94 protein-coding genes and 8 pseudogenes (2 of these 102 cut by a window edge) are annotated in these 115,343 nt (G+C 70.8%); 58 read left to right on the forward strand and 44 right to left on the reverse strand.

The features are described 5' to 3' along the window. Window positions 1-1,273: the 3' portion of a GH1 family beta-glucosidase gene (locus tag ACWD26_RS01660; RefSeq protein ID WP_451265055.1), read on the forward strand. 161 nt of this gene lie to the left of the window's left edge; only the last 1,273 of its 1,434 coding nucleotides appear in the window; the start codon falls outside the window, past its left edge; it ends in the stop codon at window positions 1,271-1,273. A gap of 206 nt (window positions 1,274-1,479) precedes the next feature. Continuing rightward, a complete protein-coding gene (locus ACWD26_RS01665; RefSeq protein ID WP_451265057.1) occupies window positions 1,480-3,036 on the forward strand; it encodes an endo-1,4-beta-xylanase in 1,557 nt (518 codons plus the stop codon). A gap of 456 nt (window positions 3,037-3,492) precedes the next feature. Here the strand turns inward: ACWD26_RS01665 and ACWD26_RS01670 are convergent, their stop codons facing one another. Both ACWD26_RS01670 and ACWD26_RS01675 read right to left on the reverse strand, forming a co-directional pair. Beyond that, on the reverse strand, window positions 3,493-3,762 hold the full coding sequence (locus ACWD26_RS01670; RefSeq protein WP_451265059.1) for a hypothetical protein: 270 nt from the start codon (window positions 3,760-3,762) through the stop codon (window positions 3,493-3,495). 487 nt (window positions 3,763-4,249) lie between these two features. Continuing rightward, complete coding sequence (locus ACWD26_RS01675; RefSeq protein ID WP_451265061.1) at window positions 4,250-4,513, reverse strand: hypothetical protein; 264 nt, start codon at window positions 4,511-4,513, stop codon at window positions 4,250-4,252. A 144-nt stretch (window positions 4,514-4,657) separates the two neighbouring features. Between ACWD26_RS01675 and ACWD26_RS01680 the strand changes: the two genes are divergently transcribed. Beyond that, entirely contained in the window at window positions 4,658-4,915 is a 258-nt protein-coding gene (locus tag ACWD26_RS01680) for a hypothetical protein (protein ID WP_451265063.1), read from the forward strand. 276 nt (window positions 4,916-5,191) lie between these two features. Here ACWD26_RS01680 and ACWD26_RS01685 read toward each other — a convergent pair whose 3' ends face one another. Together ACWD26_RS01685 and ACWD26_RS01690 are read right to left on the reverse strand one after the other, a co-directional pair. Then, window positions 5,192-5,713, reverse strand: a complete 522-nt coding sequence (locus ACWD26_RS01685; RefSeq protein WP_451265065.1) for a helix-turn-helix domain-containing protein — start codon at window positions 5,711-5,713, stop codon at window positions 5,192-5,194. Window positions 5,714-5,785: 72 nt separating this feature from the next. Further along, on the reverse strand, window positions 5,786-6,781 hold the full coding sequence (locus tag ACWD26_RS01690; RefSeq protein ID WP_451265067.1) for a VOC family protein: 996 nt from the start codon (window positions 6,779-6,781) through the stop codon (window positions 5,786-5,788). A 67-nt stretch (window positions 6,782-6,848) separates the two neighbouring features. On the opposite strand from ACWD26_RS01690, the gene ACWD26_RS01695 reads away from it, so the two are divergent. Then, a complete protein-coding gene (locus ACWD26_RS01695; protein WP_451265069.1) occupies window positions 6,849-7,460 on the forward strand; it encodes a TetR/AcrR family transcriptional regulator in 612 nt (203 codons plus the stop codon). 174 nt (window positions 7,461-7,634) lie between these two features. Here ACWD26_RS01695 and ACWD26_RS01700 read toward each other — a convergent pair. Together ACWD26_RS01700 and ACWD26_RS01705 are read right to left on the reverse strand one after the other, a co-directional pair. Continuing rightward, window positions 7,635-7,742: pseudogene (locus tag ACWD26_RS01700) on the reverse strand (IS5/IS1182 family transposase); the annotation flags it as partial. Window positions 7,743-8,116: 374 nt separating this feature from the next. Continuing rightward, a complete protein-coding gene (locus ACWD26_RS01705) occupies window positions 8,117-10,267 on the reverse strand; it encodes an ATP-binding protein (RefSeq protein WP_451265071.1) in 2,151 nt (716 codons plus the stop codon). Window positions 10,268-10,514: 247 nt separating this feature from the next. Between ACWD26_RS01705 and ACWD26_RS01710 the strand changes: the two genes are divergently transcribed. Together ACWD26_RS01710 and ACWD26_RS01715 are read left to right on the forward strand one after the other, a co-directional pair. Further along, complete coding sequence (locus ACWD26_RS01710) at window positions 10,515-11,567, forward strand: radical SAM protein (RefSeq protein WP_451265271.1); 1,053 nt, start codon at window positions 10,515-10,517, stop codon at window positions 11,565-11,567. After that, window positions 11,555-11,743 (forward strand): hypothetical protein, encoded by a 189-nt coding sequence (locus ACWD26_RS01715; protein ID WP_451265073.1) that lies wholly within the window; start codon window positions 11,555-11,557, stop codon window positions 11,741-11,743. Before ACWD26_RS01710 ends, ACWD26_RS01715 begins: the two co-directional genes overlap by 13 nt. On the opposite strand, the gene ACWD26_RS01720 is transcribed toward ACWD26_RS01715, so the two are convergent. Next, window positions 11,744-12,640, reverse strand: a complete 897-nt coding sequence (locus ACWD26_RS01720) for a hypothetical protein (protein ID WP_451265075.1) — start codon at window positions 12,638-12,640, stop codon at window positions 11,744-11,746. It abuts the gene before it with no gap. A 177-nt stretch (window positions 12,641-12,817) separates the two neighbouring features. Between ACWD26_RS01720 and ACWD26_RS01725 the strand changes: the two genes are divergently transcribed. Beyond that, complete coding sequence (locus ACWD26_RS01725) at window positions 12,818-13,243, forward strand: hypothetical protein (protein ID WP_451265077.1); 426 nt, start codon at window positions 12,818-12,820, stop codon at window positions 13,241-13,243. Window positions 13,244-13,441: 198 nt separating this feature from the next. On the opposite strand, the pseudogene ACWD26_RS01730 reads toward ACWD26_RS01725, so the two are convergent. The 3 pseudogenes from ACWD26_RS01730 to ACWD26_RS01740 form a co-directional block, all read right to left on the reverse strand. After that, a pseudogene (locus ACWD26_RS01730) lies at window positions 13,442-13,773 on the reverse strand (CoA transferase subunit A); the annotation flags it as partial. 105 nt (window positions 13,774-13,878) lie between these two features. Next, window positions 13,879-14,088 (reverse strand): annotated as a pseudogene (locus ACWD26_RS01735) (fumarylacetoacetate hydrolase family protein); the annotation flags it as partial. A gap of 39 nt (window positions 14,089-14,127) precedes the next feature. Next, a pseudogene (locus ACWD26_RS01740) lies at window positions 14,128-14,337 on the reverse strand (fumarylacetoacetate hydrolase family protein); the annotation flags it as partial. A 303-nt stretch (window positions 14,338-14,640) separates the two neighbouring features. Here ACWD26_RS01740 and ACWD26_RS01745 point away from each other — a divergent pair. Further along, window positions 14,641-15,068 (forward strand): annotated as a pseudogene (locus ACWD26_RS01745) (ATP-binding protein); the annotation flags it as partial. A 271-nt stretch (window positions 15,069-15,339) separates the two neighbouring features. Here ACWD26_RS01745 and ACWD26_RS01750 read toward each other — a convergent pair. Continuing rightward, a complete protein-coding gene (locus ACWD26_RS01750; RefSeq protein WP_451265079.1) occupies window positions 15,340-15,564 on the reverse strand; it encodes a hypothetical protein in 225 nt (74 codons plus the stop codon). Between the two features lie 366 nt (window positions 15,565-15,930). Next, complete coding sequence (locus ACWD26_RS01755; protein ID WP_451265081.1) at window positions 15,931-17,718, reverse strand: ABC transporter ATP-binding protein; 1,788 nt, start codon at window positions 17,716-17,718, stop codon at window positions 15,931-15,933. Window positions 17,719-18,035: 317 nt separating this feature from the next. Between ACWD26_RS01755 and ACWD26_RS01760 the strand changes: the two genes are divergently transcribed. The 3 genes from ACWD26_RS01760 (at window position 18,036) to ACWD26_RS01770 (ending at window position 22,317) form a co-directional block, all read left to right on the forward strand. Further along, window positions 18,036-19,298, forward strand: coding sequence for a DUF418 domain-containing protein (locus tag ACWD26_RS01760; RefSeq protein ID WP_451265083.1), 1,263 nt, complete (start codon window positions 18,036-18,038; stop codon window positions 19,296-19,298). A 463-nt stretch (window positions 19,299-19,761) separates the two neighbouring features. Beyond that, window positions 19,762-21,435 carry an SWIM zinc finger family protein gene (locus tag ACWD26_RS01765; protein ID WP_451265273.1) on the forward strand — a complete coding sequence of 558 codons (1,674 nt, stop codon included), beginning with the start codon at window positions 19,762-19,764 and terminating at the stop codon, window positions 21,433-21,435. Between the two features lie 372 nt (window positions 21,436-21,807). After that, window positions 21,808-22,317, forward strand: a complete 510-nt coding sequence (locus tag ACWD26_RS01770; protein ID WP_451265084.1) for a GNAT family N-acetyltransferase — start codon at window positions 21,808-21,810, stop codon at window positions 22,315-22,317. On the opposite strand, the gene ACWD26_RS01775 is transcribed toward ACWD26_RS01770, so the two are convergent. After that, a complete protein-coding gene (locus ACWD26_RS01775) occupies window positions 22,301-23,695 on the reverse strand; it encodes an AbfB domain-containing protein (protein WP_451265086.1) in 1,395 nt (464 codons plus the stop codon). The genes ACWD26_RS01770 and ACWD26_RS01775 overlap by 17 nt on opposite strands. A 1,499-nt stretch (window positions 23,696-25,194) precedes the next feature. On the opposite strand from ACWD26_RS01775, the gene ACWD26_RS01780 reads away from it, so the two are divergent. Then, window positions 25,195-26,739, forward strand: coding sequence for a family 43 glycosylhydrolase (locus ACWD26_RS01780; RefSeq protein ID WP_451265088.1), 1,545 nt, complete (start codon window positions 25,195-25,197; stop codon window positions 26,737-26,739). A gap of 231 nt (window positions 26,740-26,970) precedes the next feature. Here ACWD26_RS01780 and ACWD26_RS01785 read toward each other — a convergent pair whose 3' ends face one another. The 7 genes from ACWD26_RS01785 to ACWD26_RS01815 form a co-directional block, all read right to left on the reverse strand. Continuing rightward, the gene (locus ACWD26_RS01785; RefSeq protein ID WP_451265090.1) at window positions 26,971-27,168 is read right to left on the reverse strand and encodes a transposase; all 198 of its coding nucleotides are present in this window, start codon (window positions 27,166-27,168) and stop codon (window positions 26,971-26,973) included. Between the two features lie 122 nt (window positions 27,169-27,290). Further along, entirely contained in the window at window positions 27,291-28,643 is a 1,353-nt protein-coding gene (locus ACWD26_RS01790) for a glycoside hydrolase family 43 protein (protein ID WP_451265092.1), read from the reverse strand. Window positions 28,644-29,088: 445 nt separating this feature from the next. Continuing rightward, window positions 29,089-30,513: a family 43 glycosylhydrolase gene (locus tag ACWD26_RS01795; RefSeq protein ID WP_451265275.1), complete on the reverse strand. Its 1,425-nt coding sequence runs from the start codon at window positions 30,511-30,513 to the stop codon at window positions 29,089-29,091. Window positions 30,514-30,637: 124 nt separating this feature from the next. Continuing rightward, window positions 30,638-32,083 (reverse strand): family 43 glycosylhydrolase, encoded by a 1,446-nt coding sequence (locus ACWD26_RS01800; protein WP_451265277.1) that lies wholly within the window; start codon window positions 32,081-32,083, stop codon window positions 30,638-30,640. 209 nt (window positions 32,084-32,292) lie between these two features. Beyond that, the gene (locus ACWD26_RS01805; RefSeq protein ID WP_451265094.1) at window positions 32,293-33,717 is read right to left on the reverse strand and encodes a glycoside hydrolase family 43 protein; all 1,425 of its coding nucleotides are present in this window, start codon (window positions 33,715-33,717) and stop codon (window positions 32,293-32,295) included. Window positions 33,718-33,922: 205 nt separating this feature from the next. Beyond that, entirely contained in the window at window positions 33,923-35,353 is a 1,431-nt protein-coding gene (locus tag ACWD26_RS01810) for a glycoside hydrolase family 43 protein (protein WP_451265096.1), read from the reverse strand. A gap of 18 nt (window positions 35,354-35,371) precedes the next feature. Further along, on the reverse strand, window positions 35,372-35,779 hold the full coding sequence (locus ACWD26_RS01815) for a hypothetical protein (protein WP_451265098.1): 408 nt from the start codon (window positions 35,777-35,779) through the stop codon (window positions 35,372-35,374). Between the two features lie 353 nt (window positions 35,780-36,132). On the opposite strand from ACWD26_RS01815, the gene ACWD26_RS01820 reads away from it, so the two are divergent. From ACWD26_RS01820 to ACWD26_RS01890, 15 genes are all read left to right on the forward strand, one after another. Further along, a complete protein-coding gene (locus ACWD26_RS01820) occupies window positions 36,133-37,728 on the forward strand; it encodes a sigma-70 family RNA polymerase sigma factor (protein ID WP_451265100.1) in 1,596 nt (531 codons plus the stop codon). Window positions 37,729-37,924: 196 nt separating this feature from the next. Next, window positions 37,925-40,240, forward strand: a complete 2,316-nt coding sequence (locus ACWD26_RS01825; RefSeq protein ID WP_451265279.1) for a family 43 glycosylhydrolase — start codon at window positions 37,925-37,927, stop codon at window positions 40,238-40,240. Between the two features lie 364 nt (window positions 40,241-40,604). After that, complete coding sequence (locus ACWD26_RS01830) at window positions 40,605-41,288, forward strand: TetR/AcrR family transcriptional regulator (protein WP_451265102.1); 684 nt, start codon at window positions 40,605-40,607, stop codon at window positions 41,286-41,288. 262 nt (window positions 41,289-41,550) lie between these two features. Beyond that, window positions 41,551-43,131, forward strand: a complete 1,581-nt coding sequence (locus ACWD26_RS01835) for an ABC transporter substrate-binding protein (protein ID WP_451265104.1) — start codon at window positions 41,551-41,553, stop codon at window positions 43,129-43,131. A gap of 121 nt (window positions 43,132-43,252) precedes the next feature. Further along, entirely contained in the window at window positions 43,253-44,680 is a 1,428-nt protein-coding gene (locus ACWD26_RS01840) for an amidase (RefSeq protein WP_451265106.1), read from the forward strand. Next, window positions 44,677-45,708: an ABC transporter permease gene (locus ACWD26_RS01845; RefSeq protein ID WP_451265107.1), complete on the forward strand. Its 1,032-nt coding sequence runs from the start codon at window positions 44,677-44,679 to the stop codon at window positions 45,706-45,708. The genes ACWD26_RS01840 and ACWD26_RS01845 overlap by 4 nt, the downstream gene beginning before the upstream one ends. After that, window positions 45,698-47,545 carry a dipeptide/oligopeptide/nickel ABC transporter permease/ATP-binding protein gene (locus ACWD26_RS01850; protein WP_451265109.1) on the forward strand — a complete coding sequence of 616 codons (1,848 nt, stop codon included), beginning with the start codon at window positions 45,698-45,700 and terminating at the stop codon, window positions 47,543-47,545. The genes ACWD26_RS01845 and ACWD26_RS01850 overlap by 11 nt, the downstream gene beginning before the upstream one ends. Next, window positions 47,545-48,375, forward strand: coding sequence for an ATP-binding cassette domain-containing protein (locus ACWD26_RS01855; RefSeq protein ID WP_451265111.1), 831 nt, complete (start codon window positions 47,545-47,547; stop codon window positions 48,373-48,375). The genes ACWD26_RS01850 and ACWD26_RS01855 overlap by 1 nt, the downstream gene beginning before the upstream one ends. 158 nt (window positions 48,376-48,533) lie before the next feature. Continuing rightward, on the forward strand, window positions 48,534-49,238 hold the full coding sequence (gene ureA / locus ACWD26_RS01860; RefSeq protein ID WP_451265113.1) for an urease subunit gamma: 705 nt from the start codon (window positions 48,534-48,536) through the stop codon (window positions 49,236-49,238). Then, window positions 49,235-50,944, forward strand: a complete 1,710-nt coding sequence (locus tag ACWD26_RS01865; protein ID WP_451265115.1) for an urease subunit alpha — start codon at window positions 49,235-49,237, stop codon at window positions 50,942-50,944. The genes ureA and ACWD26_RS01865 overlap by 4 nt, the downstream gene beginning before the upstream one ends. 25 nt (window positions 50,945-50,969) lie before the next feature. Beyond that, on the forward strand, window positions 50,970-52,019 hold the full coding sequence (locus ACWD26_RS01870; RefSeq protein ID WP_451265117.1) for an agmatine deiminase family protein: 1,050 nt from the start codon (window positions 50,970-50,972) through the stop codon (window positions 52,017-52,019). Window positions 52,020-52,028: 9 nt separating this feature from the next. Then, window positions 52,029-52,520, forward strand: a complete 492-nt coding sequence (locus ACWD26_RS01875) for a hypothetical protein (RefSeq protein ID WP_451265119.1) — start codon at window positions 52,029-52,031, stop codon at window positions 52,518-52,520. Between the two features lie 53 nt (window positions 52,521-52,573). Next, window positions 52,574-53,119, forward strand: a complete 546-nt coding sequence (locus tag ACWD26_RS01880) for a TetR/AcrR family transcriptional regulator (protein ID WP_451265281.1) — start codon at window positions 52,574-52,576, stop codon at window positions 53,117-53,119. A 158-nt stretch (window positions 53,120-53,277) separates the two neighbouring features. Then, window positions 53,278-53,718, forward strand: a complete 441-nt coding sequence (locus tag ACWD26_RS01885; protein ID WP_451265121.1) for an Lrp/AsnC family transcriptional regulator — start codon at window positions 53,278-53,280, stop codon at window positions 53,716-53,718. A gap of 62 nt (window positions 53,719-53,780) precedes the next feature. Continuing rightward, window positions 53,781-56,759 (forward strand): aminotransferase, encoded by a 2,979-nt coding sequence (locus ACWD26_RS01890; protein WP_451265123.1) that lies wholly within the window; start codon window positions 53,781-53,783, stop codon window positions 56,757-56,759. Window positions 56,760-56,850: 91 nt separating this feature from the next. On the opposite strand, the gene ACWD26_RS01895 is transcribed toward ACWD26_RS01890, so the two are convergent. Further along, window positions 56,851-58,218, reverse strand: a complete 1,368-nt coding sequence (locus ACWD26_RS01895) for a pyridoxal phosphate-dependent decarboxylase family protein (protein ID WP_451265125.1) — start codon at window positions 58,216-58,218, stop codon at window positions 56,851-56,853. A gap of 74 nt (window positions 58,219-58,292) precedes the next feature. Here ACWD26_RS01895 and ACWD26_RS01900 point away from each other — a divergent pair, with 74 nt between their 5' ends. Then, the gene (locus tag ACWD26_RS01900) at window positions 58,293-58,814 is read left to right on the forward strand and encodes an Lrp/AsnC family transcriptional regulator (RefSeq protein ID WP_451265283.1); all 522 of its coding nucleotides are present in this window, start codon (window positions 58,293-58,295) and stop codon (window positions 58,812-58,814) included. Between the two features lie 377 nt (window positions 58,815-59,191). Here ACWD26_RS01900 and ACWD26_RS01905 read toward each other — a convergent pair whose 3' ends face one another. Continuing rightward, window positions 59,192-59,896 carry a hypothetical protein gene (locus ACWD26_RS01905; RefSeq protein WP_451265127.1) on the reverse strand — a complete coding sequence of 235 codons (705 nt, stop codon included), beginning with the start codon at window positions 59,894-59,896 and terminating at the stop codon, window positions 59,192-59,194. 326 nt (window positions 59,897-60,222) lie between these two features. On the opposite strand from ACWD26_RS01905, the gene ACWD26_RS01910 reads away from it, so the two are divergent. The 8 genes from ACWD26_RS01910 to ACWD26_RS01945 all read left to right on the forward strand — a co-directional run bounded on the left by ACWD26_RS01910 (window position 60,223) and on the right by ACWD26_RS01945 (window position 69,986). Next, window positions 60,223-61,536, forward strand: a complete 1,314-nt coding sequence (locus ACWD26_RS01910) for an ABC transporter substrate-binding protein (protein ID WP_451265129.1) — start codon at window positions 60,223-60,225, stop codon at window positions 61,534-61,536. Window positions 61,537-61,656: 120 nt separating this feature from the next. Next, window positions 61,657-63,672 (forward strand): branched-chain amino acid ABC transporter permease, encoded by a 2,016-nt coding sequence (locus tag ACWD26_RS01915; protein ID WP_451265131.1) that lies wholly within the window; start codon window positions 61,657-61,659, stop codon window positions 63,670-63,672. Further along, window positions 63,669-64,505 carry an ABC transporter ATP-binding protein gene (locus ACWD26_RS01920; protein ID WP_451265133.1) on the forward strand — a complete coding sequence of 279 codons (837 nt, stop codon included), beginning with the start codon at window positions 63,669-63,671 and terminating at the stop codon, window positions 64,503-64,505. The genes ACWD26_RS01915 and ACWD26_RS01920 overlap by 4 nt, the downstream gene beginning before the upstream one ends. Then, a complete protein-coding gene (locus tag ACWD26_RS01925) occupies window positions 64,502-65,212 on the forward strand; it encodes an ABC transporter ATP-binding protein (protein WP_451265135.1) in 711 nt (236 codons plus the stop codon). Before ACWD26_RS01920 ends, ACWD26_RS01925 begins: the two co-directional genes overlap by 4 nt. Window positions 65,213-65,265: 53 nt before the next feature. After that, on the forward strand, window positions 65,266-66,138 hold the full coding sequence (locus ACWD26_RS01930) for an alpha/beta hydrolase (protein WP_451265137.1): 873 nt from the start codon (window positions 65,266-65,268) through the stop codon (window positions 66,136-66,138). Between the two features lie 865 nt (window positions 66,139-67,003). After that, on the forward strand, window positions 67,004-67,426 hold the full coding sequence (locus ACWD26_RS01935) for a hypothetical protein (protein WP_451265139.1): 423 nt from the start codon (window positions 67,004-67,006) through the stop codon (window positions 67,424-67,426). 137 nt (window positions 67,427-67,563) lie between these two features. Next, entirely contained in the window at window positions 67,564-68,688 is a 1,125-nt protein-coding gene (locus tag ACWD26_RS01940) for a PLP-dependent cysteine synthase family protein (protein ID WP_451265141.1), read from the forward strand. Continuing rightward, the gene (locus tag ACWD26_RS01945) at window positions 68,688-69,986 is read left to right on the forward strand and encodes an MFS transporter (RefSeq protein ID WP_451265143.1); all 1,299 of its coding nucleotides are present in this window, start codon (window positions 68,688-68,690) and stop codon (window positions 69,984-69,986) included. The genes ACWD26_RS01940 and ACWD26_RS01945 overlap by 1 nt, the downstream gene beginning before the upstream one ends. Window positions 69,987-70,303: 317 nt before the next feature. On the opposite strand, the gene ACWD26_RS01950 is transcribed toward ACWD26_RS01945, so the two are convergent. The 3 genes from ACWD26_RS01950 to ACWD26_RS01960 all read right to left on the reverse strand — a co-directional run bounded on the left by ACWD26_RS01950 (window position 70,304) and on the right by ACWD26_RS01960 (window position 73,122). Continuing rightward, window positions 70,304-70,786: a hypothetical protein gene (locus ACWD26_RS01950; RefSeq protein ID WP_451265145.1), complete on the reverse strand. Its 483-nt coding sequence runs from the start codon at window positions 70,784-70,786 to the stop codon at window positions 70,304-70,306. Further along, a complete protein-coding gene (locus tag ACWD26_RS01955; RefSeq protein ID WP_451265147.1) occupies window positions 70,783-72,555 on the reverse strand; it encodes a glycoside hydrolase family 15 protein in 1,773 nt (590 codons plus the stop codon). The genes ACWD26_RS01950 and ACWD26_RS01955 overlap by 4 nt, the downstream gene beginning before the upstream one ends. A gap of 126 nt (window positions 72,556-72,681) precedes the next feature. Beyond that, window positions 72,682-73,122: a hypothetical protein gene (locus tag ACWD26_RS01960; protein WP_451265149.1), complete on the reverse strand. Its 441-nt coding sequence runs from the start codon at window positions 73,120-73,122 to the stop codon at window positions 72,682-72,684. A gap of 63 nt (window positions 73,123-73,185) precedes the next feature. Here ACWD26_RS01960 and ACWD26_RS01965 point away from each other — a divergent pair, with 63 nt between their 5' ends. Together ACWD26_RS01965 and ACWD26_RS01970 are read left to right on the forward strand one after the other, a co-directional pair. Continuing rightward, window positions 73,186-73,917 (forward strand): helix-turn-helix transcriptional regulator, encoded by a 732-nt coding sequence (locus tag ACWD26_RS01965; protein WP_451265151.1) that lies wholly within the window; start codon window positions 73,186-73,188, stop codon window positions 73,915-73,917. 449 nt (window positions 73,918-74,366) lie between these two features. Continuing rightward, complete coding sequence (locus tag ACWD26_RS01970) at window positions 74,367-74,567, forward strand: hypothetical protein (protein ID WP_451265285.1); 201 nt, start codon at window positions 74,367-74,369, stop codon at window positions 74,565-74,567. A gap of 25 nt (window positions 74,568-74,592) precedes the next feature. On the opposite strand, the gene ACWD26_RS01975 is transcribed toward ACWD26_RS01970, so the two are convergent. The 3 genes from ACWD26_RS01975 to ACWD26_RS01985 are packed head-to-tail and all read right to left on the reverse strand — an operon-like array spanning window position 74,593 to window position 78,328. Next, complete coding sequence (locus ACWD26_RS01975) at window positions 74,593-75,675, reverse strand: ABC transporter ATP-binding protein (RefSeq protein ID WP_451265153.1); 1,083 nt, start codon at window positions 75,673-75,675, stop codon at window positions 74,593-74,595. After that, window positions 75,672-77,273 (reverse strand): ABC transporter permease, encoded by a 1,602-nt coding sequence (locus ACWD26_RS01980; RefSeq protein ID WP_451265154.1) that lies wholly within the window; start codon window positions 77,271-77,273, stop codon window positions 75,672-75,674. The genes ACWD26_RS01975 and ACWD26_RS01980 overlap by 4 nt, the downstream gene beginning before the upstream one ends. A gap of 5 nt (window positions 77,274-77,278) precedes the next feature. Beyond that, window positions 77,279-78,328 (reverse strand): iron ABC transporter substrate-binding protein, encoded by a 1,050-nt coding sequence (locus ACWD26_RS01985; protein ID WP_451265156.1) that lies wholly within the window; start codon window positions 78,326-78,328, stop codon window positions 77,279-77,281. Window positions 78,329-78,729: 401 nt separating this feature from the next. Here ACWD26_RS01985 and ACWD26_RS01990 point away from each other — a divergent pair, with 401 nt between their 5' ends. From ACWD26_RS01990 to ACWD26_RS02005, 4 genes and pseudogenes are all read left to right on the forward strand, one after another. Beyond that, window positions 78,730-81,420, forward strand: a complete 2,691-nt coding sequence (locus tag ACWD26_RS01990) for an AMP-binding protein (protein WP_451265158.1) — start codon at window positions 78,730-78,732, stop codon at window positions 81,418-81,420. Window positions 81,421-81,650: 230 nt separating this feature from the next. Next, window positions 81,651-81,857: pseudogene (locus ACWD26_RS01995) on the forward strand (helix-turn-helix domain-containing protein); the annotation flags it as partial. 98 nt (window positions 81,858-81,955) lie between these two features. Beyond that, window positions 81,956-82,429 carry a helix-turn-helix domain-containing protein gene (locus ACWD26_RS02000; RefSeq protein WP_451265160.1) on the forward strand — a complete coding sequence of 158 codons (474 nt, stop codon included), beginning with the start codon at window positions 81,956-81,958 and terminating at the stop codon, window positions 82,427-82,429. Window positions 82,430-82,517: 88 nt separating this feature from the next. Continuing rightward, complete coding sequence (locus ACWD26_RS02005) at window positions 82,518-82,790, forward strand: hypothetical protein (protein ID WP_451265162.1); 273 nt, start codon at window positions 82,518-82,520, stop codon at window positions 82,788-82,790. A 164-nt stretch (window positions 82,791-82,954) separates the two neighbouring features. Here ACWD26_RS02005 and ACWD26_RS02010 read toward each other — a convergent pair whose 3' ends face one another. Then, the gene (locus ACWD26_RS02010; protein ID WP_451265164.1) at window positions 82,955-83,428 is read right to left on the reverse strand and encodes an SRPBCC family protein; all 474 of its coding nucleotides are present in this window, start codon (window positions 83,426-83,428) and stop codon (window positions 82,955-82,957) included. Between the two features lie 123 nt (window positions 83,429-83,551). On the opposite strand from ACWD26_RS02010, the pseudogene ACWD26_RS02015 reads away from it, so the two are divergent. Then, window positions 83,552-83,746, forward strand: a pseudogene (locus ACWD26_RS02015) (iron chelate uptake ABC transporter family permease subunit); the annotation flags it as partial. 109 nt (window positions 83,747-83,855) lie between these two features. After that, complete coding sequence (locus ACWD26_RS02020) at window positions 83,856-87,254, forward strand: hypothetical protein (protein ID WP_451265166.1); 3,399 nt, start codon at window positions 83,856-83,858, stop codon at window positions 87,252-87,254. Window positions 87,255-87,366: 112 nt separating this feature from the next. On the opposite strand, the gene ACWD26_RS02025 is transcribed toward ACWD26_RS02020, so the two are convergent. The 3 genes from ACWD26_RS02025 to ACWD26_RS02035 all read right to left on the reverse strand — a co-directional run bounded on the left by ACWD26_RS02025 (window position 87,367) and on the right by ACWD26_RS02035 (window position 90,360). Next, window positions 87,367-88,545 carry a PP2C family protein-serine/threonine phosphatase gene (locus tag ACWD26_RS02025; protein ID WP_451265168.1) on the reverse strand — a complete coding sequence of 393 codons (1,179 nt, stop codon included), beginning with the start codon at window positions 88,543-88,545 and terminating at the stop codon, window positions 87,367-87,369. Window positions 88,546-88,647: 102 nt separating this feature from the next. Then, entirely contained in the window at window positions 88,648-89,412 is a 765-nt protein-coding gene (locus tag ACWD26_RS02030; protein WP_451265170.1) for an IclR family transcriptional regulator, read from the reverse strand. 93 nt (window positions 89,413-89,505) lie between these two features. Continuing rightward, window positions 89,506-90,360, reverse strand: coding sequence for a glycoside hydrolase family 16 protein (locus ACWD26_RS02035; RefSeq protein ID WP_451265172.1), 855 nt, complete (start codon window positions 90,358-90,360; stop codon window positions 89,506-89,508). A gap of 288 nt (window positions 90,361-90,648) precedes the next feature. Between ACWD26_RS02035 and ACWD26_RS02040 the strand changes: the two genes are divergently transcribed. The 4 genes from ACWD26_RS02040 (at window position 90,649) to ACWD26_RS02055 (ending at window position 93,668) form a co-directional block, all read left to right on the forward strand. Further along, window positions 90,649-91,638, forward strand: a complete 990-nt coding sequence (locus ACWD26_RS02040; RefSeq protein ID WP_451265174.1) for an SDR family oxidoreductase — start codon at window positions 90,649-90,651, stop codon at window positions 91,636-91,638. A 29-nt stretch (window positions 91,639-91,667) separates the two neighbouring features. Continuing rightward, complete coding sequence (locus ACWD26_RS02045; protein ID WP_451265176.1) at window positions 91,668-92,441, forward strand: cytochrome c oxidase assembly protein; 774 nt, start codon at window positions 91,668-91,670, stop codon at window positions 92,439-92,441. 69 nt (window positions 92,442-92,510) lie between these two features. Then, entirely contained in the window at window positions 92,511-92,999 is a 489-nt protein-coding gene (locus ACWD26_RS02050) for a DUF5709 domain-containing protein (RefSeq protein ID WP_451265178.1), read from the forward strand. A 93-nt stretch (window positions 93,000-93,092) separates the two neighbouring features. Next, window positions 93,093-93,668: a phosphatase PAP2 family protein gene (locus ACWD26_RS02055; RefSeq protein WP_451265180.1), complete on the forward strand. Its 576-nt coding sequence runs from the start codon at window positions 93,093-93,095 to the stop codon at window positions 93,666-93,668. A 166-nt stretch (window positions 93,669-93,834) separates the two neighbouring features. Here ACWD26_RS02055 and ACWD26_RS02060 read toward each other — a convergent pair whose 3' ends face one another. The 3 genes and pseudogenes from ACWD26_RS02060 to ACWD26_RS02070 all read right to left on the reverse strand — a co-directional run bounded on the left by ACWD26_RS02060 (window position 93,835) and on the right by ACWD26_RS02070 (window position 95,902). Beyond that, window positions 93,835-94,086 carry a hypothetical protein gene (locus ACWD26_RS02060; RefSeq protein ID WP_451265182.1) on the reverse strand — a complete coding sequence of 84 codons (252 nt, stop codon included), beginning with the start codon at window positions 94,084-94,086 and terminating at the stop codon, window positions 93,835-93,837. A 14-nt stretch (window positions 94,087-94,100) separates the two neighbouring features. Continuing rightward, complete coding sequence (locus tag ACWD26_RS02065; protein ID WP_451265184.1) at window positions 94,101-94,694, reverse strand: hemerythrin domain-containing protein; 594 nt, start codon at window positions 94,692-94,694, stop codon at window positions 94,101-94,103. A gap of 10 nt (window positions 94,695-94,704) precedes the next feature. Further along, window positions 94,705-95,902 (reverse strand): annotated as a pseudogene (locus tag ACWD26_RS02070) (hypothetical protein). A gap of 345 nt (window positions 95,903-96,247) precedes the next feature. Here ACWD26_RS02070 and ACWD26_RS02075 point away from each other — a divergent pair. The 3 genes from ACWD26_RS02075 to ACWD26_RS02085 all read left to right on the forward strand — a co-directional run bounded on the left by ACWD26_RS02075 (window position 96,248) and on the right by ACWD26_RS02085 (window position 98,141). Continuing rightward, window positions 96,248-96,718 carry an SPW repeat protein gene (locus tag ACWD26_RS02075; RefSeq protein WP_451265186.1) on the forward strand — a complete coding sequence of 157 codons (471 nt, stop codon included), beginning with the start codon at window positions 96,248-96,250 and terminating at the stop codon, window positions 96,716-96,718. A gap of 320 nt (window positions 96,719-97,038) precedes the next feature. Next, window positions 97,039-97,584 carry a DUF1360 domain-containing protein gene (locus tag ACWD26_RS02080; RefSeq protein WP_451265188.1) on the forward strand — a complete coding sequence of 182 codons (546 nt, stop codon included), beginning with the start codon at window positions 97,039-97,041 and terminating at the stop codon, window positions 97,582-97,584. Window positions 97,585-97,625: 41 nt separating this feature from the next. Continuing rightward, entirely contained in the window at window positions 97,626-98,141 is a 516-nt protein-coding gene (locus tag ACWD26_RS02085) for a hypothetical protein (protein ID WP_451265190.1), read from the forward strand. A 54-nt stretch (window positions 98,142-98,195) separates the two neighbouring features. On the opposite strand, the gene ctaC is transcribed toward ACWD26_RS02085, so the two are convergent. The 4 genes from ctaC to ACWD26_RS02105 form a co-directional block, all read right to left on the reverse strand. Beyond that, window positions 98,196-99,188 (reverse strand): aa3-type cytochrome oxidase subunit II, encoded by a 993-nt coding sequence (gene ctaC, locus ACWD26_RS02090; protein ID WP_451265192.1) that lies wholly within the window; start codon window positions 99,186-99,188, stop codon window positions 98,196-98,198. Window positions 99,189-99,286: 98 nt separating this feature from the next. Continuing rightward, window positions 99,287-101,635 carry a S9 family peptidase gene (locus ACWD26_RS02095; RefSeq protein ID WP_451265194.1) on the reverse strand — a complete coding sequence of 783 codons (2,349 nt, stop codon included), beginning with the start codon at window positions 101,633-101,635 and terminating at the stop codon, window positions 99,287-99,289. Beyond that, window positions 101,608-103,392, reverse strand: coding sequence for an N-acetylglutaminylglutamine amidotransferase (locus tag ACWD26_RS02100; RefSeq protein WP_451265196.1), 1,785 nt, complete (start codon window positions 103,390-103,392; stop codon window positions 101,608-101,610). Before ACWD26_RS02100 ends, ACWD26_RS02095 begins: the two co-directional genes overlap by 28 nt. A gap of 164 nt (window positions 103,393-103,556) precedes the next feature. Next, complete coding sequence (locus ACWD26_RS02105) at window positions 103,557-104,744, reverse strand: carboxylate-amine ligase (protein WP_451265198.1); 1,188 nt, start codon at window positions 104,742-104,744, stop codon at window positions 103,557-103,559. 244 nt (window positions 104,745-104,988) lie between these two features. Here ACWD26_RS02105 and ACWD26_RS02110 point away from each other — a divergent pair, with 244 nt between their 5' ends. The 6 genes from ACWD26_RS02110 (at window position 104,989) to ACWD26_RS02135 (ending at window position 109,881) form a co-directional block, all read left to right on the forward strand. Continuing rightward, entirely contained in the window at window positions 104,989-105,609 is a 621-nt protein-coding gene (locus ACWD26_RS02110; RefSeq protein ID WP_451265287.1) for a dihydrofolate reductase family protein, read from the forward strand. Window positions 105,610-105,718: 109 nt separating this feature from the next. Then, window positions 105,719-106,279 carry an RNA polymerase sigma factor gene (locus ACWD26_RS02115; RefSeq protein WP_451265200.1) on the forward strand — a complete coding sequence of 187 codons (561 nt, stop codon included), beginning with the start codon at window positions 105,719-105,721 and terminating at the stop codon, window positions 106,277-106,279. Further along, the gene (locus ACWD26_RS02120) at window positions 106,276-107,100 is read left to right on the forward strand and encodes a zf-HC2 domain-containing protein (protein ID WP_451265201.1); all 825 of its coding nucleotides are present in this window, start codon (window positions 106,276-106,278) and stop codon (window positions 107,098-107,100) included. Before ACWD26_RS02115 ends, ACWD26_RS02120 begins: the two co-directional genes overlap by 4 nt. Then, window positions 107,097-107,930 (forward strand): ABC transporter ATP-binding protein, encoded by an 834-nt coding sequence (locus ACWD26_RS02125; RefSeq protein WP_451265203.1) that lies wholly within the window; start codon window positions 107,097-107,099, stop codon window positions 107,928-107,930. Before ACWD26_RS02120 ends, ACWD26_RS02125 begins: the two co-directional genes overlap by 4 nt. Continuing rightward, window positions 107,927-109,309, forward strand: coding sequence for a hypothetical protein (locus tag ACWD26_RS02130; RefSeq protein WP_451265205.1), 1,383 nt, complete (start codon window positions 107,927-107,929; stop codon window positions 109,307-109,309). Before ACWD26_RS02125 ends, ACWD26_RS02130 begins: the two co-directional genes overlap by 4 nt. Next, complete coding sequence (locus tag ACWD26_RS02135) at window positions 109,306-109,881, forward strand: hypothetical protein (protein WP_451265206.1); 576 nt, start codon at window positions 109,306-109,308, stop codon at window positions 109,879-109,881. The genes ACWD26_RS02130 and ACWD26_RS02135 overlap by 4 nt, the downstream gene beginning before the upstream one ends. A 41-nt stretch (window positions 109,882-109,922) precedes the next feature. Here ACWD26_RS02135 and ACWD26_RS02140 read toward each other — a convergent pair whose 3' ends face one another. From ACWD26_RS02140 to ACWD26_RS02150, 3 genes are all read right to left on the reverse strand, one after another. Beyond that, window positions 109,923-110,078, reverse strand: a complete 156-nt coding sequence (locus tag ACWD26_RS02140) for a hypothetical protein (protein ID WP_451265208.1) — start codon at window positions 110,076-110,078, stop codon at window positions 109,923-109,925. Between the two features lie 45 nt (window positions 110,079-110,123). Beyond that, the gene (locus tag ACWD26_RS02145; RefSeq protein WP_451265210.1) at window positions 110,124-110,618 is read right to left on the reverse strand and encodes a DUF6098 family protein; all 495 of its coding nucleotides are present in this window, start codon (window positions 110,616-110,618) and stop codon (window positions 110,124-110,126) included. Window positions 110,619-110,685: 67 nt separating this feature from the next. Next, on the reverse strand, window positions 110,686-111,219 hold the full coding sequence (locus tag ACWD26_RS02150; protein ID WP_451265211.1) for a hypothetical protein: 534 nt from the start codon (window positions 111,217-111,219) through the stop codon (window positions 110,686-110,688). A 687-nt stretch (window positions 111,220-111,906) separates the two neighbouring features. Between ACWD26_RS02150 and ACWD26_RS02155 the strand changes: the two genes are divergently transcribed. Beyond that, entirely contained in the window at window positions 111,907-113,226 is a 1,320-nt protein-coding gene (locus ACWD26_RS02155) for an MFS transporter (protein WP_451265213.1), read from the forward strand. 194 nt (window positions 113,227-113,420) lie between these two features. Here ACWD26_RS02155 and ACWD26_RS02160 read toward each other — a convergent pair whose 3' ends face one another. Together ACWD26_RS02160 and rfaE2 are read right to left on the reverse strand one after the other, a co-directional pair. Beyond that, window positions 113,421-114,482 (reverse strand): glycosyltransferase family 9 protein, encoded by a 1,062-nt coding sequence (locus ACWD26_RS02160; RefSeq protein ID WP_451265215.1) that lies wholly within the window; start codon window positions 114,480-114,482, stop codon window positions 113,421-113,423. Window positions 114,483-114,519: 37 nt separating this feature from the next. Then, window positions 114,520-115,343: the 3' portion of a D-glycero-beta-D-manno-heptose 1-phosphate adenylyltransferase gene (rfaE2, locus tag ACWD26_RS02165; protein ID WP_451265217.1), read on the reverse strand. The gene runs 676 nt beyond the window's last position; 824 of the gene's 1,500 nt are visible here — the last part of the coding sequence; its start codon lies off the right edge, out of view — the gene reads right to left on this strand; it ends in the stop codon at window positions 114,520-114,522.

A 115,343-nucleotide genomic window follows, 5' to 3' on the forward strand; every position in this document is an offset into this window, starting at 1 on the left:
GGGTGCGACGGGGGACGTCGCCGCGGACCACTATCACCGTGTCGACGCCGATCTTGACCTGATGGCCTCGCTCCACCTCGACGCCTACCGGTTCTCCATCTCCTGGCCTCGAGTGATGCCCACTGGGGAGGGGGAAGTGAACCCGGAGGGGCTGGAGTTCTACTCGCGGCTCGTCGACGGCCTGATCGCACGCGGAATCAAGCCGATCGTGACGCTCAACCACTGGGACCTCCCGCAGGCGTTGGAGGATCGCTACGGCGGCTGGCGGGGTCGGGAAACCGCATTCGCCTTCGAGAAGTACGCGGAGACCGTGGGGGCAGCGCTCGGGGACCGGGTCGCCATCTGGTCAACCCACAACGAGCCGTGGAACAACTCCTTCGCGGGGTACGGCAGCGGTGTGTTCGCGCCGGGCGGGCAGAGCCACGCGGATGCGCTGAAGGCCGCGCACCATCTCAACCTCTCCCACGGACTCGCGGTGGCAGCACTGCGGCGCACCGTGACGAACCCCGATGCGCAGATTTCCGTGGTGCTCAACATCTTCCGGATCGAAGCCGAGACCCCCGCGGACGCCGAGGCCGCGCGCCGGTTCGACGCTGTGGCCAACCGCGTGTTCACAGGGCCCATGCTCTGCGGGCACTATCCGGCGGATCTCCTGGAAGACACCCGAGCCTTCACCGACTGGAGCTTCGTTCTGCCGGGCGACTTGGAGATCTGCCACCAACCCATCGACCTGCTCGGGGTCAACTACTACGAGGTCATGCACGTACGTCTGAACCAGGACTTCGACCCCAGCACCGAAAGCTCCGGTGGCATGCCTTTCCCGGGCTCGGAGCGCATCGAGTTCGTTCGCCGCGACGAACTGGCGCGAACGGCGATGGACTGGGGGATCGAACCACGAGGCCTCGAGGACCACCTGGTCGCTCTCTCCAAGGAGTTCCCCGACCTGCCGATCATGGTGATGGAGAACGGAGCGGCCTTCGAGGACATGGTCGACGAGTCGGATGGCCGGCGCGTGGTCGTCGACCGCGCCCGTACGCAGTTCCTCATCGATCACGTCACGGCGACTCATCGTGCTCGAGAGAGGGGGGCCCACGTAGTCGGATACCTCGTGTGGTCGCTGCTCGACAACTTCGAATGGGCCATGGGTTACGGCCCGCGCTTCGGCATCGTCCGCGTGGACTACGACACCTACGAGCGGATTCCGAAACTGAGCGCGCACTGGTTTGCGGAATTGTGCGCCACGAAGGTCGTACCGGCCCTCGTCGGCCGCTGAGCGACCGCCCTCAACTTCCGCGTTCTGCACACCGCAGAGGCGGTCTCGGGCCGAGCCGCGCTTGCGGCCACCGGGAGACGGCGCAGGTCCACGTCCTCCGGATACCGCGGCGTGCCCTCGGACCACCCTTCAACAGGAAAGCGAGACACCATTCAATGAGAATGCACCGCATCGGCGCGGCGCTCGCAACTGTCACCATAGGGCTCATGACCGCGGCCCTCCCCGCCACCGGCGCCTCAGCAGATTCAAACGCCACCCTCCGCGAACTGGCAGCGAAGGAGGGAATTCTCATCGGCTCGGGGGCGACCAACCCCAACTATCTCGACGAACCGGAGTTCGGCGAGGTGCTGGCGGAACAGTTCAACAGCCTGTCGCCCGAGAACGAGCTGAAGTGGAACTTCGTCCAGCCCACGGAGGGCGACTTCGAGTTCGCGGGCCTCGACCGGCTCGTCGACTTCGCGGATGACCACGACATGGTGGTCAAGGGCCACGGGTTCATCTCGCAGTGCTGCACCCCGGAATACGTGACCGACATCACCGAGCCGGACGAGCTGCGCGCGGTCATGAAAACTCACTTCAACACGATCATGGATCGTTACGCCGGAAAGATGGACCGGTGGGACGTCATGACCGAGCCGTTCTCGACCTTCGGCGGCACCGGCCTCGCGCCGAACCACTTCTACGAGGTGCTCGGTTCCGACTACATCGCGGAAGCATTCCGGATCGCGCACGCCGCTGACCCCGAGGCGAAGCTGTTCATCAACGAATCGTTGGTGGAGTTCTACCCGGCGAAGCGCCAGGAGCTCTACGACCTGGTGGCCGACATGGTCGCCGACGGTGTGCCCATCGACGGGGTGGGCTTCGAGATGCATGAGACGCAGGCGGGGCCCGAGCCCGGCGTCATCACGGAGATGACGAAGTCCTACCAGAAGCTCGGACTCGAGGTCGCCATCACCGAGCTCGACGTGCACACGTACGACGTGGATCAGCAGACGCAGATCTACGGGGACGTCATGGCCGAGGCGCTGGCGGCCGGAATCCGGGACATCAGCTTCTGGGGCTTCACCGACAAGCACGCCTACACGTGGCTGCCGGGCGCGAAGCCGCTCATGTTCGACGAGGAGTACGACCCCAAGCCCGCGTATTACGCCACGCGCGACGCTCTGCGGAACTTTGTCTCCGCGTCCTCGGCTCCTGGTGCCGGCATCCTGTCGAACACCAGCGGGTGGACGCACGGGCTCCATGACGGCAACTACGGCGTGAAGATGAACCTCTGGCATGGCACGCCGGGCAGCTTCTACCGTCTGTACGAGAACGACAAGCTCGTCGCCGCACGGGTGCCCGCGACGGTCAGCGGCACATCGCAGTCAGTTGTGACCGAATTCAAGGACAAGCCCAACGGCACCTACGTGTACAGGGCCGAACTGATCAACTCGAAGGGCATCACGTCCACGAACACCACGACCGTCACGGTTGCGGATGCCGCACCGGGCAAGCCCGTGGTCAGCCATGACAACTGGGACAAGGACGGCACCTTCACCGCCACCGCGAACCTGTGGTGGGGCACGAACGCCACGTCCTACGCCTTTTACCTGGACGGAGCGGTCGTCGGTGAGGGGCAGCTGACCGCTGACACGCCGAACGCCCAGTCGCCTCAGGTCACTCTGTCCGGAGTGGCGAAGGGCAAGCACACCCTGAAGGTCGTCCTCACCAACGCCAAGGGATCGACGCACTCCGATCCGGTGACGGTGACGGTCGCCTGACACCCGGCTGTTGCCGACCTCGGCAAGGGGAGCAGACGCCCGGTGTGACCAAGCGCCGGGCGCCAGCTCGACGAACCTTGCTGGTGGACTCATGTGCGACCATGAATTACGTCAACTTTGAAATAGCTGAGCGATCGCCATGGTGTTCGCTCGTGCACATACTTCTGGTGGACGACGACGAGTCGGTGGCCCGCTCGCTTCGGCGCGGGCTCGTCCGCTTATCGCTTCTGTGTGAACAAGAGGAGGGCGTGGAGCGCGGCGGCAATGCGATTCGGGCCAATCCGCAACAGGTCGAGCACTCGCCAGCGCTCACAGTTTCCCGCGTACTGCTGTGCTGAGCCGCCCCACCAGGACTGGGCCTAGAGACCCCTGGCTATGCTGCGGGTTGTCTTTGCGGAGTTTGGTGGACACCAACATCGACAATGTCAACCGTCGGGTTCGCCTGAGCTTCCTTGGTTAGGGAAGGAGCGCGTTCTCGGCGTCGAGCAGAGCCGCGGACTCATCATCCGGTTCATCGGGCCGATCCTGCAGACCTGGATCACGGCTGGCCCCCTTCTTGACCTCCCTGAAACCGGCGATCCAAGGCAAGACGCCAGGGCCGTCACCGCACGCAACGCACCCCTGCAGGAAGGCTGTTCCTGGCACCTCACGATTCGTGTCAACCATGTTGACGACCTCGAACAAGCCCTTCTCCACATCCGGGCGCTCTTGAAGAAGCCGCGCCATGTCCTCATCCTCCAGCCGGCTCCGACGCCCGAACGGAAACCGGCACACACCGACTCCATCGGCCCCTTGGTGCCGACCACAACACCCACTGCACGGAAACCGGCTTCCCCTCGAACCCCGAAGAAGAGGCAGAAGTGACTACCGATCCCAACCGCTCAGTCCTCTGGCCCCGACTGCTACGTCGCTCCCGGAGACCTTTCATCACGAACGGTGTGACCTCGCCCGCTGCGCCGCTAGCGGGCGGCACGGCTTGGCTGCGGCAACCGGCCGCGCGTCCCGTACCCCTGCACCGGTCCACACGGGTCGACCTTGACCTCGACGAGGTCTCCTTGTAGCAGCCGACGGCGCCCGGGAGTTCAGGTCTCCCGGGCGCGGCGTCCTCCCTCACCTCGTCGCCCAAGGGGGCTTGGAGTGCCCGGCAGTAGTCGGGGCGTCAGGGGAGCTGCCAGCGCGGGAACATGTTGATGCCGCTGTCGCCGGCCGCGGGCTAACCAACCTTGTCTGTGATCGTCAGGGCGTAGGCCGTGCCGCCGACTTTGGTGATGTACGACGCTTCGGTCTGCTCCTGGGGCGTGGACGCGGTGAGGCCTGCGTCATTGAGCGCTGCGGCGATGTTCGGTGCCGTGTCGAGTTGGCGGGCTGCAGCCGAGGAGTTGCCGCTGCTGCTGTCCTTGGTGTCGGCGCTGCTGCAGGCGGTGAGGGCGAGGAGGGCGGCCGTGGTGAGGGCGGTGGCCGTGTGTCTGACGCGCATGCGGGCACGGGTGTCGGTACGTGAGGGGGTTACGGGCCGGTGCGGGGGTGCTGCAACCCGTCTGTGACGGATCGTCGGGACCGCCGCCCGGTCGCTGCGCTCGCCGCATCCGTGTGTGGTGGTTGCCAGTGCCAGAATCCGCTCATGGACCAAGGCAATGCGGCCGTATGGGCTGCTGGAATCGGCGTCATCGGTACAACGATCGGCGCGATCGGCGGGTACTTGGCCGGGCGGGCACAAGGCAAGGCCACAGTGGAGGGCGTCAAGCTGCAGCTGTCGGGGCAGCGGGAAGACGCGTTGTGGCAGGCGGAGGTCGATGCGTTCGCCGCTCTGGTCGACGGGTTCAACGAGGGCCGTATGCAGATCGGGAAGACGCTCACCACGCGCCTGGCGCTGGCGTAGGGCTCGCGACTCATGACCTGGGTGACCAGATTCATGAACGGGTCGATGCCAGTGCGGGGTTCGGTGCGGCCGAACACCTTCGCGTGGTGGACATCGTAGGCGGCCAGGTATGCCACCGCGCCACCGCGGCCGTAGGTGTGGTTGACGCGCATGGCGCGGGCCTGGCCGGGGGGCGAGGGTGGGATGGCAGCGGCAGCGGGCCTGGCTGGAGGTCTTCTCGTCCGCGCTGATGACGTACTCGTCCTCGCCGAGCGGTCTGCCGCGCCAGGTGCGGGCCTACAGTTCCAGGATCCGCTGGGCCTTGGGGCGGAAGTCGGGGTCGGTGATGAAGATCCAGGAGCGATGCTGCCAGGGCTTGAGCACATCCTGAGCGAGCCATCGGCGCACAGTGGAGGCGGACAGGAAGGTCGCTATGCCGCGGGCGACGGCCTCGCGTGCCAGTTCCGGCGCCGACCAGCGCGAGATCGGTACCCTGCTCTCGGCGGGCAGTCGGCACGCTAGTGCAGTGACCGAAGCGGCGTGTAATGCGGTGAACGCGCCGGGACGGCCGGAGCGCTTGCGATCCGCCAGACCCTCCAGGCGCGCTTGGGCGAACCGGCCCCGCCACCTGCGCACGGTGTCGAGGTGCAGTCCCGTCTGACGGGCGATACGCGCGGTGGAGCGTCCACGCGCCGCGTGCAGCACGATCTGCGCGCGCATCCGCAGCCGGTGCTCGGTCTTCTGACCGCAGGCCGCCTTCTTCAGCCGGTGCCGCTCGGCGGCGGTCAGGGATATCGGGCGGGCCAGAGCAACGGGCATCAGGCGAAGGTCAATCGGGAGAAGTGGATCACGACAGGCCGCTCACCGGGGCCGTCCTGCCGTGCTGAGTGGTCACCGGCGTACCTGGCTCGCCTCGCGGAAGATGATCGCGGCGCCGAGCGCGGACACGGCGGGTACGAAGATGTTGCCTGAGTCGGTTCGGCTGAGTGGGAATCCGTTGTCGTGCAGAAGCTTCCGGGTGGCGGCGAGATCGCGCACGGCGACCGCGTAGGCGACGAACGCGGGGACGGCGGGGGCGTGTTCGCCGGGCAGGACCGTGGAGAGCTCGGAATCGGGCACGAGCGTCAGCCGGGCGCCGTCAAGGTCGAAGAACCGCGACGGCCCGTCGGCCTGCGCCGGGCTGCCGAGGTAGTCCTGGTACCTGGCCCCAGTGGCGTCGAGGTCGGCTTCCGCCACACAGGTCACGACCTCGACGAGGTCGAGGGCGCCGTTGGGGTGGTCCATCTGCCGAGCAGCTTGCACCAGCGGGTCCAGGTCGGCGACGACCCCCACCCTTCCCTCGGTCACCGCCCCCGGCTTCACGGCCGGTTCACGGCTGTCGATCTCCAGATAGCGGACGGACTCCGTGCGGGTTCCGTCGACGGTCTCCACGGCACGGTGGACGGTGTTGACTCCGCCGTGCGCCACGCAGGCAGCGCTCAGTCGTGCGGCGGCGGCGTCGATGTCGGGCGAGGAGAACATGAGGATGTGCAGGCCCTCGAAGCGTTGGAGGGACGCTGCGATATTGGCGCTGGTGCTGCTGATGCGTTCCATAAGTTGGGGCAGCAACTCGGCCGGAGCCCGCAGGGGGACGAGTTTCGCCTCGCTGGGGACCCGGGTGGCCCCTCCCTGCGGCGCGCAGGTGACGATCTCGACGAAGTTGCGCGGGAAGTAGGCGTGTGTATTCGCCGCGCCGAACGGCTCCGGGGCGGCCTTCTTGCTCGGGGCCATCGCGGGGTAGGCCGGCGGTGCCAGGGTGAAGCCCAGCCGCCGGTAGAGGTTGAGGGCCTCGCCCATGTCGCTGACGACGTGGCCTACGTGGTGCAGACGTCCGATGTCGTGGCTCATGCCGACCACCGTAAAAATAGCTCAACCATTTGGTCAATCTATTTGCCGCTCGCGTACCATCGGCCAGGTGGACACGGAGCACATCGACGGTCGGAGCCTTCGTTACCAGCACCGGCGGCCTGAACTCCTAGGCGCTGTCGCTGACTACGTCCTGGAGCACGGCGTCAGCGGCCTGGCAATGCGGCCGCTGGCCAGCGCGCTCGGGGTGAGCCATGGGACGCTGCTGCATCACTTCGGCTCCAAGGAGAACCTGCTCACGGAGGTGATCGAGCTCCTCCGGCGACGGCTGGCGGAGACCGCGGACCTCGCCGACTCTCCGCGCGATCTGACGAGCCTGACGCGCTGGTGGCGGACCACGACCGCCCCGGACGACATGGCCGTCTACCGACTGCTGTTCGAAGTGCACGCCCTGGCGGTACGGGAGCCCGAACGCTACACCCGCTACCTTCAGCGGGCCGCCCACGACTCACTCGCGCTGATGGAGAGCCTGGTGGTGGCCGAAGGGTGCCCGGCCGATCAGGTGCCCCTGGTGGCCTCAATGATCGTGGCGCAGGCGCGCGGCCTCCAACTCGACTTGCTCGCCACCGCGGACCGGGACCGGGTCGACCGCAGCTTCGAGCTGTTCGTCGACCTGATCGGCCGACTCGGGCTGACCTGGCGCCTGGAGGAGCGGGCGTAACGGCTCAACCGCGGATGAGGAGGGAGCCGGCCCGTTCGGCGCGGTCTCTACCTCGCCGCGCCCGACAACTAACGCACCGGCATGCACGGCCCTGGCGCCGGAGTCAACCCCCGAAGGATTTCCGGAGCCGACCGCTAAGAGGGCGTTTGAAGTGGGCAGCTTGCCGTTTACGTCCTAGTACGTTCCTCGCCAGGTGGGTGTCGTCTCGTCCGTTATGCGCCTGGTGAGGTTGTCGATCGAGGCGATGTGGATCATGGCCTCGGGGCTGGCGGTGAGGGTCTCGGCTGTGATGGGGCGTCACGTAACGGCCCGAACTGAAAGCGGCCCCGCAGGTGCTGGAGATGGCGCTGGAATGCACACCTTGCCCGAAGCGGCACGAGGCCAACGAGGGCTGTCGGCCCGCGAAGGCCTTATCGGTGGCCGACAAGGGTGCCGACTCCGGGCACGGGACAACAGGAGGCGCTCGCGCGCGGGATCGACGTGGCGTCGTCGCGTGAGGTCCAGTCGTATTGTCATGCCTTCGTCCGCTGCCTCGTGTCCGAGGAGAAGCGCGTCCAGATCTGTCGTCACAGACGAGGGGACGGCCGCCCTTCGCCGTAGGCGCGGCCGCCCCAGACATCGGACCGATTCATCCAGGCAGGCCAGCCGGATCCCGATCAAAGGCCGAGCAGGTCGCCCCTCACGTCAACCGCGTCGGGGTGACCGAGGTCTTCGAGGGTCACGAGCGCGCGGAGCCAGTGGTCCCGGGCTTCGGCGACTCGGCCGTTGCTTTTGAAAGCTCGCGCGAGAATACGCAAGGTGGCCGCCTCGCTGAGGCGATTGCCGAGCTCCTCGTGTAGCGGAAGCGCCTGTGAGGCGAAGTGGACCGCTTCGTCGAAGCGGCCCTGGGAGAGATAAGTGTCGGCGAGCTTGTCCAGTACCAACGCCTCCCCGTAAGCACGACCGAGGTCACGGAAAATCGTCAAGGACCGCTGCAGGGACTCGATCGCTTCGTCATATCGCTCCAGTGCACTGTAAGCGGGGGCGATGTTCTCCAGAGAGTGGGCGGCCAGAGAAGTATCGCCGTTGCGTTCGGCGGCGATCAGAGCTTGGCCCAGCAGGTCGATCGCCTCGTCGAAACGACCGAGCGACACCAAGCAGTCTCCGATGCTGTTGAGGCACCACCCTTCGTCCTCGCCGCTCTCTCGGCTGACTGTGAGGGCCTCACGGTTGCGCTGCAGGCTCTCCTCGTACGCCCCGCGGTAGGAGAGCGCGGCCCCGAGAGACCGCAAGGTGATCGCCTCAGCATGTGCGTCACCCAGGCGACGGGCGGCAGCAACAGCGGTCTCAGAGGCCGTGATCCAGTCGGTGGTCGGCCGCCGCAGCTGGAAGAAGGACCTGAGGGCGATCGGCAACTGCCACGCTATGACGTCCTCGCCCACCTCGGCGGCCTGGCGGCAGGCTGCGAGGAGATTCACGAACTCCGTCTCACACCAGTTCATCGCCGCGGTGCGGGAAGGGAAGCCGATGGCCAGCGCAGGTGGAGGACGGTCGACTGGCGTCCGGTCGAAAGGCGTCGGTCCCCTGCGGACGTCGAGCGCCGCAGCGGCCCCCTCTGCTGTGAATAGATACCAGGTCAGCAGCCTTCGAAGAGCGGCCGAGCGGTCCTGCTCGGAATCTTCGGACACACGCTCGCGGGCGTAGTCACGCAGCAGGTCGTGGAACCGGTAGCGGTCCGGGCCCGCCACCTCGAGGAGATGCAAGCTGGCGAGCCCGCCGAGGACACGGGCGGCCTGATCGGGCGGGAGTCCGGTGAGAGCCGCGGCTGCCAGCACGCTGATCTCGGGTCCTGAAACCAGTCCGAGAAGGCGAAACGAGCGCGCAGCCGTTGGGGAAAGAACGCGGTACGACCAGGAGAACACCTCACGGACCGCCGTTGTCTCGTCGTCGTCGTACGTGGTCAGGACGTCCAACCGCCGACTTCCGGACTTGAGTTCGGAAGCCAGGGCCTCGATGGGCAAAAGCGGGTGGATTGCCGCCCGCTCGGCCGCGATGCGCAGGGCCAGGGGGAGGTGGGCACAATGGCTCGCCAGTTTGGCCGACGCCACGGGTTCTGCATCGACGCGTTCCCTGCCCAGGATGGACCGCATCAGATCAGTCGCATCCTGGGGGGCGAGTGGGTTGATGACGATACGTTGGGCTCCCTCGCGGACGACAAGACCGGATAGCTGGCTTCGGCTGGTCACGAGTATCAAGGACCCTGATGTGCCGGGAAGCAGGGGACGTAACTGAGGGGCGCTGCGCACATTGTCCAGGAAGATGATGAGGCGTCGCCCGCTGACAACGTGGCGGTACAGGGCCGTCTTGGCGTCCAGGTCCGGCGGGATGCTGCCTGGAGGCACACCCAGACTCACGAGGAAATTTTCCAGGGCCTGGTGGGGAGAGAGCGGAGGGCTGATGTCGTAGCCCTGAAGGTTGAGGTATAGGTGACCGTCCGGAAAGCGGTCGCGCACAGCGTGGGCCCAGTGGATAGCCAGCGCCGACTTGCCGACTCCCGCGGCGCCAACGAGCACCGTGACGAGCAGGGCTGCCGGTTCACCGGCATCAGAGGCTGCGAGGAACGCCTTGAGCCGCGCCAGTTCGGCCGTTCTACCAGTGAAATGGGTTGGCTTTGGGGGAAGCTGACGAGGCGCCGTCATCCGAGTGGGGGGTCCGGTGTGGAAGTGCACACCACCAAGAATTTGTCGCGCCTGGACGACGTTGTCGGCGGTACCGGGAAAGTTGTTGTGCGAGTCGTTGGATGGATGTGGATCAACATGATCTGTCATGAGGCCGCATCAATCGTCTGAACGTGAGGGATTCAGCGTACGGGGCCCGTGGAACGCTGTCCACGGCCGTGAAGAAGCGGACCACCACATTCCGCACAGTTCTGCTGCCGGTGTCATTGACACGCTCGGCTGCGCCACCGTTCCATGGCAACGCTCCCTGTACGACGACCGTAGGAGGGTGTGCGTGCATTCCGCGTCCGGCGGTGACAACGGGGCGGCTCTTGGGCTGCGACCGTCCGTCTTGGTGATGCAGCCGACAACCTTTTGCAATCTTAATTGCAGATATTGTTACCTGCCCGACCGGGGGACGCGCCTTGACATGCCGGCCGCCGTCAATCGTGCCGCCGCGGAGTCCGTGGCCCGCTGGAGGGACTCCGGGCACCAGGTGGAGGTCCTCTGGCACGCGGGAGAGCCGCTCGCAGTAGGCGTCCGGAAGTTCGAGGACCTGCTCTCCGACTGGCCTCGCGGCACCGCTCATCACATCCAGACGAATGCAACCTTGATCGATGACTTGTGGTGCGACCTGTTCGACCGGTACCACGTTCAGGTGTCCGTGAGTATCGACGGGCCACGGGACATGAACTCGGGCAGGGTCACACGCGGGGGTGGCCCAGCCTGGCGAAGGATCGCGGCTGGGATCGCGGTGCTGAGAGGTCGGGGGATCCCCTTCCACGTGCTTTCCGTGGTGCGCGATCCCGCGCCCGAGGTCGCTCGGTCGGTCTACGCCCACGCCTGCGATATCGGAGCGGAAGTACTGGGAATCCTGCCCGAGGAAACGAAGGGCTCCCATGGCGAAGACGCACCGGCATGCAAAAGCGAATGGGTGGGTTTCTTCGCCGAACTCTTTACGCAGTGGCGGGCGAACCCCGTGGTGCGGCTGCGAGACCTCGAGTCGGTGGCGAACTGCTACGACGCGGTTCGATCGGGGATCACTGCAGCGGAGGTCCTGAGCATGCCCGTGGAGCCCATTCCTACCGTGTCGTACAACGGGGAGGTGACAGTCATGTCCCCAGATCTCGCGGGCTTCCGACATCCAAGGCACGGGGCTTTCACGGTAGGCAACGTATTGCGGCACCCCCTTGAGGATCTGCTGAGCAGGGCGGGCTCGGTTCCGTGGGTCCGCGAGGCGCTCGCCGGTGTGGACGCGTGTCGCCGAACTTGCCGCTATGCCGTCGCCTGTGGCGGAAGCTGGCCGGCGAACAAGTACTTCGAGCTTGGGCGGCTCGATGGTACTGAGACGAATTTCTGCCGAAACCTCCATCAAGCGAAGACGGAAGGAGCGTTGCTGTGCCAACCCTGACCAGCCAACATAACCCGGACTCAAATCTCGAAGATGTTCTGCTCGCCAATGTGGAGCACCTCGAATGGCTTCTGCGGCCGATACTCCGGGGAGGCACCCCGCCCGATCGCGACGGTGGCCTCGTCTTTCACAAATTCCAGTCGATGAGCCAAACGTGGAGCCGTTCCGGCGCCTGATCAAGTCCGGGAGAACGCACCTCGCGGAAATGTTCCGGCGAAGACCAAGGCGCTGGACGAATGCCGGCGGCCCTCCATCGACCCGTCGTGCAGTGCGAGGCCGGCAGGCAGGACGACCAGATCTCCCGCCTCGATTGTCCAGACGACACAAACGATTTTCGACAGCTCGGCCGGATTTTCGATGAGGAAGTCACGGAGTTGCTTGGTGCTCGGTATATTCCTGCTGTCGCCGGGCCTGGCCTTGTCCGACAGATGCAGGGCAGACATGTTCAGCGAGAAGATCAGTGACCGGGCGCCCGGCCCCATGTTGTGAATGACGCGCCGATCCGCGCATGCAACACGAATGCCGCGGGGATAGCGTTCACCTTCGCCCTGACTGGTCCAGGCGTTGTCGTAGTGCATTCCCACCCAGCGGGCCACAGTGGGCTCAGAATACCGTGCGATGCGCGGGTCCATCACCGTGGTAGTCCGCGTGCCGCCCCGCGCCGTGAGCACATCCACCAGCCGGCCCGAATGCGGGCCGAGCGCGTAGCGGGAACCGTGGTGGGGTACGAAGTCCGCCCTGGTGGCCTCCTCCGAGGCGGCGGCCACCACCCGGTGGTGGGAGCGGTTCAGTCTCCCGAAGCCAACACACAGGCCTGCGGGCGTCCCGGGAGCCGCCAGGAACGGCGTGACGCACTCGAGGCGCCCGGTTGTCAGCGGCACAGGCGCATCCGGCACGATCGCGTGCTCCGCGAATCCCCCGTGCGCCACCTCTTCCGGCGTCGCCACGTGGACGCCGCACACCGACAGTCGGTGCCGGTGCATCCGCAACCACCCGCCAGGGCAGTCGAGCCTGATCGAGCTGTCGTCGACATGCAGAGAGGCCAGCGCGGCATCCACGGAACCCGTACCCATACCATGTCCTCGCGGTCGGCAGCGGATGATGCGGAACCTTGCGAGTCGACCATGGGACTACCCGCAGGGCTCCTTCGTCACTCCTCGCCGCAGGCTGGCCGGGGCACAGCTTCGACTTCTGTCCGAAGCAGCCAAAGAGCGCTATTTTGAAGGGGTCGGAGAGGGAAGGGGGAGTCCATGTTCGACGCGTCAACGGCACAGGCGGTGGTAGCGGTGGTGACCGCGGCCGCAACCGGTGCCGCTACCGAGGCAGGGCGCGAGGCGTGGACGTCACTGCTCGAGCTCGCACGGCGGGCCGTTCGACGTTCACCCAGAACATCTGACGGGGACGTGCTACCCGTCGACCCGCAGGATCCGGCTCAGGTCCGGGTGCTCGCCGGGCTCATCCTCGAGGAAGCAGCGCGGAACGACGACTTCGCGGTGGCCTTGGAGAATTGGACTCATCTCGCCAGTGCCCGGCTGGGACTCGCTTCTCAAGTGAGCGGCGTGCACAACGAGGTGGCGGGCAACGCCCGCGTGGCCACGGTGATTCAGGCGGACACTGTGAACGGCGGGATCAGCTTCGGGCACAGTCCGCTCCCTGCGGATAGTGAGGCGCAGTGACGTCGGCGGTATCACCCGAGCGCGAGGTGCTGCTGGATGAGGCCGGCCGTCCGGCCGCCGAATACGTGCCGGGTCACAGCCATCAGCGTCCCTGAGCCGACGCGTTGCGGACTACCGGCGCGCACCCCGGCAGCACCGTCCCTTTGCTGCTGGACCGGTTGCCCGGTTGGATAGTGACGACGGACGAGAATCTGGGCCCGGACCTGCTGCTCCGCCGGCGCGCAGCCGTTCGGCGAGGGTGCCCTGCGGGGTGAGTTCCACCTCCAGCTCACCGGCGATGTACTGGCGGGCGAATCCTTGTTCTCCCCGACGTAGGAGCCGGTGACCCGGGCGATCCGACCGGCCGTCAGCAGGACGCCGAGCCCCTGGCCGTCCACGCCGCAGTTGTTGGAGACCACGCGCAGTCCGTCGGCGCCCTGGGCGTGCAGGGCGTCGATGAGGACGGTGGGGATGCCGCACAGCCCGAAGCCGCCCACCGCCAGCGATGCGCCTTCCGGTATGTCTGCGGCCGAGGTCATGACCTTGTCCACGTTGTCGTGCCTTTCTTCCGGTGCCGGAGTCGGTTGGTGAGGGGCGGGAGTCGGGAACAGGACCGAGCCGTACCGCCCCGGTCCTGTTCCCCAGACGCGCAGCGGTCGTGGCCTGCGGCGGGCAGGGGGCAGGTGAACCGGAGCGACGCCCTCGACGACGGTGTTAAGAGGGTGCCGATGCCCTCGACCGGGTGATGGTGGCAGTGTCGCCGGGGACGAGCGGTGGAGGTTCCAGAGTGCGGTTGCGGCCCCAGAGCTCGGCCAGGCAGCCGCCGTGCCGCAGGTGCCGGAGCCCAGAACGTCGCCGGGGCGGATCATCGAGGAAGCCTTCCGGGTTGCGGTGGGGTTCCAGTTCGTCGCGGTGACGAGCCAGGGGCCGAGGGTGGTTGAGGTGTCCTTGCCCTTGGCGGGGCCGAGTTTGCCCCTCATCTCGCGGCCTTGGAGGTCGCGGGCGGACCAGTCGTTGACAATCGTGTAGCCGATGATGTGCTCGCGAGCCTGCAGGGGGCCAGGTCCCGGCCCCCGTCGGCCGTGGGTTCGAGTCCCACCGGCCCCACCATGCAGATCTTTGGCCTGCGGAAACGTCTCATCAAGGGTGCGGATTCCGTCTGTTGAATCAACGGACGGAATCCGCTGCCGTGAGTTCAACTCCGTTGCTGGCGACGTTAGTTCGGATCGCTCTGACCTGCGCAGATGTGGTGGTCTGGCGTTGGGGTAGGTCTCCGCGGGTGGTGTGTACGAGGCCTTGGACGCCGAATTCGGGACGCTGGCAGGACGCAAGGAAATCAGAAGTGCCGTCTGGGGACCTTCGAGCAGGCGGCTCTGCCGGGCCCGGCTCGTGGGCACGGCGGGCCGCCTGAGTGGGCCGTGATCCCCCTGCTGCGCGCCTCCGGCGGCAACGCCACCGAGCTGACCCCGCAGCCCACCCTGGCCGACCTGCGCAAACTGGTGGAATCCTGCGGCCTCACACAGAGCTGATGGGTGAGCTGCCGCCCACCGTGGGCACACCCGCCCAACGCGCCCTCTAGCGCACGGTCCAGGAGGCACTGACCAACCTCCGCAAGCACGCCCCCGGCGCCAACGCCCGCGTCGAGTTGTGGAAGGACGGCGACGGTATCGGAGTGACCGTCACCAACACCCCTCTCACGCGCCCCTCCCTCCCCTTGCCCGGTTCGCAGCAGGGCTTGGTCGGTCTGCGCGAACGGGCCGAGATCCTGCACGGCACCCTGGAGGCGGGCCCGACCGCACAGGGCGGCTACCGGGTGCGGCTGAGGGTTCCCCTCAGCGCGGAGTGACACGCTGTTCTGTCGGCTTGCGGCTCACAAGACCCACGCGTGAGCCTCGACCGGCAGTGGGCGCCGGCGCCCCTGGACCGTGCACCGCGCAGCTTGCCCGCTCGTCCAGCTCCCTGTCCTGACCGTGTCCGGTGCCGTGTCAGCCCGGTGAGGATCCCGGCACCAGGCTGACAGCCATGATCGCCGCCTCCCCCACGGACGGACGACGCGGAGCTCGACGTGACAGGTCGCCGCCTCACTTCAGCAGGGTGCTGACCACGGCGACGGCCACTCACAAGAGCGCGTCAGTGCCGCCGATTCCGACGGCTCGTCGCCACGTACGGCCTGCGGCCCGGGAGGCGAGCAGGCCCCAGCCCAGGAGCAGGACGGTGTTGATTCCGAAGGCGACGTACTCGATGCCTGTGGAGTGCCACCAGCCAAGGCCCGCCCCGCACAGCAGCAGTGTGGTGGGCAGCGTCGCCACTACCAGCGGCCATTCGGAGAGGACTGCGCGCACCACTCCCCGTATACCGGGATGGCCCTGAGCATCGCGGTGGGTGATCGGTGGGCGTATCCATGAGCCAGGGCCGAGGCAAGAGCGGTGAACAGGACCCACACGGCGTCTTCCATGCGCGCCGCTTGAGTCACGTCGCCGAACTGCGTGAGCGCGGCGACGGCCGAACTCGACATGAGGAGCCCGTATACGCCGCCGAACAGCGCGGTCGGCTGGGCCAGCCAGTCCCATAGCCCACGTCTGCAAGCGATGGCGGACTCGGTGCGCATAGGGGCCTTTCGCGGTCTTGGGTTCCGTGGGTGTCGGTGCGTGGGGTTGTCTGACCGGGACTGGGGCAGTGGACGACCGGACAACCCTGCGTGTGGTGGGTCATGGCGCGGGGGCCAGGAGCTGGGTGGCCGCCAGCCGCGCGTACAGCCGGTCCTGGTCCACCAGTTCCTGATGGGTGCCCACGGCCCGAACCCGGCCGGTGTCCATGACGACGATCCGGTCGGCTCCGGTCACCGTCGACAGGCGGTGGGCCACCACCAGCACAGTGGTCTCCCGGGCCACGTCCGCCATGACGTCCCGCAGCGCGAGCTCGTTGACGGCGTCGAGTTGCGAGGTCGCCTCGTCCAACAGCAGCAACCGGGGCTTGCGCAGCAGGGCGCGGGCGATGGCGACGCGCTGCCGCTCACCGCCCGACAGCTTCGAGCCGCGGTGGCCGACCGGGGTGTCCAGGCCGTGGGGCAGCCGCTCGGCGAGGGTGTCGAGCTTCGTGCGGGCCAGGACGTCGCGGAGGGCGTCGTCCGTCGCACCGGGCGCCGCGAAGACCAGGTTCTCCCGCAGCGTGCCGGCCAGTACCGGAGCGTCCTGCTCCACGTACCCGATGGCGGACCGCAGCTCGCCCAGGGACCAGTCCCGTACGTCCTCGCCGTCCACCAGGACTCGGCCGCTGGTGACTTCGTAGAACCGCTCGATGAGGGCGAAGACCGTCGACTTGCCCGCGCCGGAAGGACCGACGAAGGCCGTCATGCCGGCACCGGGTACCTCGAAACTCACCTGCTGATGGATGTACGGCAGGCCCGGACGGTAGCGGAAGGACACGCCCTCGAAGCGGACCGACGCCGGCCCCGGCGCGGCTGTCCCCTGCCGGGGCAGGGCACCCGTCCGCCGATCGGGCGATTCCGTGGAGAGGCGTTCCACGGCCGCGATGCGGGAGATCGCGGCCGCCCCCTCCTGATAGGAGGTCACGGCGTCGACCAGCTTGGACACCGGCTCGATCAGATAGAAGAGGTACAGCAGGAAGGCGATGAGGGTGGACACGGGGATCTCCCCGGACGCCACCCGCGCCCCGCCGACGGCGAGCACCGCGAGGAAGGCCAGCTGTACGGCGAGTTCGTCGGCCGAGCCGGCCACGGCCTCCCACTTCGCGCTCTTCACACCGTGCCACCACGCCCGCCGCGTCGCCGCCTCCACCCGGGCGGTCTCCCGCGCCTCGGCCCCGGACGCCTTTACCGTGCGAAACGCCCCGAGAGACCGCTCCAATCCGACGGAGATCTCCCCGACCGCCTCCTGCGACCGCTCAGTGGCCCGCGCGATCCTGGGCATCACTATGGCCACGACCCCACCGACCAACACGACCACGCCGAGCGTCACACCCAGCAGCACGACATCCAGGTACGCCATCATCACGACCGCCGCCACGAAGGCCACCGCGCCGGTGGCCGCGGAGACGACCGCCTGGGTGCTGACCGCCCGCAGCAGCGTGGTGTCCGAGGTGACCCGGGACATCAGATCACCCGGCGGGATCCGCTCCCACTCCGAAAGCCGCAGTCGCAGCAACCTTCCGACCAGGGTGCGCCGTGCGGCCAGGACTATCGACTCCGCCGTACGCTCCAGCACATACGCGCCGAACGCCTCGACCGCCGTGCCCAGCACCACCACCACGGTGAGCGCGACCAGGATCCCGGCGATGGTCTCACCGGAGGCGAGCCGGTCCACCAGCGCCTTCGTGGCCAGCGGCTGCAGCAGCCCCCCGGCGGCCCCGACCAGGGCGCACAGCAGACCGAGGGCGACCGCCCACCGGTGCGGCCGCACATACGCGCCCAGTGCCTTGACCGTCTCCCGGGCGGACAGGGACGTCTCATCCGTCGTCGGAGCGGATGCGGTGTTCACGCGGTTCCTTTCATCTGCAGTGTCGCGGCGTCACAACCCGGTACGCGGGCCGAAGTGCCGGGGCAGTCCTCGCGCTCCTTGTGTCCGCGCGGTCTGTCATGCCTCCAGCCTTCAAGCCCGGCCCCAACGCGCCCATCCGGCAACCGTCGGGTCCACCCCCGCCAAGTGGCTGAACAGCACCGCCCGTCCGGTCGCACCGGGCCGACCGGTCAGGACGAGACTCCGCCGGTCGGCAGGGCGGTACCCGCCGATCGGCGGGGGAGAGCCCGAAGACTGCCGGATGGTCTGCCCCCGGACGCCCACGCGAGGTTCTCCGTATGACACAGACACAGCCCCCGCAGGAGACGTCAGCTCCGCAGGAGAACTCGCCTCCGCCACCCCAGGCCTCCCCCGAGTCCCCGGCCTCGCCCGGCCCCTCGGTGGGGCGCCTCGTGGGGGTGGACCTGGCCCGCGCGCTGGCGGTATTCGGCATGTACGTCGTGCACATCGGCCCCCCGCTGTCCGCCACGACTGGCGTCGCCAGCTGGATCCGATACATATCGGACGGCCACTCGTCGGTCCTGTTCGCCACCCTCGCCGGGTTCTCACTGATGCTGCTCGCCGGCCGCCGCGAGCCCAGGACCGGCCTGGCGGGCCGGCAGGCGAGGGCCCGCATCGCGATCCGCGCCGTGATCCTGCTGGCGCTGGGCACCGTGATGGCGATGGAGTACGGGGGCGTGATCATCCTCGGCTTCTACGGCGTCTACTTCCTCCTCGCCCTGCCCCTGGTGCGACTGAGCGCCAGGACCCTCGCGATCATCGCGGCCGCGTTCGCCCTCGTCACACCGCAGCTGGCGTTCGTCCTCACCTCGCTGCTGACCCCGTCGGTCCAGCAGAGCATCAACACCTACGACCCGCTCCGCCACCTCAGCGAGGTCGGCGTCCTCGATCTGCTACTCACCGGCTTCTACCCGGCGCTCACCTGGATGTCGTTCGTGATCGCGGGCATGGCGCTGGGCCGCCTCGACCTCTCCTGCGGCACCATCCAGAAGCGCCTGGCCGCGCTCGGCGCCACCCTCACCGCGGCCGCCTACGGCATGTCCCTGCTGCTCGCCGGCAAGGGCGCGTTGCGGAGCCTCGCGGAAGACGGGCCGTCGTCCGGCGGCTCCGGTTCGATGCCCACCGGCAGCGGGTCGGTGCCCGCTGATGCAGGGTCGCTCCCCGACATGTCCGCGTCGTTTCTCCTGAAGGCCGGGCCGCACAGCGGCACCACGTTCGACATCATCGGCAGCGTCGGAATCGCGATACTCGTGATCGTGGGCGCGACGGTGGCGATGGCCCGCCTGCCGCGACTGCGCCGCCTGGCCAAGCCGGTCATCGCCGTGGGCACCATGTCCCTGACCGCCTACGTCGGCCACTTCCTCGCACAGACCGCACTGTCCACACCCGCCGGAACCGGCACCCAGCAGTCCTGGCTGCCCCTGATCCTGTACGTCCTCGGAGCCATTCTGTTCGCCGCGATCTGGTCCCGCTTCTTCCGCCGCGGCCCCCTGGAGTACCTGCTCAACGCCGCCACCAAGCCGGCGAAGCACATCCGATGAGGCCCAGGCCGGGGTGTGAACCTCCACACTCCACCCCGGCCCGGGCCGCTCATGGATCCAGCATCTGCCGCTGATGCCCCAACGCCCATCCAGCCAGGTGGTGCTGGGGCAGCCTCCGAACAACCCGTACTAGAAGGTTGCGAGACCCTCTCATCAGCTGGGGAGAGGATCCTTGAACCGGGTGTGCGCGTCCGTCCAGGGCGCGTTCTGGACGCAGGCTGGACACAACGATCGGAAAAGACTGACAAGGGCTGAGAAGGGGTGAGGCGCCAAACTCGTTCTGAGCTGGGGAACTGTTTGGAAAGAAACGCCTCCACGTCCTGCACACCCCCCTTGAGCGGCCTGCCTGTGATCAATGGCCGTACTGAATGTTGGCGACCCCATGGAGCGGCGGCCTCGGTCCACTCGTCGTTCAGCTCGGTCGGCACCGTGTCTTCCGCGGTTGAATACCGCTGTGGCACGGATGGTGTTGGGATTCGGTGAGGACGATCTGAGGACGCTGGCCGGGGCTCGGTCCTTCGAGCGTGGGCTGGGCTATCTGGACGCGGTGAGAGGGCTGGAGGTGGGGGAAGGCTCGGTCACCGCCGTGGTGCACGGTACGGATGTCTACGAGGTGGAGCTCACTCTCGGCGAAGGTGAGGCGATCTCGGGGTGGTGCGACTGCCCGTACGGGCAGGAGGGCAACTTCTGCAAGCACTGTGTGGCGGTCGGGCTGACCGTGCTGCGGCGGGCGAGGACGATTCCGCACCAGCGAGAGGCGGCACGGCAGCGGGCTTCCGGCCTGGATGCATGGCTTTCGGCGCTGTCACGTGACGAACTCCTGGCGCTGGTGCGGGAGCAAATCGCCGAGGACCGGGAACTGCGTCGGCGCTTGGAGCTGCGGGCCGCTGCTGCTCGTTCCGACCTCGGTGCGGTCCGGGACCGGATCATCGCGCTGATCGATCCGCGGCCGTTCGCCCGGTACGGGTACATCGAGTACGCGGATGCCTCCGCGTATGCGCGGCAGGTCGCCGAGGCGGCGGCCGCGCTGCGCGCCTTGACCGCCGGCGGGCAGGCGGCGCAGGCGGTCGGTCCGGCCGAGGAGGCGCTCCGGCTGCTGGGGGAGGCGTTCGGAGAGCTCGACGACTCCGACGGGGTGGTCGCGCAGGCCGCCGCCGCGGTGGCCGAGGCCCATCTGGAGGCCTGCCGAGTCGCCTGCCCCGATTCGAAGCGGCTGGCCGAGTGGCTGGTCGGCAACGTGCTCGACGACAGTAACGACGTGGCGGACCTGGATCCGCTCGACTACGCCGACGTACTGGGGTCGAGCGGGCTGGCCCACATGCGGCAGCTGGCGACCGAGGCACTCAGGCGCAGGCCGTCCGGCTGGGCGGCGCGGTATCTGATGGAGCGCCTGATCAAGGCAGAGGGTGACGTCGACGGGCTGGTCGCCCTGTATGCGCAGGACCTCGATCCCTCCGGTACCACCCATCTGCTCATCGCGGAGGAGCTGGAATCGGCGGGACGTGCGGACGAGGCGCTCGCCTGGGCGGAGCGCGGACTGCGGGAGTGCGCCGCCGAGACGTACATCGACGGCCGTCTGGTCGACTACGTGTGCGTGCGGTACGCGCAGACGGGACGGATGGCCGACGCGGTCGCGGTGCGCCGGGACCGGTTCCGTCTCGAGCGGTCCCTGGCCGCCTACCGGCAGTTGCGCTCTGCCGCTCAGGAGGCGGAGTGTTGGGAGGCTGAGCGCGCAGCCGCGCTGGCAGCTCTTGGGGAAGACGCCCGTCGTGAGCGCGGCGGCCAGTACGGCGGGCCCGTGCTGATCGACGTGTTGCTCGACGACGGCGACCTGGACGCCGCCTGGCGGGAGGCCGCCGGCCGCGCCGACGACCGGCAGTGGGAGCAGCTCGCCGACCTGTCACGCGAGACGCGCCCGGCCGAGGCACTGGGCGTGTACCTGCGGCTGGTCGAGCGGTCGAAGGAGCCGACGGGGGACCGCGCCTACGAGCACCTGGCACGGCTGCTCCTGGCGGCCCGTAACTGCCACCGCGCACTGGGGACCGAGGACGCGTTCACCCTGTTTCTCACCGACCTGCGGACGGAACTGAAACGCAGGCGGAAGCTGATGAGCATCCTCGACCGGCACAGGCTGTAAGGGTGGGCAGGACCAGCGCCCGCTCATCCGCGTGCGGGGACGGCGCCCCGCAGACCCTGTGACCGGTCAGCCATTTCCGGCCCACGACCACGTATGTACTGCGTACCGTTGGCGATCGAAGCCAACGGCATGATGCCCGAAACCACGCCGGACCCGGACCCGCCACCCTTCAGTGCCTTGGGCCTCCTCACCGCCCGACCAGCGTCTCCCGGATTCCCGGACCGGGCCGCCGCCCAGCCACCCGGCACGAAGTGGGACGTGTCCTCGCCACCGGCGAGGCATACAGCCGCCCCAACACCACAAGAAGGGAACCAAGCCCCGCCGAACCAAGAGGCGAGCACCAACCACCCATACGCTGCCACGATGCACCCCATGGATGTCGAGAACCTCAGCGGGTTTCAAGTTGCCCGCGCGGCCTCATCGGACTGGGCCGCGTTAGCCAAGATCGATTCCGTCGCGGCATGGGGCGACCATGCACGAGGGGACAGCATCCGGCGCTGGTGCGAACAGGGTGTGGTTCTCATGGCCCGAGACTCATCCGGACCCCTGGGTTACAGCGTGCTGGAGTACAGCTTCTTCGAGCAGGGCTTCGTCACCATGTTGATGGTCGCCCCCCATGCCCGTCGACGAGGTGTGGGCGCACGTCTCCTCACGGCCGTCGAGAACGTATGCACCACCGCGAAGCTGTTCACCTCGACCAACGTCTCCCACCACCCCGTACAGCAGCTACTCCAACGCGTCGGCTGGCACCCGGTCGGTTTGCTCGCCGCCTGGGCGGGAGTGGCGGTGCGGTCGACGTTGAAGTCGCCACCGCCCCGCCGCCTGGTGACGGCCAGGCGGCGGGGCGGTGGGCTCGTGCGGTGGGTCAGTGGACGATGTTGAAGGTGGCGTCGGCGCGGCCGGTCGCGGTCGAGATCTCGTCGAGCCGCAGGGCGAACGAGTAGTGCCGCAGGTAGCGCGTCGGGAACCGGGCCGAGCGGAACGAGGACCAGTTCCCGTCGGCGAGGCCGGCGACGCGGTGGAACGTGGCGTCGGTGGCGAAGCCGGCCGTGCCGTCGTTGCGGACCAGCTTGATCGCGAAGTTCTCCTGCTTCATGTAGTAGCCGGGGAAGTTGACCGACTCGAACGACACGCCGTCGGGGTCGGACAGGCCGGGCCGCAGCCGCCACTGCGCGTCCTGGTAGGGGTCGAAGGGCAGTTCGCTGATGCGGCCGGCGTTGCTCTCGTGGCGGACGTAGTGGCCGGGGAAGTTGTAGGACTTCAGGAGGTTCCAGCTCGTGCCGCCGTACCGGGCGAGGAGGCGGTCGCGATCGGCGGCGGTGATCGGGTGGACGGTGTTGTGCTTCGCGTTCAACGGTGCGGTGTACGACTGGCGGCCGACCTTGGTCCACGCCCCCGACACCAGGTCGCCCTGCCACAGGTCGAACTTCGCGTTGGGGCAGAAGGTGTCACCCCACAGCGACCAGGTGGACGAGGTGAGCGACTTCACCAGCGTGGGGGCCTCGGTGCACCGGTTCTCGGCGACGCCGTCGGTGTACTTGGTGAAGCTTCGCGGTTCCACCGACGCCGAGCGCGCGCCGACCAGCCGGCCCGTCGCGTTGCTCTTGTAGTAGAGGTAGTTGGATCCGTTGACGCCGGTGACGACGTGGGAGTCGATGATGCCGGAGCCCGCGTCGTGGAACACCACGGGGTCGGTCGCGGTGACGAAGTCGGTCGTGTAGGAGACGGCGATCACCGAGTAGGACATGCCCTGCGGGACGGTGGAGAACGTGATGCCGTAGGCGCTCCGGACCGGGTCCCAGTGGATGGCCGGGGCCCAGCTGTAGGAGTTCGGGTTGGTGGCGTTGACCTTCAACAGCCGGTCCGCCGACCAGTTCACCAGGTCCGGCGAGGTCCAGACGTGGATGTTCGGGTTGGCCCTGGTGAAGTTGCCGCCCACGGGGATGTCGGTCGCGAGCATGACCCAGCTGCCGTCGGGCAGCCGGTACAGGAACGGGTCGCGGATGCCCTTGGTGCCCGCGGTGGGAGTGAGGACCGGGTTGTTGTCGTTGAGCGGCGTCCACTCCCGGCCGTCGTCACTGACCGCGAGGTGCACGGCGTTGACGTTGCCCGCGCCGCTGAGCGACTCCTTGAAATAGCCCATCACATAGGCGGAGTCGGCGTCCGCCGCCGCGGCCGTCTGCGCGGGCACGGCCACTCCCGTGGCCAGCGCCACCAGAGCGACGAGGAACGCCGCTCTCCTGATCAGTCTTGCCAGCAAGGTCTTTCCTCTCGATGCGTGGTTCTCACATGCGTGCGACACCGGCGCCCTCCCTTCGAACGCGAAGGAGCGGGAGGGGCCGCGGGGCCGTCGGGTCAGTCCGCCAGGCGGAAGGCAGCGTCGCTGCGCCTGTGGCGTTGGTGATCGTTACGAGCTTCGGATGGAAGGTGTAGTACTTGCTGCCGGCGGGTGAGCGCACGAGCGCCAGATAGCCCGGGTGGGCGGCGGCAGCCCACTGGGTGCGCTCACGACGTGAGCCGTAAGAGCAGGCAGACCGCAACCGATATCGCCGCCGGCCGGGAGAGAACCGCACGCATGTGCGTCCCCTGTGTTCGTGCGGGTGCGACGATCAAGTGACGGTGGAGTCGAGGCACTTGCGGTCGCCGTAGCCGGGTGAGGAGTGAAGGGGCAGCGTCGGCGGAGCTGCCCCGGCTTGAGCTGATGACGGGCGCGCAACACGGGTCGGCTCCCGAGAGCGCCTATTCGTAATTTCGAACACCGTACGGAACTTCGGCCAGAAGGTAAACTTCCCGTTAGAGTCACGTCAAGAGAACCGGCCAGTCTGGTTACACCGTTTCCGACGAGCGAGGCGCTGCACCCCGGCGTTGGGACGGGGTCGATGCTGTCGGCGAGCAGCAGAAACCGAATCGCCGTACTCGGAGGGCTCTTGCTCGGGCGGTGCGCTCAGGGCCGGTCCGTTCGATGTGCCTCCACGCTGGTGGGGACTACTGTCCCCGGCTCCACCTTTCGGTGGCGTCACCGAGGGCCGTCCACGGCTGGACCGGTGAGCCGTTGGCCGTCTTCCAGCCGTTGACGTCGATGGCCTGACAGCACAAGCCGAGGGATTGCCAGGTCGTGAAGTCGGCCTGTGGCTCCGCGTCTTGGGCGTTCCCCTTCAAGGGTTCCGCGGTGGGCCGGGTGCCACCTCTACCCCACCGGTCGCGGATGTCGCCATGGTGATGACGTCGAGTCAGGACCGAAGTCCGGTCGCTGCAGTCCGGGCAGTCCGGGCAGTTCGTCCAGGGTCCGCGCCATCGTCTCCTGGGCCGCGTCATCGACGTCGCTGAGGTCCCGCGCCATGCCTACGGGCAGTCCGGCGCGCTCGTGGGGCAGGGCAGCTGATGTCCGTTCTGTGTTTTCTGTTATGAGCGGACGTGCCCGCGCGTCTCCCGTACGTACGACTCAGCCCATCGGACGCGGTGACAGCACTCCTCTTGACATGCCCTCACGTCACCCTCTAACTTTTGGCCGAATTTGCGAACACTGTCCCATATTTCGAACGAGTTGGCCTTGGCGCTTCCGTGCTCCGCGTACTGAGGCAGGGATGCGACGCGATGTGAGCCGTGACCGCATCCGCCGCATCTCTTCCAGGCATTGGGCCGGCCCGGCCGCCACCGACGCCTCGGGGTACGGCAGAGCGCGCCGTCCGGCACCCGTGGTCGGATCCGTCGCCCCACCTTCGCTCCCGCTCCACGACACGAAACAAGGATGTCTCTGTCATGAGCATTACTCCCGCATTGGCCGACGATGTGGAACAACTACGGCGGCGCGCTAGGCAGTACGCGCGCAGGAGTCCCTCTCTCATCCGCCGACTCCTCACCACGGCGACGGCGCTCATCGCACTCGTGACGGTCGGTACCGCGGTGGCCGCGCCCGATGCGCAGGCGGCCACGACGACGTTCACGAACCCGCTCAACAGTTCCGGCGCCGACCCGTACATGACCTACTACAACGGCAACTACTACCTGATGACGACGCCGTACAGCGGGCCGCTGACGATGCGGAAGGCGCCCACGATCGCGGCGCTCAAGTCGGCCGCGCCGGTACCGGTGTTCAGTGCCCACGCCGCCGGCCGCGACCGCATGGTCTGGGCTCCGGAGATGCACCTGCTCGACGGCCCCAACGGCAAGCGCTGGTACATCTACTACTCCGCCGGTGGGGGCGACATCGAGGACCAGCGCGTGCACGTGGTGGAGAGCGCCGGCACCGACCCGCTCGGCCCGTACACGTACAAGGGCATGATCTTCGGCGCGAACGACTGGTGGGGCATCGACGGCAGCGTGGTCACCATCGGCGGCCGCCTGTACTTCACCTGGTCGGGGGTGCCGACGCCGCAGTGGGCGGGATCCGACCCGAGCATCTACATCGCCGCGCTGAGCGACCCCTGGACCGTCACACGATCCCGTACGCAGATCTCGACCCCCACCCACGCCTGGGAGAAGCAGCGCACTCCGATGAACGAGGGCCCGGTCGCGTTGCAGCACAACGGGAAGACGTTCATCTCCTACTCGGCGAGCGCCTGCCAGGGACCGGACTACAAGCTGGGTCTGCTCACACTCACCGGCAGTGACCCGCTGAGCGCGAGTTCATGGACGAAGAGCACCGAGCCGGCCTTCCAGCGCAGCGACGCGAACAACGTGTACGGTCCGGGCCACAACGGCTTCTTCAAGTCCCCGGACGGCACCGAGGACTGGATCGTCTACCACGCCAACTCCTCATCCACCCAAGGCTGCGGCGCCACCCGCACCACCCGGATCCAGAAGATCACCTGGAACGCGGACGAGTCGCCGAACCTCGGCGTGCCGGTGGCGACGAACACGGCGCTGACCGTGCCGTCCGGTGAACCGGCGGTGACCTACTACCGGTTGGCCAACCGCAACAGCGGCAAGGTCATGGACGTCCAGGCACCCAACACCGACGACGGCGTGAAGATCGGCCAGTACACCTGGAACGGCAGACCCTGGCAGCAGTGGCGCTTCGTCGATGTGGGCAGCGGTTACTTCCAGATCGAGAGCCTCAACAGCGGCAAGTGCCTGGACGTGAACGCCCGGTCCACCGCCGACGGCGCCGGCATCGTCCAGTACCGCTGCCACACCGGCACGAACCAGCAGTTCGCCTGGGTCGCCACCGACGGGTACTTCCAGCTCAGGGCCCGCCACAGCGGCAAGTGCGTCAACGTCGTCGGCGCCTCGACCGAGAACCTCGCCCTGCTGGAGCAGCGCACCTGCGGCACAGCCGCCAGCTTCCAGTGGTCGCGTTTCTGACGACCCGCTCCCCGTCACGACACCTGCAGAGAGCACGAGACGCACCCAGGGTCTTTACCCGGCTGGCGGCGATACTGGTCGCCGCCGGCCTGTTCTTCGCCTCCAAACCTTGAGAGGTCGTTCTCGATTGTCGCGGAAGTCTCGGCTCGTTGCTGGCCGAGAGGTCGCGGGGGGTGACGGATGCTGTCGACGCGGGCGGTCCCGGAGGGCCTGGAAGACCCCCGCGTCCCGTCAGCGCGTGAAGCGGTTGCAGGCCGTCTGCCAGGCGCTGAAGCGCTCGGGCGTCTCCCGCCACTGGCTGCCGGTGCGGAACCGCCAGACAACCCGCTCGACCTGCTCACGCAGCCGCTGCCGGTACGGGCCGTTCCTGCCGACCGGCAGGAACGGCCCGATGAACTCCCACTCACCAGCGGTGAGTTGCGCACCCATCACACAACAGTCCCTCCCGGACCAGCACCCGACCCCGGGCTTGATCGCAACTGAAGACAGGCCGCAGGTGTATTGCCCTGTGACTGCTCCGAACACCGCCGGTGCGTCGCGCCGCCCGGTACTCAGGACCAGGCCGTGACGGGTTGGAAGCTCCGGTCGGCGCGGAACAGGTCGGTGGCCGTGTAGCGGTCGACCCACAGCTCGCCGTTCCGGTGGCGGACGTAGTAGCCCGGGAAGTTGTACGACTCCAGGGCGACCGAGCTCGCTGCCGTGCCCGGGCGGGCGTTGAACGTGGCGTCCTTGGCGAAGGTTGCCGTGCCGTCGTTGGCGGCGACGCGGACACGGAACGCCGAATGACGCAGGTAGAGGCCGCTCGCGGTGCGGAAGGAGTAGCAGTTGGCGTCGGCCAGGCCGGGGACGACGGTGAAGGTGGCGTCCTGCTTGGTCTGGGTCGTGCTGGAGGCGTTCACGGGGTCGGTGTAGCCGAGGAAGTTGCGGTGGCGCATGTACCGGTCGGGGGTGTTCACCGACTGGAAGGAGCGGGTGGTGTTGAGCGGCAGGGTCACGCCTCCGGTGACGGTCTCCTTCACCACCGTGAGGTGTTTGACGGTGCCGGACAGGCCGGGCAGTTCGGCCGGTGTCGTCCAGGTCTCGAAGGTGTCGTAGCTGTCGACGTAGTAGAACTTGCGCCGCGTGTAGTCCTCGAAGAAGATGCGCCAGCCGCCGTTGTCCAGCTGCACCAGGACCGGGCCCTCACCGTCGAGGTCGACCCAGTTGCCGGTCTTGGTGATCGTCCAGGGGCCGGTCAGGCTGCTGGAGGTGGCGAAGTCGATGGACCTGGTGGAGGTGCTCTTCAGGAACGCGTGGTACGTCGAGTCGATCTTCACGACGGTGGTGTCGATGTACCCAGGCCCCCTGACGCCGCCGGTCATCGGAGTCGCGGTGCTCCACGAGGTCAGGGCGCTGTTGGTCGCCGTGATGATGTACGGGTTGAAGACGCCCCTGGCCTCGGGGTTCAGGTGCAGGGAGACCAGGATGTTGACGCTGCCGTTGTCCGGGTCGATGAACCACTCCGGGGCCCAGGCGTTCCCGACCTCGGGGAAGTTGATGGTGATGTTGCCGAGGAAGGTCCAGTTCTGCCGGTCCGAGCTGCGGGCCAAGCCGATGCTGTTGCCCGTCCAGTTGGCGGTGTAGGTGACGTAGTAGAAGCCGTCCGTGTGCCGGAAGACGCTGGGGTCGCGCACCAGCCCGGACGGCGGTGTGTAGGCGGGCCCCTTCACGAGGTCGAAGCCCGTGGCGTCCACGGAGTCGTACACGTACATGTTCCGCTCGCTGGAGTACGTGAACGCGGTCATCGTGTACCGCGAGGTCCGGCCGGCGGGCGGGGCGGCCGCGTGTGCCGTGCCGCTGAGCAGGGGCGCCAGCGGGGAGGCGAGGACCGCGGGGGTCGCGCCGAGGGCGAGGAGCGCTTTCATCGCGCTTCTTCGACTGGGGACCGGCAACGTCATGATGGCTCCTGGATGTGGTGCGGTCGTTGGGGGCGGGGGCAAAGCGGGACTGCTCGGTCGCTGATGGCGGGGGGCGAGGCGGGACTGCTCGGTCGCTGCTCCGCCGCTATGTCGCGCAGTGGGCGGCGTGCTGCCGGTGGAGGGCCGTGCCGGCCGGCAGGACGTGAAGCGGGTTGCTGAAGTGGCGTAAGCAGCGGCCGGGAAGGTGAGCGACTCGGAGGAGACGCCGTTGATGGCGTCGGCGAGGCCGGCGCGCCGGTGGAGGGATGCGTCGTTGTGGAAGACGGCTCTGCCGTGAGCGCGGGTGGTGCGGCCGTTGCCGCAGCCGCCGCGTTCGCGGTGTTGTCCGCGCGGTAGACGGTCCACTTCTCCGTGCGGTGGGTCGCAGCCGCGGAGGGGCAGGGGCTTCGGCTCACTGGGTGTAGAAGGTGGCGTCGGCCCGGTCGGTCGCCGTGCTGAGCGCCTGGACCCGCAGCAGGTAGTTGTAGTGGCGGATGTAGCGGCCCGGGAGGTTGTACGACTCGTAGGAGACCCCGGCGGAGTCGGCGAGGCCGGCCCGGGCGGTGAAGGAGGCGTCAGCGGCGAACAGCGCCGTCCCGTCGTTCTTCTCCACCCACACCTCGTTGTTCTTGTGACGCAGGTAGTAGCCGGGGAGGTTCGCCGACTCCAGGGAGACGGTGCCGGTGCCGGTGAGTCCGGTGACCACGCGGAACTGCGAGTCGGCCAGCGGGGAGACGTTCGGCTCGATCCTGGCGCGGTGCTCCCAGTGGCGGATGAACCGGTCGGGGAAGTTGTACGAGGAGAGCCGGATCGGGGTGAGGCCGTCGGCGACGGGGATGCCGAAGTCGGGTGTGCCGTCGGCCTTCCAGTAGATCTTCTGGACGCGGGTGCGGCGGTTGGGGTCGTTGAGCGGGGCACCGCTGATGTCCCTGTAGCTGCGGTCGTGGTAGACGAGGATGTCCGACTTGCCGTCCTCGGAGACCGTGAACTGGTTGTGCCCGGGGCCGTACTGGCTGGTGGCGGCGTTGCTGACGAAGACCGGGCCGGCGTTCTTGGTCCATGACGAGGCGCTGAGCAGGTCGTCCGAGGCGGAGGCGGTCAACAGGCCCATGCAGTAGTTGGCGTCGGTGGCACTGGCCGAGAAGGTCATGAAGACCTTGCCGCCCCGCTGGATGACGGCCGGGCCCTCGTTGACCGTCGCGCCGGCCTTCTCCCACGAGGCGGTCGGCCGGCTGAGCAGGACCGGTGTGCCGGTGATGGTCCAGGGGTTGGACATCTGGGCGATGTAGATGTTGGTGCCGAGACCGAACACGGGCGGGTTGTCCTGCGCCCAGGCGAGGTAGCGGGTGCCGTTCACGGCGAAGGTGGTCGGGTCCAGCGAGAAGGTGTCCAGCGGCAGCGCGATACGGCCCTTCTCCGTCCACGTGCCCGTGATCGGGTTCGCGTCCGCGCACTCCAGGACGTAGGGCCGGATCCTCCATTTGTCGTCTGCGGCGCCGGCGGAGAAGTAGATGTACCACTTGCCGCCGATGAAGTGGATCTCCGGGGCCCAGATGTGGGCGCCCATCTCGCCGGTGGCGTGCTTGGTCCAGATGGTCGTCTCGGGGGCCGACGTGAGCCCCTGGATCGTGGTGGCCCGGCGCAGCACGATCCGGTCGTACGCCGGCACCGTGGCGGTGAAGTAGTAGAAGCCGTCGGTGTGCTTGAAGATGTGCGGGTCGGCCCGCCGCTCGGCGATGGTGTTCGTGTACGTCACGCCGGGTGACGCGGGCACGGCGGCGTGGGCGGTACCGGCCGAGACACCGGTAACGGTCGCGGCGGCCGACCCGGCGATCATGCCGAGAACCGTCCGGCGGGTGAATTCAGGTCTCAATGGACTACTCCCTCTGGCGCTGGTGGGGCGGAGGTACCACCTGCTGCCCACATGGGTCGGTGGCGGTCGACAGTGTCGGTGACGGCGGTCAGGCGGCGGGGGCCAGCCGCCACTGCTGGCAGTTGTTGTTCAGCCAGGTCCACTGGCGGACGTCGGTGCCGTTGGAGGTACCGCAGTTGGCGACGTCGGCGACCTTGCCGCTGTTTTCGTTCACGATCCGCACGTAGTCACCTGTGGCCGTGTACACCAGGCGGAACTTCTGGCAGTTGTTGTTCAGCCAGGACCACTGCCGGATGTCCGTGCCGTCGGCCGTACCGCAGTTCGCGGTGTCCATGACCTTGCCGGTCGCGACGTTCACCAGCCGGTTGGTGTCGTTGCCCAGGTCCTCGATCCGCCACTTCTGGTTGGCGCCGCCGTTGCAGGTCCACTGGAGGATGTTCGTGCCGTCGGCGGTGCCGGCGCCGGACACGTCCAGGCACTTGCCGCTGTTGCGGTTGACCAGGGTGTACGCGGTCGGGGTGGCCGCCGTCTCTCCGGAGGGGCCGGCCAGGGTGGTGCCGAGGGCCACGGGGGTGCCGAAGTTCGGCGTGCCGTCGGTGTTCCAGGTGAATTTCTGGGCCCTGGTGGTGCGTTCGTTGCCGCAGCGGTCGGTGGTGGAGTCGTTGGCGTGGTAGACGATCCAGTTCTCGGTGCCGTCGGGCGAGGTGAAGAAGCCGTTGTGGCCCGCGCCGTAGACGCCTGCCGCGTCATTGCGGCTGAAGACCGGTGAGGGCTTCTTCGTCCACGAGGCGCGGTCCAGTGGGTCGGCACCGGTCAGTTCCAGCTGGCCGAGCTGGTAGTTGGGGGTGTCGCAGGCGCTGGCGGAGTAGATGAGGAAGGTGCGGCCGTCACGCTGCAGCGCCTCCGGGCCTTCGTTGATGGCTGCGCCCTGGGTCTCCCAGCTGAGGGTCGGCGTGGAGATGACACTCCAGTTCCCGCTGACGGTGTACGGGTCGGTCATCGGGGCGATGACCAGGCTGGGCGGCGTGCTGCTGTTCGTTCTTCCGCTGCCGACCATGTACGTCTGGCCGTTCACCTCCAGGACGCTCGCGTCGATCAGCCAGTTGGTCGGGTAGAGGTTGGGGCCGGTGATCATCGACTTGTACGTGTAGGGGCCCATCGGGTCCGTGCCGGCGCTCGCCAGGACGTGCGTGCGCTGGGTGCCGTTCGCCCCGCAGCACGGAGTGCCGCTCTGCCCGGCGCTGTAGTAGAGGTACCAGCGGCCGTCGGAGAAGTGGATCTCCGGGGCCCAGATGTTGGAGTTGCGGCTGGGCGTGGTGTCCGACCAGATCTGCACGTTGGGAGCGGTGGCGAGGCCGGCGAGGGTGGGCGACTTGCGCATGCCCAGGACACCGGTGAACGTCGTCGTGACGAGGTAGTAGTTGCCGTCGTAGTACTCCAGCCAGGGATCGGCGCCCTTGAAGGACTTCAGAGGGTTCGTGTAGGGGCGGCCGTCCGCTGCGGACGCGGGTCCCTGGGCACAGACCAGCGCCATGAGCAGGGACACGGCGCCGGCCAACCACAATCTGAGGTGGCGAAGGAGCACGGTTCTTCCTTTCCGGACGTTCGCTGCGCCGAATGTCGTGCTACCGGGGGTGAGAGCTCGTGAGCAGACGCCGACGGCCACCTCCGTCAGCATGGGGAGGCAGTGGAAGGGGACGCCGGCGCTCTCCGGGAGGCGCCGGCGTCCCTGTCGGTGTCGGGTCAGTTCGTCACGCGGAAGGTGGCGTCGCCGCGTCCTGTCGCGGTGGTGATCGGGTCGAGCTTCAGGTAGTAGCCGTAGTGGCGGATGTAACGGTCGGGGTGGTTGTAGGACTGGAAGGAGGACCAGGTGGAGTCGGCGAGGCCGGCAACCTGGCGGAAGGTGGCGTCGGCGGCGAACTGGGCGGTGCCGTCGTTGCGGACCAGTTGGAAGTCGTTGTTGGCGTGCCGCAGGAAGTAGCCGCGGTAGTTCACCGACTCGAAGGAGACGGTGCCGGTGCCTGCCAGACCGGGCCGCAGCCGGAACTGGGCGTCGAGACCGGTGACGTTCTGGTCGATGCGCACGTCGAAGCCGGCGTGCCGCACGTACCGGTCCTGGAAGTTGAACGACTGGAGCCGCTTGGCCGGGATGTCGCTCCAGCGGGCGAGTACGCGGGAGTCCTCGGCGGCCGTGAGGTTCAGGATCGAGCCGTGGCGCTTCTTGGTGGCGCCCATGTTGTAGCTGCCCGACGCCGGAAGCTGGTAGCTGCCGGGGGCGGAGGGGCTGGTGGTCGTGACCGGAATGTAACCCCGCCCGGAGGCGTACTGGTCGAGGTAGAGCGCCCACTCGTTGCGGTCGCGGAACTTCATCCACATCGGGCCTTCCACACCCGTGAGGCCGGTGCCGGAGAGGTCGCCGAGGGGGGTCCAGGTGCCGAGGATCGAGTTGCTGCCTTCGAGGGTGATCTGACTGTCGCGGGAGGCCCGCACGTAGCGGTAGTCGCCGACGCCGGCCGGCATCTCGACGATCTGGCTGTCGATGATTTCCTCGGTGCCGGGACGCTCGATGTAGATCTGCGGGGTGGTGATGGAGCGGAAGTCGCTGGTGTGGGCGTAGTAGATGCGGTGCTTCTTCACGCCGTTGACGGGCTTGTTCGTCGCCCAGTACAGGACGTAGTTGTTGGTGGCCGGGTCAAAGTACGCTTCCGGCGCCCAGGCGTTGCGCCCGTCGGGGATCGCACCGGCGACGTTGAGCAGCCACGGCTCCGACCAGTTGATCAGGTCCGTGGACTCCCACACCACGAGGTTGCGGCTGCCGTTGTACACGGCGGCCTCCCAGTTCTGCCCGCAGCTGATGCACAGGTCGGTCGCGATGATCCAGTACTTGCTGCCGTCAGGGGATCTCACCAGTGCGGGGTCGCGCACCCCCTTCGTGCCGACCGTGGAGCGAAGGGCTATTCCGCCGCCGTTGAGGTCGGTCCAGTTCAGGCCGTCCGTGCTGTACGAGAAGTAGATCTGCTGGCCGTTCGAGCCTTCCCCGATGAAGTGCGTCATCAGGTAGCCGGGGTCGGCGGCGGCCGCCCGCTCGGGTGCGGCCAGTGCCTGGGAGGTGAAGAGTAGGCAGGCGGCGACCAGTATCGCCGCCAGCCGGGAGAGAAGTGTGCGCACGTAGGGTTCCTGTCTTTCTGCGGGTGCTTCGATGTGCTGTGGTGCTGTGGCCGGGCTGGGCCGGATCGCCGGCCCAGCCGCCTGGCGGAGCCCCGCTTCGTGCTGGGCGGCGGCGGTGTGCGGGGCTCGCTCCGACGGTCGCCACCGACTCGGCCTGCCCCAGGGCGATGCCGTGCCGCGTGAAGCGGGCAGCCCGGTTCCAGGGTCAGTTCGTCACGCGGAAGGTGGCGTCGCCGCGTGCTGTCGCGGTGGTGATCGGGTCGAGGCGGAGTTGGTAGGCGAAGTGGCGGATGTAGCGGTCGGGGTGGTTGTAGGACTGGAAGGAGGACCAGGTGGAGTCGGCGAGGCCGGCGACCTGGCGGAAGGTGGCGTCGGCGGCGAACTGGGCGGTGCCGTCGTTGCGGACCAGCTGGAAGTCGTAGTTGGCGTGGCGCAGGAAGTGGCCGGGGTAGTTCACGGACTCGAAGGAGACGGTGCCGGTGCCCGCCAAGCCGGGGCGCAGCCGGAACTGGGCGTCGGGGCCGGTGATGTTCTGGTCGATGCGCACGTCGAAGTTGGCGTGCCGCACGTACCGGTCCTGGAAGTTGAACGACTGGAGCCGCTTGGCCGGGTTGCTGGCCCAGCGGGCGAGTACGCGGGTCTCCTCGGCGGCCGTGAGGTTCAGGATCGAGCCGTGGCGCTTCTTGTTGACGCCCAGGTTGTAGCTGCCCGACGTCGGGAGCTGGTAGGTGCCGACGGCGGAGGGGTCGGTCGTCGTGACCGGCATGTACCCGCCGCGGGAGGCGTACTGGTCGAGGTACAGGGTCCACTCGTTGCGGTCGCGGAACTTCATCCACATCGGGCCCTCGACCTGGGCACCGGTCAGGCCGATGCCGGAGAGGTTGCCGAGGTTCGTCCACGTCCCGAGGATCGAGTTGCTGCCTTCGAGGGTGATCTGGCCGTCACCTGAGGCCCGTACGTAGCGGTAGTTGCCGACGCCGGCCGGCACCTCGACGATCTGGGTGTCGATGAGTTCCTGGGTGCCGGGGCGGTCGATGTAGATCTGCGGGGTGGTGATGGTGCGGAAGTCGCTGGTGCGGGCGTAGAAGATGCGGTGCTTGGTCTTGCCGTTGAGGGGCACGTTCGTCGCCCAGTACAGGACGTAGTCGTTGGTCTCGGAGTTCCAGATCGCCTCGGGCGCCCAGGCGTTGCGTCCGTCGGGGATGGCTCCGGCGACGTTGAGCAGCCACGGCTCCGACCAGTTGACCAGGTCCGTCGACTCCCACACCACGATATTGCGGCTGCCGTTGTTGATGGAGCCGTCCACGGTCGACCCGCAGCCCCAGCACAGGTCGGTCGCGATGATCCAGTACTTGCTGCCGTCGGGCGAGCGCACCAGTGCGGGGTCGCGTACGCCCTTCGTGCCGATGGTGGAGCGCAGGATCGACGCTCCGTCGTTGAGGTCGTTCCAGTGCAGGCCGTCCGCGCTGTGCGAGAGGTACATCTGCTGACCGGTCGATCCCTCCCCGGTGAAGTGCAGCATCAGGTAGCCGGGGTCGGCGGCGGCCGCCCGCTGAGGTGCGGCCAGGGATTGGGAGGTGAAGAAGAGGCCCACGGCGACGAATATCGCCGCGAGCCTGGTGAGCAGTCTTGCCATGCGCGTGTCCTGTCTCTGTTACGGGTGCCGGGACGGGGTGGGAGCGGGGTGGCGGACGAGTGACCACGGGAAGCCGGCGGCTGTGACGCTGGTGCGTCGTCCGAACAGGGCCAGGTCCGCGGTCGAGGCACCGACGGCGTTGACGCTCCTGCCGTTGTGACGGGCTCTGAGCCGGTGACAGCCGTCGGTCGCGACGCACGCGAACTGCTGGTCGTGCCGAAGGGGCCGGGGTACCAGGCCGGCGCCCGTGCCATGGACAGAACTGCCCAGCGGGGTCGGGAACCTCGTGATGACCGCCTGCGTGACGGGGCCGGCCGCCCCCGTCCCGGCCGCCGCGCCCTCGGCGAGGACGTCGAGCGCCGTCGCGGCGGCGAAACGCCGCGGGACGATCTGTTCCGTGTCGACGGAGGCGGGAGCAACGCTCATGACAGAGACATCCTTGTTTCACGTCGTGGAGCGGAAGCGGGGCGAGCCAAAGCTGTCCGGCGAGCCACCCTTCTGTTCGACATGCCGGACAACGTTCGTGAATTCGGCCAAAAGTTAGAGCTGGGTAAAAGCGAGTGTCAAGAGGGGCGAAGGCAGCAAAAAGCAGCGTTGCTCCGTCCGTTCGGTGCGGGCCGTACGTACAGGAGACGCACCGGCGCGTCGCGCATAACGGAAAACAGGCAACGGACGAAGACGTGGGGCGGCACCGGAGAAGCGACCCACGCACATCCTTCGGATTCGTTCCTGGCACACTGTCGCCCTCGACACATCGGCAGGACGACGGGACGGGTGGGGTGCGCTCGCGGAACAGACAGGAACGGCCGGACGTCGCCGTCGTCGAGGCGGCGCGGGCCGGGGACCCGCAGGCCTCGGAACAGCTGATACGGGACTGCCTGCCGTTGGTCTACAACATCGTCGGGCGGGCGCTGGACGGGCACAGCGACGTCGACGACGTGGTCCAGGAGACGATGATGCGGGTCCTGGACGGGTTGCCAGGACTGGAGCAACCGGATCGGTTCCGGTCCTGGCTCGTCGCCATCACCGTGCGACAGATCCGTGACCGGTGGCGTACCGGGCGCACCTGGCTCACCGCGGAACCCCTGGAGGGGAACGCCCAGCACACAGAACCGCAGGGCGACTTCGCCGACCTGGCGATCCTGCGGCTCACGCTGTCGGGCCAGCGGCGTGAAGCGGTGGAGGCGACCCGCTGGCTGGAGGACGAGGAACGCGAGGTACTCGCGCTGTGGTGGATGGAGAGCGCCGGTGAACTGACCCGCGCCGAGCTCTCGGCGGCCTGCGACCTCACACCGCAGCACGCGGCGGTCCGAATCCAGCGGGTCAAGGAGCGGCTGGAGACGGCGCGCACCGTCGTACGAGCCGTGACGGCCTCGCCGCGCTGCCCGATCCTGGCCACCGCGCTCGCCTCGTGGGACGGGCGGCCGTCCGGACTGTGGCGCAAGCGGCTGGCACGCCATGTCCGCGACTGTCCGCAGTGCCTGATGAACTCGTCCGACCTGATACCGGCGGAGGGGCTGCTGGCCGGCCTCGCGCTGGTGCCGGTGCCGGTCGGCCTGGCCGGTCTGGTACTTGCCAGGGTGCTGGGGGAGGGCTCGGCCGGGGCGACCGTCAGCGCGAGCGCGGGCGCGGGCGCGCGTACGGCGAGTGGTGCGAGCCGTACGGCGCGGACGATCGGGAGGCTGGCAGCCAAGCCCACGGCGGCGGCAGCCGCGGGTGCCGTCACGCTGGCGGCTGCCGGAGTGGCCTGGTACGCCGCCACGGGACAGCACGAGCGGGCCGCGCGGCCCGCCGTCGCTGTCCCGCTGTCGCCCACCGCCTCGTCCGAGTCGCCGCCCCCGAGAGCGTCCGCCTCACCGAAGCCGAAGCCGACGCCGACACCGAAAGCGACACCGGCACCCACATCGACGCCGGCAGCATCCCCGGCGACGACGGCCGAAGGGCGGATTTCGGGGCGGCATGCCCTACGCTCGGTCGACAGTCCCGGCGACTACGTGAGCCAGTCCGACTCACTCGGCATCCTGGGTCCGGTCAACGCCAACAGCTCCGCGGCCGCCCGGCGGGCGGCTACCTTCACCTTCGTCACCGGCCTGGCCGACCCCCGCTGTTACTCCCTCAAGGACGCCACGGGCAGGTACCTGCGGCATTACGCCTTCCGCGTCCGGCTGGACACCGACGACGGGTCCGCCATCTTCCGGAAGGACGCCACCTTCTGCCCCCGTTCCGGTTCCACGGCCGGTTCGGTCTCCCTGGAGTCGTACAACTACCCCGGCCGTTACCTCCGCCACCGGGACAACCTCCAGCTGTGGCTCGACCCTTCGGGGAGCACGGCCCGGGCCAGCCGCTCCTTCGTCCTCGTGGCGCCCTGGACCTGACGCTGAACGGACTTGCCCCGAAGGAAGCCGTTCGGCATATCGGACATTGTTCGTAAAGTATTGACGCTGACTCACGGCTCACTTCACACTCACGCAGCGCGATGTCATACGGGCGGCCACGTCAGCACCTCGGTCGAGGTCTCGGGGCCCCCTCCTCAGGCATGTCTTCATCACGGGATGTGAACCCATGCACAGCGTGAGACCGGTAAGCCGCCGAAGATTCCGGCCGGGCACCGTCGCCGCCGTGGTCGCCGCCACGCTCCTGGCGGGCGTCGCCGGCCCGGTGGCCCCCGCCGAGGCGGCGGAGATCACCGACGGTCTGGCCGTCTGGTACAAACTCGACGCCGCCTCGGGCACCGTGGCGGTGGACTCCTCGGGCAACGGCCGCAACGGAACCGTCAACGGCACCGCGGGCTGGTCGGGCACAGGGGAGGGGCTGACGTTCAACGGCTCCGACACCTACATCAAGGTGCCGGACAACATCATGAGCGGCATGAACTCCATCACCGTCTCGATGGATGTGCAGATCGACGCCGCCCAGGCCACGCCGTACTTCCTCTACGGCTTCGGCAACACCAGCAGTGGCGCCGGCAACGGGTACCTGTTCACCACCGGCAACACCTTCCGGACCGCCATCGCCTCCGGCAACTCCTCCACCGAGCAGAACACCCGGACCTCCGCCGCGCTGCCGCGCTCGGTCTGGAAGCACGTGACCTACACGCAGACCGGCACCACGGGCGTCCTCTACCAGGACGGCGTGGAGGTGGCCCGCAACTCGTCGGTCACCCTCACCCCCGGTTCCATCGGATCGGGCATCACCACGGCCAACCACATCGGCAAGTCGCTCTACAGCGCCGACAAGCTCTTCAAGGGCAAGATGCGTGACTTCCGGGTCTACAACCGCGCGCTCTCGCCCGGCGAGGTCCTCGACATCAGTGGGAACACCACAGGCATCACCGCGGTCACCCACCCCTCGCTGAAGATCGCCGCCGTCATCGACGACGCCAACAGCAGGATCACGCTGCCGATGAAGGAGGGCACGGACCTCACCGCGCTCGCCCCGCAGTTCACCCTCGCCGAGGATGCCTCCATCAGCCCGGCTGCCGGCACCCCGCGCGACTTCACCAGGCCCGTGACGTACGAGGTGACCGGCTCCGACGGCGCCAAGCGCACCTGGACGGTCGAGGCGCAGGTCATGAGGAGCCCGGTCCTGCCGGGGCTCACCGCCGACCCGAACATCGTCCGGTTCGGCGACACCTACTACATCTATCCGACCACCGACGGCTTCGCGAACTGGAGCGGTACGCAGTTCAAGGCGTACTCGTCCAAGGATCTGGTCCACTGGACGGACCACGGCGTCATCCTGGATCTCGGTCCCGACATCAGCTGGACCAACAGCCGGGCCTGGGCACCGACGATGACCGCGAAGAACGGGAAGTACTACTTCTACTACTCCGCCGACACGAACATCGGCGTCGCGGTCTCCGACTCGCCCACCGGCCCGTTCAAGGACCCCCTGGGCAAGCCGCTGATCGCCCGCGGCGCCCACTCCGGCCAGATGATCGACCCGGCCGTCTTCACCGACGACGACGGCCAGTCCTACCTCTACTGGGGCAACGGCCAGGCGTACGTCGTCCCGCTCAACGACGACATGGTCTCCTTCGACGCCGCCAAGATCACGAACATCACCCCCAGCGGCTTCCGAGAGGGCGCCTTCGTCATCAAGCGCCAGGGCACCTACTACTTCATGTGGTCGGAGAACGACACGCGTGACGAGAACTACCGGGTCGCCTACGCCACCGGCTCCTCGCCCACCGGTCCCTGGACCAAGCGGGGCGTGATCCTGGAGAAGGACCTCTCGCTCGGCATCAAGGGCCCCGGCCACCACTCCGTGGTGCAGGTTCCGGGCACCGACGACTGGTACATCGTCTACCACCGCTTCGCCATCCCCGGCGGCGACGGCACTCACCGCGAAACCACCATCGACACCATGGAGTTCGACGCCGACGGCCTGATCAAGAAGGTCGTCCCCACGCTCAGCAGCATCGACCCGGTCTCCGGCGGCACCGCCCTGCCGACGAACACCACCCGCTCGCTCCAGTCGGTCAACTTCCCCGGCCGCTACGCCGTTGTGCGGTCGGACGGCCTCGGCCACCTCGACCCGGTGACGTCCTCCAGCACCGCGGCGGTCAAGCAGGGTGCCACCTTCACCGTCGTCCCCGGCCTGGCCGACGGCAGTTGCTACTCGTTCCGTGACGCGTCCGGCCGCTACCTGCGCCACAAGGATCTCCGCATCCGCGCCGACGCGAGCAACGGCACGACACTCTTCAACAAGGACGCCACCTACTGCGCCCGGCCGGGTTCCGTCACCGGCTCGATCGGTCTGGAGTCGTACAACTACCCCGGCCGCTACCTCCGTCACTACAACTACGAGCTGCGCCTCGACACCTTCCAGGACAACGCCACCTTCCGCGCCGACAGTTCCTTCAAGGCGGTCGGCCCCTGGGCCTGATCGCGTTCCCCGCACGGCAAGGACACCACGAGCGTCGGCCGCAACCTGCTCCGAAGGTTGCGGCCGACGTGCCTTCTGGCAGGACCTGGCAGGGCGCCGGCGGGAGTCGAACACGGCGTACCGCGGGCGCGGGTGCCCCATGCACCCGGGCTCTGCCGTGTGGGTCCCGTGCCCGGACCCTTGATCCATGGGGCGGCTTCCGGGCCGGGCCGCGCCCGCGCCGGGCAGGCGGGCACGGCCACCCCGGCGACGGGCCCAGGACGATCAGCTCGGCTCAGTCGCTTAGGCTGGTTTCCCCGTCGCCGACAAGGAGGCGAAGGCTGCGGCGGCGTGTGCTCGCCGTCCGTCCGAGGGAGGCGTTCGCGTGGCAGTTGCCGGAGGCCGGTCGACGAAGCGGCTCCAGCGGGGAACTCTCTCGCAGGGGCTCATCGTGGGGGCCGCGCTGCGAATCCTCGACGAGGACGGGCCGGACGCGCTGACCTTCCAGCGACTCGGCAAGGAACTGTCCTCCTCCGCGACCGCGGTCTACCGGCACTTCGCGAGTCGCGACCACATCATGGTCGCCGTGGCGGAGGAGCTCGACAGGATCTCCCTCGAGGGGTACGAGCCGCACGAGTCGTGGACCGAGTCGCTGCGGGACCTGGCGATCCGTGCCTGGAACACCGCTTTGGACCACCCGGCGGCCGCCGCGCACTGCATGGGGAGAGTCACCCGGGGCGTTCACGAGTTGCGCGCCGTCGACGCCGTCCTGGAAGCGTTCCACCGCGGCGGCTGGCGCGGCCGGGAGGCCGTCCTGCACTACCAGGCGTACGCGAACTTCATCCTTGCCATGGCGAGCAACAACGCCTGGCGGCTCGTCAACCAGCGGTTCGGCGCCGAGGTGAACTGGGTGCAGGAGTACCAGCCGGCGGATCCTGACGCGTACCCCTACGCCGAGGCGGCGAAGGAGCACCTGCGCAGCATCGACATGACCGACGTCTTCCACCGGCAGACGGACATCCTCCTCGCGGCCCTCGAGGCGGAGGCGGCGACGCTCCCGCGCGACTGACACGCGTCAGTCTGCGCGGCCGCCGCCCAGCAGCGTTCTCGCGGCCGAAATCGGCGGCAGGGTGGCGCGCGCAAAGATAGTTAACGCTATTGACTACGCCGTTCACTTGGCGGCATCCTCTCCACACCCAGTGCTCCACGGCTCGCTGCCAAGCGGCGTCCACCGAGCGCCGCGCGCACCGCCTCCACCCCGAACCGCTCGCGCTCGTCCCGCCCGGTCCCGCGCGACCCGCACAGAGCGCGACATCCCTCCAGGAGCACCCATGCGCCAGACCCGTACCCGCGCGGTCCCTGTCACCGCGGCCGTCGCCGTGACGGCCGTACTCGCCGGCTGTACCACCACGGGATCGACGTCCGGAGACCCGGCCGGCGGCGATGCCGCCTCGGCGACGAAGATCCGGACGACGATCGACGTGCCGGCGAGTTTCGACCCGGCCAAGGCGCTGTCCCTGCCGGACTACCAGCTGGCCCGGAACAGTTACGACACCCTCGTGCGCAAGGACGACGGCGGGCTCGTCGGCGGGCTCGCCACCAAGTGGACGAACACGCCGACCTCGGCCACGTTCACCCTGCGCACCGACGCGACCTGCGCCGACGGGACGCCGATCACGCCGAAGGTCGTCAAGGCGTCCCTCGACCGCTACATCGACCCAAAAACAGCGGCGCCCGATCTCCCCACGGTCTTCGGCCCCGGCAACACGGTGAAAGTGACCGCCGACGACGCGGCGCGGACAGTGAGGATCACGCTCGCCAGGCCGTGGGGCGACATGGTCACCGGCCTGTCGGTCGCGAGCACGGGCATCGTCTGCCCTGCGGGACTCAAGGACCTCAAGGCCCTTGCCGCCGGCAAGGCCAAGGGCTCCCAGTCCGGCCCGTACCTTCTTCAGAAGTCCCAGTCCGGCGTCTCGTACTCGTACACCCTTCGCCCGGAGTACAAGGCGTGGCCGGCCTGGCGTACGAAGATTTCCGGCAAGGTCGCCGCGACGATGGAGTACCTGGTCTCGCCCGACCCGACCGCGACAGGCAACCTCGTGACGAGCGGCCAGCTCGACATCGGCAAGATCGACGCCTCCGGCATCCCGCGCTTCGACGGCGTGGCCGGCCACAGCGTGAGCATCAGCCGGTTCTCCGACTTCTACCTGCTCTTCAACGAACGACCCGGCACGGTCTTCGCGGACGTCGCCACCCGCCGGGCGGTCGCCCAGGCCGTCGACCGCGCCGCCTTCACCAAGGTCGTCTCGAAGGACACGGGTGAGCCGTCGACGATGTTCGTGCAGAAGGGCGTCCCCTGCAACGATCCTGGCTCCTCCTTCCTCGTACCGAAGGACAAGGCCGCGGCGGCCGCCGTGCTCAAGGGCAAGAAGATCCGCCTCGTCGGCCCGCAGGTCGTCGGGCCCGCCGGCGCCGGTAACCAGTACATCCAGGAGGCGCTGCGGGCCGCCGGCGCGGACGTCACCCTCGCCAACGTCGACGTCGGGGCCTGGGTCGGGACCGTGTTCGGCAAGCCCGACGCCTGGGACCTCGCGGTCTTCGCCGACCTCAACTTCCTCGGCAGCCTCGCCAACCCGCTCGCCCACTTCGTGGGCCCGACCGTCCCCGAAGGCGGCGGCAACCTCGGCGCGGTGAAGAACCCCGCGCTGGACAAGGCCTTCGCCCAGGGCGCCGAGGCGACGACCGACAAGGCCCGTTGCGCCGCCTACCAGAAGGCCGCCAAGGCCCTGATCTCGCAGGTGGACGCGGTGCCGCTGGTCAACGACCCGTTCATCTACGCGCTGCGCAAGGGATTCAGCGCACAGATGCTCGGCGGCTCGCTCGACGACCCCATCCTGCGCGTCACCGGCTGACGGACACCGCCGCGCACGGCGGGGACCACGCGGCCGGACGCACCGTCCGGCACCGGGAATCCCCGCGCCGTTCCGGAGCCCCGCACCGAGACCCTCGCACCTTTCCGACAGGAGTCCCCTGGTGATCGACCCCTTCAGTACCGCTCAGCAGATCGCCGACCTCGTGCGCACGAAAGAGGTCAGCCCGGTGGAGGTGGCCGAGACCTACCTCGACCGCATCGAGCGGATCAACCCCGCCGTCAACGCCGTCGTCTGGCTCGACGCCGACGCCGTGCGCGCGGCGGCCGTACGGGCCGAGCGGGCGGTGCTGCGCGGCGACCGGCTCGGCCCGCTGCACGGCGTCCCCGTCCCCATCAAGGACCTCAGCTCCGTCGCGGGGCAACCCAACACGATGTCCTCGCTGGCGATCCGGGACACCCCGCAGACGGTCACGGACCCCGACGTCCAGCTCCTCCTCGACGCCGGCGCGATCCCCCTCGGCCGGACGAACTCGCCGGAGTTCGGCGCCCTGACCGTCTCCGAGAACGCCCGGCACGGCAAGACGCGCAACCCGTGGAACCCGGCGCACACCTCCGGCGGGTCGAGCGGCGGCGCGTCGGCGGCCGTCGCGGCCGGGCTCGCCCCGGTGGCGCACGCCGGCGACGGCGGCGGATCGATCCGGGTCCCGGCGTCCGTCACCGGCCTCGTGGGCCTCAAGCCGAGCCGGGGACGCGTGCCCGCGTTCGTCCGGGGCTGGGAACACTCGACGACCGAAGGCGCGATCACCCGCACCGTGCGCGACACGGCCCTCATGCTCGACGTCATGGGCCGTGCCGACCGGCTCGCCTGGTACAGCGCGCCCGACCCGGCCCGCCCGTACATCGAGGAGGTCGGCGCCGATCCCGGACGGCTGAGGATCGGCCTGCTCCTCGACGCGCCGACCGGGCTGCCGGTCGACGAGGAGTGCCGCACGGCGGCGCTGACGGCCGCGCAGGCACTGCGCGACCTGGGACACGACGTCGTCGAGGCCCGTCCGAGGATGTTCTCGTACGAGGCGATCATGGGCTTCACCTGGACGATCATCAGTGCCTCCACCTACGCCATCGAGGTCGACGATCCCGACGCGGTGGACCCCTACATCCGGCGCCGCCGGGAGACCGCCCTCGAGGTCAGCGCGGGTGACTACGCCCGGACGGCGGCGCGCCTGCAGGCCGAGTCACGCGACGTGGTCGCCCAGTGGGGGAGGGACTTCGACGTCCTCCTCACCCCGACCACGGCGGTCGTGGCGCCGCCGGTCGGCCCCGTGTACGACGAGGCGAACTCCGACCCGGACGGCCCGCGCGCCACCGAGACCCGGATGGTCTCGTTCACCGCGTTCGTCAACATCGCCGGGCTGCCCGCCATCTCGCTGCCCGTCCACACGACCTCGGACGGACTGCCGGTCGGCGCGCAACTCATCGGCGCGCCCTACGACGAGGCGACGCTGCTGCGCCTGTCCGCCCAGCTCGAACCGCGGTTCCGCTGGCACGAGCGGCACCCGGACGACGCGGCACTCGCGGGGGCGCTGTGAGCGCCGGGTCCGCGGTCCCGACCGGGCCGCTGCCGGCCGCACCCGTCAAAAGCGTTCCCCGGCTGCGGCTGGGCGGTGGCTGGGCCGGGTTCGCCGCCCGCCGGGCGGGCGGGCTGCTGATGTCCATGCTGCTGCTCGTCGTCGTGACGTTCCTCATCGTGCCCCTGCTGCCCGGGGACCCGGCCCGCGCGATCGCCGGCACCAACTCGTCCCCGGCCACGCTCGCGGCGATACGCGAACGGCTGGGCCTCGACGAGCCGTTGGCCACGCGGTTCGTCCACTACCTCGGCGACATCGCGTCCGGACGGCTCGGCACCTCGTTCCGGTTCGACACCCCGGTCGCGGACATCGTCGCGACGCGGTTGCCGTACACCGTCCAGCTCGTCATCCCGGCCGTCCTGCTCTCCCTGCTCATCGCCGTCCCGCTGGGCATGACGGTCGGTGTCCTCACCCGTGACGGACGCCGCCGCCGACTCGGCGTCGGCTTCGGCACGGTCGCCGGGCTCCTCGCGTCGGCGCCGGTCTACGTCGTCGCGACCCTCCTCATCGTCCTTTTCTCGATCAGCCTCGGGCTGCTGCCGTCCGGCGGCGCCACGACACCGAGCGCGCTCGTCCTGCCGATCGCCGCGCTCTGCATCGGCCCGGCCTTCGCCATCGCCCGGGTCGTCCGGCAGGAGACGGCCTCCGTGCTCGCCCAGGACTACATGAGGACCGCCCGCGGCCGCCGCCTGGGATCCGTGCGCCTCCATCTCCGTCACGCGCTGCCCAACCTGGTGACGAGCGTCCTCACCCTGAGCGGTCTCGTCCTCACGTCCCTGCTCGGCGGGACGATCATCCTGGAGAACGTCTTCACCTATCCCGGGCTCGGCACCGAGGTCGTCCAGGCGATCGTCTACAAGGACTATCCGGTGATCCAGGGCATCATCCTCGTCGTCGGCCTGCTCGCCCTGCTCGTCAACCTCCTCGTCGACGTCGTCCTCGGGATCGTCGACCCCCGCACTCTTGAGGGAGGTCGTCGTGGCCACTGACGCGACCGTGCGCCCATGGCGCCGCAACCTGTCGCTGCTGTCCGGCGGCGTGATCCTCGGACTGCTCCTCGTCGTGGCCCTCGTGGCCCCGCCGCTGCTGAGCGGTTCCGCCGAGACCCTCACCGACGACGCCCGGCTGGGGCCCGGTGCCGAGCATCTCCTCGGCACCGACGCCTTCGGCCGTGACGTCCTCGCCCGGGCGCTCGTCGCGACCCGGCTCACCCTGCTCATGGCCGCCGCCGCCACCGCCGCCTCGTTCGTCGTCGGCGTCGCGATCGGCGCGCTGGTCCACCTGGCCCCCGGGTGGCTGCGCGAGACCTGTCTGCGGCTCATCGACTCGGCGGTGGCCTTCCCCTCGCTCGTCCTCGCCCTCGTCATCGCGGCGGTGCTCGGACCGGGCACGGTGTCCGCGATCGTCGCGATCGCCGTCGCCGGTGTCCCCGGGTTCGCGCGGCTGACGGCGAATCTCGCCGCGACCGTCGCGGACAAGGACTACGTCCTCACCGCGCGCCTGCTCGGCGTCCCCGGCCCGCGCATCCTGGGCCGGCACGTCCTGCCCAACATCAGCGGGCCGCTGCTGGTGCTCCTCAGTTCGAGCTTCACCCTGTCCCTGCTCGACATCAGCAGCCTGTCCTTCGTCGGCCTCGGTGTGCAGAACCCGCAGTACGACTGGGGCAGGCTGCTCAACGAGGCCCTGCCGTCGATCTTCGCCCAGCCCTCGCTCGTCCTCGCCCCGTCGATCATGCTCATCGTCACCGGTGTGGGCGCCATGCTCCTCGGAGACGGCGTGGCCTCACTCGTCGACCCGCGAACCCGCGGCACAGCGCCCGCACCGGCCAAGACGGCGGACGCGGCGGGACCGGCCGCCCCGGCACAGGCCGGCGTGGCACAGGCGCTCCAGGCGTCGGGCGGTGCGGGGGCAGCGGCCGGCACGGAGCCGGACGGCCTGCTGACCGTCGCCGGGCTGACCGTGCGGGCCGGCGACCGGACACTCGTCGACGACGTGTCGTTCACCATCGGGGCCGGCCAGATCGTCGGCCTCGTCGGAGAGTCGGGCTCGGGCAAGTCCACCATCGCCATGGCGGTCGCGGGCCTGCTCCCCGAGGGTGTGCGGGCGAACGCCTCGTGCCTCGCCCTCGGCGACCTCGACCTGCTCGGAACACCGCCGGAGCGACGTCTCGCGACCGAGATCGGCATCGTCTACCAGGACCCGATCGGCACGTTCAACCCCGCGCTGAGGCTCGGCACCCAGCTCACCGAGGTGGCCAGGGTGCATCTGGGGACGCCCCGGCGTCAGGCCGCGCGGGACATGGTCCGCGCCCTGGCCGACATCCACGTCACCGAGCCGGAGCGGCGACTGCGCCAGCACCCGCACGAGCTGAGCGGCGGCATGCTCCAGCGCGCCTCGATCGCCTCCGCGATGACGACGAACCCGCGGCTGCTCATCGCCGACGAACCGACGACGGCCCTCGACGTCACCGTCCAGGCGGAGGTGCTGCGGCAGTTCCGGCGCATCAACCGCGAGCACGGCACGGCGATGTTGTTCATCTCGCACGACATCGGCGTGGTCGGCGTGCTCTGTGACACCGTCCTGGTGCTCCACGGCGGCCGGGTCGTCGACCGGACGACGGGCGGTGACCTGCGCCGGGGCACGGTCACCCACCCGTACACCCGCGCGTTGCTCGCGGCGACGCCCGCCGCGGTCGAGGCCGGTGGAACCCTCAGCGCGGTCCGGTGGACGGCCGACGCGCACGCGGCGCAGCCGAGCGGGGCACCATCGGACGACCTTTCTGACAAAGCCGCGGACCGCCCCCCGGCCGCGGAAGGGAGCCGCTGATGTCCGCCACCGCCACCGCCACCGCACTGGACCCGCAGGCGGCCACCCCGCTGCTGCGCGTGGAGGATCTCACCGTCGAGCTCGGCCACGGCGTCGCGGCCCGCAGGGTGCTCAAGGGAGTCTCGTTCGACATCCCCCGGGGCAGCACCCTCGCACTCGTCGGTGAGTCCGGGTCGGGCAAGACGACGCTCGCGCGGACCCTCGTCGGCGTCCACAGACCGTCGAGCGGCCGGATCCTCGTGGACGGCGCCCCGCTGCACACCTCGCGCGGACGGGCGGGAGCCGCGACGGTCCAGATGATTCCGCAGGACCCGTACTCCTCGTTCGACCCGCGGCGCACCGTCGCGCAGTCGCTCGCCGAGGCACTCGATCCGATCCGAGCCAGGGTCAGACCGGCCCGGGCCCGGATCGCCGAGCTGCTCAGCAAGGTGAGCCTCGACCCGGACAGCATGGACCGCTACCCGCACGAGTTCTCCGGCGGCCAACGGCAGCGGCTGGCGATCGCACGGGCCCTCGCACCGGGTCCCCGGTTCGTGATCGCCGACGAGATCACCTCGGCCCTCGACCTGACGACCCAGGCCGAGATCCTCAACCTGCTCGCCGATCTGCGCCGCCGGCTCTCGCTGACGATGCTGTTCATCTCGCACGACCTGGCCGTCGTCCGGCACGTCAGCGACACGGTCGCGGTCCTGCTGCACGGGGACCTCGTCGAACTCGGCCCGACCGGAGCCACCTTCGCCGAACCGAACCACCCGTACACCGCCCAACTCCTCGCGTCCGTCCCGGGCGACCCGAGGTTCCGCCTCGACGACGAGCCCGCCATGACGTGAATCGACCGGACGCGGTGCGGCGTCCGGCTGAGGCGTCCCGAACATTAGAGCGGCGTGCAATGCGGGGGATCGTCTTGGCGGGGCCAGCACTTCAACTCCAGGCCTTCCACGCTTAGAGTGATGCTCTAACGTAAGGTAAGCGAAGAGGTGTCCGCGGCATGAGACTGACTCCCACGGAGCGTGACCGGCTGCTGCTGTTCGGAGCCGCCGAGCTGGCCCGCGCCCGCCGCGCCCGCGGTCTGCGGCTCAACGTGCCGGAGGCGACCGCGCTGATCGCGGACACCGTCTGCGAGGCCGCCCGCGACGGTGCCCGGCTCGCGGAGGCCGTCGAGCGCGCCAGATCCGTGCTCGGCCCGGACGACGTGCTGCCGGGGGTCGCGGACGTCGTCACCGAGGTGCATGTCGAGGCGGTCTTCGACGACGGTTCGCGGCTCGCGGTCGTGAGCGACCCGATCGGCGGGAGTCTCGGTGAGCGGGCTCCGGGCGCGCTGCTGCCGGGTCCCGAGCACGCCGAGCCCGAGGCGGCCGTCCGGCTGACGGTCACCAACACCGCCACCGTGCCGGTCTCCGTCACCTCCCACTTCCACTTCTTCGAGGCCAACCCGCGGCTCGACTTCGCACGGGAGAGGGCCTACGGGATGCGGCTCGCCGTACCCGCCGGGTCGTCCGTGCGGTTCGGGCCGGGGGAGAGCCTCGAGGTCGGGCTGGTGCCCATCGGGGGCGACCGGATCGCCATCGGGTTCGCCGGTCTGGTCGACGGGGCACTGGACGCGCCCGGCGCCCGCGCGGAGGCACTGCGCCGCGCCGCCGCCTGCGGCTACCTCGGCGTACCGGAAACGCCTGATCAGGAGGTCGAGCGATGAGCCGCCCAGGAGGCCACCCCGCTGAGGCCCGCCGCCTCAGCCCGTACGAGTACGCCGCCACCCACGGCCCGCGCGCGGGCGACCGGATCCGGCTGGGCGACTCCGGCCTGACGATCCGCGTCGAGTCCGACTCCCAGCGCTACGGCGACGAGTTCCTCGCCGGCTTCGGCAAGACCGCCCGGGACGGACTGCACCTCAAGGCGGCCGCCGTCCGGGAGACCTGTGACGTGGTCATCAGCAACGTCGTCGTGATCGACGCGGCGCTGGGGATCCGCAAGGTCTCCCTCGGCATCAGGGAAGGCCGGATCTGCTCGGTCGGGCGGGCCGGGAACCCGGACACCCTCGACGGGGTGGACGTCGTCGTGGGCACCGGCACCTCGATCGTGTCCGGCGAGGGGCTCATCGCGACCGCCGGAGCCGTCGACACCCACGTCCACCTGCTGTCGCCGCGGATCATGGAGGCCTCGCTCGCCTCCGGGGTGACGACGATCATCGGGCAGGAGTTCGGGCCCGTGTGGGGCGTCGGGGTCAACTCGCCGTGGGCGCTGCGGCACGCGTTCAACGCCTTCGACGCCTGGCCGGTCAACGTCGGCTTCCTCGGGCGGGGTTCGTCCTCGCATGAAGCGCCCCTGATCGAGGCCCTCGCCGAGGGCGGCGCGTCCGGCTTCAAGGTGCACGAGGACATGGGCGCCCACACGCGCGCCCTGGACACCGCTCTGCGTGTCGCCGAGGAACACGACGTCCAAGTGGCCCTGCACAGCGACGGGTTGAACGAATGCCTGTCGGTCGAGGACACCCTGCGCGTGCTGGAGGGCCGGACCATCCACGCCTTCCACATCGAGGGCTGCGGCGGCGGACACGTCCCGAACGTGCTGAAGATGGCCGGCGTCCCGAACGTCATCGGCTCCTCCACCAACCCCACCCTCCCGTTCGGCCGGGACGCCGTCGCCGAGCACTACGACATGATCGTCTCCGCCCATGGCCTCAAGACCGACCTGCCCGGCGACGCCGCCATGGCCCGCGACCGCATCCGCGCCGGGACCATGGGCGCCGAGGACGTGCTGCACGACCTGGGCACGATCGGCATCACGTCGTCGGACGCGCAGGGGATGGGGCGGGCCGGCGAGACCGTCCGCCGTACGTTCGCGATGGCCGGGAAAATGAAGGCCCAGTTCGGCGCACCCGACGACCACGACAACGAACGCGTCCTGCGCTACATGGCCAAGCTGACGATCAACCCGGCCATCGCGCACGGCCTCGCCCACGAGGTGGGGTCGATCGAGGTCGGCAAGCTCGCCGACATCGTGCTGTGGCGGCCGGAGTACTTCGGCGCCAAGCCGCAGCTGGTGCTCAAGGCCGGCTTCCCGGCGTACGGCGTGGTCGGCGACCCCAATGCCGCGACCGACACCTGCGAACCCCTCGTCCTGGGCCCGCAGTTCGGGGCCCACGGCGCCGCGCCCGCAGACATCTCGGTCGCCTTCGTCGGCCGGGCCGCCGTCGACCAGGGCAACGACTCGATGCCGACCCGGCGCCGCAGGGTCGCCGTACGGGGCACGCGCGGTATCGGGCCGGCCGACCTGCGCCTCAACTCCCGTACCGGAGCCGTCGATGTGGACCAGCACACGGGGCTGGTCACGCTCGACGGAGAGCCGCTGCGCTCCGAACCGGCCGAGTCCGTCTCCCTCAACCGCCTGTATTTCCTTTAGATGTCACAGCCTGTGAGGATCACTCATGTCTGCTGCCGCCGACGGCTTCCGCATGCCCGCCGAGTGGACCCCGCACGAGCGCACCTGGATGGCGTGGCCGGGCCCGAACCCGACCTTCGACGACCCCGAGGACCTCGCCGCCGCGCGCATCGCCTGGGCCTCGGTCGCCCGCGAGGTACGCCGCTTCGAGCCGGTGACGGTGGTGTGCGGCCCCGGACAGTCGCCCGGGGCGCGCGCGCTGCTCGGGCACGGCATCGACACGGTCGAGCGGGTCCTCGACGACGCCTGGATGCGCGACATCGGGCCCACGTTCCTCACCAGCGGCGCCGGTGAACTCGCCGCCGTGGACTGGACGTTCAACGGCTGGGGTGCCCAGCACTGGGCGCGCTGGGAGCACGACGCGAAGATCGCCGGGTACGTCTCCGACCTCGCGGGCTCGGCGAAGACGTACACCTCGGAACTCGTCAACGAAGGCGGTGCCATCCACGTCGACGGCGAGGGCACGGTCCTGCTGACGGAGACGGTCCAGCTCGGGCCGGAACGCAACCCGCACTGGACCCGCGAGCAGGTGGAGGCCGAGATCCACGCCCACCTCGGCACCCGCAAGGCGATCTGGCTGCCGCGCGGCCTCACCGGCGACTACCCCCCGCACGGCTTCGGCACCCTCGGCCATGTGGACATCGTCGCCGCGTTCGCCCGTCCCGGTGTGGTCGTGGCCCATGTGCAGCCGGACCCGGCCCACCCCGACCACGAGGTGACGCAGGAGGTCGTCGGCCTGCTGAAGGCGCAGACCGACGCGCGGGGCCGCCGCCTGGAGGTCGTCGAGGTGCCCGCCCCGACCGTCCTGGAGGCCGACGGCCACTGGGCCGACTACTCCTACATCAACCACTATCTCTGCAACGGCGGCGTCGTCCTGTGCGGCTTCGACGACCCCCGGGACGAGATCGCGGCCGGCATCTTCCGCCGGCTGTTCCCGCGGCGGACGGTGACACTGGTGGACGCGCGGACGATCTTCGCGGGCGGCGGCGGCATCCATTGCATCACTCAGCAGCAGCCGAGGGCCGTGGTCAGGTAGAACGTACGGGTGAACGTACTGCTCTGCGCCACCTGCGGCACACGGCTGACCGAGCCGGTCCGGCAGCTCGACGAGATGCCCGAGTACCCCGGCTGGGACGGCCTCCCGGGCCCGGACGGCCGACGGCACGGGCCGCCGAGCGTTCCGCGCGGGACGTACGTCGTCGACCCGCTGCCGTTCGGGGCGCCGTTCGTGCCGGTCGGTCCCGACGAGGAGTACGACGGGATCGTGCCCGGCGGCATGTGGATGTCCGACGAGCGGGGCTTCCTGGTCTCCGCCGGGCCGCGCGGCAGCTACGTCCTGCACCCGGACGACGTCGTGGACATCGCCCCGCATCCCGACGCGTACCGCCTCATCGGCTGCTGCGGGCCGGACGGCCGGTCCGGGGTCAACCACCTCTGCGTGTGCGGGGCCGAGGTCGCGATCGTCGCCGCCGGCTGCACGAGCGGCTACGAGACCCGGCTCGTCCCGGACACCGTACGGGTGGAGGCCGCCGAGTGAGCACCCGCCGCCGCACCCCCGCCCCGCCCCGCGACGACGTCCTCGCCGCCGCCATGCAGATGATCGCCGAGCGCGGTCTGGAGAAGCTCACCATGGCGGCGCTCGGCCGGGAGGTCGGGATGAGCAGCGGCCATCTCCTCTACTACTTCCACTCCAAGGACGAACTGCTGCTCCAGGTCCTGGAGTGGAGCGAGGGCCGGCTCGGCGCCGAGCGCGGCCGGCTGCTGACCCGCACCACGTCCGCCCGTGAGCGGCTTGACGCGTACGTCGACCTGTACGTCCCCGACGGCCACCGGGACCCGCACTGGACGCTGTGGCTGGAGGTCTGGAACCGCTCGCAGAACGCCGACGACGCGGCCCGCGACCGCCAGGCCGCGATCGAGGGCGCCTGGCACCGCGACCTGGTGGCACTCCTGGCGGAGGGGGTGTCGAGGGGCGAGTTCCGGCAGGTCGACCCGGACCGTTTCGCCGCCCGGCTGCGGGCGCTGCTCGACGGGTTCTCCATCCATGTGGCGATCGGGCTGCGGGGCACGGACCGCGCGCAAGTCATGTGCCACGTGAGGGAGTTCCTGGACGACAGCCTCCTCGCGGACTCCTGAGTCCACGTCAGGGCCCGAGGCCTTGGGCCGCCGGGTCTTCACCCGCCCACGTGATTCGCTCGATTCCATCGTCCTCACACTTGAATCGAGCACATGGATCCGGCACTGTGCTTGAAACAAGCGCAATGCCTGCCGTTCACGCAGGAGAGAGGTGCTGCATGGACGACATCGACCGCGCCATTCTGCGGGAGCTGCAGGTCGACGGCCGGATCCCTTACGCCGATCTGGGTCCGAAGGTGGGGTTGTCACCCTCGGCCGCGAGGCTCCGGCTGCAGCGGCTGATCGACACCAAGGCGGTCCAGGTCGTCGGAGTGACCGACCCGATGACCATGGGCCGGCAGACGATGGCACTCCTGGGCCTGCGCATCGACGGCGATCCCCGGGCGGTCGCCGATGAACTGTCCCGGCACGACGAAGTCGTCTACACGGTCCTGACGGCCGGCGGCTTCGACCTGTTCGCGGAGGTGGTGTGCCCTCAGCCTCGGGATCTTCTGGACTTCATCAACGACGTCGTGTGGCCCGTCGAGGGTGTCGCATCCGTGGAGAACTTCCCCTACTTCGCGATTCACACGCACCGCTTCCTGTGGCACGTCGACTGAGGCATCCGAGCGTCCGAGCCCTGTTTGCCCGCACCAGTCGAGGAACCAGCCGAGGAACCCGCATGCTGTCCGACGAGTACCGCACGATCGACTTCTTCACCGAGGACGCCCTTCCCGCACCCCGCATGGCGCCGGCCGAGGCTGAGCTCATCGCCGCCGAACACCTCGGCATCACTGCTCGCGCGCAGGCGCTGGGCAGCCAGCAGGACGCCAACTTCCTGCTGCACGCCGACGACGGGACGCCCGTGGCGATTCTGAAGATCGCCAATCACGCCTTCGGTACGGTGGAGATCGAAGCCCAGGACGCGGCAGCCGACCTGATCGCCTCGGCCCGCCCGGAACTGCGCATCGCCACGGTCCTGCGCCGCCCTGACGGCTCCCCGCGGCGCACGACGGTGGACACCGAGAACGGGCCGGCCGTCGCGCGCCTGCTGCGTTACCTGCCCGGCGGCACGCTCTCGGGACCACGGCACCTTTCCCCCGGCAGTGTGACGGGCATGGGCACGATCGCCGGAAAGGTCAGCACCGCCCTGCGTGACTTCCGGCACCCGGGCCTCGACCGCGTGCTCCAGTGGGACCCGCGGCACGCCGATCGCGTCGTCGCCAAGCTCGCCGGGCACATCGACGAACCCGACCGGCGCACCGCCGTCCGGACCGCGACCGCCGAGGCCTGGGCACATGTCCAGGAGCTCGCCGCCGCGCTGCCGATGCAGGCCGTGCACCTGGACCTCACCGACGACAATCTGATCCGCTGTCCCGACAGCCGTCCGCCCCTGCCGGACGGGGTCATCGACTTCGGTGACGTGACCACGAGCTGGGCGGTCGGCGAACTCGCCGTGTCACTGTCCTCGATGCTCCACCACGACGGTGTCGAGCCCCACCACGTGCTGCCGGCCGTCCGCGCCTTCCACGCCGTTCGGCCGCTCTCCCCCGAGGAAGCCGAGGCGGTGTGGCCGCTCGTGGTCCTGCGCGCCGCCGTCCTGGTGGCCAGCGGGCGGCACCAGGCCGCCGTCGACGAGGACAACGTCTACGCCACCTCCGCGCTCGACCGCGAATGGCGCATATTCGAACAGGCCACCCGGCTGCCCCTGGCGGTGATGATCCGCCTCATCAGGGACGCGACCGGCATGGCCGACGTGCCTGCCCGGACCGCCCGGACCGCGCGGGCCGGTGCGCCGGTGCGCCCTCTCCTGCGGGACCTCGTCGCCGACGACATCACCCTTCTCGACCTGTCCACCGACGCCGATTCCATGGACCACGGAGCCTGGATGGACGCCGGCACCGAGGCCCGGCTGGTGGCCTCCGCGCTCGCGGACGGAGCGGCCGCCGTCGCCACCCGGTACGCACAGGCGCGCCTCACCCGGACACCGGCGCTGTCGGCGGTGTCCACCGCCACGGTGCCCACCGGAATCGACCTCTGGCTCGGCCGGGACGTCGTGGTGCAAGTGCCAGCCGCGGGGAAAGTCCTCGCTGCGGCGCCGGGTCACGTGGAACTCACCTACGGCGCGCAGACGCTGTCGCTGTCCTTTCCTCGCGCGGTCCAGCCCGTGGTCACCACCGGTGCGACGGTGCAGGCGGGCGAGGACATCACCCACCTCAGTTCCGGTGCCTCGGTCCACGTCGCGCTGCGCGACGCCGACGGCCCCGCCGCCCCGCGCCTGGTCCGTCCCGAGTACGCTGCCGGCTGGCTCGCGCTCACCGCCGACCCCGCCCCGCTCCTCGGCTTCCCGGCCGACTCCGACCGTACGCGCGCGAGAGACCTGCTCGACCGGCGTGCCGCCGCGTTCGCCACCGTACAGGAGCACTACTACACCAACCCACCGCGCTTCGAACGTGGTTGGCGCCACCATCTGCTGTCCACCGACGGCCGGTCGTACCTCGACATCGTCAACAACGTGACCCCACTCGGCCACGCCCATCCCCGCGTCGAGCAGGCGGTCTCCCGGCAGTTGCGGCGGCTCAACACCAACTCGCGCTTCCACTACGCCTCCGTGGTCGAGTTCACCGAGCGCCTCGCGACCCTCCTCCCCGACCCTCTGGACACGGTGTTCCTCGTCAACTCCGGTTCGGAAGCGGTGGATCTGGGCCTTCGCCTGGCCATCGGGGCCTCCGGCCGGCCCGACGTCGTCGCGCTGCGCGAGGCGTACCACGGCTGGACGTACGCCTCCGACGCGGTCTCCACCTCGCTCCAGGACAACCCGAACGCGCTGGCCACCCGCCCGAGCTGGGTGCACACCGTGGACTCGCCCAACTCCTACCGCGGCCGCCACCGCGGGTCGGATGCCGTGCGCTACGCACCCGAGGCCGTCGCGGTGATCGACGAACTGGCCGCTGCCTGCCGCCCGGCGGGAGCGTTCATCGGCGAGACCTTCTACGGCAACGCCGGAGGAGTCGCCCTACCCGACGGCTATCTCGCCCAGGTCTACGCGGCGGTACGACGTCACGGCGGCCTGGCCGTCGCCGACGAGGTCCAGGTCGGATACGGCCGACTGGGACACTGGTTCTGGGGCTTCGAGCAGCAGCAGGTCGTCCCCGACATCGTCTGTGTCGCCAAGGCCATGGGCAACGGACACCCCCTCGGCGCCGTCATCACGTCCAAGGCGGTCGCGAACCGGTACCGCGACCAGGGCTACTTCTTCTCCTCCACCGGCGGCAGCCCCGTCTCCAGCATCGTGGGCCTCACCGTCCTGGACGCCCTGCGCGACGAAGACCTCCAGGGCAACGCGGTGCGCGTCGGCGGTCATCTGAGAAGCCGGCTCGAGGCACTGGCCGACGGCTACGGCATCATCGGCGCCGTCCACGGTTCGGGCCTCTATCTCGGCCTCGAACTCGTCCGGGACCGCGCAGGGCTGGAACCCGCCACAGAAGAGACCGCCGAACTCTGCGACCGCATGCTCGACCTCGGCGTGATCGTCCAGCCCACCGGGGACCACCTCAACATCCTCAAGATCAAGCCACCGCTGTGCATCGACACCACCGCGGCCGACTTCTTCGCCGACATGCTCGACCTGGCCCTCGCCCAACTCGGCCACTCCCGCTGACGCCGCACATCCGAAGGGCCCGGGGCCCGGCGGCGGGTACGGCATCCGTCCGAGCCGCTGAACGCCCAGGTCCCGGCCCGCCGATGACGCACTAGCGGAGCGTACGGAGCGTGTCGATGATGTCGCCGGCGCAGGTGTCCGGGTTGACGAAGGCCATGCGTAGCACCGTCGCGCCGTTCCACTGGGTCGGCACGCACAGCATGGCGCCCGTTTCGGCGGCACGGGCGGACCATGACGCGTAGTCCTGCGGGCCCCAGCCAGGGCGTTCGAAGAGGACGACGGACAGCTCGGGCTCGATCGTCAGGCGTAGATGGTCACTGGCGCGTATGGCGTCGGCGACCAGCCGGCTGGTGGTCAGTGTCTGTTCCACGGCACGCGAGTACCGCTCGGTTCCGTGGACGGCCAGGCTGAACCAGAGCGGCAGACCGCGCGCGCGGCGGCTGAGGTGGAGGGCCAGGTCCGCCGGATTGTGGACGTCGCGGTCGATGGCGTCGAGATAGTGCGCCGACTGACTGTGCGCGGCGCGTGCCGCCGCGGGGTCCCGGTAGAGCAGTGCACAGCAGTCGTAGGGGGCGAAGAGCCATTTGTGAGGATCGACGATGAAGCTGTCGGCGCGTTCGATGCCGGAGTAGAGGTGCCGCACACTGGGTGCCGCCAGGCCCGCTCCGCCGTACGCACCGTCGATGTGCAGCCACACCTGGTGGCGTTCGCACGCGTCGGCGATGTCATCGAGGTCGTCGATCAGGCCGGCATTGGTGGTCCCGGCGGTCGCCACCACGGCGAACACGCCGGTCGTGGAGTCCAGGACCGCGTTCACGGCGGCCCCGGTGAGGTGTCCTCGCTCGTCCACGGGTGCGGTGACGACCGCGATGTCCATCACCTGTGCCGCGGACCTGATCGAGGAGTGGGCGCTGTCGGCACACACGATTTTCCAGCCGTCCGCCGGCCGGGTCCGGGATGCGGCGGCAGCGGCGCGGGCCGTGATGAGAGCCGAGAGGTTGCCCATGGTGCCGCCGCTGACGAAGCATCCCGCTGCGGTGCCGGGCCATCCGAGCAGCAGGGTGAGCCAGGCCAGCGCCTCGTTCTCGGCGTGGATGGCGCCGGCTCCCGCCTCCCAGGTGCCCGCGAAGATGTTCGCCGCGCCGGTGACCGCGTCGAAGGCGAGTGCGGCACGGGTGGGGGCCGCGGGGATGTACGCGATGTTCGTCGAGCCGTTCTGGGCGCGGGTGGCAGGTGCCAGGACTCGGTCGAAGAGTTTGAGGGCCGCGGCGCCGCCGATTCCCCAGGGGGTGATGGCCGTACCGGCCGCGAGGGCGAGATCGGCGGCGGGGCGGGCGCCGGTCACCGGATCCGGAGCCTGCGTGATGCGTCGCCGCGCGTAGTCGAGGGCGGCCGCCACGATCTCGTCCTCGTCACCCCATACCCGGCGGTCGTCGCGGGGGGTCCTGTTCGCTGACATGTTGTCGCATTGCGCTTTTTGCATGGCGAGAACTTAGAAAGGCGCATCGTAATGCGCAATATATTGCAGAAATGATGAGCAGAATGCTCAATGTGGGGCGCCTGGGCTATGTCATACTGGGCATCATGCGAAACGTCGACGGCCTCGACGCCCGGATCCTCCTGGCGCTCGACGCGGACCCACGGGCCACGACGGTTGCCCTGGCCGACCGACTTGGTCTGGCCCGCAACACCGTGCAGGCGCGTCTGAAGCGACTTGAAGAAAGCGGTCAGCTGAGGGAGCACAGTCGGCGCGTGGCACCCGAGGCTCTCGGCTATCCGCTGCTTGCCCTCATCACGATGTCGATCAGCCAGCGCGTAGGGCGGCCCACCCGCGAGGCGATCCTGCGCATTCCCGAGGTGGTCGAGTTGCTCGTCACCACCGGCGACGGTGACCTGCTCGCCCGCGTTGTCGCCCGGGACACCGAAGACCTGCACCGCATCACGAACCTGTTGCTGGAAGCGCCTGGGGTTGTCCGGTCCAACACCACCATCGTCCTGCTCGAGGTACAGCCCTTCAGCGTCCGGTCCCTGCTGGAGCGACACGCCGGCCCCTGAGGCGGAGCGGGTGACCCGAGCTGCGAAACGGTCGGCTTTCCGCCGTGACCCGAACTGGGTGCCGGTGAAACGGCCCAGTCCGTGGACCGGGTGCAAGCGCACGGAACCGGGTCACTCGTCAGTGGGGCACTGCCAGGACACCACCGCTGCGCGTGCGGTAGGTGAGAGGCTTGGTGCCCGTTCGTGCGACCGCGCACGCTCTACTGCCCGAGGTCGACCACCGAGTGCGCGCCGAAGCCGCCCGCCAGTTCCAAGGATCATGAACCTGTGCTCGGCGGATTGGCGTCAGTGGTCCCGGCGGTCGCCACCACGGCGAACACGCCGGGTCGCGGAGTCCAGGACCGCGTTCACGGCGGCCCCGGTGAGGTGTCCCCGCCTCAGGAAGTGCCGTCCACGGGTACGGGTTCGGTGAACTGGTCGAACAGCATGACCGCAACCCTGGTGACAAGGGACCAGTTCTCGTCCCCGTGCGGGTCCGCCAGGTCCCCGTAGCCGGCGATCCACCGCATGTGGAAGCCGTCCAGCAGGGACGCGATGCTGGTGGCGAGGTGATCGACCTGGTAGGGCGCACGCATGCGCAGTCCGTAGGTGTCGAGCAGGGCCTGGTACGCCTCGCAGGCCACCTTCGTGAACGATTCGCCGTAGTGCCCGAGAGCCTCACGCACACGGGGGTTCGCGGCGCTGGCGTAGAAACCGAGCATCACCCGGTAGATCGGGTCCACCCGGTGGTTCCTGTGGTTGTCGGTCAGTACGTCGTTGAGGGCTTCCTGCCAGGTGATGCCCTTCTCAACGGCTTCCTGGAAGCGCCGGATGCTGTCGGGCAGGCCGGGTACCAGTTCCGCCTGTCGTGAGGTGAGGTGGAACAGCAGCTCGGCCTGGAAGTCGGCCTGAGCCGGCCAGATCTGGTAGATCGATCCCGTGGTGACCGCCGGTGCCGCCTTGTCGCCCAGCCGGTCCCGGATGATGCGGGTGGCCTCCTCCGTCACCTGCTTGACCCGCACGTGGGCCAGTGCGGCGGAGACCGCGGCCTCGCTGGTGTCGGCGGTTCCCGCACAGACGAGTTTGGTCGCCGCTTCCAGCATGAGGGCCCGGGTCTCCTCGAGTGAGCGCCGAGGCAGTCTGCGCCTTCCGGACGGTGCCGTCACACCCTCCCCCTTCCCCGCGTGATCGTTAAATCGAAGTGAACCGAGGCGTTGACAGGGGGTAAGCGTACACCTAGATTCCCGGTTCGTAAGAAAGTTACGAAACCTCGAGAAGGTGCCCGAGCAGGCCTTTTCCAGGTGTTCTGGAGCCGCCCTGCGCGCCGGTCACCCCGTGTGCTCCAGGTTTCCGGCCGACCCGTCACCACTCCCCGTTGCGCATGCCCTCCGGCATGTCCTCCCCTTCGCTCCGTCCACGGAGGTCTCGTATGCCTACCCATCCGCGTGTCCGAAGACTGGGCCTCATCGCCTCCCTCCTGGCGCCCGTCATGGGCCTCACCGCCTGCAGTGGCTCGCAGAGCCCGGGCTCGACCTCGGCGGGCGCCGCCACGGCCGACTCGTCAGCCACCGTGGACACCCGGCCGTCGGCAGCCCGGGTGACCGACTATCCGAGTTACGTGGGGGGCAAGGCGGGCGAGGCCGACTCCGGCCTGTCCCCGGTCACTCTCGGCTGGGTGAACGTCGAGGGCGGCCCCGGCGGCAGCCCTGAGGCGACGCTGGGCGCGAAGGCAGCCGTTCGGTACGTCAACGAGAAGCTGGGCGGAATCGGTGGCCACCCGCTGCGGCTGAACGTCTGCACGGTGGTCTCCGCCGAGGAGGAGGGACAGAAGTGCGGCCAGCAACTGCTCGGCGACAAGGCCGTCTCCGCCATCGCCCTCGGCAATCTGTACCTCGGCGACGCCTCCTTCAACTCCGTGGTGGCGGGCAAGAAGCCGGTTCTGGTCGGCGTGGCGACGGGGCCCACCCTGCCCACGGCGAAGAATACTTACAGCACCTTCGGCGACCTGCCGCACATCTTCGGCACCTGGGGCACGTACGCGCGTGACGTCCTCAAGGCGAAGACGGCGGCGGTCATCCACACGAACACCCCCGGCGACAAGATCGCTTCGAGCGCGGCGGTCAAGGGACTCAAGGCCGCCGGCCTCACCGTCAAGTCGGTCGGCTTCGACGCGCAGGCCACGGACCTGATCGGCCCGGTCACCGCGGCCGGCGCCAACTCCGCCGATGTCATCGTGCCCATCACCATCGGTTCCGGGTGTGTCGGAGTCGCCAAGGCACTCAAGCAACTCGGCATCGACAAGCCCGTGGTGTCCACGCCCCTGTGCATGTCACCGGACGTGGCCAAGGGCCTGGGCGGTGATCTGCCCACGTGGACGTACGGCGTCGCCCAGACGCTGCCGACCGACTCCTCGGCCGCCGACTCCAAGGCGTTCCTGGCGGCATCCGGCCAGGTGGGGCTGGACAAGGCCACCGCGTCCCAGGTCTTCGCACCGCTGGGCTGGAGCACGATCCTGACGTACGCCAAAGCACTCAACGCCGTGGGACCCGACAAGATCACCCCGGCGGCCGTCTCCGCACAGCTGAAGAAGTTCACCGGGCCGGTCGTCATGGGCGCCGCCGAGGTCAAGTGCGCCAAGTACCCGGACGCCCCCGCGGTCTGCAACGACCAGGCGCGGTTCTACCAGTACAAGGGCAAGGGTGCCTTCCAGCCGCTGACCGACTGGCTCCGCCCGCCCCGGTGACCCGCCATCCCTCCGTCCGCCCGGGTCCTGTATGGCCCGCGACGGACCTTCCCGTGCCGTGTTCCCGAGGCCCGACGGCTTCGCTGTGGCCTCAGGAACACGGCGCTCCAGGAGTAAGAAATGGAACAGATCCTGCTCTTCGCCGTGCTCGGCCTGGGCCAGGGGGCACTGATCGCCGGCATCGCTCTCGGCGTCGTGGCGACCTACCGGGGTTCGGGCATCATCAACCTGTCGACCGGCGCCGTCGCGATGGTCGCCGGTTACATCTTCTGGGCCCTGAGCACCGGCTTCTTCGGCTTCTCGCTGCCGATCGCCGCCGCCTTGGCGGGGGCGATCATGGCGGCGCTCGCGGTCGGTGTGCTCACCGAGATCGCGGTGTTCAGGCCCCTGCGCGCGGTCTCACCACTGGCCAAGCTCGCGGCGTCACTCGGCATTCTGCTCACCCTTCAGGCCACCGTGCTGCTGGTGTTCGGAACCCAGCCCCAGCAGGCCCCCAGCATCCTGCCCTCGGATGCCGTCACCGTCCTGGGCGTCACCACGCCCGTCGACCGTTTCATCCTGACGGGGCTGGTGATCACCGTCGCGCTCGCCCTCGGGGCCCTGTACCGGTGGACCCGCTTCGGGCTCGCCACCCGCGCCGCCTCGGAGAACGAACAGGCGGCCCTGCTGGCGGGTCTGTCACCCAACAGCGTCTCCCTCGCCAACACCCTGCTGTCCGCGCTGATCGCGGGGCTGCTCGGTGTCCTGGCCGCACCCATCGTCCAGGTCGACTCCGTCACGCTCCCGCTGCAGGTGGTCCCGGCCCTGGCGGCGGCTCTCTTCGCCGGCTTCACCTCACTGTGGATCGCCTGCAGCGCCGGCATCCTCATCGGCGTCATGCAGTCGGTCGTCTACTACCTGTCCACCCAGAGCTGGTTCCCGACCGACAACGGCAACGCCATGCCCGGACTCCAGCAACTGCTGATCTTCATCCTGATGATCATCGCGCTCTACGTGAAGGGGGCCGGCCTGCCGCGCCGTGGTGAACTCGTCGAGCAGCGGCTGCCCGCCGTACCGCTGCCGGACCGACTGCTCCGACCGGCCGTACTGGCCACGGCTGCCGCCGCCCTCGCCCTGATCGTGCTGCCGTTCGACTTCCGCCAGGCCCTGACGAACTCGCTGATCGGCGCGATCATCGTCCTCTCCTACGTCGTCATCACCGGCTACGTGGGACAGATCTCCGTGATGCAGCTCGCGCTCTCCGGGACCGCCGGTTTCGTCCTGTCCCACCTGGCGACGGGACTGCAGATCCCCTTCCCCTTCAACGCCCTCGGCGCGACCCTCCTGGCCACCCTGCTCGGTGCGGCGGCCGGTATCTCCGCCCTGCGGGTCCGCGGCGTGAGCCTGGCCGTCGTCACACTGGCTGCCGCGCTCGCGATGGAACAGGCCCTGTTCACCAACACCTCCTTCGGCGGCACCGCCGGAGTGACCGTGCCCCCTCCCCGCCTGTTCGGGGTGGACCTCGGTCCGGGGGCGGCCTTCCGCGGACTGGACGGCAACGAACCCAGCCCCCTCTTCGGCTTCCTCGTCCTGTCCGTCGCCGCCGCCCTGGGGCTGTACGTGGCCAACCTCAGACGCACCGGGCTGGGGCGGCGCATGCTCGCCGTCCGCTCCAACGAGCGCGCGGCCGCGGCGGCAGGCGTCAACGTACGGGCGGTGAAGATCGCGGCGTTCGCCATCAGCTCCTTCATCGCCAGCGCCGCGGGGACCCTGTACGGCTACAACTTCGGCTCCGTCAGCGCGGCCCGGTTCACCGCGCTGGCCGCACTCGGCCTCATCGGCTTCGCCTACATCGGCGGCATCACGATGGTCTCCGGAGCCGTCATCGCCGGCCTGATGTCCACGGAGGCACTCATCCCGCACGCCCTGGACAAGTGGTTCGGCATCAAAGGGACCTGGGCGCTGCTCTTCGCCGGCGTCTCCCTGATCGTGACGCTGATCGCGAACCCGGACGGCATCGCGGGCGCCAACCACCGCCGTAAGAAGGCCAAAAGAGCCGCCCGTGCGGCGATAGCCGCCCAAGCCCACGCCGTAAACGTCACGTCGGAGACCGCCGGGGCGGAGACGGCGCCCGCCCCCGAGGAGGTCGCACGATGAGCATGTTCAAGGTCCGTTCGCTGGGCGTCAGTTACGGCGGCGTCCACGCACTCAGCGACGTCAACCTGGATGTCGCCGAAGGCCAACTGGTGGGACTGATCGGCCCCAACGGGGCCGGTAAGACCACCTTCGTGGACGCGGTCAGCGGACTGGTCGGCGCCCGGGGCCGGGTGGAACTGGACGGCGAGGACCTGACCGGCATGCCACCGCATGCCAGGGCCCGCCGAGGTCTCGCCCGCACGTTCCAGAGCAGCGAACTCTTCGAGGACCTCACGGTGACGGAGAACCTGCGCGTGACGGCGGAACGACCGACCTGGGTCAGGGCGTTCGGCGAGACCTTCGGCCGCCGCATACCGCCGCCCTCCGCTGTCGTCGATGCTCTCACCACTCTGGGCCTGCGGGATTTCGCCGACGCATCCCCGGCCGAGCTGTCCCAGGGACAGCGCAAGCTCGTCGGCGTGGCCCGGGCGCTGGCCGCCCGCCCCCGCGTCATCTGCCTCGACGAGCCCGCCGCCGGCCTGGACACCGCGGAGAGCGCCGAACTCGGCCGCCGCCTGCGCGCCGTCGCCGACGCCGGTACCGGACTGCTCCTCATCGACCACGACATGGGCCTGGTGATGGGCATCTGCGACCACCTGGTCGTCCTGGAGTTCGGCAAGGTGATCGCGGCGGGACCCCCGAGCCGGGTCCGCGACGACCCCGCCGTCATCACCGCCTATCTCGGCGCGTCCGCCGTTCAGCCCGCCGACGCACCCGTACCGGACGGCGGCACTCCTTCCTCCCTCACCACGGGCCGGCCCGGGGTTCCCAGCAGCGCACCGGAGACAACATGAGCACACCCGTCCTGGAAGTGGCCGGACTCACCGCCGGCTACGACGGAGCCCCCGTCGTCCGCGACCTCGACATCACCGTCGGCGCAGGCGAGGTGGTCGCCCTCCTGGGCGCCAACGGCGCGGGCAAGACCACGACGCTCAAGGCCGTCTCCGGGCTGCTGCGTCCCTCCGCCGGCACCATCACCTTCACCGGAACACCCCTCGACCCGGTGCCCGCGGCGGCCCGCGCGCGACGGGGCATCGCACACGTCCCGGAAGGCAGGGGCATCTTCTCCGGACTGACCGTGGCGGAACACCTGCGGCTAAGGCACCGGGGAGAACGGCTCGACGAGGAGGCGGCGTACGCCTACTTCCCTGTCCTGACCCGCCTGCGGGACCGCAAGGCCGGACTCCTGTCCGGCGGAGAACAGCAGATGCTCGCTCTGGGACGGGCCCTGGCCCGTCGTCCCAAGCTGCTGCTGCTCGACGAACTCAGTCTCGGCCTCGCCCCGGTCATCGTCGAGGAACTGCTGCCCGTCGTACGGCGCTTCGCCGACGATTCCGCCTGCGGGGTGCTGCTCGTCGAGCAGCACGTCGGCCTCGCCCTGGAAGTCGCCGACCGAGGCTGCGTCCTCTCCCACGGCGAACTCACCACGCGGGCCACGGCCCGGGAACTGAGAGCGGACCGGTCCCGGATCGTGGCCGGCTACCTGGGCGAGCGTTCCTGACCCACCCCACCGGCACGGACACGCCCCTCCCCTCACCCATTCCCAGGAGAATCATGTTCACTTTCGACAGCGGCAAGGACGGCGTACGCATTCACGTGCACGTGTGGCAGCCCGCCGGACCGCCGCGCGGTGTCGTGCAGATCGCGCACGGTATGGGCGAACACGCGGGCCGATACGCCGCGCTCGCCCAGGCGCTGACGGCCCGGGGCTTCGCCGTGTACGCAGGCGACCACCGGGGACACGGGCTCAGCAGGCATGCCGCACCCGGCCATCTCGGCGAGGACGGCTGGAACAGCCTCGTCGGCGATCTGGTGACACTCTCCGAGACCATCCGGGAGCGGCACCCCGGTCTGCCCCTGGTGCTGCTCGGTCACAGCCTCGGCTCCTTCGCCGCGCAGCAGTACGTACTGCACCACTCCCACCTGATCGACGCCCTGGCTCTGGCCGGCACCACCGCGGTCGACGCGATGCTCGCCAACCAGGCGGCCGACACCGGGGACCCGCTCGTCGCCCTCAACAAAGGCTTCGAACCTGCTCGCACGCTGTTCGACTGGCTCAGCCGCGACCCCGAAGCCGTCGACACCTATCTCGCGGACCCACTCTGCGGCTCCAGCCTCGACGCCGAGGGGATGAGGCAGGTCGCCGCCGCCTCGGCAGCACTCGCGCGGCCCCGGGGCATCCCGGCACGCCTGCCTGTCTTCGTCCTGGTCGGTGACCGGGACCCGCTCAACGCCGGGCTCACGCTGAGCGACCTGCTCGTCGACCGCTACCGGCAGGCCGGCCTCACCGACATCACCTACCGCATCTACCCCGAAGCGCGGCACGAGCTGTTCAACGAGACCAACCGCACCGAAGTCGAGGGCGACCTGCTGGCCTGGCTGGAGCGGGTACTCGCGCACATCGAGAACGAGCGGGTGCTGCCGTGACCATGACTTTGCCGGAGCCCGGCAACGGGCCGCACCCACTCACCGCTGTACCCGGCGGCATTGGAACGCGCGGCCCGCAGCGGGCTCCGGTGCGGCGTGAAGACGCTCCTTCCGGGGGCCGCCGCGGCACACTCGCCGCAGCAAACAAGCCATTAGTCTGACGAGTTGATCCAGTGTTTCGGGAGTGGTGTTCGATCACTGCCGACGAGCCGCTAGGATCACGGCATGGTTACGGCTTGGTCGCCCTGGCGCATCGTCAGAACCCGCTCCGGTGCGGGTCCGCTGCTGCGCGTGCTGGCCCTGGCCGTACTCCTGTCCGGCTTCCTCGTGACGCACGGCATCCACGTGGAGAGTGTCCAGGGACACCTCTCCACCAGCGCAACCATCCCCGCCCCACTGCAGATCGATGGCGTTCACCACGCAGCCGACGAGCCTGCGCGGCTGTTGGCCACCGACGCCGACTATCATCATGGCGGCCATGAGACGCCACACCCTGGCGAGCACTGCGCGTCCGGGCAGCCTCAGCAGGGTTCCGCCCCGGTGTCGCCCTGCTTTGCAGCGTCGGTTCGCGAAGCGACCAGTTCCCACGACGCCGCGACCGTGCGCGGGCCGGCCGTTGGTAGGCCCATGGATGGTGCGTCTCCCGTGGCTCTGAGAGCAGTCTCCGTGGTGCAACAGGTCTAGGAGTACGGGCTCCTCCCAACTGGCCTGCCGGCTGTCACCCGGTTCGGCTGGTATCGCGCGACGAGCGTCCTGTCCCGTCTCATGACGGGTTGTCACGCGCGTCGAAGCCGTCCTGCCCCCACCCATGTCTGTGCCTCGCTCCGTCCTTGCCGGAGACGTGGGCCCGCAGCGCGGAGGACCTGTGCCGACATATTCCCGTACGCACGCGCACGCCCCATGCGGCGCACCCTCATGGCGCCGACTGGTCTCGGCGATCCGCGGCGCCTTCGTGATGGCGCTCATCCTGTGTGCCGTCCTGCACGGCGCGTCCGAGGAGACGCACGCGTCGGTGTCCCTGCCTGCCGGATTCTCGGCGATGGCAGCAGGCGAGGACCCTCACGGCCCCCACGGTCCCCACGGGGCCGAGGACTGTGCGGCGGACGTGATCGTGCGTGCCGCGGCTCAGTCGAGTGACGATCTTCCCCTCGGCGCGCCGGCCGTCGTCGTACTCCTTGCCGTGGCCCTGTCGCTGGGACGCCCCCTCGTACGGCAGGAACGCCGTAGACGTCGCAGCGCACGCACTGGCCGCGTGGCGCTCGTCGTCACGTCGCGGTGGCGGATCTAGGCCGCTCGCTCGCAGCCGCCGACTTCGCGGCTGCCGCGTGCCCATGGCCTGAGCGCGGACTCCTGGTCCGCCTCACGACATGACACGCGAGATGAACCCGCACCCGGTATTCATCGAGCGAGAGTGAACACAAAGACATGCAGTCATTGACCAAGACCGCGGTCGACCCGGGCCGGTCCGCCCTGTCCGGCCTGGTGGGCAACACCCCACTGCTGCGGGTCTCGGAGCCGCTGGCCCCTGCCGGACGTGGCTTCTGGGCGAAGCTTGAAGGGTTCAACCCCGGTGGCATCAAGGACCGTCCGGCGCTGCACATGGTGGAGCGGGCCCGGGCCCGTGGCGACCTGCGGCCCGGCGGACGGATCATCGAGTCCACCAGCGGCACCCTCGGACTGGGACTGGCCCTGGCCGGCATGGTGTACGGCCACCCGGTCACCCTGGTCACCGACCCGGGCCTGGAACTGTCCATGACCCGGCTGCTGACGGCGTACGGCGCCCAGGTCAACGTCGTCTCCGAGCCGCATCCCACGGGCGGCTGGCAGCAGGCCCGACGCGAACGCGTGCAGCGGCTGCTGGAGCAGCACGCGGACTCCTGGTGCCCGGACCAGTACAACAACCCCGACAACGTCGCCGCGTATACCCCGCTGGCCCTCGAACTCGCCTCCGACCTGGGTCACATCGATGTCCTGGTGTGCAGTGTCGGCACCGGCGGCCACTCCGCGGGCGTCTCCCGGGTCCTGCGCCAGCTCTACCCCGACCTGACCGTCGTCGGCGTGGACACGGTCGGCTCGACGATCTTCGGCCAGCCCGCCCGGCCCCGCCTCATGCGCGGCCTCGGCTCCAGCATCTACCCCCGCAACGTCGCCTACGAGAACTTCTCCGAGGTGCACTGGGTTGCCCCGCAAGAGGCGGTGTGGACTTGCCGCCAACTGGCCGTGTCCCACTACGCCACCGGCGGGTGGAGTGTCGGCGCGGTCGCGATGGTGGCCGGCTGGCTGGCCCGGACCATGTCGGCGGACGCACGGATCGTCGCGATCTTCCCCGACGGTCCGCAGCGTTACCTGGGGACGGTCTACGACGACGACTACTGCGCCGCCCACGGCCTGCTGGACTCCCCACCGGCGCCCGAACCGGAGCTGATCGGCCGCCTGGACGAGAAGGAGGTCACCCGCTGGACCCGGTGCACCACCGTGGTCGATCCCCTCAACCTGCAAGGCGTTGAGGACGCAGCTGTCGAGTCCGGGTCCTCGGAGGAGGGCCGGTGATGGGGCTGCTCACGCAGGTCCGGTCGTACGAACGCAGCGTCCAGCTGTTGATGGTGAACCAGTTCACCATCAACCTCGGCTTCTACATGCTGATGCCCTATCTGGCCGCCCACCTGTCCGGCACGCTCGGGCTGGCCGGCTGGATCGTCGGACTCGTCCTCGGCGTACGGAACTTCAGCCAGCAGGGCATGTTCCTGGTAGGCGGGACGCTCGCGGACCGGCTCGGCTACAAGCCGATGATCGTCGCCGGATGTGTGCTGCGCACCCTCGGCTTCGCGACGCTCGGGCTCGTCGACTCACTTCCCGCACTGCTCGCCGCATCCGCCGCCACCGGGCTGGCCGGGGCGCTGTTCAATCCGGCCGTACGCGCGTACCTCGCGGCCGACGCGGGTGAACGCAGGGTTGACGCGTTCGCCCTCTTCAACGTGTTCTACCAAGCCGGCATCCTGCTGGGCCCCCTCGTCGGAATGGTCCTGACCGGGGTCGACTTCCGCGTCACCTGCCTGGTGGCGGCAGGGATCTTCGCGCTGTTGAGCGTCGTACAGATTCGCGCGCTGCCCGCCCGGCGGGCCGAGGACGACAAGCGGCAGGAGAGCCACAGTGGTCAGGGCGTACTCGCCCAGTGGCGCGGCATCCTCGCCAATCGGCCGTTCGTACTGTTCTCCGTCGCCATGATCGGCTCGTACGTCCTGTCCTTCCAGGTCTATCTGGCGCTGCCACTGGAGGTGCGCCGACTAGGCGGCGACGGGGAGTTCGGCACGGTGGCGGTCGCGGTGCTCTTCGCCGTGTCCGGGCTGAGCACGATCCTCGGCCAGACGAGGGTGACGGCATGGTGCAGGGCGCGGTACGAGCCCGGGCAGGCGCTCGTGCGCGGGCTGGCGGCCATGGGCCTGGCCTTCGTGCCCCTGCTGCTGTCCACCGCCGTACCCGTACCGGAGTCCCGGATCGGGCTGTGGCTGCTCGCGGCGGTGCCGCCGACGCTCGCCGCATTGCTGCTGGCCGTCGGGACGATGATCGCCTACCCCTTCGAGATGGACACCATCGTCCGCCTCTCCGGTGACCGCCTCGTCGCCACCCACTACGGGCTGTACAACACGATCTGCGGCATCGGCATCACCGTCGGGAACCTCGGCACAGGCGCCGCGCTCGACGCCGCCCGCGCGGCCGGGATGCCCGCGCTGCCGTGGATCACGCTGTTCGCGCTGGGCCTGGCGTGCGCGGCCGCTCTGTACGGCCTGCACCGCACCGGCCGACTGGCGGCGCAGCCCGCTTCCGAGCCGCTCACCGCGACCGCCTGACCCACCGTCCCTCCGGCCCAGGGCGGGGCACCGCACGGTGCCCCGCCCCTGCTGGGCCTGCCTGTCCAGGGGCTTTCGATGCCCGCCCCTGTCGTTCCCCTTCCCAAGCCGACCCCGTTGCGACTCCGGCCCTTGCGGGCAGCGCGCTACGACGCGGACCGTGTCGGTGACCTGCTGCTGCCACGCCAGGCGGGGCAACTGCTGCCGCACGAAGAGGTGTCGGCCGGGGTCGTCCGGCAGCGCGCCGCCCCTATGCCACCCGGTCGCTGGGGACAGAGGACGAGTTCACCACGTGTCTCGCCGATGTGCGTCGGCTTTCACGTCGGTAGGGCGGTGAAGCCTCCGACGAGCGCTCCGAAGCCGACATGGGCGACGACGGTGACCACAGGGGTTCCGGGGCCGTAGTTGCGCATCAGGAAGCCAGGTGGTTCGAGCAGGGCCACGTCGGGGGCGCTGGTCAGTGGGCTGCCCATGCGCGGGTGAACGAGCGGCAGCAGGATGTTGACCAGCGCGGTGCCGGCGAACAGGCCGTGGGCGAGTCCGAACAGGGCCCCCAGCCACCAGCCGCTGTGGTCGATGGCGAGGAAGACGGCGAAGTAGACGAACCCGAATATCTGTCCGTTGAGGAAGTGCATCAAGTAGCCGATGGCCTTGGCGCGGGTGCGGTCGACGGTCACCGCCGTGCCGAGCAGGAAAGGCAGGTCCATGCGGGTCAGGCTCAGCTCGCTGGCAGCGCGCAGCGCCGTCGTGAGCGCCAGGGTGCCGACGAAGGCACCCGCGGCGGTTGACCAGGCGTTCATCGCGACGCGTCCTTGCCCGCCCCGGTGATGGCGCCGGCGGCGCTGATCAGCGCCAGATGGCTCAGTCCCTGGGGAAGGTTTCCCAGGAAGTCGCCGGTGGCGGGGTCGATCTCCTCGCTGTAGAGGCCGACGTCGTTGGCCAGGCCGACCAGCTCGTCCATCAGCTCGATCGCCTGGGGAAGGCGGCCGGTGCGGGCGAACGCTTCGGCGAGCCAGAAGGAGCAGGCGAGGAAGGCGCCTTCGCCGCCGGCGAGCCCGTCCTCCCCCGCATAGCGGTCGACGTACGGCCCGTGACGCAGGTAGCGGGCCAGTGCGGTGATCGTGGACCGTATGCGCCGCTCGTCGCCGTATCCGTAGAGGTGTCCCAGCAGGACGGCGGCGTCCAGGTCCTCGCCGTCGGCGGCGCGGACATAGCTGTCGCGGGCGGACGAGAAGCAGCGGGTCTCGATGAACGCGGTGATCTCGTCGCGTGCGGCGTGCCAGCGGCCCAGGTGCCGGTCGGGGACCAGTCCACGGCGGGCGAGGTCGGCGACGCGGTCGAGCGCGACCCAGCACATCATCTTGGACTGGGTGAAGTGCCGGGGTGGACTGCGGACCTCCCAGATGCCCGAATCGGGTTGCTGCCACCTCCCGCAGACGAGGTCGGCGAGCTCCACGAGGCGTCGCGCGACGTCCGCGTCCAGGCCTCCCGCGGCTTGGGCGTACAGCCAGGCGGTCTGCACCAGCTCGCCGTAGATGTCGAGCTGTGCCTGGCTGGCCGCAGCGTTGCCGACGCGGACCGGCCCCGAGCGCCGGTAGCCCTCCCAGGGCAGAGTCCGCTCGGGGGTGCGGTGGCCGCCGTCCAGCCGGTACAGCACCTTGAGGTCGGGGTGGGTGAGCTGGGAGGCGTGCATCAGCCACCAGAAGTAGGCGTGCGCTTCCGCCGGGCAGCCCAGCCGCAGGAAGGCCGCCAGCGTGAAGGCGGAGTCGCGCACCCACGAGAACCGGTAGTCCCAGTTGCGCTCGCCGCCGATCTCCTCCGGCAGCGACGTCGTCGCCGCGGCGGCGATCGCACCGGAAGGGGCATGGACGAGCAGTTTCAGGACCAGCAGGCTGCGCGTCACCGCTTGATGCCACCGTCCCGTGTACGGGCGGCCCTCGACCCAGCTCCGCCACGCCGCGCTCGTGCCGTCCAGGCGCGCCTCGCACTCGCGGCGGGCGGGCAGGACGAGTGGCTCCTGTTCGGCGAACGGCATCGCGATCATGGCGCGTCGGCCCTGTGACAGCTCGAACCGGCCGCTGATCATGTCCCCGTCGCAGTCGGGTGCGCCGGCGTCCCACGTGCAGACGGCGAGAGCGCTGCTGCCGGCTGTCGCCACCGGGACGCCCGCGCGCCGCACGAGCCGTGCGCGGTGGGTGCCGTAGCCGAAGCAGGGCCTCACGCTCCAGCGCAGCGGCACGGACCCGGACAGCCCGTCGACCCGCCGCAGCAGTTCCCGCATCGGTGTCAGTGCCGTGTCGTCGTGCAGGGTGAGCGCGTCGGTGACCCGCACCGAGCCGGTGCGGGTCAGGAAGGTGGTCTCCAGCACGTTGGTGCCGGGCAGGTAGCGGCGCTCCGTCCGGTAGGGCACCACCGGCTCTAGCCGGAACCCGCCCCCGCCGGAGGCGTCCAGGAGGGCGCCGAACACGGCGGGGGAGTCCAGGTCGGGCAGGCCCAGCCAGTCCACCGACCCGTCACGTGCGACCAGGGCGGCGGTACGGCCGTCGCCGATCACCGCGTACTCGCGCAACGGAACGTAGCCATCCGTCCGTGAGCTCTCGTCCCGGAGGTCAGGTCCCGGTGATGGTCCCGGAGAACCGCTGAAGGTTCCCATGAGACCACCATCCCACCCGCTTCCGTGTGCCGCCGAGGGGCCTCAGCGCGGCTGTCGCTTGCCGTGGTAGCGCTGGGCGAGCCGGGCGAGGGCCACCGCGCCGAGCAGGAGGCCGAAGTCGCGCAGCGCGATGTCGTAGTAGCCGGGGATGCTCAGCAGGTTGACGATGATCCCGGCGAGCCATCCGGCCACCAGCCAGCCCCCGAAACGCGGGGCGAGGGCGACGGCGATGCCCGCGACGATCTCGATGACGCCGACGGCGTACATGGCGGCCTGAGCGCTGCCCGGAACGACGTCGTCGATCCACGGCGCCAGGTAGGTGGGCCAGTCCACGAGCAGGTTGGTGAATTTGTCCAGCCCGAACAGGATCGGCGCCACGGTGAACCCGGTGCGCAGGATGACGAACGCCTGGTAGCCGGGGTCGGTGAGCACGGAACGCCGAGGGGTGGCGGTCGCGGTGGGGGTTGTGGTTGCGGACGACATGACGCCCTTCCTTCTATAGGCAACTCTCACTATCAATAGAAACGCGGAAGCCTTCTTTAGTCAATGGCCGTGGGTTTTACACTGGTGTTCGTGGATCACCCGAAGGAAGCACCCCGTCCCGACATCTCCGCCGTCGCCGCTCTCGACGAGCCGACCCGCAGGAGGCTCTACGACCATGTCGTGCGCCAGCCGGAGCCGGTCAGCCGCGACGACGCCGCCGGAGCTCTTGGACTGGCGCGTCAGACCGCGGCCTTTCACCTGGACCGGCTGGTTGACGAATCACTGCTCGACGTGGTCTACGAGCGGCGCAGCGGCCGCACCGGGCCCGGCGCGGGCAGGCCGGCCAAGCTCTACCGGCGCTCCACCAAGCAGGTGACCGTCAGCCTGCCCGAGCGTCACTACGAGCTGGCCGGACGGCTCCTCGCCCAGGCCGTGGAGGAGTCCGAGGCCACCGGAGAACCGGTCCGCGCCGTGCTGCACCGCACGGCCCACCAGCTCGGTGAACAGCTCGCGGGCGAGAACAGCCCAGGTGCGTCAGGTGTGTTCGACCTGCTGGAGCGGTACGGGTTCGAGCCCCGCCATGACGGTGACACCATCGTCCTCGGCAACTGCCCCTTTCACGCGCTCGCCCGCCTGCACACCGAGACGGTCTGCGGCATGAACCTCCACCTGCTGCGCGGCGTCCTTCTGGGCGTCGGAGAAGACGGCGTCCAGGCATGCCTGGAGCCCAGCCCCGGCCACTGCTGCGTCCGCCTTCGACCCGCTGCCCCCCGGCCTGCGACCGCGAGCTCCTGACCCGCACCCACGCGCCGCCCGGCAGGCTCTTCACGTTCCGGGTCCGCCTACTCGCGGGTGTGCGGCTGGAATTGGGTACGCAGTCCAGCAGCGCACACGACAGCGAGAGTCGCCGACCGAGCTCTGGTCGTCGCGGGCCACGCTCGGCGACGTTCTGAGGGGGGCCACTGACGATGACCTACCGAGCCGGTCACCGGGGGAGGAGCTGATGTCCCAAGGGAGCGGGGCGAGCCCGGAGTTCGAGGAAAAGGCCGTGGAGACGGCCTGGCGGATTCATGACGCGGTCGGGGAGTGGACGACCCGGGGCGACGCCAAGGCCTCCCGGCTCGACACCCCCACGCGGACCTGGCCTATCTCTCGGCCTGCGAAACCACTGACACCGCGCCCCGTTCACCGACGAGGCGCTGCACATCACCGCGGCCTTCCAGACCGCCGGGTATCGCAGCGTCATCGGCAGCCTGTGGAAGGTCCAGGGCACCTCCGCCACACACATCGCCGCAACCGTCTACGCGCGGCTGACGGCCGACGGCACCAGAGCACCGAACGCCGCCGCCTCGGCCCGGGCACTGCACACAGCGGTCGTCGCGGTGCGAGCCCGAAATCCGCGCTCCCCCGGCCTCTGGGCGGCCCATGTGCACTTCGGCCGCTGACGTCGGGGGAGAGGGGCAGGGGCAGTCATGCCCGTACTGACCCCGCAGCCGACGGGAACCCCTTGGTGGCGTGCAGCGTCGCCTCGCCCGCGACCCGTACCCCCGTCTCCTCCCCGGGCGCTACCGGAGGCTGACCCGGGACGCGGATGTCGATGGGCGAGTCGTGGTTCGGGACGGTCACGGTGACCATGGCGTCGTGGCCGTAGTAGCGGATGTCGGTCACCCTGCCGCGGACGGAGTTCTCGGTGTCGGGGGCGGTGAGCCGGAGTTGTTCGGGGCGCAGGAGGACCGTGCCCTCCCGGATGCCGGAGGGCGGGCCGGTGAGGGGGACCGGGCCCAGCGCCGTGTCGGCCGTCCCGCTGCCCGTGGTGGTGCCGGGGATCAGCACCGCCTCCCCGACGAACCCCGCCACCCAGGGGTCGGCGGGCCGGCGGTACAGGTCCTGGGGCGTGGCGCACTGGGCGACGCGGCCGTCGCGGACGACCGCGACCAGGTCCGCCGTGGACAGGGCCTCCTGCTGGTCGTGGGTGACCAGGACCGCCGTCGCGCCCGTGGCGCGGAGCGCCGAGCGCACGTCGGCCCGCACGCCCGCCCGCAGGGCGCTGTCCAGGGCGTTGAACGGCTCGTCCAGGAGGACCAGTTGGGGGCGGGGGGCCAGGGCGCGGGCGAGGGAGACACGTTGTTGCTGGCCGCCGGAGAGTTCGTGGGGCATGCGGTCGCCGTAGCCGGCCAGGCCGACCAGTTCCAGCATCTCCTCCGTGCGGGCCCGGCGTTCGGCCCGGTCGGTGCCCTTCAGGCCGAAGGCCACGTTGCGGGCCACGCTGACGTGCGGGAACAGCGCGCCCTCCTGCGGCACGATGCCGATCCGGCGGCGCTCGGGCGGGAAGTGGACCCCGGGACCGCCGATCATCCGGTCGCCGAGCCGTACCGTGCCCGCGTCGGCGCGCAGGAAGCCCGCGACGACGCGGAGCATGGTGGTCTTGCCGCAGCCGGAGGGGCCCAGGACCGCGACCAGGGACCCGGACGGCACGGTGAGGTCGAGGCCGCGCAGGACGGGGGCGTCGGAGCCGTAGGACTTCGTCAGGCCCTCGATCCGGAGAGCGTTCATGGGCGGTGCCTGCCAAGGAGATAGGAGGGAACGGCCGCCAGCAGGATCAGCGCGGCCGCGTAGGGGGCCGCCGCCGCGAACGAGCCGGCGCCGGTCTCGGTCCACAGCCGGGTGGCCAGGGTGTCCATGCCCGTGGGGCGCAGCAGGAGGGTGGCCGGCAGCTCCTTCATACAGACCACGAAGGTGAGGGCCGCCCCGGCCGCCACTCCGGGCGCGGCCAGCGGCACGGTGACCTCGCGCAGTACCTGCCAGGGCCGCCGGCCGAGGGAGCGGGCCACGTCCTCCAGTACGGGCGGGGCCTGGAGGACGGCGGCGCGGGTCGCGGCGACCGCGACGGGCAGGAAGAGGACGGCGTACGCGCCGACCAGCAGCGGCAGTTGCTGGTAGAGGGGGTAGGCGTAGCGGACCGCGAAGAAGACCAGGGCGAGGGCGACGGTGATGCCGGGGAGTGCGTGGCCGGCGTAGGCCGACTGCTCCAGCAGCCGTGCCCCGCGCCCCTGGTGGCGGGCCGCGATCACGCCGACCGGCAGGGCGAGGACCGTGGTGAGGGCGGCGCCCGCGGCGGCGACCCCGAGGGTGGTGCGGGCGGTGTCGGCGAGCAGGGGCAGGTCCCAGGTGGCGGAGGTGCCGGCGGTCAGCCAGTAGCCGAGGGTGGCGAGCGGGAAGACGACGGCCACGGCCACCACGGCGGCGCACCAGCCGAGGGCGGCCGGCCGCCACCGGCCGAGGGGGAGCGGGACGGCCGGGCGGGCGGTGCCGGTGCCGGTCCGCGCGTGCCCGGCGCGTCCGCGCGTACGGGCCTCGGCGGCGACCAGGGTCACCGTCATCACCACCAGCACGACACTGAGCGCGGCGGCCGGGGTGCGGTCGAAAGAGGCACGGTAGGAGGTGTGGATGGCGCGGGTGAAGGTGTCGTACCGCATGAGGGAGACCGCGCCGAAGTCGGAGAGCACATAGAGCGCGACGAGGAGTGCACCGCCCGCCGCCGCGGGGCGCAGTTGGGGCAGGGTGACGCGGAGGAACGTGCGCAGCGGGCCGTGCCCGAGGGAGCGGGCGGCCTCCTCCTGGGCCGGGTCGATACCGCGCAGCGCGGCGGCGACCGGCAGGAGGACGTAGGGGAAGCTGACGAGGGTCAGGGCGAGCGCGGCGCCGCCGAAGCCGGCGAGGCCGGGCGCGGCGGCCAGCCAGGCGAAGGCGGCGACGTAACTGGGCACGGCGAGCGGCAGCGTGGCCAGCACCGACCAGGCGCGGGCGCCGGGCAGCGCGGTGCGCACGGTCAGCCAGGCCAGACCGACGCCGAGCACCAGGCAGCCCGCCACGACGACGACGGTGAGGCCGAGGCTGCGGCCGAGGAGGGCGAGGGTGCGCTCGTCGGCGACGACGTTCCAGGCGAAGGCGGGCCCGCGTTCCAGGGCGCGCACGGCGAGGTAGCCGAGCGGCAGCAGCGCGAACAGGGCGGCGACGCAGGCGGGGACGAGCAGGACGAGCGGCGGTCGGCGCCCGGAGTCGGCGGGGGCTCCGCGGACGGTACGGACGTGCCGGCGCCCGGCCGGAGCGCCCGCGCCGGCCGGGGTTGCCGTGGATTCGGTTGTGTTCACGACCGTCAGACGAGTCCGACGTCCTGGAGCATCGCCAGGGTCTCCTGAAGGGACTCCAGCTTGCCGAGGTCGATGTCGGGGGAGTCCAGGGACTCGAACGGCGGCAGGCCCTCCACGGTGCTGGTGACGCCCGCGGCCAGCGGGTACTCCTTCGTCGTGTCGGCGAAGTAGGTCTGCGCCTCCTCGGAGAGCAGATAGTCGACGGCCTTCTGCGCGGCCTCGGTCTGCCCGCTGTCCGCGAGGATGCCCGCGCCCGCCACGTTGATCAGCGCGCCGGGGTCCTTGCCGGGCAGGAAGTGGAGCTTGGCGTTGACCTTGTCCTCGCCCTTCTCGGCGACCCGCTCGTACCAGTAGTAGTGGTTGACCAGGCCCAGGGAGACCTCACCGGCCTCGATGGCGTCCAGGGTGGCGAGGTTGTGGGCGTAGGTCTTCGCGCCGTTGGCCTTCAGATCCTCGAGCCACTCGCGGGTGGCGTCGTCGCCCTCCAGGACGCGCATGCCGGTGACGAAGGCCTGGAAGGAGGCGTTGGTGGGCGCGAAGCCGACCTTGCCCTTCCACTCGGGCTTCACCACGTCGTGGACACTGTCCGGAACCTGACCCTCGGTGAGGTCGTCCGGGTTGTAGGCAATGACCCGGACGCGTCCGGACAGGCCCACCCAGTCGCCGTCGCCGCCCCGGTAGGCCTCGTCCACCTCGTCGAGGGAGGACTGCGGGAGCTTCTTCAGCATCCCCTCCTTGGAGAGGGCGCCGAGGGCGCCGGCGTCCTGGGAGAAGAACAGCCCCGCCTTGGTCCGGTCGCCCTCCTCCAGGATCTGCGCGGCGAGTTCCGCGCTGTCGCCGTAGCGCACCTCGACCTTGGTGCCCACCGCCTTCTCCAGTTTGTCGAGGAGCGGCTTGACCAGCTTCTCGTTGCGTCCGGAGTAGATGACGAGGGTGGAGTCGCCGCCCTCCCCGGCCGTGCTCGTGTCGTCGTCGGAGCCGCAGGCGGCGAGGGCGGGGAGCAGCAGGCCGGCCGCGACGAGCGCGGTGATCCGGCGAGCCAGGGGGCGTCGCATGGTGGTGTGCCTTCCTGCGGGGCCGCCGTCGAACCGCTGGGCGCGGGGTCGGTCGGCGGGCGGCGAAGTGGTGCTTTCAAGCCAACTGTGAACATGCTATGAATAAGGTAAAGCTTGCCTAACCGTCAAGGGATCTGTGCTATTTGCGGACGCTGCCGCAGAAAGGTTGCGCGCCCGTGATCTCACCGCCCGAGCCGCTTCGCGCTCCCTCCAGGGCCTCGGCTCCGAGCGCCCCGGCGATTCCGAGCCCCCTGTCGACACCGGTTCCCCTGTCGACTCCGAGTCCGCTGTCGATCCCCGGCCCCCTGTCGACACCGAGCACCGTGCCGACTCCGAGCACCGTGCCGACTCCGAGCCCTCCGTCGGCACCGTCCCCCCAACCCTCCGGCGGGCCCCACGGGGTGACCTTCGCGCGCCAACTCGCCGCGCACGGCGACCGCGTCGCGCTCATCACCTCTTCGGGTGAACTCAGCTATCGAGAACTCGCCCGCCGGGTCGCCGCCACGGCGGAGCGCCTCGGCCCCGTGCGCCGACTCGTGCTGCTGGCCGGCGCCAACCGCGTCGACGCTCTCGTCGTCCATCTCGCGGCCCTCTCCGCCGGACACCCCGTCCTGCTCGTCCCCGGTGACGGCGACGACACGATCGACGCCCTGACCGAGGCGTACGACCCGGACGTGGTGGCCCGTCAGGACGAGCGCGGTGACTGGTCCCTCGGCGAACGGCGCCCCGGCAGCGCCCACACCCTCCATCCGGACCTCGCGCTGCTGCTGAGCACGTCCGGGTCGACCGGCTCACCGAAGCTCGTGCGGCTCTCGCACGACAACGTGCAGTCGAACGCCGCGTCGATCGCCGGGTACCTCGGCATCACCGACACCGACCGCGCGGCCACGACGCTGCCGCCGCACTACTGCTACGGCCTGTCCGTCATCCACAGTCACCTGCTGCGCGGGGCCGGGCTGATCCTCACCGAACGGTCGGTGGCGGACGCCGGGTTCTGGGAGGAGTTCCGCGCCGCCCGTGGCACCTCGCTGGCCGGCGTGCCGTACACCTTCGAGCTGCTGGACCGCGTCGGCTTCGCCGACATGGAGCTGCCGCACCTGCGTCGCGTCACCCAGGCGGGCGGCCGACTGACGCCCGAACGGGTCGCTCGCTACGCCGAGTTGGGGCGCCGCGCGGGCTGGGAGCTGTTCGTGATGTACGGGCAGACCGAGGCGACGGCCCGCATGGCCTACCTGCCGCCGCACCTCGCCGCCGTACGCCCGGAGGCCGTGGGGGTGGCGATACCCGGCGGCTCCTTCCGTCTGGCCCCCGTCGACGGGCCGGCCGGGCCGGACACCGGCGGGACCGCCGGCACGGAGGGCGTCGGCGAACTCGTCTACTCCGGCCCCAACGTCATGCTCGGCTACGCGGAGAGCCCGGCCGACCTCGCTCTCGGCCGTACGGTCGAGGAGCTGTACACGGGCGACCTGGCGCGGCGCGCGCCCGACGGGCTGTACGAGATAGTCGGGCGCCGCAGCCGGTTCGCGAAGATCTGCGGCCTGCGGATCGATCCTCAGCGCGTGGAGGCCCTGCTGGACCGGCACGGGATCACCGCGTACTGCGCGGGCGACGGGGACGCGTTGGCGGTGGCGGCGCTCAAGGACACCGTGAAAAGCGCCTCCGGCGCGGCACACGTGCGCCGCCTGGTGGCGCGGGAATGCGGGATTCCGCCGCGTGCGGTCCATGTGCGCCTGCTCCCGGAACTGCCCCGCCTGACCAGCGGAAAGCCCGACCATGAGGCCGTACGCCGCCTCACCCGCCCCCGGCCCCCGGCGGCGGACTCCGCAAGCGTGGACCCGGCCGCCGTCCCGCGGCCGGCGGACCGGGCCGCAGTACCGCACAGGGCGGACCCGGGAGCCGTCCTGCGGAGCCTCTACGCCGAGATACTCGACCGCGACGACGTCACCGACGACAGCAGTTTCGTCGGCCTGGGCGGCGACTCGCTCTGCTACGTGGAGATGTCCCTGCGGCTGGAGGAGGCGCTCGGCACTCTTCCCACGGACTGGCACACGAGGCCGATCGGCGAACTGCGGCTCCTGGCGGCGCAGTCGCAGGAGCGGTCGGAGGACGAGGACGCGCGCGCGGCCACGGAGCGCGGCGAGGGCACCCACCGCCGACCACGGTGGGCCCGATGGCTCCGGCCGACGCCCCCGGCCGCCCGCGACGCCCGCTCCCGGGGCGCTCGACGCTCCCTGGAGACCGGGATCGCGCTGCGGGCGGTCGGGATCGTGCTCGTCGTCGGCTCGCACATCCCCGTCTTCTCCCTCCAGGGCAGCGCACACATCCTGATCGGCGTCGCGGGCTTCAACTTCGCACGCTTCCACCTGACCGCCGCCGGACACCGCGAACGCGTACGTCACCTGTGGCGCAGCGTCGCCCGCATCGCCCTCCCGAGCATGGTGTGGATCACCGGCGCGGTCCTGCTGACCGGCCTGTACGACCCCGCCAACGCCCTGCTGCTCAACAGCCTTCTCGACCAGGGCACCGAGCGCCACGAGTGGCACTACTGGTTCGTGGAGGCCCTGGTCTACTTCCTGGTCGTCCTGGGCGCGCTGCTGGCCGTACCGCTGCTGGACCGGCTGGAGCGGCGATACGCCTTCGGGGTCCCGCTCACGCTGGTGGCGATCGGCCTGGTCGGCCGCTACGACCTGCTGGACCTGGCGCCCGCCCGCTTCCACCTGGGACCGGCCGTGGTGTTCTGGCTGTTCGCGCTGGGCTGGGCGGCGGCGCGGGCGACGCGTGTCCGGCAGCGGCTCCTGCTGACCGCGACCCTCCTGCTCACCACGCCCGGCCTGTTCCAGGACCAGCCGCACCGCACGCTCCTGGTCATGGCGGGCCTGACCCTGCTGATCTGGGTGCCGGCGCTTCCGAGCCTGGGCCCGCTCAACCGCGTCGCGGGTGTCCTGGCGAGCAGCTCCCTCTACATCTATCTGACGCACTTCCAGGTGTACCCCTTCCTCCGCGACGACTTCCCCGTCCTCGCGCTCCTCGCCTCCCTGGCGATCGGTATCGGGTACGCGACGGTTGCCGGCCGTGTCGTCCGGAGACTCTGACTGCGGCGGCCGACGTCATGCCGTTTGGCGGGGGTGGGGCGTGGCGACATGGATAGTGACGGTTCCTCTGGGGTGAGGAGAGCCTGTTGGCGGTTCATGGTGGACGTGGCGGCCCGGCGGGTGCGGGTGCGGTCGAGGTCGCGAGGCTCGGCGGGCTGTGGCGGGTCACGCGGCCCTGGCATCCGGGGCTGCGACCGTTCCTGCGCAGCTATGTCGGCTACTGGGAGGCGGTGACCTCTCCGTACGAGGTGCGGCTGGTGCCGACCGGGTGCGCGACCCTGGTGATCAGCCTCGCGGAGCCGTTCTCCGACGTCCGGCGGCTGGGCGTACCGGGCGGAGGCAGCGGGAGCATCGGATCGCTGGTGGTCGGGGTGGAGGACCGGCCCGCGATCTGTGTACATCCCGGCGGCCAGGAGGCGATCCGGGTCGAGTTCACGCCGCTCGGCGCCTACCGGCTGTTCGGCATGCCGATGAACGAGTTGACGAACCTGGCCGTGGAGATCCGTGACGTTCTGGGCCCGAATCCGGTGCGCTGGTGGAGCGACTGGCGAACACCCCTGACTGGGCGGCCAGGTTCGACCTGCTGGACACGGCGTTGCTCGCCCGGCTCGCGCGCGGCCCGGAGCCCGCGCCCGAGGTCGGCCACGCCTGGCGACTGCTGGCCGGCAGCGCGGGGGCGAGGCCCATCGCCCGTATCGCGGACGAAGTGGGATGGAGCCAGGGGTACCTGATCCGGCGGTTCACCCAGCAGATCGGGCTGACGCCCAAGGCGTCCGCCCGGGTGCTGCGCTTCCGCCACGCCGTGGCGATGCTCGGCCACGGCGCCGCGAGTCTGACCGAGATCTCGGCCGCCTGCGGCTTCTACGACCAGGCGCATCTCAACCGCGAGTTCCGGGCCATCGCCGGTACCACGCCGGGACAGATGGCCGCCGCCCGCCGGGTGGAGGGCGCACTGGCTCTCTCGGCGAGTGCAAATTCGTCCAAGACCGGATCGGCCGCCGGCCGTTAGCGTCCCTGCCTGTACAACCGATGGCCGGTCGGGCGGCGCGAGGGACCGGCCGACCGGCCGGGACGCCTTCACGCACTCAGGAACCGAGTTGGCTGACAACGACCTACGGCCGTACGGAAGTTCACGCGGGCCGTGCGAGATCGTCCCCCCGGAGCAACGGGCCGTCCGGGAGGCGAGGAACAGGCGCTCCATCGAGTTCGGTGCGGCCTGGCTCATCGGGGGAGTGCTCCTCACCGTCATCACCTACGAGCAGGCCCGGGCCACGGGCGCGTACCTCCTGGCCTGGGGGCCGATGCTCTACGGCGGATACCGGATCGTCAGCGGTCTCCAACTCCTCAACAGGAGCCGCAAGTCGCCCTGAGCGCGCTGAGAACATGCGTGACCTGCTGGCGGAGACGTTCCGGCTCGTCGGCTTCGACGTCACCGTCGCCGCGAGCGGCGTCGAGGCGCTCGCCGCCGCCGGCGGTCCGGGAAGCGGGGCCGTCAGGTGGCCCTCCCGGTGGGGGCGTACGCGTCCTGGTGAGGTCAGGTGCTCTGTTCGACGGTTCGGGCGAGGATGCCGAGGGTGGCGCGGAGGGCGGACTGCTGGAGGATGGGGAACACGCCGGCGGCCCGGTAGCGGTCGTGGATCCGGCTCCAGTCGTAGTACGAGGTCACCTCGGTGCCGTTCGCGGTGGCCCGGAGCCGGTAGCCGAAGTGGTGGTTGACGGGCGGGGTGAAGTCCGGGGACGTGGGGGTCCACTCGATGAGCGTGTCCGGCTCGAACCGGGTGATGACCACGGTGACGTCGTACCGGCCCATCGGCAGGTCGCCCAGCGCCTCACGGTCCATGTGCACGACGAAGGAGTCCCCGGCCTCGCGCACGGCCTCGCCGTCGGCGGCCTGGAGCATTCCCGAACTGTCGATGGCCACGTGTCCGCGGGGATCGCACAGCAGGCTGAATATCCGGGCCGGCGGTGCCGCGATGTCACGGCTCACCTCGAACCGTTCCACTGACATGCCCTGCTCCCTCGTCTCGACAGGGACACCGGGCCGAATCCCGGGCACCCCGGCGGAATCCTAGTCTCCGGTTCGGACCCGGCCGGCCAAGTCACCTCCGCCGATGGCGAGTTCGCCAACCGCACGCGGCGCGCCCTCGTGGGCCGACGGCATGTACGCCTGGTCCCGGTCGCCGTCCTCCTCGGCGCCGCGCTCGTCTGCGCGGCCGACCTGCTCGGCCGCACGGTCATCGCACCCGCCCGACGGGGCGCCGGCCTCATGACAGCGGTCATCGGCACGCCGTACTTCCTGTGTCTGCTGATACGAAGCCGGCGGTAGCCGCGCGCTGTCGCTGCTGTGGACGGCGTGCTTTCGCTGCTGCGGCCCGGCCCTTCCCGTCCTCACTTAATCGATCGCATGCACGGATCTTGCCGGGCACAATCGGCGCATGCCGACCACCGCGGAGCACCTGCTCTCCGCCCTCGAACCGCTGCCGTTCCCCGCACGCCTCACCCTGACGGCCCGGACCGCCCGCAGGCTCGCGGAGGACGGGACGCTCGCCCCGCTGCTGACCGAGCTGGACGAGCGTGGTTCCTACGAGCGGCGGCTCGCGGCACTGGCGGCCCTCGTCGGACGGGACGCGGGGTTCCTCGCGAAGCGGCTGGCCGACCCGGACCCGGTCGTCGCCGGGTACGCGCGGCGCGCCGTACGCGACCTGCCCGTGCCGGACGAGGCGGTGGAGGCGGCGTACGACGACGCACCGGCCGTGCTGCGGCAGCGGCTCGCCCGTCTGCTCGTGGCGGGAGACCGCAGCGCCCTCGCCGAGCGGCTGGTGGGGCGACTGCGCGCGGAGTGGGGCGACGCGGAGGCCGCGCGGCTGCTGCCGGCCTGCTCCGCCGCCTTCGTGGCACGGGAGTTGCCGGGGCTGGCCCACGCCGTCGACGGCTGGACGCGGCTCGCCCGCCGGCATCCCGACCCGGTGCTGGACCACACCGAGGCGACCCTGGCCGACCGGGCCGGCGGACAGCAGCGTGACGACTGGTGGCGTCTGAACGCCACCACCGTCGCGGCGCTGGCCCCGCTGCGCCCCGAGCGGGTGCTCACCCTGCTGGAGCTGCACGGCCCCGTCCATCTGCCGCAAGCGGTGAAGAGCGGACTCGGCCCCCTGGCCGCCGTCGACGCCGACCGCGTCATCCGCTGGATCACCTCCCCCGACCGCCGGCGGCAGCGCCACGAGCCGCTACCGCCGCCCGGAGTGCTGCGCAGGCTGGTGCGGGCCGAGCCCGCCTCGCTGACCGCGCTCGGCCGTCACTGGGTGGGCCACCACCCTCACTTCCCAGCCCTGGTGAAGGCCTTGGCCCCCGGCCGGCGCGCCGCGTTCCTGGACGAGGTCGGCAGTCGCACCACTGCCTGGAACCCGGTGCCGGCCGTCCTCGACCTGTTGCCCCGCGAGCGCCGCTGGGCCGAAGTGCGGCGTGAGGTGGCCGCGTCCGTCGACCAGGGCGGCTACTGGCTGGACGATCTGGACACCCTCGCCCACGGCCCGCTCGACGAGGCCCGTTCCGCGCTGCTCGCCGCGATCGCGAGGTCCGACGCCGACGACCGGGCCGCCGCCTGGCCGCTGCTCGTGGCCTGCGCCGCCCGGGACGGCGGCCGCGAGGCCGTCACCGAGCTGCTGACCACGGCGGGCCGCCGCCTGCGCAACGACCGGGACCCGGTACGCGCCGCGGCGCTCGGCGCCCTCGCCGAAGCGCACCCGAGGCTGTGCGCCTCCGCCGACGCTCCCCTGCTGGACGCGCTCGCCACCGACGCCCTGGAGGCACGGGACGGTTCGGCCGCCACCCTGGCGGCGCTGCGCACGCTCGCCCTGCGCCTGCTCGTCGAGCACGCCACGGACGACGAGACGGCCCTGCGGCCCTGGGCCCTGCGCACCCTGGAGCGCATCACGAGCCGCGTCGGCGTACCCGACTTCGGCCCGCTCCACCGCGTCCTGCGGCGCGGCCAGGAACACCAGGTGCTCGACGCCCTGCGCCCCTGGCTCGACGCCGGGGCCGCGAGGGCCGACTTCCGGCTGCTGCTGGGCCTGGCAGCCGCGCTGGGACCGCGCGCCCGGCGGCTTCCGGAACTGCAGGACAGGCTGGCCACGGCCCTGGAACGCGGCGACGACGAGACGTTCGAGGCGGCGGCCGAGCTGTGGCTGGCCGCACCGGCGACCCGCGACGAACGGGTCGCCAGGATCGTCGCGCTCGAACCGTCGGCGGTCGCCCTCCCCGCCGTACGGCAGGTGCTCGCCCGGCGGCGCACGGACCTGCTGGACGTCCTGCTCGACGCGTCGCCGCCCTACGGCCGCTTCCTGGTGGACGGGGCCCGGCGCCCGCTGCCGGACCTCGGCGACAGCGACCGCTGGCTGCCCCGCCAGCAGCGCGCGGCGGTCCGGCTGGCCGCACAGGCGGTCGCGGACGATTCGCTTCCGCTCGACGACCGGGCCGCCCTGATCCGGGCCGCGGCCCCCGTACCCGGGTTCGGACGGGCCCTGGCACTCGCGCACAAGGACGACCCGGAGGTGGTCGTCGCCGAGGCGGCGCTCGGCGCGCTGCCCTGGACCGACCGGCCCCACGACACGCTGCCGGTGCTGCTGGACCATGCGGGCGGCGACCGGGCCGGAGTCGCCGTGTACGCGGCGGCACGCGCCGCCCGCTTCGCCGCCCCGTCCGAACTCGCCCTCGCCCTCGGCGCGTTGCTCACCGGGGAGCAGCCGGCGAAGGTGACCTCCCGCAAGGAGGCCGTACGGCTCGCCGCCCGCTTCCTGCCGCCCCGGCGGGCGGTGTCCCTGCTGGCGCGCGCCTTCCACGCTCCCGACCGCCACCCGGACGTGCGGGCCGTCGTCGTCCGCGCCCTGCCGCCGCTGCTCGGTGAGCCGGAGTCCTGGACCCTGCTGGAGGACGTGGCACGCGACGACGCCGAGTCCGTCCACCAAGCCCTGTTGGCCGTCACCCCCTGGGAGTTGGCCGAGACGCACCGCCGCGCGTACGCCGCCGTCGTCCTCGGGACGTACGACACGTCCCTGGCGCTCATGGAGAGCTGGGGGAGCGGCAGTTTCACGCTGCGCGCCATGGAAGTGTGGTGCCGCTACTCTCCCGAACTGGCCGTCCGCATCTCCCGGACCGCCCGCGACCTCGACGACCGTACGCACTGGCTGCACGCGGCGTGGGCACTGCGCGACCTGGCCGCCTCGGAGCTGCCGCATCCCGTGGGCGGCGCCGCGCCGGGCAGCGCGTACCACTCCGCGGTGGCCGAGTTGCTGGCCGCGATGCACACGCCGGAGGGCGGCTGCGACGCGCTGGAGGGCCGGGACATGCCGGCGCTGCAGCGGCTCCGGCACATGACGTCCTTCGGCTATGTCGACGGAGCGCGACCCGAGTTGTTCGAAGCGGTCGCGGAACAGCTGGCGCGGGAACCCCTGTTGGCGGCCGAACGTGCCCACCTGCTGGGCATGTTGGCCGACCGCACCATGGAGCCGACCGCACTGCTCGCCCGACTGCGGGACCTGGCCGAGGCTCTCGACGGCGCCGGGGTGACCGTCGCGATCCACACGGCCGACCGGTTGCGGATGTCCCCGGCGGGGGACGCTCACCCGAAGCGCACCGAGGCCGTGCTGACCGCGGCCGACGGGTTCGCCCGCGACGGCGGCACCGAGACGGGCCTGCTGGCGGTCGGCCTGGTGAAGGGAACGGGCCCGGGCAGCGGCTGGCACGAGGAGTGGCGGTCACTGCTGCGTCTGCTGCGACGGCACGCGAACGCCGACGTACGCCGCGAGGCCTACAGGACCACGACAGCCAACGAATGACATGCCCGGCCGACCGGGCGAGCGGATGAGGGAGTCAAGCCGAAGGGAACATGCGCCCCGCGGGCCGTCCACGCGGGCGAGGCCGTACCGCGCTGACGCCTCACCTTCGGCCTCAGCCTCGTGTCGTGGACACCGCTTCGAGGGCGGCCGGCTCGGGAGCGCCCGGTTTGCGGAGCAGGAGCAGTGCCGCGTCGTCGTGCAGACGGCCTCCCACGTGGGCCAGGAGTTCGTCGTGGAGCGAGGTGAGGGTGCGCGCCGGCTCGTCGGAGAGGTGGTGGGTCAGCCTCTCGGCGAGCGGGTAGAACTCGCGGTCGCGGTCGCGGGCCTCCGTGACGCCGTCGGTGTAGAGCAGCAGCTGATCACCGTCGGCGAAGGGGAGGGTCTGCAGGCCGGGGACCTCGCCCGTGAGAGCGCGCAGCCCGAGGGGCGGGGCCGGGCGGACGGGCTCCACCGGTACGACCCCGGGGCCGTGCACCAGCAGCGGGGGCGCGTGTCCGCAGTTGACCAGCTCCAGCCGGCCTGGACGGGGGTGCCCGGCGACCACGGCGGTGACGAAGTCGTCGCCGCGGAGGTTGCGTGCCAGGCTCCGCTCGATCCTGTCCACGACGGCGAGCAGATCGGGCTCCTCGTAGGCGGCCTCACGAAAGACCCCGACCACCAGCGCGGCCACCCCCACGGCCGGCAGCCCCTTGCCGCGCACATCGCCGACGATCAGGCGAACCCCGTACGGGGTGGGCACGAGGGCGTAGAGATCCCCGCCGATACGGGCCTCCGCGGCCGCGGCGCTGTAGCGGACGGCCACCTGGAACGGGCCGACGCTCGCCGGTACGGGCTGCAGCAGGGCGTGCTGGGCGGCCTCGGCGACCGAGCGGACGGCCGCGAGCACCCGCTCACGACGCCCCCGCAGGGCGCTGGCCAGGCCACTCGCCAGAGTGACGGCCACCAGGGCGGACAGTACGGCGGCCAGCTCGCGGCCCGGCGCGCCGTCACGGACACCGAGCACCCCGCCCAGCACCCCGGCGAGGAGGCCGACGCAGAGCACTCCGCGCGGTCCGCTGGTGGTGGCGGCCAGCGCGGGCCCGGCGGCGAGCAGCGGCAGCCAGGTCAGCCCCGCTCCACCGAGGAGGTCGACGACGACGATGACGGAGACGATCAGCACGGGCAGGACGGGTGTGCCGGAGGCCAGCTGCCCGGCGGCGCGATTCCGGGCCCTCGCCCTCGGAGCGGCCAGGTCGCCCCAGGGCGACCGGATCGGCCCGTGGTCGCCGCCGTGCTCTCGCGTGTGACTCATGTTTCGCCCGCGGTCCTCACCTGTGCGCGGAGCGTGCGCTCCTGGAATGTCCGTTTGATCCAGGAAAGGCGATGGGAGAGGGGTGCCACAAGGATGTGATTTTCAGATAGTGAGCGAGAGGCCCGTGGTCACCCTGTTCGCGGTCGGGAGCAGCCGCGCCCGGATCTCCTGGAGCCGGGAGAGCCGGTCCGCGCGCAGTGAGACGCCGAGCGAGCCGAGCGTGTCCCCGCTGTACACGGGCACCGCGATACAGACCGTACCGAGGGCGTACTCCTCCAGGTCGGTGACGGCCGGCGCCACGGGGGAGGAGTCGAGCCGCCGGAGCAGTTCCGGGGCGTCGGTGATGGTCCGTGGGGTGAGATCGGTGAGGTGGTGCCGGGAGAGATAGTCCTTGCGGGAGTCCTCGTCCAGCTCCCGCAGCACCGACTTGCCCAGCGCGGTGGCATGGCCGGCGTCCTCGAAGCCCACCCAGAGATCGACCCGGGGCGCCCGGGCGCTGTCCACGATCTCGGCGACCCGGATCTCACCGTCCTCGTAGAAGGTGAGATACGCGGCGGTCGCGAGCTCGTCCCGCAGCGCGGCGAGGGCCGGACGGACCCGGCTGAGCAGCGCCTGCCCCCGGCCGGTGGTGTGGAGCGTCTGCACCTTGTCGCCGAGGACGAAACCGCCGTCGTCCAGCTTCCGCAGATATCCGTCGTGGACGAGCGTCCGCAGCAGGTGATACGCGGTGGCCAGGGGCAGCCCCGTCTCCCGTGCCAGCTGCTTCGCCGGCGCGCCGTTCTCGTGCGCGCTCACGGCCTCCAGCAGGCGGAAGGCCCGCTGCACGGACGTGATGAGCGTGGGGCCGGGGCCGTCGTGACCAGCCATACGACCAGCGTGCGCCGGGTGCGCGGCGCAGGCAAGCCGCCCGCCCCCTGCCACGCCGCCCGCCCCGTGCGACGCGCCGTCGGCGGTGGACGCTCACTTCCACCCGTACGCGTAGGCGGCGACCCAGGTGATGTCGAGCTGGGCGCTGCTGCCGGGAGCCGCGCCGGGGCCCTGCAGGGCGCTTTCGTTCTGCAGCACCCAGGACAGCGGCCGGTCCGGCACCTCGCGGGTGTCGTGCCCCACCTGCCGGCCGTCCACGAAGAACCGCACATGTCCGGGCGTCCACTCCGTCGACACCGTGTGCCACTCGGTCCAGTCGTCGCTGCCCGGGAAGTAGCCCTGCTCGCCTCCACCGCACGGATGATGGAAGGCGGTCAGGTCGCCGGTCCACTCACCCTCGGGATGGTCCATCTCGCAGCCCCCGCCGTAGTGCAGCCAGGCGGACTTGTAGCCCGGAGCGAGCTTCGTGACCTTGATACGGGCGCTGTACTTGCCGTACTTCATCTGCATGACGGCACGCGGTACCACCGCGGCGGCGTGCACGGGACCGCCGTCGGCCGGCCGCCACATGCGGATGTACATCCTGCCGTCACCGTTCTCCGCAGGGCCGACGCTCACCGTGTCCTCCGGGTGGTAGACGCCCACGACCTCCCGGCCCCGGTCGTTGGCCGTGTCGCGCCAACCGGTGGGGTACGCCCACCAGTTGTCGCGGTACGCACCGCTCAGGCCCCCGCAGTACGCGCCGGAGGTGTCGGCGCGGTGGTCGCAGTCGCTGAACGAACCCAGCGGCACCCGGTCGCCGTCGAAGTCCTCCGCGAGGACCTGCCAGAACGGCCCGCAGTCACCGCGGGGCAGTTCGGTGCCCATGGTGCGGCAGGCGTCGGCCGACACCGGTGCTCCCTCGGCACGGGGGACACCGAGGAGCGCGACCAGGAGCAGCAGACTCATCGGCGCCAGCAGCGCGCGTCCACGATGTTTCGGTGCCGCGTGCGAACCCATCGGACAGCCCCCTCCGCTCTCCTGCGGGATGTGTGATGCGAGGGAGCATCCTCACCGCACCACCCGGACAACGCCATCCCCCGGACAGGCCGCCTTCCGGACCGCCCGAGTCCGCTCCCGGCCGTGTCGTACGAGGTCGTGGACGTCGGCTGAGGTGACTTCGCGGTTTCGGGTACTCGGGCGGTGCCGAGCCGGACATGACGTGTCCGGGACGGGCCGTTTCTGAGGAGGTACGGGATGCGACTCAAGGAACACGTGGTGGTGGTGACGGGGGCGTCCAGCGGGATCGGCCGGGCCACGGCCGAGGCCTTCGCGCGCAAGGGGAGCGCCGTGGTGCTGGCCGCGCGCCGTGAGGAGGCGCTCGAGGCGACCGCACGGAAGTGCGAGAAGCATCGCGGGGCCCGGACGCTGGTCGTGCCGACCGACACGACGGACGTCAAGGCCGTGGATGACCTGGCGAGGCGGGCCGTGGAGGAGTTCGGCCGGATCGACGTCTGGGTCAACAACGCGGCCGTCAACGCCTTCGGCCGTTTGGAGGACGTGCCGCTGGAGGACTTCCGCAGGGTCCTCGACGTCAACGTGATGGGCTACGTGCACGGTGCCCGCGCGGCTCTGCGGGTGATGCGCCGGCAGGGGAGCGGCACGCTGATCAACATATCGTCCATCGTGGGCGCCGTCGCCCAGCCGTACAGCCACCCGTACAGCATGTCGAAGCACGCCGTCCAGGGGCTCGGGTCGAGCCTGCGGCAGCAACTGCGGGTGGAGGGGCTCAAGGACATCCGGGTGTGCACCGTGATGCCCGCGACCATCGACACCCCGCACTTCGAGCAGGCGGCCAACTTCACCGGGCGCAAGGTGGTCGCGATGCCGCCCGTCTACAGCCCCGAGCGGGTCGCCCGGACCGTCGTGGACCTGGCCAGGCACCCCCACCGTGAGGTGGTGGTCGGCCCCGCCGGACGGGCCCTGGTGCGGCGGGCGCGGAAGAACCCGGCACTCGCGGAGCGGGTGATGGCACGGCAGACCGACAGGAGCCATCTGTCCCACGACGAGACGGCCCCGGCCACCCATGGAGCGCTGCACGTACCGGCTCCGGGGGAGGGCGCGGTACACGGCGGCTGGGGAGGGCGGCGGCGCACCGCGATGCGCAGGACGGCCGCCGTCGCGATGGTGGGAGCGGGCCTGGCGGCCGCCGGGCGCCGGATCAGCCGTGGGTCGATAGCGGCCTGACCGCGCTCGTGCCGCGTACGAAGTGCCGTGTGGGGGAGCCTTTCGGCCCCGCACACGGCACCCCGGAACACGGCACTCCTACGGCGCCTGTCCCGGTCGGCTCCGATGCCTGTCCGTCCCGGTCGGCGTCGTGGCCGTCACCCCGCACCCGGCATCTGATCGTGGGCATGGCGGCCCCGCTGCTCCTCGTCCTCGCCCGACCCCTGACCCTGAGCCTGCGAGCCCTGCCGCCCGGCCGGACGCGACGGGGCCTGCTGGCGACGGCGCACGCGCGGCCCGTCGGTCTGCTGCTCCGCCCGCCGGTGGCGGCCGTGGTGGACATCGGCGGCCTGTGGCTGCTGCACCGCACCGGCCTCTTCGCCGCCACGCACCGGCAACCCTTGCCGTATGCCGTGACGCAGGCTCATGTGCTCGCCGCCGGGCTGCTGTTCACCTTCGCGGTCTGTCAACTCGACCCGGTGCGGCGCCGCTGGAGCCTCGCCGTGCGCGGAGCCGCCCTGCTGGCGGCCGGTGCCGCCCATGCCGTACTCGCCAAGGGGCTGTACGCGGCGCCGCCGCCCGGTACCGCGTTCACCGCCGGCGACCTGCGCACCGGTGCGCAGCTGATGTACTACGGCGGCGACCTGGTCGAGATCGGTCTCGCCGTCACCCTGGCCGTCCAGTGGTACGCGCGACGTCACGCGTCGGGGTCGGTGCGCAGGCGGGACGGTACCCCGGCGCCCACCGCCGCGCACCGGCACCCATCGGGCCTCGAAGATGAGTCCCCACGGGCGCGTCACCGGCCTTCGCCTGCGAGAACGTAGGTGTCAGAGGCGTGGAACTCGGTACTCCGCACGGAAGTACCAACCAGTCAGCCGTCCCCGGAGGCGAGCATGAGCGACGAGAGCATGGCGGACGACGCCTACCAGCCCACCGGCAGCAACGAGGACCAGGAGGACGCCACCCCGCTGGATCTCCAGGACGCGGTCGACGAGCGCACCTACGACGACATCCTGGACGAGGGCTACTCACCGCCGGAGAAGCCCTTGGGCGTCACCAAGAGCGGCACCACGGCGGCCGAGCAGCACGAAGGGGAGTCCCTGGACGACAGACTGCGACAGGAGGTTCCCGACGTGGAGGTGCCGCCCGGGGACGGCATCGGCGACCTGCCGGGCGGCGAGGGCGAACCCGTCGACCCGGAGGCCGGCGCCGACCGCGCCGGTCGTCTGGTCGCACCGGACGAGGGCGCGCGAACGGACACCACCAAGGAACTCGTCGCCGAGGACGAGGGCATCGACGGCGGAGCGGCGGGTGCCGAGGAGGCCGCGATGCACGTCGTCCCCGAGGACCGACTGCCCTGGCCGGCCGAGCGGGAGGACTGACCCGCCCGCGCGGGGCCCACCCGCAACGCCGGGCAGAAGACCGATCTCGTGGGGCGGGCCGGCTCCGCCTCACCGGCATACCTGGAGCGGAGAGTGTCGGCAGAGCTTCGTGCGGGGGACCGGTGGCTGGCCAAGCGGATGGCGGCCCTGAACCCCGTCTTCGTGGGCAAGCCGCTGTCGGCGGTGGAGGAGGCGGCCCAGAGGGCCAAGCTGTGGTGCGGCGCGGCCGGGGCGATGGCGTTGTGGGGCGGCGGGCGCGGGCGGCGTGCCGCGGCGGCGGGCGTGGCCGCGATGACGGTGGCGCAGCTGGCCTCCAACGCCGTGTGCAAGCAGCTGGCCGACCGGCGTCGACCGCCGAAGGAGTGGTTTCCGCACGGCGAGGTCGACGACCGCCCCGACTCGTCCTCCTTCCCGTCCGGCCACACCGCCGCCGCGGTCGCCTTCACCGCCGCCGTCGCCCCGTCGTGGCCGTCGGCCGGTGTCCTGTGCGCGATCCCGGCCGCGCTGGTGGCCGTCGAGCGGGTGCAGAGCGGGGCCCACTACCCGAGCGATGTCGCCGCCGGCGCCGTGATCGGCCGCCTGGCCGGCGGCTGGACCGTCCGCCGGCTCCCGTCTCTGCTGCTTCCGTCTCTGCTGCTCCCGCGTCCCCTGCGCCGCCGTCTGCCGTAGCCGGACGGCGGCACTCGTCTCGTTCGTCCGTAGCCCGTAGCCCGTAGCCCGTAGCCTGCCGGACGCCGGACGCCGGACGCCGGACGCCGGACGCCGGACGCCGGACGCCGGACGCCGAATCGCCGGGGGCCGCGTCGACGCCCCGGCGATTCGTGGTGGTGGCCGTTCAGGCACCGAGCTTGTCGACGACGTCCCGCAGGGAAGCCGCCACCCGCGTCACGTCGCCAGGGGAGGGCGAGGGCGTGCCCAGCCGGTCCACGAGTTCCGCCCGGGTGAGAATCACGGCCGCTCCCCGGAAGCGGTCGTCGGCGCGGACGGACGGTTCGACGACCTGTGCCTTCCCTTCCAGCAGGACCAGGGCGGCGTCGTCCCGCGAAGCGTTCAGGAGCGCTTCGACCAGAGCTTCGTCGATCACCATGTGCGCCCTTCCCGTCAGCCGTCCTTGCCCATGGCCTTGCGCACCGCGTCCTTCGTACGGTCCATCAGCGCGGCGACCGGCCCCAGCGTCACGTTCGCCGCTCCCGACTCGACGCCCGGGTGGGGGCGGGTCGGTGCCATGGCCTCGGCGGCCTTCACGGCCTTGGCCATGGCGGCGAGGTTGGTGGCGTCGGTGCTGCGGCGGATGTGGATGAACTCGTAGCGTTCCTCGGCCCGCGCGTGTTCCTGGACGTCCGTGCGCAGTTGCCTCAGCCGCGGCATGAACTTCGGGTCGTCGGTGTCGAGGTCGTCCAGCGCGGCCAGCGTCTCCTTGGCCGCGCGTTCCTCGGCGAGCCGGTCCTCGACCACCTGCGCACCACCGGCCAGGGCCCGACGGGCGAAGGGGTGGACGACCTCCTCCTCGGCGGTCTCGTGCACGGCCAGCAGCCGCACCAGACGGCGGAAGGCGTCCCGGCGCTCCTCGCCGGTGCTCGCCTCGACCTCGTCGAAGAGGTTGCGGATGTCGCCGTGCTGCCGCATCAGCAACGCCACCACATCGGTGTCCTTGGCCCGGTCGTCGCCGGCCTGCGGAGTGTCGAGCTCGGTCATCTCGGCTCCCTCACTTCTCACGCATGGCCGGGTCGGGGTGCTCGCCCTCGGACTCGACGCGGTACTCACGGCCGAACATCTCGTCGTGCTCCGCCATCACCCGCTCGCTGGGCGGCTGCTCACCTCCGTGGATCTGCTCCTGCATGGCCTCGAACCGCTCGTGCGCCTCGCGCACATAGCCGGCACCGAGCGTGGTGAGATCCATCTGCGTGTCCAGCAGCTCCCGCAGGTACTGCTTGTTCGGCTCGAAGGTGAGCACGTTCGGCAGCTCCGGCGCCAGCACCGAGGCCGGATCGCGCCCGTCGTGCCGGCGCATCAGGTCGCAGGCGGTGTGGAGGTGCTCCAGCTCCATGTTCAGGTGCAGCTCCCAGATGGCCTTGACCTTGGGGTCGCTCTCCTGCTCCATGAAGGAGTGGTAGAGGTAGCACTCGTTGTACTCGTGGTTGACCAGCTGCTCCCACCACGTCTCACCCGGGTCGACGAGGGACTCGTAGTGGGTGACGTGCTCCTCCTCGATGAGCCCGATCTCCTGGTAGAGCTGACGGGCGATCGGCTCCATGTAGGTGGGGCCGGTGTTCATGTAGAAGTTCATGGTCTGCTGCTCGGCCGACATGATCGTCAGCGCGTGCAGCTTCGACAGCGGGTTCGTCTCGTCCTTGGCGTACGGGTCGCGCACGTTGTCGTACGGGTCGCGGTGGTGGTACTTGGTCGGCCTGCCGGGCATGACCTCCGTCAGGCCGTCGACGACCGACTCCGCCTTGCGGTGCTCGATCATCTCGTACAGGTTGGCGTACCGGTACAGATGGTCGAAGTCCTCCAGGACACCGAACTGGTACGCCTGCTTCAGATAGGGGTCGGGCTCCATCCGCGCCACCCACGCCGTCAGGTCCACCGCGACCTGCTCGTAGGCGATCGTCGTCTCCAGGACCGAGGACACGCCGGGCAGCAGCCAGTTCACCACCTTCTGCTGCTGCGCCTCGATGTAGCGGGTCCGAGCGAGTTGCCGCTTGACCTCCGGGTCGACGGTGTTGCGGGCGAGCTGGTGGCTGAAGAGGATCGCCTCCACCTCGATCCCGTTCATCGTGATGATGCGGCAGCGGGTGTACGGGTCACAGCGGTCGGGATCGATCGGCTCCACGTTCAGCTCACGCCAGCTGCGCAGGGCGGTCCAGCGGGATGCCCCGCTGCTCCAGAGGATTGAAGGTCATGGGCGTACTCCTCATGAATGGCTGGGGGCTGGGCGGACGAAGTACCCCCGTCGCCGCACCGCATGTCCGCGGCCCAGGGCTTCCGGGGCCATGTTTCAGCCATGCGGATCCCCCGGCCACGGCACACGCCCGGACGGATGAACCGGTCCTCCCTTCGGGCACGAGGAAGGGCTGATCGGCCGCACCCGGGAGCCCTGTCGAAGCGCGGGAGGCAGGCGAAACCGTGCCGGTGGCCGAGGCGGTGGATTTCTGTCCGACATATACGGGTTTGTGGCTGTCTGGTGGGTACTCGGCGTTCATTCATCGGGGACGCGTGACCGTGGACCCCTGACGAAGGAGGCGGGCATGACCGAACGGACCCAGACCACCCTGGAGTCGCACCCGGACATCCTGGAGATGCGGGAGCGCCACGCCAGGGCCGAGCGGGCGGCCACGACCCAGCAGGGGCAGGCCGTCGAGGCGATGGCCCTCGTCACCGGCCTGTACCTGGCCGCATCGCCGTGGATCGCGGGCTTCAGCGGTTTCAACACCCTGGCTGTGAACAACCTGATCACCGGTATCGCCTACGCGCTCCTGCTGAGCGGCTTCGGCCACGCCTACGAGCGCACGCACGCCAGGGCGTGGGCCGCCGCGATCCTCGGAGCCTGGACGATCGTCGCGCCATGGGTGGTGGCGGGGAACGTGGACACCACGCGCACCGTCGTCAACAACGTGATCGTCGGTATCGTCGCCCTGCTGCTCGCGCTGGCGGCCAGTGCGGCGGCGAGCAAGACCGACAGGGGCGGTCGTACGGGCTCCGCCCGGACGTCACGCTGACCCACAGGCGCTCACCGCATACCCGACAAGTGGATGTCCCGAAGGCCGGACCGGCCCAGTCACCGCCGGTCCGGCCTCGGGTGCGGCCCCGGGTGACCTCGGACGCCCCATGCGTCGGCCTTTCGCCCTGTTTGCCGCCTTCCCGGGCGGGGACCCGTCGGCCATGAATACGACGCCACGCCCCCTGACCAGGCGGAACCGGATGCCGGAACACCCGGTGCATCCGCTCCCGCCGATGGTGTGGGTGCCGATGGGCAGCCGACAGAAGAACGGCCGGGCGGCGGACCCGCGAAGCCGAGCGAGAGAGGCGGGCCCCGTCCATGGACACAGCGACTGACAACCGTCTCGCAGGGCGCCTGCACAGGCTCGTCGAGCGTACGGAACGACGCTACTCTGCTGGGCGGGACCGGCCTCTCGGCGGCTATCTGGCGGCCATGGCGGGCTTCGGGGCGTACACGGCGGCCTTGGCCACGGCGGTGCGACTGCGCGGGCGCCCGCTGCCCGAACGGCCCGAACCCTGGGACGTCGTCCTGACGTCGGTGGCCACGTTCCGGCTCAGCCGGCTCCTGAGCAAGGCGGCGGTCACCAGCCCGCTGCGGGCGCCCTTCACGAAGTACGTCGGGCCGCAAGGTCCCGCCGAACTGCATGAGGAGGCGCGTTCCGAGGATGGCAAGGGCACGGTCGGCGAGCTGGTGACCTGCCCCTACTGCATGAGCGTCTGGGTGGCCTCCACCCTGACCGCGGGCCGGCTGCTCTGGCCGCGCGGCACGCGCACCGCCATGAGCGCGCTCGCGGCCCTGGCCGGTGCGGACGCCCTGCAACTGGCGTACGGCGCACTCATGAGCAAGGCGGTGGAGGACGACTGAAGAGTGCCGACCGACCGCCGGGAGCACGACAGAGGGGCGACATGATCAAGCGCAGCGCAGTGTGGCAGGGACTGGTCGCGGGAACGGTCGGAGGTGTCGTGATGACCCTCGGCGAGAAGATCGAGCAGGCGATCACCGGACGGCCCGACTCCCATGTGCCCGCCCGGGTCCTCCAGCGCCTGACGGGCCTTCCGGAACACCCCGGGAAACAGCCCCTGCCGGTCAACTGGGCCATGCACCACGGCCAGGCCGCCCTCCTCGGGGTGGTGCGCTCGATCATGGCGCAGGCCGGGCTGCGCGGCGCGCCGGCCTCCGCGAAGTTCGCCGTCGTCCGCCTGACCAACGACCAGATCCTCGAGAACGCGACGGGTGTGGGTGCCCCGCCCGGCACCTGGCCCCGCAGGGAACTTGTCGTCGACGTCCTGCACAAGGCCGTCTACGCCTTCACCACCGGCGTCGTCGCCGACATGCTCGCCGCTCGCGACGGCCCCGGCCCCGGACAACGCCACGCCGCCGTCCGCTCCGGCCGTCACTCCGGAGTGGGGCCACCGCCGTGAGGCCGTGGGCGACGGGGCGTGGGTGTCGCAGCGGACCGGATCGCCGCGCCCCTCTCAGAGCTTGCGCGGCTCGTCGTTTCTGGCCGGGTCGGTGACCTCGACGCCCGCAGGGATGAAGCCGCGCTGACCCTTGTCGGCCAGCTCCCGCAGGTGCTGCCGGTAGCGCTCCGGCGAGACGACCTTGACGTTGAAGAGCATCCGGGCGTGGTCGACGCCGCAGAGCTCGGCGCACTTGCCCCGGAAGGTGCCCTCCCGCGTGGGCGTCACCTCGAAGACGTTGACGTTGTGACCGGGGAAGACGTCCTGCTTCATCAGGAACGGCAACACCCAGAAGGAGTGGATGACGTCACGCGAGGACAGCACGAACCGGACCTTCTCGCCCTTCGCCAGCCACAGGGTCGGACCCGGATTGCCGGTCTGCGGGTTGCGGGTGCCGGGGACACCGATGTCGAAGACGCCCTCGGCGCCCGGGGGGAACGCCTCGCGGTATCTGTCCGGAACCACCCCCAGGGCCGGTGCGGCCTTCGCGTCGCCCGTGTCGGCCTTGCCGTCCACGTCCTCGACGTAGTTGAAGCCCCAGCTCCACTGGAAGCCGACGACACCGACGGTGTGAGCGGGCTTCTCGGAGAGTTCGAGGAGCTCGGCCTCGTCACGGGCCGTGAAATAGAACAGCACCGAGACGATGATCAGCGGGACCACGGTGTACAGCACCTCGATGGGCATGTTGTACCGGGACTGCGGCGGAACCTCGATCCTGGTCCTGCTGCGCCGGTGGAAGATGGCCGCCCAGAGGATCAGCCCCCACACCAGCGCGCCCACGGTCAGCGCGGCCGCCCACGAGCCCTGCCACAGGGAGAGGATCCGCGGTGCCTCTTCCGTGACCGGGGTGGGCATCCCGAGGCGCGGGAAGTCCCGCCATGTGTAGTCGCAGCCGGAGGCTGTCGCCAGGACCAGGCCGGCGATCAGCGTCTGCAGCAGCCTCCGACGCGCCCCGCGCGCCCCGCGCATCGGACGTCGTGGCGATCGGTCACAGCCGTTGGGACTCACGTAGTGCCTTCCGAGCAGAATCTATGGATCTTTATGCGGACAAAACACTACTGAGGCTCGCCGTGAGGGAGCGCCCAACGCGCCGCCCACGGTCAGGGTCACCCGGCGAGGTGACGTTCGATCCAGGCGGCGGCGCTGCGGCGGAAGATCCTCCGGCTGTCCGCGCGCAGGAAGTCATGGCCCTCGTCGCGCAGCATCAGCAGTTCGGCCTCCAGACCGCGCTCGCGGGCCGCGCGCACGAACTGCTCGGACTCGCCGAGCGGCACGTTCGTGTCGTGCTCACCGTGGACCGCGAGGAGCGGCACGCGCAGCGCGTCGACGCGGGTCATCGGGGACAGCGCGCGCAGCAGCTCACGGTCGTGTTCCGGGTGGCCGTACTTGTGGGCCGCCGATTCCGCGATCCACGGCTCGGTACCGGCGTAGAAGGTCGCGAAGTCGGACATGCCGCAGACCGCGACGCCGGTGCGGAAGAGCTCCGGGTGCCACACGAGGGAGGCCATCACCAGATATCCGCCGTACGAGCGGCCCATGACGGCCAGCCGACTCGGGTCGGCGAGACCGGCCACGATGACGTGGGCCGTGCAGTCGGCGACGTCCTCGATCGCGGCGAACCGTCCCGTGCCGAGGTCGGCGTCGACGAACGAGCGGCCGTGCCCCGACGAGCCGCGCACATCCGGAGCGAAGACATCCAGCCCCCGGCCCACCAACTCGTGGTAGAGCGGGTTGAACACCGGCCTCTCCTGTTCCTCCGGCCCGCCGTGCAGATGGATCACGCAGGGTGCCGGCTCCCCGGGGGCCCGCCCCGGCGCCCGGTAGTACCAGCCGCTCAGCGGCAGCCCGTCGCGCGCCGTCAACCGCAGGGGCACGGGACGCACGGGCGGACGACCGGGCGGGACGGCGTCCTCGTCACGGGACGACCACTCGGTCCGCCGCGCGGTGCCTTCGGGGAAGCACCACACCCCGGGGCGGCGCTGCGAGCCGGACAGCGCCAGCACCAGTCCCGCCGGGCCGCCGACCCGGGGGATACGCGTCACCACCTCGTGCGGCAGCGGCACCGTCCGCGACGAACTCACCCGAGCGTCCCCAGTGGCCGCCGCCTCGACCGTCGTGACCTCCAGTTCAGTGGCTCCGCGCACGTTCCAGGCCAGGGCCGCGCCGTGCCCGTCATGGCCGAAGGCCAGCAGTTCCAGCCCGCAGCCCTCGCGCTCGGCCGCGACGGTCAGCCCCAGCCGCTGCCCTTCGGCATCCAGGCGGACGGCGAACAGCGCGGCGAACTCGCGTGCCGCGTCGCTGCGCAGCCACACCGTCGAGGCGTCCGGGGAGAACCGCCCGATCCAGGGATCGCCGTCGGCGACCGGCAGGGCGAAGGTGGTCCGCAGATCAGCGGTGCGCACCACGAGGGCTTCGCGACGGCCGCGTGGCCCCCGGCGCAGGAGCGCCAGCCGTCCGTCCCGGCTGATGTCGCACACGCGCAGCGTGGCGGCGTCACGTTCGACCGCCAGCAGGGCGGGCGCCGCCACACCCAGGGGATCGACGAGGTAGGCGGCCAGCCCTCCGCCGGCCGTCCCCTCGGAGCCGTCGGCGGTCCTGTCGTCCTTCCCCTCCGGGGTACGGGTGGCGGGACCGGCGTCGCCGTAGTGCGGCCCGCCCAGCAGCACGGCGCGGCCGTCGCGGGAGGCCCAGCCCGGGGGTCGGGCGACGGTGTACGTGCGGGGGTCGGCGAGCCCCGGCTCCGTGGGGGCGGGCGCCTCCTCCGTGTCCGCTCCGCCCGGCACGAAGACCGGCTCGGCGACGGTGACGGCGACGGCCGAGCCGTCGTGCTGCCAGCAGCCCAGGTACGCGGAGCTGCCGGGCTCGGCGCCGGCGAGGAGGTGCCGCCCCGTCCCGTCGGGGCGCACGCACAGCACCCGGGTGTGCTCGCCGCCTCCCGGGGCGGTGGTGTACGCGATCCAGCGGCCGTCGGGCGACCAGGCCACCTCCTTGACCGGATGCGGATCGGAGTCCAGCAGATGGACCTCGTGTCCGCCGACGGGTCCGGTCCACAGCTGCGGCACGCCGCCCCGGTCGCAGATGAAGGCCACGTACCTGCCGCTGGGGTCCACCGACGGGTACCAGCAGCCGTGGGACCGCAGAGGCTGAGGTGTGTCCAGCGGCCCGGCGGTGTCGGGCAGCGGGATGGGCACCGGAGCCATGGAGGGCGGCAGCGGAGCGGTGACCGTCCCGGTGTGGCCGCCGGTCGCAGCCGTGGTCACGGCGGAGGCGGTTCCATGCTCCTCGGGCAGCCACGGCACCCCGTCGACGACTTCTTCGCCGACAGGGGTGGGGGAGCCGGAGCCCGCGAGGGGGGAGCCGGAGCCCGCGAGCGGGTGCCGCCGGGCCGCCGTCGCCGGGCGCGGGGGGTGGTTCCCCTGTGCCCCGGTCAGCTGATTCCGTGCGTTTGCAGCCATATCTCCAGCAAAGCTACCTGCCACAGCTCGTTCGCCCCACGCCTGGCGCGGTGCTCGTCCGGCGCCGACAGCAGCCTGCCCACGTACCCGTCCCGGAAGACGCCCCGTGACCTGGCCTCGGGCGCCGCCAGAGCCTCCCGGACCCGCCCCAGCACGGGGCCCGCCATGTGCTTGACCGCGGGGACCGGGAAGTAGCCCTTGGGCCGGTCGACGACCTCCGCGGGCAAGAACCGGCGGGCGGCGGCCTTGAGGACTCCCTTGCCGCCGTCGGCGAGCTTCAGCTCCGGCGGACAGGCGGCGGCCAGCTCCACGAGCTGGTGGTCGAGGAACGGGACGCGGGCCTCCAGCCCCCAGTCCATGGTCATGTTGTCGACGCGCTTGACCGGATCGTCGACGAGCATCACCTGGGCGTCGAGCCGCAGCGCCGCGTCGAGAGCGGTCTCGGCGCCCGGGTGCGCCATGTGCTCCCGTACGAAGCGGCCGGACACGTCGTGACCGGCCAGCATCCCGGGCTCCAGGATCCCGGTGAGGTCGGCGTGCGACCGGTCGAAGTACGTCTCGGCGTACGCCTCGGGCGCCCGCTTCCTCGGGACGGCGGCGATGTCCGGGTACCAGTGGTAGCCGGCGAAGACCTCGTCGGCGCCCTGGCCGCTCTGGACGACCTTCACCTCCTTGGCGACCTGTTCCGACAGCAGATGGAAGGCCACCACGTCATGGCTGATCATCGGCTCGCTCATTGCCTCGATCGCCGCGTCCAGCGCCGTCGACACCCGGTCCGAGGGCACCATCAGCTGGTGGTGGTCCGTGCCGAAGCGCCGGGCCACCAGGTCGGAGTAACGGAACTCGTCGCCCTCCTCGCCGCCCTCGGACTCGAAGCCCACGCTGAACGTCGCGAGATCGCGCTGCCCCTCGTCGGCCAGCAGCGCCACGATCAGGCTGGAGTCGAGACCGCCCGAGAGGAGAACCCCGACGGGCACGTCGGCGACCATGCGCCGGCGTACGGCGGTGCGCAGCGCGTCGAGCACCGCGTCCCGCCAGTCGCCCGCGTCCATGTGCGCGTACTCGGTCCGGCGGGTGTACGACGGCTGCCAGTACCGGATGTCGTGGTGGCGGCCGTCCGGCTCCACGACGCGCACGGTCGCCGCGGGCAGCCTGCGCACCCCGGTGAGGACGGTGCGGGGCGCGGCCACCGTGGCGTGCCAGCTCATGTACTGGTGCAACGCCACCGGGTCGAGCGAGGTGTCGACGCCGCCGCCCGCCAGAAGGGCCGGCAGCGAGGAGGCGAAACGCAGCCGGCCCGGTGCCTGCGCCAGATACAGCGGCTTGATGCCCAGCCGGTCACGGGCAAGGACGAGCCGTCCGGTGGCCTGCTCGACGATGACGAAGGCGAACATGCCGTAGAAGCGGTCGACGCAGGCGGTTCCCCACTGCTGGTACGCCTTGAGCACCACTTCGGTGTCGGAGCCGGAGAAGAAGCGGTGGCCGAGACCGCGCAGCTCCTCCCGCAGCTCCTGGTAGTTGTAGACGCAGCCGTTGAAGACACCGGCGATCCGCCCGGCGGGGTCGGCCATCGGCTGGGCCCCGCACTCGGACAGGTCGATGATCTTCAACCTGCGGTGACCCAGTGCGACGGCGCCCTGCGACCACAGGCCCCTGCCGTCCGGTCCCCGTGCCGCGAGGCGGTCCGTCATGCGCTCGACGGCCGCCAGGTCTGGTCGTCCGCCGTCGAAACGGATCTCTCCGCTGAGACCGCACATCAGACCGCACCCCCTCGCAGGGGGCCGTCGTCGGCCGTGCTCGAAGGTGAAGCCTCGCGCGAGCACGGGCCGGTTCGATCCGCGTTCGTGTCGGGATTGCTGCTGGGCATGCGAACACTCTCCTTGATCACAGGGGCACCGGCACACGGGGGCGGACGGCGGTCTCAGCCGCCGACGGCCTCCACCGAGTACGGTGCCGAGGCCGCCGGCGGGGCGGTACCGGCCGCCGCGACGGGCCGGCGTTCGGCTCCGAGAGCACGGCTGCGCCCGTACTCGCCACGGGTCTCCGCGACCAGCGTCCTGACGCAGGCGAGCAGGCCCTCCTCCTCGGCGACCCCGCGCAGGCGGTGAGCCGCGCTCCCCCGAGCCAGCGCCTCCTCCAGGAGGGCGCGTACGGTGTCCCAGTCGCCGAAGGCCTCCAGGGCGGGGCGCAGGCTTCGGAGCATGTCGCGCAGGACGGTGGCGGCGGGCGCGGCCAGACGGGTGACCGGGTCGACCAGGGTGCTCTCCAGACCGGCCCGGGCCGCACGCCAGGCCGAGGCCCGGAGCCATTCGTGCCTGCCGTCGCAGACCCGGTCGCCCCGCTCCAGCCGGATCCGCGCGTCCTCGACCAGGGCGCGGAACAGTCCGGCGACGAGCACGACCGTCTCGGCGCGCGGGCAGGCGTCGCAGATGCGCAGCTCCAGGGTTCCCTGGTGGGCGCACGGCCGGACGTCGTAATAGACCATTCCCGGATCGCTGATCACGCCGGAGCCGATCAGCTCCTGGATCGTGGCGTCGTACTCGGCGGCTGTGGCGAAGCAGCCGACCGGCCCGGCGGTGGGCCAGCGCTGCCACAGCATCGTGCGCCAGCTGGCGTAGCCCGTGTCGGCGCCCAGCCAGAACGGCGAGCTGGCGGACAGAGCCAGCAGCGGGGGCAGCCACGGCGAGACGGCGCACATGATCCGGACCGCCGTGTCACGGTCGGGTACGTCGACATGGACCTGCGCACTGCACACGAGATGCTCGTCGGCGACCCGTCGGTACGCGTCGACCATGTGCCGGTAGCGGCAATCGGGGGTGACATCACCGGACGTCACCCGCGCGAACGGCACGGTGCCGGCCGCGACGACGGCCAGTCCGAGAGGGGAGGCCGCCGCGTCCAGCCGCCGGCGCGCCCCGGACAGATCGGTGTGCAGGGAGTCCAGGGAGGCGTGCACCGGGCTGTTCCACTCCACGGCGGACCGCTGCAGCTCGGGTTTGAACTGGGATCCGCGCAGGCGGCCGAGGAGCGCACCGGCACCCGGCACGAGCCGCCCGCTCGCCACGTCCACCACATGGAATTCTTCTTCTACGCCTACACGAACGGTCACGGCCTCTCCCTCATCCGTACCCGAGATCGCCCGGCGGGGCCGCAGACCCCGCCGACGACCGTTGCGCCATGCGAGTTCCCGGCAAAAACACAAATAAGCCTCAAAACCACACCGGTGTCACCAGTCCCATCGCGGAGGAGCGGCGAGAGTGAGTGGGGTGATCTGTCGAACGCGCCGGTTCCCGATCGACGTGAGAGTGAAGGCAGAACATCCCCCAAGGACTTCAGGAGCGCCCCTCGTGACCGTGACCGTGACCGCGGACCTGGCCATCTCCCTCGACGGCTACATCGCCGGCACCGACGTCTCCCTCGACAACCCCGGAGGCGACGGCGCCGAGCCGCTCTTCGAGTGGATCCACAACCTGGCGAGCTGGCGGGAGCGCCAGGGCATGGCGGGTGGGGAGGAGAACCGTGACTCCGAGCTGATGCGGGAGTGGTTCGACGCCACCGGAGCGGTCGTCATGGGCCGGATGATGTTCGACACGGGCGAGGAGTTCTGGGGCGACAACCCGCCGTTCCGGACCCCGGTCTTCGTGCTCACCCATCGCCCCCGGCCCACCCTGGTCAAGGAGGGCGGCACCACGTTCACCTTCGTCACCGACGGTGTCCACAGCGCCCTCGACCGGGCGAGGGCGGCCGCCGGGGACCGGAACGTCGACATCGCGGGCGGGGCGAGCACGGTGCGGCAGTACCTCGCGGAGGGCCTCATCGACGAGCTGCAACTGCACGTGGTGCCCGCGCTCCTCGGAGACGGACTACGACTGTTCGAAGGACTCGGCGCCGGAGCCGGGCGGCACGCCCTCGAAACGACGCGTGTCGTCCACACACCCCTCGCCACCCACCTGAAATACCGCTTCGTCAGGTGACCACCTCGCCAAGCGTGCATGGCATGGTGTCCGCCGGCTGCCGCATGGCCCTGTGACGGGGATCACGGCAGGAGGAAAACCCGCCGCCCGGCCCGCACGTCTAGCGGGTGTGAGATCAGTCAGGAAGGCACCGGGAGAGCCGGACGAGGAGCGCCTCGTCCAGCTGGTCGCCAGGGGAGACCGCGCGGCGTTCGAGGAGCTGTACCGGCGTACCGCGCCATGGCTGGCGGTACGACTGCGTCGCCGCTGCGCCGACGAGCAGATCGTCGCCGAGGTCATGCAGGAGACGTATCTGGCGGTGTGGCGCGCCGCGGGCGCGTTCGCCGGGAGCGCGGTGGGAGGAACAGCCGTCGGCTGGCTGTGGACCATCGCGGCCCGCCGTCTCGTCGACGCGTTCCGGCGCCGGGCCCACCACGCGGAACCACCGCCCGCGGCCGCCCCGCAGTCCATGGCGCCCGCCGCCGAGGAGGAGGCGCTCGCGGCGACCGTCGGCGGTGACGTCGGGGACGCGCTGCGGCGCCTCGCGCCCGAACTCAGACAGGTACTGCAGGCCATGGTGCTCGACGGACTGTCCGTCCGGGAGACCTCGGTCCTGCTCGGCGTGCCCGAGGGCACGGTCAAGACCCGTGCCCGCCGGGCCCGGACCGAGATGCGGAGGGCGCTGGCATGAGCGTGGAACACGCGTCGACGAGGATCATCGACGCTTACGCACGCGGCGACACGGACATCGCCGCCGACGAGGTGTGGGCCCTGGAGGCCCATCTGGAGACCTGCCGGGTCTGCCGGGACCGGCTGTCGGACGCGGTCGCGGACCGGACGCCCGCCGTGACATCGCTCGTCGCGCATGTGTGGGCCGACCTCGAACCCCAGGTGGCCACCACCCGCACGATGCCCCGCCGACGGCGCCGGCCGGCGTGGCTGTCGGGGTGGCTGACGCCCACGATGGTGCCCTGGCTGGCCATGGCCGCGAGCGTGACGCTGCTCGCGCTGGTGCTCGACCTGGCCGACACCGGCCTGGGCACCGGCAAGGTGTCGCCGGTGCTGCTGCTCGCGCCGGTGCTGCCCGTACTCGGCGTCGCGGCGTCGTGGTCGCGCGGACTGGACCCGGCGTACGAGCTGACCGCCTCGGTGCCCAGGGCGGGGCTCGACCTGCTGCTGCGGCGCACAGCGTCCGTCCTCGCCGTGGTCGTCCCCGTACTGCTGACGGCCGGCTCGGCGACGGGAGTGACGGCGGGGCGGTGGCTGCTGCCCTGCCTGGCCTTCACCTCGGCGACTCTGGCGCTCGGCGGCGTTGTCGGCGTGACCCGTGCCGCCGTCGGACTGGTGGCCGTATGGGCCGCCGTGGTCGTGGCGCCGACCGTGGCCACCAGCCGTACGACGTTCGCCCTGCAGTCGGACGGCCTGCCCGTGTGGGGGCTGATCCTCGCGCTCGGCATCGGTGTCGTGATCGCCCGCAGGGGCGCGTACTCCGTGCTGGGAGCCCATCAATGACCTTCGGAAAGGAACACCCCATGACGCCCGCGGTGAGCGCGGCCGACCTCGCCCCGACCTCGTACGCCTGGCAGATCCGGGCCACCGGACTCAAGGTCAGGGCCGGCCGGAAGCGGATGGCCGTCGACGGACTCGACCTGTCGCTGGGCACCGGCGTGCACGGCCTGCTCGGCCCCAACGGGGCGGGGAAGACCACCCTCATCCGGGCGCTGGCCACCGTGCTGCGCCCCGCCGAGGGCAGCCTGGAACTGCTCGGGGAGCCCGCGGGCGGCCTCGGTGAACAGCGGGCACTGCGCCGCCGGATCGGCTATCTGCCGCAGGAGTTCGGCTACTACAAGCGCTTCACCGTGCGCGAGTTCGTCGAGTACATGGCGTGGCTGAAGGAGGTCCCGAAGGCGGACATCCCCGCGGCGGTGCAGCGCGCGGTGGAGCGGGTCGGCCTCGCGGACCGCGCCGACGACAGGATGAAGTCCCTGTCGGGCGGCATGGTGCGGCGGGTCGGGATCGCCCAGGCCATCGTCAACGACCCGGCGATCCTGCTCCTCGACGAGCCGACGGCCGGCCTCGACCCGGCCCAACGGCTGCGCTTCCGTGAGCTGTTGCAGGAACTGGGCACGGACACCTGTGTCGTCGTGTCGACCCATCTGGTGGAGGATGTCGCCGCCGCCTGCACCGACGTGGTGCTGTTCGCCGAAGGCCGGCTGGTCTTCCAGGGCACCCCGGACGAACTGGCCGCCGCGGGCGGACCCGAGCACGTGGGCGACAGCCCGCTGGAGCGCGGCTACTCGGCGCTGCTGCTCGACCCCCGGCAGGGAAGGGGCACCTGGTGAACGGCCGTGTCCTGCGCATCGAGCTGAGGCGTTCCGTCGCCCCCTGGGCCGGCGCCGTGTCCCTCACGGTCGCCCTGGCGTTCCTGTACCTGGTGAGCGGACCGTGGTGGAAGGGCACCGCGCTGTGGACGAGCCAGTGGACGTCCATGGCCCTGTGGAACCGCTACCTGCTGGCCTTCGTGTGGCCGCTCGTCGTGGCGCTCGGCGCCCTTCAGGGGCTGCGCGACCACCGGTCGAACATCTCCGAGCTGCTGACGAGCACACCGCGCCCCGCCCGGCACCGCGCGGTCACCATCGCCGGCGCGATGGCGATCACGCTGACCTCGGCCTTCACTCTCCTCCTCCTCATATGCGCGGTCCAGGTGATCGGCGACACCGAGTACACGCACCTCGGCTGGCTGCCGATATCGCTGGTCGGCCTGCTCGCGCTCGTCGCGGGGGCCCTGCTGGGCATGGGGATCGGGCGGAACCTCCCCTCCCCGCTGATCCCGCCCGCGCTGGCCGTGGCCGCCTTCGTGTTCGTCAACCTGCTGCGGATATCGACCGACTCGGGGATACCGACGGCGGTCGCGGCGCCGAACCGGGTCGCGCTGCTGTCACCGATGGTGGCCGACGTGCGCGACGTGTTCCTCACCCTCTCCGCCCCCGTGCACGTGGGCCAGACGGTCTGGCTCCTCGGCATGGCCGCGACCGGCCTCGCGCTGCTCGCCGCCGCGACCCCGCGCGCCCGTCTGCTCGCCCTCTCACCCGTCCTGGCGGGCGCGGCGATCGCCCTGCTCCTCCTGCCCGCCGACCCGCGCCGGACGTACGTCGTCGACGAGGCCGCCGCGGCCCAGGTGTGTAACGGCCCGGTGTGCGTGGCGACCGTGCACCAGGACCGCCTCGCCGAACTCGCGGGCCCCGGGAAGAAGGCGCTCGGCCTCATGCGGGATGCCCTCGGCGGCGAGGCACCGACGTCCGTCCGGGAGAGCACCGCCCCACGGGGAGTCTTCGACGCGCCGGAGCGGTCCCGTACCGCCGTGCTCGTCGACTTCGACGACAGCGTGATCGCCGACGCGAAGGGCGAGGAGCTGACCCGGGTCCTGCTCGCGCAGGGCATGGCGCCGAACTGCTTCGCCCGCAGCGCCCAGGAGAGCGGCACGCTCGGCGAGATCGCCGCACAGAGCGTCGTGGCCGGCTGGGTTCTCGGGGACCTCAAGCCGTTCGACGGTGCCTGGCACGCGGAGGGCGACCAGCTCGACCTGGCCCGCCCGGTGTGGAAGGAACTCAAGGCGCTGCCGTGGTCCGAACAGATCGCCCGCGTCAAGGCGGCCCACACCGCCGCCGTCTCCTGCAAGGGCGACCCGCTCGACATCCTGGACGGCGGTACGTCCCGGTGAGGTGGCTGACGCTGTACGCGCGCTCGCGACAGGTACCCGCGTCCTTCGCCGCGATGGTCCTCAGCGCGGTGGCGGTGTGGGCACTCGCCGGGGACGGGGGCGAGGGACCCGGCAATCCGCAGCTGCCCGTGCTCGTCCTCGCCGTGGGGGCGATGGCGGCCTCGATCGGGCTCGGCGGGCAGGACCTCGCGCTGGACCGGACGGCCGCGATCCGCTGGGCGCCCCGCAGGGCGGCGCACGTGCTGCTCGCCGGCGCGGTCGTCGGCACCGCGCTGCTGACCGTGCAGACGATGGGCGAGCCCATGGCCACCACCGCGTTCGTCGTCCGGGACAGCGCGGGCCTGATGGGACTGGCCGCCCTGGGCGCGGCGCTCTCGGGTGGCCGGTACGCCTGGACGGTGCCGTTCGCCTGGCTCTCGTTCTCGCTCATCGCCCCGCCCCCGACGAGTACGCCGATGCGGGTGGTGACCTGGATGCTGCTGCCACCCGGCACGACGGCGGCCACCTGGACGGCCCTGACCCTCGCGATCACCGGCACCGCGGCCTACGCCTTCGCGGGACCGCGACGGTAGCGCCGTCCAGGAAGCCGGAGATCGCCGGAGGCGGGCACGGATCACTCGTGCGTGCCCGTGCTGGAGGCGTCGCAGAGTTCCGGCGGCGCGGAGATGTGGTCCACCCCCGCCCGGCAGGGGCGGGGGTGGACCCGCGGGTGGCGGGGATCCTCGGGGCCGATGCCCGCCGAACGGCAGCCGGTGGTCCGTCTGAGCACGTGCGTCGGGTTCGTCGCTGTCTGCGTCCGGGCGGCGTCCGGTGTTCAGCCACGGGGTTCGCGCCGCCCGCTCCCGGACTTCTCGGACGACTCCTCGGGATCGCGTTGCATGGGGCCCCACTCACCCTCCTGGCGGGCCACCGTCGCCCGGGCCTCCTCGATGACCGCCTCGTCGATCCAGGCGACGGGCTCCACGTCACGGAGCAGGGGTTCGTTGTCGGGGCCCCGGCCCTCGACCCGGCCGCGCAGGATCCACGGGCGGACCCCCGGGCCCCTCTCGCGCGGAAGGTGCGAGTAGTCGTACAGACGGCGGGCCACCCACAGCTCGACGGGCCGGTCCTTCCACCAGGGCTCCAGGTCGAGCGGATTGGCGGACAGCCCCGGCAGCCGTACGCCCGTGAGGCCGTCCCTGCTCGTCACGAGGTCCTGATCGGCCCCGGGGCCGTGCGACCAGCGCACATGGCAGCCGGGGGTGCGCCGCACCAGGGCCGCCACGTCATCGAGGGACCGCAGGGCGGGGAGCTCGTCCGGGGTGCTCATGGCGTGTGCCTCCTTCCCGGCTGTCCGGTCCGGCCGGCTCGGCGCGGTGCCGCCGTGATGTCGAACGTCAACGCCGACCGTCGCCCCCTTCACCGTGTGCTCCCGAGCCCACTCGGTCGGGCGTCCGGAAGGTGGTCGTGATCTGCCGCAGGTGAAGCTCCTCCAGGGTCCGCAGCTGCCGGTGGGCACGTCGGAGGAGGTCGTCCAGCAGGTGCGGATCGAGACGTTCGTCGCTGTCGCACAGCCGCCGCAGCGTCTGCCAGCACGCGAGCTTGCCGGCCACTCCCACCCGCAGCATCTCCAGTTCGATCAAGGTGCTGAGCGGGGAACGGTGCACCAGCCGGCCGTTTGCCTTCAGCCGGCCCAGTTTCTCGGCCGCCCGGCCGGCGGAGACCTTGTAGCGGCGGGTCGGGACATCCAGCCGTTTCATCAGGTCCGTCAAGCTGTGCCGGTCCTGAGCGATCTCGGCGGCCACCTCCTCCACAGCCGGGGCGAACGCCGCGTCATGGCAGGACCGGGCCAGATGCCGGGAGCGGGCGGCACCTGCGGTGGCACCGGCCAGATGGTCGTTGAGATAGATGCCGAGCAGGTTCGCGTTCATGTCCGTCCCCTTGCTCGAGGTGGTCCGGGAGGTGCCCGAGGGCGTGTCGATCATGTGCGGCTGCGAGTACCCGACGATCCACGAGGCAACCCGTGCGACTGGTGGGAAGGCCGCTCGTACGGACCGGCCCAGGGCGCCGACGCCGGGTGCGGCGGTACGGCGGCGCGGCAGCCGACGGGGGCGGGGACGGCGTCGGCTGCGGCGGTGGGGACGGCGTCGGCCGCGCGGGTGGGACGCGGTGTCGCGGGCGTCACGTCCGGCGGGGGGTGCCGCCCCCGTGCGGTGAGTGCTGTGAGCAAGCACACCTGGTCGGGCAAGGGGGTGACGGGCGGGGGGAGTTGACCGTTCGGCCGACCGCGGTCGCGGCGGTCTCGCGGGAGCTCGCCCGCCCCGTCTGCCACGATGGGCGTCGCCGTGCCCGAGGGCGCGTCCCCCTCACAGCTGTCGTGGGACGCCGACCCGGTGGCACCGTCCCCGGACCGATCCGGTGGAGCGGCCGCGCAGCGCAGCCGGCGTTCCGACCTCCGCAGCCGTCCTCTCGTCCGTCCCTGCCCGAGTCCCCGGACCCTCTCCGAGTAGCTCACTGTGCCTTCATCACGCCTGGGCCGCGCGCCCGCCCCCGTACCCGCGCCCCGTGCCGCCGCGCCCGCTTCGCGTTCGCCCTGGCGGTCTCTGAAGTACCCCAGCATGCGCTGGTGGTCCCTCGCGAACTTCCTGTCCAACGCGGGGACCTGGATGCAGCTCACGGTGCAGAACCTCCTGGTCCTGCAGATCACCGGCTCCGCCGCCGCGACCGGGCTGTCCATCTCCGTCCAGGCCGCTCCCGCGCTGCTCGTGAGCCTCGTGGGCGGCGCGGCCGTGGACCGCTGGCCCCGCAAGGCCACGGCCGCCGTCAGCCAGGCCGTGCTCGGCGCCGTGGCCTTCGTGACCGCCGTCCTCGTCACGCTGGACCGGCTCGACCTGACCGTGCTGATGGTCCTGGCCGCCGTGACCGGGCTCGTCGCGACGGTCGACGGCCCCGCCTGCGCGCTCCTCGGCAACGATCTCGTCCGCAAGGAAGACGTGCCGTCCGCGATCGGCGTCGGCTCGCTGGTGCACAGCGCGGGACGGCTCGCCGGGACCGCGCTCGCCGGCGTGACCGTCGCGTTCCTCGGCACGGCCGCCGCGTACACCGCCAACGGCCTGTCGTTCCTGTTCGTCGCCGCGGTCATTCCGTTCCTCCGTCCGGTCCGTGAGGTGTCGCAGGGTGCCGGGACCGCCCCGGCCGTCGTTCCCGCCCAGCGAGGGGCGAAGCCGAAGGCCGGGCGCTCGGAGATGACGGTGCGTGAGGGGCTGACCTTCTTCGCGCGCCGGCCCCGGCTGGTCGCGCTGGCCGGGATCACCGGGATCAGCTCGGTGTTCGGGCGGAACTACGGGCTCACCCTGGCCGTACTGGTCACCGGGCCCCTCGCGGGCGGTGCCGGGGCGTTCGGCACGGTCTCGACCGTCCTCGCCGTGGGCGGCATCCTCGGCGCGGTCCTCGGCGCCCGGCTGCGCAGCCCCTCCGTACGACTGGTCGGCCTGCTGGCGGCCGGGGGAGCCCTGCTCCAGGCGGTCGCCGGGTTCTCCCCGTCGCTCGCCGTGCTGCTGGTGCTCGTCCTGCCGATGGCCGTCCTGGAGTCCGTCTCCGACACCGCGGGCACGACCGTCCTGCAGACCGATCCGCCCGCCCACCTCCGGGGCCGGGTGCTCGGTGTCTGGGGCAGCGTCAGCACGGTCTGGGGGCTCGGCGGCCCCCCGCTGCTGGGTCTCCTGATGGAGCTGGCCGGGGCGCGCGGCGCCCTCGTGACCGGCGGCCTCGTCATCGCGGGCGCGATCGGAGCGGGCCTCGTCCTGCGCGGTCGCCGGGCGACGCCACCGGTACGACTGGACGTGGAGGAGCACGGGGTGCGAGACCTCGGCTCCGACCCGGGAGCCGTCAAGGCGCACGGCACGGCGCAGCGACCGGGCCTGAGCACCGCGGCCTGAGCACCGCGGCCTGAACGCAGGCCTCCTGGTCGGCAGGTCTCGCGCCCCGGCAGGCGCCGGGGCGCGAGCAGGGACTGCGGCGAGGCCCCGCGTCGGCCCCTGGCAGGCAGGCCCGCGTCGGCCCCTGGCAGGGCAAGGCCCGCGTCGGCTCCCGGCGTGCAGCCCGCACTGGCTCCCGGCAGCCCGTCGCGCTCTCATCGGGAGCGTTCCGTGGTGAGGGCGCGGTCGCCGGGCGGTGCGGCACACGACGGCTCACGCGGCAGGAGGTCGCGCACCGCGGCGACGACCTCGTCGACGGTGATCCGAAGCAGCCGTTCGTCGGGCTCCTCGCCGTGGGCGTCGCCGGGCCGGGCCGAGTCGTCGTCGGCCGGGTGCCACAGCACGCGGTGCCGCGGATGGGCGGGCGGCCCCCACAGGCGGGGCGCGACGGGACCGAACAGAACGACCGAGGGCGTGCCCAGCGCGCCGGCCAGATGGGCGGGCCCGGTGTCGCCCACGACCACACAACGGGCCCCGGCGACGAGGGCCGCCAGCCGGTCGAACGGCAGATCGCCGTCCGCACCGCCCAGCACGGCGCCCACCGGCAGCCCCGCCGCCTCGGCCACGGACCGGGCGGCCTCCTCCTCCCCGGCACCCGCGGTCAGCACGACGTCCAGCCCGCACCGGACCAGTTGCCGGGCCACGGCCGCGAACCGTTCCCCCGGCCAGCGGCGCGCCCCGGCATCGGCACCGGGGTGGACGACGACCGCGCCGGGTGCCGGGGAGGGCGTCGCCGGGGGCGGGATGCCCAGGTCCTCGGGGTCCGCCTCGACCCCGTACCAGCCGAGCAGACGGCACCAGCGCTCCCGCTCGTGCTCGTCGTCCCGCCAGACCGGACCGGAGACGCCGGGCGTCCCCGGATGCGCGTACGCGAAGAGCCGCCGTGGGCCCAACCGCTGGAGCAGCAGACGGCTCGACGGGCCGTTGCCGTGCAGATCCACCGCGAGGCCTGGCGGGGGCCCCGCCCAGTCCAGCTCCGCCGGCACCGCGCGCCCGGCGGCGGACGTCGGCAGCAGCCGGTCCACCAGACCGGTCGCCGCGGTCGCCGCCGCCAGCCGCGCGGGCGCGGCGAGCACGATCTCGTGGCCGGGCAGCTGCCGTCGCAGGGCCCGCAACGCGGGTACGGCGGTGAGCAGGTCGCCGAGCCCGAGCGCGCGGAGCACGAGGACCCGCGGGCGCCCCTCCGCCCCCTGGCCACGAACTGGACCGACTCTCACGCGGCTCCTCCCGTCCGGTGGTCGCGGCGGATCACGGTCACCGGCCCCGGGTCTTCGAGGGGCCCAGCGGTACGGCGGCCCGCGCCGCCCGGCGGGCCAGCAGGGTGGTCGAGCGGCCGTCGAGGTACGGCAGGACGACCGCTTGTCCGCCCCACGCGCGCAGGACCTCCGCCTCGGGCAGGTCCTGGACGGCGTAGTCGCCGCCCTTGACCCAGACGTCGGGCCGCAGCCGCCGCAGCAGCGCCTGAGGCGTGTCCTCCTCGAAGACCACGACGGCGTCGACGCTGCCGAGGGCCGCCAGCACCCGGGCACGGTCGGCCTGCGGGGTGAGCGGCCGGCCCGGGCCCTTGCGGCGGGCGAGGGAGGCGTCCGAGTTGAGGCACACGATCAGGCAGTCGCCGATGCGCCGGGCGCTCTCCAGCAGGCCCACATGGCCGGCGTGCAGCAGGTCGAAGCAGCCGCCGGTGGCCACCACGGTGCCGCCGCGCGCCCGCACCCGCTCCGCCAGCGCGAACGCGTCATCCACCGGCTCGTCCACCGGCCGGGCCGGGTGCTCCGCGCACCACAGCGCCGGGTTGCCCGCGCCGCCCGCCGCGACGAACGCGGCGGCCTCGGCGACCGCCCGCTGGACGGCCTCCTCCGGGAGCGCGCCGTCCGCGAGTGCCGCGACCGTCGCGGCCGCGAAGCAGTCGCCCGCACCGCACGGATCGCCCACGGCCCGGTAGGGCGCCGGGACGAGCATCGGCGTGCTCCCGCCGGGCCTGGTGAGCAGCGCGCCGCGCTCGCCCAGCGTCACGGCCACTCCCGCCGCCCGCCAGCGGTCGGCCAGCACCGCGCCCCGCCGCGCGTACGCGCGCAGGG

It is taken from the genome of Streptomyces sp. NPDC002787 (assembly GCF_053592095.1).

Coding starts and splice junctions, on each gene's coding strand:
- ACWD26_RS01665 (WP_451265057.1), top strand. CDS start 1,480: ATGACCGCGGCCCTCCCCGCCACCGGCGCCTCAGCAGATTCAAACGCC.
- ACWD26_RS01670 (WP_451265059.1), bottom strand. CDS start 3,762: ATGGCGCGGCTTCTTCAAGAGCGCCCGGATGTGGAGAAGGGCTTGTTC.
- ACWD26_RS01675 (WP_451265061.1), bottom strand. CDS start 4,513: ATGCGCGTCAGACACACGGCCACCGCCCTCACCACGGCCGCCCTCCTC.
- ACWD26_RS01680 (WP_451265063.1), top strand. CDS start 4,658: ATGGACCAAGGCAATGCGGCCGTATGGGCTGCTGGAATCGGCGTCATC.
- ACWD26_RS01685 (WP_451265065.1), bottom strand. CDS start 5,713: ATGCCCGTTGCTCTGGCCCGCCCGATATCCCTGACCGCCGCCGAGCGG.
- ACWD26_RS01690 (WP_451265067.1), bottom strand. CDS start 6,781: ATGAGCCACGACATCGGACGTCTGCACCACGTAGGCCACGTCGTCAGC.
- ACWD26_RS01705 (WP_451265071.1), bottom strand. CDS start 10,267: ATGACAGATCATGTTGATCCACATCCATCCAACGACTCGCACAACAAC.
- ACWD26_RS01710 (WP_451265271.1), top strand. CDS start 10,515: ATGCAGCCGACAACCTTTTGCAATCTTAATTGCAGATATTGTTACCTG.
- ACWD26_RS01720 (WP_451265075.1), bottom strand. CDS start 12,640: ATGGGTACGGGTTCCGTGGATGCCGCGCTGGCCTCTCTGCATGTCGAC.
- ACWD26_RS01725 (WP_451265077.1), top strand. CDS start 12,818: ATGTTCGACGCGTCAACGGCACAGGCGGTGGTAGCGGTGGTGACCGCG.
- ACWD26_RS01760 (WP_451265083.1), top strand. CDS start 18,036: ATGACACAGACACAGCCCCCGCAGGAGACGTCAGCTCCGCAGGAGAAC.
- ACWD26_RS01765 (WP_451265273.1), top strand. CDS start 19,762: ATGGTGTTGGGATTCGGTGAGGACGATCTGAGGACGCTGGCCGGGGCT.
- ACWD26_RS01770 (WP_451265084.1), top strand. CDS start 21,808: ATGGATGTCGAGAACCTCAGCGGGTTTCAAGTTGCCCGCGCGGCCTCA.
- ACWD26_RS01780 (WP_451265088.1), top strand. CDS start 25,195: ATGAGCATTACTCCCGCATTGGCCGACGATGTGGAACAACTACGGCGG.
- ACWD26_RS01785 (WP_451265090.1), bottom strand. CDS start 27,168: ATGGGTGCGCAACTCACCGCTGGTGAGTGGGAGTTCATCGGGCCGTTC.
- ACWD26_RS01790 (WP_451265092.1), bottom strand. CDS start 28,643: ATGAAAGCGCTCCTCGCCCTCGGCGCGACCCCCGCGGTCCTCGCCTCC.
- ACWD26_RS01795 (WP_451265275.1), bottom strand. CDS start 30,513: ATGATCGCCGGGTCGGCCGCCGCGACCGTTACCGGTGTCTCGGCCGGT.
- ACWD26_RS01800 (WP_451265277.1), bottom strand. CDS start 32,083: ATGGCGCTGGTCTGTGCCCAGGGACCCGCGTCCGCAGCGGACGGCCGC.
- ACWD26_RS01810 (WP_451265096.1), bottom strand. CDS start 35,353: ATGGCAAGACTGCTCACCAGGCTCGCGGCGATATTCGTCGCCGTGGGC.
- ACWD26_RS01815 (WP_451265098.1), bottom strand. CDS start 35,779: ATGAGCGTTGCTCCCGCCTCCGTCGACACGGAACAGATCGTCCCGCGG.
- ACWD26_RS01835 (WP_451265104.1), top strand. CDS start 41,551: ATGCGCCAGACCCGTACCCGCGCGGTCCCTGTCACCGCGGCCGTCGCC.
- ACWD26_RS01855 (WP_451265111.1), top strand. CDS start 47,545: ATGTCCGCCACCGCCACCGCCACCGCACTGGACCCGCAGGCGGCCACC.
- ureA (WP_451265113.1), top strand. CDS start 48,534: ATGAGACTGACTCCCACGGAGCGTGACCGGCTGCTGCTGTTCGGAGCC.
- ACWD26_RS01865 (WP_451265115.1), top strand. CDS start 49,235: ATGAGCCGCCCAGGAGGCCACCCCGCTGAGGCCCGCCGCCTCAGCCCG.
- ACWD26_RS01870 (WP_451265117.1), top strand. CDS start 50,970: ATGTCTGCTGCCGCCGACGGCTTCCGCATGCCCGCCGAGTGGACCCCG.
- ACWD26_RS01880 (WP_451265281.1), top strand. CDS start 52,574: ATGCAGATGATCGCCGAGCGCGGTCTGGAGAAGCTCACCATGGCGGCG.
- ACWD26_RS01885 (WP_451265121.1), top strand. CDS start 53,278: ATGGACGACATCGACCGCGCCATTCTGCGGGAGCTGCAGGTCGACGGC.
- ACWD26_RS01890 (WP_451265123.1), top strand. CDS start 53,781: ATGCTGTCCGACGAGTACCGCACGATCGACTTCTTCACCGAGGACGCC.
- ACWD26_RS01895 (WP_451265125.1), bottom strand. CDS start 58,218: ATGTCAGCGAACAGGACCCCCCGCGACGACCGCCGGGTATGGGGTGAC.
- ACWD26_RS01900 (WP_451265283.1), top strand. CDS start 58,293: ATGAGCAGAATGCTCAATGTGGGGCGCCTGGGCTATGTCATACTGGGC.
- ACWD26_RS01905 (WP_451265127.1), bottom strand. CDS start 59,896: ATGCTGGAAGCGGCGACCAAACTCGTCTGTGCGGGAACCGCCGACACC.
- ACWD26_RS01910 (WP_451265129.1), top strand. CDS start 60,223: ATGCCTACCCATCCGCGTGTCCGAAGACTGGGCCTCATCGCCTCCCTC.
- ACWD26_RS01915 (WP_451265131.1), top strand. CDS start 61,657: ATGGAACAGATCCTGCTCTTCGCCGTGCTCGGCCTGGGCCAGGGGGCA.
- ACWD26_RS01920 (WP_451265133.1), top strand. CDS start 63,669: ATGAGCATGTTCAAGGTCCGTTCGCTGGGCGTCAGTTACGGCGGCGTC.
- ACWD26_RS01925 (WP_451265135.1), top strand. CDS start 64,502: ATGAGCACACCCGTCCTGGAAGTGGCCGGACTCACCGCCGGCTACGAC.
- ACWD26_RS01930 (WP_451265137.1), top strand. CDS start 65,266: ATGTTCACTTTCGACAGCGGCAAGGACGGCGTACGCATTCACGTGCAC.
- ACWD26_RS01940 (WP_451265141.1), top strand. CDS start 67,564: ATGCAGTCATTGACCAAGACCGCGGTCGACCCGGGCCGGTCCGCCCTG.
- ACWD26_RS01945 (WP_451265143.1), top strand. CDS start 68,688: ATGGGGCTGCTCACGCAGGTCCGGTCGTACGAACGCAGCGTCCAGCTG.
- ACWD26_RS01950 (WP_451265145.1), bottom strand. CDS start 70,786: ATGAACGCCTGGTCAACCGCCGCGGGTGCCTTCGTCGGCACCCTGGCG.
- ACWD26_RS01960 (WP_451265149.1), bottom strand. CDS start 73,122: ATGTCGTCCGCAACCACAACCCCCACCGCGACCGCCACCCCTCGGCGT.
- ACWD26_RS01965 (WP_451265151.1), top strand. CDS start 73,186: ATGGCCGTGGGTTTTACACTGGTGTTCGTGGATCACCCGAAGGAAGCA.
- ACWD26_RS01975 (WP_451265153.1), bottom strand. CDS start 75,675: ATGAACGCTCTCCGGATCGAGGGCCTGACGAAGTCCTACGGCTCCGAC.
- ACWD26_RS01985 (WP_451265156.1), bottom strand. CDS start 78,328: ATGCGACGCCCCCTGGCTCGCCGGATCACCGCGCTCGTCGCGGCCGGC.
- ACWD26_RS02010 (WP_451265164.1), bottom strand. CDS start 83,428: ATGTCAGTGGAACGGTTCGAGGTGAGCCGTGACATCGCGGCACCGCCG.
- ACWD26_RS02020 (WP_451265166.1), top strand. CDS start 83,856: ATGCCGACCACCGCGGAGCACCTGCTCTCCGCCCTCGAACCGCTGCCG.
- ACWD26_RS02025 (WP_451265168.1), bottom strand. CDS start 88,545: ATGAGTCACACGCGAGAGCACGGCGGCGACCACGGGCCGATCCGGTCG.
- ACWD26_RS02030 (WP_451265170.1), bottom strand. CDS start 89,412: ATGGCTGGTCACGACGGCCCCGGCCCCACGCTCATCACGTCCGTGCAG.
- ACWD26_RS02035 (WP_451265172.1), bottom strand. CDS start 90,360: ATGAGTCTGCTGCTCCTGGTCGCGCTCCTCGGTGTCCCCCGTGCCGAG.
- ACWD26_RS02040 (WP_451265174.1), top strand. CDS start 90,649: ATGCGACTCAAGGAACACGTGGTGGTGGTGACGGGGGCGTCCAGCGGG.
- ACWD26_RS02050 (WP_451265178.1), top strand. CDS start 92,511: ATGAGCGACGAGAGCATGGCGGACGACGCCTACCAGCCCACCGGCAGC.
- ACWD26_RS02060 (WP_451265182.1), bottom strand. CDS start 94,086: ATGGTGATCGACGAAGCTCTGGTCGAAGCGCTCCTGAACGCTTCGCGG.
- ACWD26_RS02065 (WP_451265184.1), bottom strand. CDS start 94,694: ATGACCGAGCTCGACACTCCGCAGGCCGGCGACGACCGGGCCAAGGAC.
- ACWD26_RS02075 (WP_451265186.1), top strand. CDS start 96,248: ATGACCGAACGGACCCAGACCACCCTGGAGTCGCACCCGGACATCCTG.
- ACWD26_RS02080 (WP_451265188.1), top strand. CDS start 97,039: ATGGACACAGCGACTGACAACCGTCTCGCAGGGCGCCTGCACAGGCTC.
- ACWD26_RS02085 (WP_451265190.1), top strand. CDS start 97,626: ATGATCAAGCGCAGCGCAGTGTGGCAGGGACTGGTCGCGGGAACGGTC.
- ACWD26_RS02095 (WP_451265194.1), bottom strand. CDS start 101,635: ATGGCTGCAAACGCACGGAATCAGCTGACCGGGGCACAGGGGAACCAC.
- ACWD26_RS02100 (WP_451265196.1), bottom strand. CDS start 103,392: ATGTGCGGTCTCAGCGGAGAGATCCGTTTCGACGGCGGACGACCAGAC.
- ACWD26_RS02120 (WP_451265201.1), top strand. CDS start 106,276: ATGAGCGTGGAACACGCGTCGACGAGGATCATCGACGCTTACGCACGC.
- ACWD26_RS02125 (WP_451265203.1), top strand. CDS start 107,097: ATGACCTTCGGAAAGGAACACCCCATGACGCCCGCGGTGAGCGCGGCC.
- ACWD26_RS02145 (WP_451265210.1), bottom strand. CDS start 110,618: ATGAGCACCCCGGACGAGCTCCCCGCCCTGCGGTCCCTCGATGACGTG.
- ACWD26_RS02150 (WP_451265211.1), bottom strand. CDS start 111,219: ATGAACGCGAACCTGCTCGGCATCTATCTCAACGACCATCTGGCCGGT.
- ACWD26_RS02155 (WP_451265213.1), top strand. CDS start 111,907: ATGCGCTGGTGGTCCCTCGCGAACTTCCTGTCCAACGCGGGGACCTGG.